Genomic DNA, 112471 nt, shown 5'->3' with positions numbered 1-112471 from the left:
CTACTGGCAGGCTGCCGCGCAGGGTCGACTGGTGGTGCAAGGCTGCCGCGCCTGCGGTCACCGCCAGTTCTATCCGCGTACGCTTTGTCTTGGTTGCGGATCGGACCAGGTCGACTGGACCGAGGTTTCCGGCTTTGGCTCGATCTATACCTTCACGGTCAACCATCGCGCACCCAACGCCTTCATGAAGGCGCGGCTGCCCTACGCCGTTGCCATCGTCGAACTTGACGAAGGGGTGCGCATGATGGCGAACATCCTCAACGGATCGCCCGAGGCCATCGCTATCGGCAAGCGCGTGCGGGTGGTGTTCGAGGAGGCGAGCGCCGAGGTGAGGCTGCCGCAGTTTGAACTGACCGACTGACCCCATTTGTTTGAGGGGTAACACTGTGCCAATCATCCTGAACCGGGAGAATCGCTCATGCTTTCCGGTGTGAAAGTTGTGGAGATTTGCGGAATCGGCCCAGGTCCGTTCTGCGCAATGCACCTCGCCGATCTTGGCGCCGATGTGATAGCGGTGGAGCGTGCGGTGCCGGCCCGGGACGCAATGCCGTCGACGGAAGGCTATGTGCTGAACCGGGGCAAGCGCTCGGTGGTTGCCGACCTGAAGACGACCGAAGGGCGCGAGCTGGTGCTGGCGCTTGTCCAGGATGCCGATGCCCTGATCGAGGGCATGCGTCCTGGCGTCATGGAGCGGCTCGGGCTGGGCCCCGAGGTTTGCCAAGCGCGCAACCCGCGACTGGTCTACGGACGCATGACCGGCTGGGGACAGACCGGCCCGCTGGCGCAGGCAGCGGGCCATGACAACAACTACATCTCGCTCTCTGGCGCGCTGTACTACCATGGCACGCCGGCAGAAGCGCCTTCGTCGGCCATTACCGTAGTCGGCGACGTCGGCGGCGGCGCGCTTTACCTGGCGGTGGGACTACTGTCAGGAATCCTCAACGCGCGCGTCACCGGCAAGGGGACCGTGGTCGACGCCTCGATCGTCGACGGTTCGGCGCATATGCTGCAGCTGTTGCTGTCAACGCGCCGCAAGGGCTACATTACCGGCGCGCGCGGCAGCAACGTCCATGACGCCTCGCATTTCTACTCGACCTACCGCTGCGCGGACGGCAATTTCGTCACGCTCGGCTCGATCGAGCCGCAGTTCTATGCGCTGTTGCTGGAAAAGCTCGGCCTGACAGACGATCCGTGCTTTGCCTGCCAATGGGACCGCGAGCATTGGCCGACACTGCATCGGCAGCTTGAAGAGCTGTTTGCCACCAGGACGCGCGCGCAATGGTGCGCGCTGCTGGAAAACACCGACGTCTGCTTCGGCCCCGTGCTGAGCCCTGAAGAGGCGGCCGGCCATCCGCATCTGGCTGCCCGAGGGGTCTACTTCGAGGCGGACGGCCAGCTGCAGGCGGCGCCCGCGCCGCGGTTTGACGGCAAGGCCATGATGGCCGGCGCCATCCCGCTGCGGGGCCAGCACACAGGCGAGATCCTGGCCGCAATCGGCGGCGGCCACCCTGGCGGCGCCTGGAAGGCGGCCTGACTATCGGGCTCGCACGTTCCGGGCCCTCAATCCCGCCGCGGCGTCGGGGTCCGCTACCACCGTCCAATGCTCGATCGATGAAGATGCAACCGCCCCGGACGCCAGGCTCGGTGAGTTCGTGGCACGGTTTGACCGAATCTGGCCGGCGCGCCCGGCACGGTGGTGAACGTGAAGCCTGCACAGCACTTTATCGTTCATCGAATAGAACGGTGCGGTACTGTTTTTAACCTACAGAAGGACTCCATCCAACAGTAAGCTTTTACCCAACCAGCCACGATGCCGGCATTGCCGGTGAAGCGGCATCGCCGCGGCGTTCTTGCGGAGCCACACCAAACCAAATACAGGACAAGGACATGTCGCTACGCACCGAGGATATCCAGGCTTACCTGCTTGCCGTCGAACTTGGAGGAATCAGTGCCGCGGCCCGATACCTGGGTTTGTCGAAATCCGTGATCAGCAAGCGCATCAGCGATCTCGAGCGCGAACTTGGGGCCTCGCTGTTGCAGCGTTCCACGCGGCGCGTCCAGCCATCAGACAGCGGGCGCTATTTCTATGAGCAGGCGCGGGCCGCCATGAGCCAGCTTAACCATGCTGCGCAGGGCGTTTCGGAAAGGTCCGGTGAGTTGTGCGGTGAGTTGCGCATCCTGGCGCCGATGAGCTTTGGCACGCGTTTCCTTTCGCCGATCATTACCGAATTTGGCAAGGCCAATCCGCGACTGCATCTGTTTCTGGAGTTGGATGACCGCCTGGTAGACACGGGCTATGAACGCTATGACATGGCAATCCGCATCACCAGGCTGGATGACAGTGCACTGATTGCCCGCAAGCTCGCTGTCAGCCGTCGCGTGCTGTGCTGCAGTCCGGCGTATGCCGAACGCTGCGGCGTGCCTGCCACGGTCGATGACATCACCAGGCACGCGTGCCTGGCCTACAGCAATTCGCCTCCTGGCCAGGTCTGGGCTTTCAGCGCCGGCGAGGCGGATTCGCAGCAGTTGCCGCCCCCCAAATCGAGGAGCCTGGCTCCCCGGGGTGTTTTCACCGCCAACAATGGAGAAGTCCTGCGTGATGCCGCACTGGCCGGATATGGCCTGGCAGTGCTGCCGCGCTTCATTGTGTGGGAGGATCTGCTGGCGGGGCGCCTGGTCGAGGTGCACCCTGGTGCCACGCCGCTGGACGACGGGATTTTCGCCGTGTATCCACGCAGCGCTTTCGGCTCGACCAGACTCCGGGCGCTGGTGCAGTTCCTGCAAGCTGCGCTGTCTCCGCCGCCTTGGGAAATCCAGCGCCCGGCACCCCGACCCCACCTGGTTCAGGTCGGTGCCGAGCGTTGAGCGCCGCATCACCGAGGTTACGCGCGCAGCGGATACGGTTTTTGTGGGTCGATCCCGTATTTTTCAATCGCCTGCCCGAGGACGGCCCGCTCCAATACCCCGTCGTCCACCAAGGCCTTGAGCGCCGCGAGCGCAATCCAGCGACGGTCCACCTCAAAGAAGTCGCGCAACTGCTCGCGGGTATCCGAGCGGCCGTAGCCATCGGTGCCAAGCACGGTATAGGGGCGCGGCACGAACGGCCGGATCTGCTCGGCAAGCATGCGCACATAGTCAGTAGCGGCGATCACGGGACCCGTGGTGCCGGACAGGCATTGCTCCACATGCGAACGCCGCGGGGTTTGGTCGGGATGGAGCAGGTTCCAGCGCGCCACCTCGTTGCCCTCGCGCGCCAGTTCGGTGAAGCTCGGGCAGCCCCACAGGTCGGCCTGCACGCCCCAGTCCTGCTCCAGCAAGGCGGCTGCTGCAATAACCTCGCGGAAGATCGTGCCGGCGCCCAGCAGCTGCACGCGCGGTCCGGCGGCGTCGCCCCCGCGGCGGAAAGCGTACATGCCTTTCAGAATATCCCGCTCCGCGCCTGCGGGCATCGCCGGATGCTCGTAGTTCTCGTTCATCACGGTGAGGTAGTAGTAGACGTCTTCCTGCTCCTGCAGCATGCGACGCAGGCCGTCCTGGATGATCACGGCCAGCTCGTAGGCGAAGGTCGGGTCGTAGCTGATGCAGTTGGGAATGGTGCCGCCCCAAACCAGGCTATGGCCGTCTTCATGCTGCAGGCCTTCGCCGTTGAGCGTGGTGCGGCCCGCGGTGCCGCCCAGCAGGAAGCCGCGGGCGCGCTGGTCGCCAGCCGCCCAGGCCAGGTCGCCGAAGCGCTGGAAGCCGAAGATCGAATAGAAGATGAAGAACGGGATCATCGGCTCGCCGTGCGTGCTGTATGACGTGGCCGCGGCGATCCAGTCGGCCATGGCGCCCGCTTCGTTGATGCCTTCCTGCAGGATCTGGCCGTCCTTCGATTCCTTGTAGAAGCTGAGCTGCGAGGCGTCCTGCGGCGTGTAGGTCTGGCCTTGCTGCGACCAGATGCCGATCTGCCGGAACAGCCCCTCCATGCCGAAGGTGCGCGATTCGTCCGAGACGATCGGCACGATGCGCCGGCCCAGTGCCTTGTCGCGCAGCAGCACATTGAGAATGCGCACAAAGCTCATGGCGGTGGAGAACTCGCGCCCTTCGCCGCTGGCGTTGAGCTGGGATTCGAACGCCGACAGCGCGGGCACCGGCAGTTCAGGCCCGACGCGGCGGCGTGATGGCAGATAGCCGCCCAGTGCCTGCCGTCGCTGATGCAGGTAGGCGTGCTCTGGCGAGCCTTCGTCGAACTTCAGATAGCTGAGGTCGGCCAGCTGCTCGTCGCTCAGCGGCAGGTGGAAGCGGTCGCGGAAACGTGCAAGCGTTTCGACCCGCATGTGCTTCTGCTGGTGCGTGATGTTCTGCGCCTCGCCGGCTTCGCCCATGCCGTAGCCTTTGATGGTCTTGGCCAGGATCACGGTGGGCTGGCCGGTGTGGTCTGCTGCGGCCTGGTAGGCCGCGTAGACCTTGTGCGGATCGTGGCCGCCGCGGTTGAGCTGCCAGATGTCATCGTCGGACCAGTCGGCCACCAGCGCCTTGAGTTCCGGCGTGTTGAAGAAATGCTCGCGGACGTAGGCGCCGTCCTTCGACTTGAAGGTCTGGTAGTCGCCGTCAACGCACGCCATCATCCGTTGCGCGAGGATGCCGTCCTTGTCACGCGCGAGCAAAGGGTCCCACTTGCTGCCCCAGACGACCTTGATCACGTTCCAGCCGGCACCGCGGAATTCGGATTCCAGTTCCTGGATAATCTTGCCGTTGCCGCGCACCGGCCCGTCCAGGCGCTGCAGGTTGCAGTTGATGACGAACACCAGGTTGTCGAGCCGCTCTCGACCGGCCATGCCAAGCGCGCCGCGCGACTCGGGCTCGTCCATTTCGCCGTCGCCGCAGAACACCCACACCTTGCGCGCGCGGTGGTCGCCGAAGCCGCGGTCCTGCAGGTATTTCATAAAGCGGGCCTGGTAGATCCCCATGATCGGGCCCAGGCCCATCGACACGGTCGGGAACTGCCAGAAGTCCGGCATCAGCCAGGGATGCGGATAGGAAGAAATGCCCTGGCCGCCCACTTCCTGGCGGAAATTGTCCATTTGCGCCTCAGTCAGCCGGCCTTCCAGGAAGGCGCGCGCGTAGAAGCCTGGCGCCGAATGCCCCTGGAAGAACACCAGGTCACCGCCATGCTGCCCGGAGGGGGCGTGCCAGAAGTGGTTGAAGCCGACTTCGTACAACGTGGCCGCCGAGGCAAAGCTGGCGATATGGCCGCCCACGTTGGTATCGCGCCCTGCACGCAGGACCACGGCAATGGCGTTCCAGCGGATATAGGAACGGATGCGATGCTCCAGTTCCTGGTCGCCCGGGCTGCGCGCCTGGATGTCGAGCGGAATCGTGTTCAGGTAGGCCGTGTTGGCGCTGAAGGGAAGATAGATGCCGGCATGGTGGGCGCGCCGGATCAACTGCTCGATCAGGAAATGCGCGCGCTCCGGGCCCTCGTGGGCGAGGACGCCTTCGAGCGCATCGAGCCATTCACGGGTTTCCTGTGCATCGATGTCGTTGTCGGGGAGCGAAACGGGCATCACTGACGCCATGGTGGTCTCCTGTCAGCCTGAAAATGCAGGCAAAAGGGGGCGGACGGACGCCGCGGCAAGGGAGGGCGAAAAAAGAAGACTAGCATTCGCGCCGCGGCCTGGTAAGCCGCGCCACGGCGAATGCGCTGTTCGGCGTGGGGAAACGCCGGATCTGGTCACTGATGGCGGGATCGGACGCACTAGCCGTAGTTTTCAGGACATCAGGCGCCATCAGAAAACGGGTCGGCAGTTCCAAGGCTGGCAAGGGCGCCGTCGGTGAACGGATGGGCTGGCCGCGCTGCGCCATCCCCGAAGGGATCGGTCTTGCGAACTGCGCCATCCGTGTACGGATCGGCCGTTCGCACGGCGAGCGTGCGGAACTGCTCCTCGAGCAGACCCGGTGGCGCCGACCGGGCGGCAAGTGATGACAATTCGTTGCCGGCATGCGCGCCGTCGGCAAATGTGTCGGGGTGGCGTTGGGCGGCATGGACTGCGGTCATGGTGATCAGCAGGGTCGCGGCGGCCACGGATACAGATTTCATCAGGGGCTCCTCTGGAGAAAGACATTGCGAGAAAGGGGGAGCGGCGGGTCGAGGTGTCACTCCGTGCGGGTCACTATAGCACAAACCGTACGGTATGGTACTGTTTGATTGGCTTGCGCCTGTTGATGCGGGCCCGGAGCGAAGTCGAGAGAGAAGCGGTCCTTTGGTAGACTGCGCCAGTCGCAGACCAGCCGTCTGTCATCAGCTACCTTGTACCGGACAGTTTGTGAAACCCACGCCCTCGCCAACGCCAAATCCCACCATGTCCGCAGATACCCCCCCCGTGCGGATCACGCGTCGCGGCGAGGCCAAGCGCGCGGCCATACTTGACGCAGCGGCCGCCCTGTTTCTTGCACACGGCTACGATGGCGTGAGCGTGGACGAGATCGTCAAGGCGAGCGGAGGTTCCAAGACCAATGTCTATAGCTACTTCGGTGGCAAGGACGGTTTGTTTGTCGCGGTGGTAGAGGCGTTGTGCGACCGCTTCCTGGAAAAGGCCGAGCAGGTCGACCTGTCACATGGCAGTACCGCGCAAGGCCTGCGCACGATCGCCCACAATTTTCTGGAATCCCTGCTTCAGGACAGCCACCTGGCATTCCTGCGGCTGATCATTGCCGAGGCGCGCCGCTTTCCTCAGATCGGACAAGTCTGGTATGCGCGTGGGCCGCTGGCGTCGTGCCAATATGTGGCTGACTATCTGGCCCATCAACAGGCCGCTGGGGCAAAGCTGAACGCTTCGCCGGAAGTTGCCGGCCAACTGTTTCACAGCATGGTCATTGCGGGCGTCCTGCACCGGACGCTTGCCACCGGCGAGCGTCCGGATGCAGCGCAGTTCAATGCCCTGGTCAGTGCTGCGACCGCCTTGATCGTGGCATGACCCAGCCCTGCGGGGTGAGCGGTCAGTCGAGACGCTTCATTCGGTAAAACAGTTCAATCCGTTCCACCGCGTCGCTGCTTTCCTCCTGGAAGCGGCGGATGTGCGCCGTCTGCGTGTGATGCGCTTCCTGCGCCTGCGGGCTCTCCCAGTGCTCGACGAAGATAAAGCGGCGCGGATCGTCCTGCTGTGCGAACAGCTCGTAGCGCAGGTTACCCGCATCACGCCGCGACGGTTCGACCACGGCCTCAAGCTTTTGCTTCAATTCCGCTTCCCTGCCGGCCTTGGCGACCAGCACGACAAGGACAAAAAAGTCTTCGGACATATTTTCTCCGCGTCCCAGTGTTCAATGCTGGCCTGCAGGGAATGGCTCGGGCGTGTGAGCAGACTAGAAGAAAGCCAGGCATTTCGCCAAGGACATTTAGCGCTGTTCGTTGAGGTGGAACGGCGTGTTAGGCAATCGGGTATCACGCAGGTATCCCGTCCTCACATATGCTGCAAGGGCTCACCGCAGCGTGTCTTTCACCGATGGCGGCGGATACGCCATGCCGAGCACTCAATCCCCTTTCCCGGAGACCATTATGGCCAGCGAACCCATCCGCGACCCCAAGAAAGACCATCTCTTGACTCCACAGAATGCCGCCTTTGTGATCATTGACTACCAGCCGGTGCAGGTGAATTCGATTGCATCGATGGACCGCCAATTGCTGATCAACAATATCGTCGGGACCTCCAAGGCAGCGGTGGCTTACAAGCTGCCGATCGTGCATTCGACTGTCAATGTGAAGACCGGCCTGAACAAGCCGCCCATCCCTCAACTGAATGCCGTACTGAAGGACTACCCGACCTACGACCGCACTACCATCAACTCGTGGGAGGACGTTGAATTCCGTGAGGCAGTGAAGGCAACTGGCCGCAAGAAGCTCATCATGACCGCGCTGTGGACGGAGGCCTGCCTGACGTTCCCCGCGCTGGATGCGCTGGCAGAAGGCTACGAGGTGTATGTCGTGGTCGATGCGGTGGGCGGTACTTCTGTTGCTGCGCATGAGGCCGCACTGCGCCGCATCGAGCAGGCTGGCGCCAAGATGATCAGCGTCGCCCAGTTGTTCTGCGAATTGCAGCGCGACTGGTCGCGCCAGGAAACCGTGCCGGCGTTCATGAGCCTCTTCATCGAGACAGGTGGCACGGCCGGCATCCAGTTCTCCTACGACCGGACCTGACGGTCACGCAGGGCGGCATTCGCTCCAGCTTTTCGCTTTTGCTGCCCTCCCATCAGGCCTCCGTGTGCCGTACTCCGGGGTGGACCTGCATTCTCTCCGTATCCACCCCCTTACGCCCGATATGGGCTTTTTTTTGTCTCCCGGCTTGCCCTGTACGCAGTTCAGGTCAATACCATACGGTACGGAAAACTTCACTTGCTTAACTCAAGGGCATCGCCTAGAATTTTCGCATTACGCTATATATTTCGTGTAGCGCAAAAAAGGAGATCCTGCCGATGCCTGCCGCTTCCGCCAACCGTCCGCCGGCCAGTACGGCGATTGCCTTTGTGGACATGCACGGAGTGTCCGTGCACGGCAAGAATTTGAGCCGTGAGCTGATCGGACGGATCGGGTTCACCGAGTATTTCCTGTTCCTGTTGACGGGTCGCCTGCCGGGCACCAACTTGGTGGCGGCCACCAACGCCTGCCTGGTTGCCATTGCCGAACACGGCCTGGTGCCCTCGGTCCAGGCGGCCCGCATGACATTGGCGGCCGCGCCCGACGCTTTGCAGGGCGCTGTCGCCGCCGGCATCCTGGGATGCGGCTCGGTGATCCTGGGCGCATCGGAAACGGCCGGCCTGATGCTGCGCGAGGTGCTGGACGGGCGGGGCGAGGGCACGTTGGCCGATAGCGCCGACGCCGTGGTGAGCGCCTTGCGCAGCGCGCGCAAGCCGTTGCCCGGCTTTGGCCACCCGACGCACAAAGAGGGCGATCCCCGTGCCCACCGGCTGCTGGAAATTGCCCGCGAACTCGGTTTGGCCGGCAAGCATGTCGCCGCCCTGGAAGCCGTCGCCGCGGCGGTGCCAAAGCACTTCTCGCGTGCCTTGCCGCTCAATGTTTCCGGTGCGATTCCGGCGGTACTGCTCGATGCGGGCTATCCTGCCGGCGCCCTCAAGGGCGTGCCACTGCTCGCGCGGGTGGCCAGCCTGATTGCCCACCTGCAGGAGGAGTCGCAACAGCCGATTGGCTTTGCCCTGGCCGACGCGGCCGAGCACGCCATTGCGTACAGCGGGCCGGAGGCCAGGACTGCATGAATCCGATAGCCAAGCCGGCCGGCGCGCGCGCGTCGGCTACGCGGACGCCGCTTGAAGTGCTGCAGCAATACCGGCCACACGATTTCACGCTGACCGATTTCCTGGCGGCCCGCGTAGCGCTGCACCCCGACAAGCCTGCCATCCTGTTCGAGGGCGATACCTGGAGCTATGCCGACCTGGCGGTGCGTGTCGAGCGCACCGCTGCCTGGCTGGCGCACGACATGCAGGTGCGCGCGGGGGACCGGATCGGCGTGCTGTCGGCCAACCATCCGTCCACGGTCGTGCTGATGTTCGCGCTGGCCCGCCTCGGCGCCACGCTGGTGCCGGCCAACCCCGACTATCGGCTTGACGAGGCGCTCTATGTCTTTGGGCACGCGCAGATTTCGGGCCTGGTCTGTGCGCCGGCCACACTGGAGACGGCCGCTGCCATCGTCGCCCAGCTTGGCAATGGCATCTGGCTGCGCGCCAATGAGTCCGGCGATCACGGGCAGCCGCTGATTGGCGAGTCCGACGCTGCAGCTGGCGTGCAGGCTGGTGCCGACGCCACGGCGATGATCATCTATACCTCCGGCACCACTGGCTTCCCGAAGGGCGCGATGCATGGCCAGCGGGGCTATGTGCTGACCGCGGAGGCTTTCGTTGGCCGCATGCACCTGCAGTCGAACGAACGGGTGATGTGCGTGATGCCGCTGTTCCACATCAATGCGCTGATGTATTCGGTGGGCGGCGCGCTGGCATGCGGGGGCTGCCTGGTGCTGCTGCGCCGCTTCTCGGCGTCGTCGTTCTGGCGCATCGCCGCGGACAGCGGCGCCACCGAGGTCAATCTGGTTGCCGCTGCCGGCAGTATCCTGGCACGGCGCCCGCGCGCTGAATTCGTTCCCGGCCACAGCATCACGAAGATGTTCATCGCGCCGCAAACCAGCGAGATGGTCCGCGTCATGCGCAATGAATTTCATGTGCCGCGGCTGATCGAATGCTATGGCATGACCGAAATCCCCGGCGTGATCGCCAACCCATTCGACGGACCGCACAAGCTGGGGACCATGGGGTTGATCTCGCGCCATCCCGATCCGGGCATCGCCGCGCCAGAGGCACGCATCGTCGGCGATGACGGCAACGATGTCGCCGCCGGCGAGCAGGGGGAACTGCTGATCCGTACGCCGACGTTGATGCAGGGATATTTCCGCGACCCGGAGCAGACCCAGTCCGCATTCCGTGACGGCTGGTTCGCCACGGGCGACCTGGCGCGCCAGGACACCGACGGCTATTACGTGTTCGTGGCGCGCAAGAAGGATGTGATCCGCCGCAAAGGGGAGAATATCTCTGGCGCTGAGCTCGACCGCGTATTCGGCGAACATCCGGCCGTGGAAGAGGCCGCCGCCATCGGCGTGCCGGCAGAGCTGGGCGAGGAAGAAATCCTGCTGGCGATACAGCTGCGTGCCGGCCAGCAGGTGCTGCCGGCCGCGCTGGTCGACTGGGGGCGCGACCGGCTGGCTGCGCACAAGTTACCGCGCTATGTGGTGCAGGTGGACCGGATTCCGCATACGCCCACGCACAAGCCGGCCAAACACCGCTTGAAAGCTGACGCGACGCTGCTCGCGCGGGCAACAGATCTTGCCGGTCCGGCCGGCTGAGTAAAGCGCCGCGTGGTGGCTGCCGCCACGCCGGCATCCAGACAATTGGAGACAAAACGATGAATCAAGCCGCCAACACCACCCTGGTCCGCGCGCTCGACGCCATGTGCGCCGATGCAAGCGGAGCCGATGTCGCCCTGCAAGCAAAGTTTGCCGTCGCCTTGCGCCATTTCCACGCCATGCTCGACGAACTGCAGCTGACGGATGCCGAGCTATACCGCATTGCCGACTGGCTGAAGCGGGTGGCGCAGGAGGATGAACTCGTGATGCTGTGCGACATGATGGGCCTGACCATGCACGCGCTTGACCTGGCGCGCTCCGGCGGCGAAGCGACTGCGCAGAACGTGACCGGCCCTTTCCCGAAGGACAACGTTCCGGAAGGCAACAATCCTTGCCAACTGGCCAGTCAGGACGAGCCGGGCCAACGCCTCGAAGTCAGGGGGCAGGTGCGCGACGCCGCGACCGGCCGCGCGGTGCCAGGCGCCCAAGTCATTCTATGGCAGCCCAACCAGTACGGACGCTATGAGAATGAAGACGACTCGCAGTCCGCAGACAACCTGCGCGGCAAGCTGCGCTGCGATGAAGCGGGCGGCTTCCGGGTCTACACGATTCGTCCGGGTGGTTACATCGTCGGGCGCGAAGACACTGCCGTCGGTGTCCTGATGAAGGCGCTGGGCCGCAATCGGGAGCGCGCGCCGCATATTCACTATCGCGTGCTGCATCCCGGCTACCAGACGCTGACGTCGCAGATCTACTTTGAAGGCGATCCCGCCAATCCGGTCGACTGCATTTTCTCCACCATCCCGGACCATATCGTACCGGCGCAACCGCATCCCGAACGCGACGACTGGCAATTGGTGACGCTGGACATCGCCATCGAGCCTGCCGGGCAATAAGTCGGCTTGCCTAGCCCGCGGCCGTGATGGAATGCGCCAGCGCCGGGGCGCGCAGCAGCGCCGATTCGATCAGGGCGGCTGCATTGCGCAGTGCCGGCAGGCGCTCCGACACCAGGTCCTGCGGGCTGGACCGGCCGGATTCGCTGGAGCAGTTGATGGCGGCGATAACGCGGCGCTGGGCGTCGCGCACGGGTACCGCGATCGACAGCACGCCGATTTCGAGCTGGCTGTCCTGCAATGCATAGCCTTGCTCGCATACCTGGTCCAGCGCGGCGCGCAGGTCGTCCGCATCGGTAAGCGTCAAGGGCGTGTACTTCTGGAACGGCGCCCGGGCCAGCACGGCTTCCTGCTGGGCCTGCGGTGCGTAAGCCAGCAATGCCAGCCCCAGCGAGGTGCAGTGCACGGGCAGGCGATAGCCGACCGACGCGCGGAAGGCAATCCGCCGGGTGCTGGGCACGTGCGCAAGATAGACCACGCTGTCGCCTTCCAGGATGGCCAGCGAGACCGAGTCGCGAAAGCGCTCGGCGACCTCCTGCAGGAAAGGCTGGACCACGTCGCGCAGGTTCATCGAGCTCAGGTACGCCGCGCCCAGCGACAGCACCTTGGGCAGCAGCAGGAAGCGCCGCCGGTTGGCACCAACGTAGCCGAGCGACTGCAGGGTAAGCAGCGCGCGGCGCGCCGTAGCCGGGCTCATCCCGGTCGCCTGAGCCACCTCGCTGAGGGTCATCTCCGGCGTGCTTTCCGTGAATGCCTGGATCACGGCAAGCCCCCGCGCCAGGGCCACGACATAGTCCCGGTGGCCTTCCTCCAAGGGCGGCGACGGGGATTGCTGAGCGGGGGGCTGGGACTGGGGCTTGGCGGTCAAGGTCATGGACGCATTTTATCCACAATCATGGCCACGACCTAAGAACGAGGTGTTCGTAGTGAAGCAACAAAGCCGGGAAAGCCCAACATCATGAAGCTCGATCCTACCTCGTTACGGTTGTTCGTCGCAGTCGTCGAAGGCGGCTCCATTGCGGCGGCCGCTGAAAGCTCCCACTTGGCGGCCGCAGCCGTCAGCAAGCGCATCAGCGAACTTGAACTGGGCCTGGGCACCGAGCTGCTCCTGCGCAGCAACAAGGGCGTACTGCCGACGGCGGCCGGCGTCGAGCTGATGCACTTGGCGCGCGCCGTGCTGCACGACCTGGACGATATTCTCGTGCGGATGCGCGACTATGCCGGCGGCGTGCGGGGCTGCATCCGGGTCTTTGCCAACATTTCAACCATCACGCAATTCCTGCCCGCGCATCTGAAGTCGTTCCTGGCGGCGTATCCGCTGGTGGACATCCACCTGGAAGAGCGTGTCAGCGCAATGATCGGCAGGGCGGTGGCCGAGAATGCCGCCGACGTGGGCATCTTCACCGCCGGCGCGGCGGGGCACGGCGTGGAGACGTTTCCGTACCGGCGCGATGAACTGGTGCTGATCGTGCCAGAGGGTCATGCGCTCGCCGGACAGCCGTCGGTCAGGTTTCGCGACACGCTCGACCAGGTGTATGTGAGCCTGCATGCCGGTAGCCATATTCATCTGCAATTGGTCAAGGCGGCGAGCGAAGCCGGGCGGCTGTTCAAGCCACGCATGCATGTCACTGGGTACGACGCGCTGTGCCTGATGGTGCAGATCGGCCTTGGTCTGGGCATCCTCCCCGCGGGCAGCGCCATGCCATACCAGCAGACGCTCGGGATCCGGATCGTCCGGCTCGACGACCCCTGGGCACAGCGTGAACTCGTCATTGGCGTACGTGCCTATGCGGGGCTGTCGATGCCTGCGCGGCTGCTGGTCGACCACCTGCTGCAGGCTGCGTAGCGCTGCCATCGCGCACGGCGATGGCAGCTTCGCCAATCATTGCTTTACGGCCCGGTCCGCTTCTTTCAACCTTAGGCATCCAACTCACCTGCGTCGGACCACGTGCGATACGAGCACTGCAGGCCGAGCATGCCGTACCGCCTGACCGGAGCTTGACATACCATGGCCAACGTCGAAGACAAGGGCAAGTAATGACCGAACCTGATTGCCCGGCGAGCCTGCTCGACAAGCTCTGGGCCAGCCACGTGATGCACCAGGAGCCGGACGGGCCCGCGCTGATCTATATCGACCGCCACCTGGTCAACGAGGTGACCAGCCCGCAGGCCTTCGAAGGGCTGCGCCTGAACGGTCGCAAGGTGTGGCGCGCGGCGTCCGTGCTGGCCACCGCCGACCACAACGTGCCGACCACCGCGCGCAAGCTTGGCATTGCCGACCCCGTAAGCCGCGCGCAGGTCGAGACACTGGACCAGAACTGCGCGGATACCGGCATCGTCAATTTCGGCATGGACGATCCGCGCCAGGGCATCCTGCACGTGGTCGGACCGGAGCGTGGCGCCACCTTGCCCGGCATGAGCATCGCGTGCGGCGACTCGCACACCTCCACGCATGGCGCCTTTGCAGCCTTCGCCTTTGGCATCGGCACCTCGGAAGTGGAGCAGGTGCTGGCCGCGCAATGCCTGTGGATGAAGAAGCCGAAGTCGATGCTGGTGCGGGTCGAAGGCGAACTGCCGCGCGGCGTCGCCTCCAAGGACATTGCGCTGGCCCTGATCGGCCGCATCGGCACCGCCGGCGCCACCGGCCACGTGATCGAGTTTGCCGGCAGCACCATTCGCGCGCTCAGCATGGAAGCGCGCATGACGGTGTGCAACATGGCGATCGAGGCGGGTGCACGCGCCGGCATGGTCGCCGTGGACGAAACCACGCTGGGCTACCTGGCCGGGCGTGTGCAGGCGCCAGCAGGACCGATGTGGGAGGCCGCCACGGCTTACTGGCGCACCTTGCGCAGCGACCCGGGAGCGGCCTTCGATGCCGTGGTGGACCTCGACGCCGCAACGATCCGCCCGCAGGTGACCTGGGGCACCTCGCCGGAAATGGTGGTGGCCATCGGCGAGCGCATTCCCGATCCCCGCGACGAGCGTGACCCGGTGCGGCGCAAGAGCATCGAGCAGGCGCTGCACTACATGGGCTTGCTGCCGAATACGCCGATCGAGGCGGTCGCGCTGGACAAGGTCTTTATCGGATCGTGCACCAATGCGCGGATTGAAGACCTGCGTGCCGCCGCGGCCGTCGTGCGCGGCCGGCATGTGTCGCCGCGCATCCGGCAGGCGCTGGTCGTTCCCGGCTCCGGGCTGGTGAAGTCGCAGGCCGAGGCAGAGGGTCTCGACCAGGTCTTTATCGCCGCCGGCTTCGAATGGCGCGAGCCGGGCTGCTCGATGTGCCTGGGCATGAATGACGACCGCCTGTCGGCGGGCGAGCGCTGCGCTTCCACCTCGAATCGCAACTTCGAAGGCAGGCAGGGGCCGGGCGGGCGCACTCATCTGGTCAGTCCGCAGATGGCGGCCGCGGCCGCGGTGGCGGGGCACTTCATCGATGTGCGCGCGCTGTAATCCACCGGAGGAAACCGAGCAATGAAAGCTTTTACCGCGCTGGACGGCCTGGTGGCGCCGCTGGATCGCGCCAATGTCGATACCGACGCGATCCTGCCCAAGCAGTTCCTGAAGTCGATCCGGCGCAGTGGCTTCGGGCCTTACCTGTTCGACGAATGGCGCTACCTTGACCACGGTGAGCCGGGCCAGGACTGCAGCACGCGGCCGCTGAACCCTGACTTCGTGCTGAACCAGGCGCGCTACCGCGGCGCCTCGATTCTGCTGGCGCGCGAGAACTTCGGCTGCGGCTCGTCGCGCGAGCACGCGCCGTGGGCGCTGGAGGACTTCGGCCTGCGCGCGCTGATTGCGCCCAGCTTTGCCGACATCTTCTATAACAACTGCCTGAAGAACGGCCTGCTGCCGATCGTCGCGGCGCCCGATGTGGTCGAGCGCCTGTTCACCGAGGTCGCGGCGACACCCGGCTACCGGCTGCAGGTAGACCTGGCCGCGCAGCAGGTTGTCACGCCCTCCGGCGAGACCATCGCCTTCGCGCTGGACCCGTTCAAGCAGCACTGCTTGCTGAACGGGCTCGACGATATCGCGTTGGCGCTGCGCCACGCCGGGCGGATACAGGATTACGAACAGGAGCGGCGACAGCGCGAACCCTGGTTGTTCAGCTGAGCGGAATCCGGCCGTGCGAGCCGGACGCCATCAAACCAATGAATGGAGACATTATGTTCTGGCAAATTCACAAAACTCATGCGCTGCGTGCCGCGGCGTTTGGCCTCGCCTGGCTGGCAGGAGCAGGCACCGCGTTGGCGCAGGCGTATCCGACGCAGCCGATCCGGATGGTGGTGCCATACGCACCTGGCGGGACCACCGACATCATCGCCAGGCAACTGGCGCAACGCATGTCCGAGAAACTGGGGCAGCCCGTCGTGGTGGAAAACAAGAGCGGCGCCAACACCGTGATCGGTGCCGACGCTGTGGCCAAGGCCAGGCCCGACGGCTACACGCTGTTGCTGACCAACGATGCCACCTTCGTGCTCAACCCGGTGGTGCTGCCGTCGGTGTCGTACAACGTCGCGCGCGACTTTGCGCCGGTGGCCGCGATCGGTTATGTGCCGCTGGTGCTGGCTGTTTCGGGCAGTCTGCCGGTCGACAGCGTCAAAGACCTGGCGGCCTATGCGAAGAGCCGGCCGCAGGCGCTCAGCTATGGCTCGTTCGGCAACGGCAGCCAGCCCCACCTGATGGGTGCGCTGTTCAACAAGCTGGCGGGTACCGATCTCGTCCATGTGCCCTACAAGGGCTCGGCGCCCGCCGTTGCCGATGTCGTGGGTGGACAGATCCTGCTGACCTTCCCGGCATTGCCGACCATCCAGAGCTTTGTCGCGGCCAACAAGCTCAAGGTGCTGGCCGTCAGCGGCGACAAGCGCACGCGCGCGCTGCCGCAGGTGCCGACCTTTGCCGAAGCCGGTTACAAGGAAATGAACATCTCGGCGGTCTACGGCGTGCTGGCACCGGCAAAGGTGCCGCGCGCGGTCGTCGAGAAGCTGAATGCAACCATTCGGGAAATTCTCGACGACAAGGACTTCGTGGAAAAGCACTTTGCCGCGCAAGGGATGGTGCCGATGAAGCTGAGTCCTGAGCAGTTCTCGCGCTATATCGAAGAGCAGACCCGGGAGACCCGGAAGATCGTCGCGCTGTCAGGCGTCAAGGTCGATTAGCACCGGCGAGGGCGCGGGTTGACGCACGCGCTTCTCCCCATTTCTCATTGCCCGCCATGCCGCATTTGCCGGCTGGGCAGGGCGTCGCGCTTATGTTTGCGTTGTGTCTTAGGCCAACGCCCAAGACACAATAAAAGGATGCCGCGGGAATCGGTTACGGCGCCTGGGCCAACACCGTCACCGTGCACGTGAGGCCCATGGCCAAGGGAAAGTCGTCCGGCACGGCATCCAGCCGGACGCGCACCGGTATCCGCTGCGCCAGCCGCACCCACGTAAAGACCGGGTTCACGTCGGCGAGCAAGTTGGCGCCGCCGGGATTGTCCCGATCCGCGATGCCGCGGGCGATGCTCTCCACGTGGCCCTGCAGCGGCGGTCCGCCTGACATCAGCCGCACTTCCACCCTGGCGCCGACGCGCACATTGGCCAGCTTGGTCTCCTCGAAGTAGCCGTAGACCCAGTAGGAATGCTTGTTGATCACGGCCATCCGGGCTACGCCGGCGCTGACATAGTCGCCTGCATAAAGGTTCAGGTTAGTCACGTAGCCGTCCACCGGCGCGCGCACCTCGCTGCGTTGCAGGTTGAGCCGCGCCGTATCCAGGGCGGCCAGGCTGGCCTGGTAATTGGCCAGAGCCTGCTTCTCCTGGGCGCTGACGTCTTCGCGGCTTTCGACGGAGACCACCGAGCTTTCGAGGTTGCGGCGCCGCATGGCCTGCTGGTGCCGCATGTCCAGTTCTGCCTTGCGCGCCTGGGCCTGGGCTTGCGCCTGCGCCAGCGCGTGCCGAAAGCGTTCCTGGTCGATGACGAAGAGCAGGTCGCCGCGGTGCACTGCCTGGTTGTCGTGCACGGCCACGCGTGCAATCGGGCCGGAGACATCGGCGGCGATGTTGATCACTTCCGCGCGTACCCTGCCGTCGCGGGTCCAGGGGGAATACATGTAATGCGCCCACAGGCCGTAGCCCAGCGCCATTGCCGCCGTGGCCAGCACACCGGTCGCCAGCACACGCAGCAGGGGTTGCAAGTTGATTTTCATGATCGGGTTCTCGCGCATCAGTCCCACAGCAGGAGACCGGTGCCACTGAAGATGCAGACAAAGAGCGCCGCCCTGAACAGGGCCGGATGCCAGACTCGCCGATACAGGCCGACACGGGCGAAGAGCCCGTCGATCAGCTCGTACAGCACCATGCAGGCCAGGAACACCGGCAGCAGCGTGGGCACCAGTACGGAGAACAGGGCAATTTCACGTGGCATGGCAGCGCTCGCGCATGGGTTCAGTCCTGGCCCTGCGCGGCGTCGAAGCCTCCGCCCAGGGCCTGCATCAGGCGCGCCCACGCATCCAGCCGGGCGGCCCGCACCAGCGCCAGGGCCTGCTGCTGCCGCCTGAGTTCATTCTCGGTGGCGAGCACGCTCAGGTAGTCGGTGAAGCCGCCCCGGTAACCTTTCGAGGCGAGGTCATAGGCGCGCTGCGCGGAATTCAGCGCCGCTTCGATGTTCGCTTGCTGGTTGCCCAGCGACTGCAGCGAAATGACCTCGTCCGCCACGCTCTGGAATGCGGCAAGCACGGTCTTGTTGTAGGCTTCGACCGCGAGGTCATAGCTGGCGGTGGCCACGCCGTAGTTGCCCCGTCGCCGTCCGCCGTCGAACAGCGGCAGTGACAGCGCCGCGCCGACATTGTGGCCAACCGCATCGCGGCTGACAAAGGTGAAGAAGTTGCCGAATGCGGCCGAAGCCAGGCCGATGCTCGCCACCAGATTGATGTTTGGATAAAAGTCGGCCTTCGCAGCCTTGATGCTCTGTGCCGCGGCCTGCACGCGCCAGCGCTGCGCCACGACGTCGGGACGGTGTCCGACCAGTTCAGCCGGCAGTGAGGCCGGGACGGCCACCGGCATTTCCAGCAGCAAGCGGGGGCGCCGGAGCTGGTCGCCTCCACCGGGGCCTTGGCCGCTGAGAATGGCAATCTGGTGTTTCGACAGCGCGATCTGGCGCTCTGACTGCTGCACCAGTGCCTGCAGTGCGGGAATCGGGGTTTGCGCCTGGCTTGATTCCAGTTCGCTGGCGAGGCCATGACTGGCGCGCTTGTGCACGATGTCATAAATATTGCGCTGGCGAACGAGGTTGGCCTGGTTCACGTCGAGCAAGGCGTATTGCAGTGCCAGGTCCACATAGGCCCTGACTACCGAGGTTTCCAGGTTGACTTGCACGGCGCGAGCTTCCGCGGCGCTGGCCTGGATGCTGTCCAGCGCGCCCTGCAGGATGGCGCGGTTGCGCCCCCACAGGTCGAGGTCGTAGGAAAGATCGATACTGATGTGGTTGTTCCACGTGGTGTGGCCGCCCAGCGGTTGCGGGGTGGCCAGGCGTGGAAAGCGCGTGCGGCCAAGGGCGCCGCCCGCACTGACGTTAGGCTCGGTCGCCGCGCCGGCTGCGCGAGCCAGGCTTTCGGCCAGCTGGCTGCGCGCCAGCGCGATGCGCATATCGGGATTGCCGGCGACGGACTGAACCACCAGGGCATCAAGGGTGGGGTCTCCCATGTGCTTCCACCAGGCTTGCCGCGGCCAGCCGGCGTCATGTTGCGTAGCGCGCAGAGCCGCGCCGGGGTCGACCGTGCTGGCATCGAGGGGAGTGGAAGCGGGCGCGATGCCGCCGGTTTGGGCGCACCCGGCCAGCGCCACCGCGCCGGCGTACCAGCAACTGACGAAACGGGCCCGGAGCGCAGTGAAGATGGCGGATTCCATGGGGGCCTCAGGCAACCTCGACGGCCGCTTGCACGGGAGGACCTGAAAGCGGAAATGCGTCGTCGATCAGCGACAGCCGGATGACATGCAACTGCGCACGCACGCGGGCGGGCCCGGCGGTGAGAACACCGGAGTTGCCGCCGGACCCGTCCGCAGTCGAGGCGGTTTCACGGATGACTTGTTCGACCGTATTCAGCGCCCGCTCCCGCATCTGCAGTGACGGATTCTGGAACAGTGCCGAGACGGCCGCCAGCAACAGGTCTTGCTGCGCCTGCCACGGACCGGGCATGACGTGCCGCTCCACGGCTTCACGTATGTAGATGACGGCCAGGCCGATTTCCAGCGCGGCGAAGGACCAATTCAGCAAGGTTTCGCGGCTGGCGCTGCCGCTGGCCGGCCGCGTGCCGGCATACTGGACGAAGTCGCGGATGTTGCTCTCGAAGGTGAGGCGCAGTCCCGCCAGCGAGCCGTAGCAGACCCGCATGGCCACCATCGCGCGCAACTGGCGCAGGTATCGATCGGCCAGCCACGCGCTGCCGGTCGGCACGATGGTGGCAAACGCCAGCGAAGCCATGCCGATTCCCAGCAGCGTTGTGATGCCGCCATCCAGGTAGCCCACGGGATTGTAAAGCGCGGGGTTGGCCAGGTTCGTCAGAAAGCAGAAGTAGATGCCAAAGCCCAGGCCGACGATTGCGGTGGCCGGGAAGGTGCCGAGATAGCTGCCTGCCAGAATGACCGGCCCCAGGCCCACGGCCAGCAGCGGGAAGCCGTCCAGCCGAGGCAAGATGGCAAAGTTGAACACCATGCCGGCTATCCAGGCTGCCAGGCAGCCAATCAGCATATGCCTGGCAACGGTGGTGGGTTGCGGCATGACTGAGTAGAGGGCAATGGCGATGGTGGTGGAAATGAGGGCGGAGCCGCCATTGTTCCAGCCCGACGCGATCCACAGCCAAGAGCAGGCCAGGATGGCAATGGACGCCCGCCCGCCCGAGGCCAGCGCAAAGGCGCGGTTGGCCGAGTTCAACAGCTTTTCCGGGCGTTCATCGGTGACGGGCGCGGCGCGCGGGGGGCGCTGGGTGCGCAACGCCACATAGTTGCCGGTGAAGGCCAGCAGATCGGCCACGCCGTCGTCGAGCAGGATGGCGCCCGCGGCAAAGCGATCACGCGTGGCAGGGGTGGTATCGTCCAGGGCCGTCCGGGCGGACACGATTTGCGCGGGCAACGTGGCCCGCAGGGTTTTCAGGTCGCCGTGCAGCGCGCGTACCTGTGCCAGGCTGAGGCGGCCACCGGCCTCGGCAGCGGGCAGGATGGCAAGCAGGCGCTCGAACAGGTCGCGCAACGCGTCGCCGGCACGATGGTCCGCAACCTTTATCAACCGGGCCCGCAACTGGTGAATGCCGTGGAAGCGCGCAACGGCGTCCAGGAAATCGTGATTCAGGCGAATCATCAGGTCGTTGTTCGCGCGCATCTCCGGGTCTTCGAACACGGTGGCGCTGCGCAGGTTTTCTAGTTGGGCCCGCTCGCCGGTCAGGCGCAGATGGGCCAGCCACAGCGTATTGCCGGCTTGGCCGCCGTGCACGGCCTGCCGGATAAAGCTGATGAAGCTGGTGAGATGCTGTTGCCCGGCGCCAAGCAGTATGGCCGTAACGCGCTGCGGAAAGACAAGGCCGCTCACCAGGCCCGCGCACAGAATGCCCACCGATACCTCGCTCAGGCTGACGACCATGCTATCGAAGATGCCATAGGGATTGCTGATCGCAGGCACTGCCGCGATGCAGGTGGCATAACCCGACAATACAAAGCCGTAGGATTGGTAATTTCGGTAGTACGCTGCGCCCGCTACGCACAGCCCGATCCAGATCGACAGCGCGGCGAAGAACAGTACCCGCTCTTGCGGGAAGGCGTGGAACAGCATCAGGGCAGCCAGATTGCCAACCAGCATGCCCGCGGCACGGTAGAACCCACGCGCCAGCACCATGCCGCTATGCTGATGCATCATCAGGATCACCACCGAAACCATGGCGGTACGCGGCGACGACAGTTCCAGCCGCATGCTCAGCCACATGGCCATGAGCACCGCCAACGCGGTCTTGGCAGCATGGAGCCAGCGGCCGGCATCGGCTTGCCAGCAGGCGTGAGCGGCCCTGGCCAGGGTCGCGGGCTCCTCCCCAGGGCGAAGCGTTGGTGCATGCATCCCGGTGTTCAGGGATGGAACGCGAACGCTCCAGGCCCGGCGCCCATCAGCACCGCGAAACCCCCGATGATGCTGATGTGTTCCAGGAAGCCGGTGAACAGCAGCGTGCGCTGTGCATCCTTCTGGTTCCAGAAATCATAGAAGATCAACGCCGTGGCCAGCGTGAACAGCGCCAGCAGCAGCGATGCGATCGTCGTCTGGAAGCCCGCCATGATGGCCAGGCCGCAACTCAACTGGACCGCGATGGTTGCGGCCAGCGCGAGGCGCGGAAAAGGCAGGTTGCGCGCCTTGACCTCGTCGAGCCCGTGGCTGAAGAACAGCAGCTTGTTGGCGCCGCTGAGCACGAACATGAAAGCGATGAACAAGCGCCCAGCCAGAAGGTAGTAGTCAGTCATGCGAACTCCGCGATAGGGTCGGAATGCCCGCGTGCCGGACGCGGGCACGGCGAGCCAGTGCAGGATAGGCGAGGGCGCGGGTCCGGTGTGAGAGCTGAAAGCAAAACACGCTGTTCGGCATCAGAGAACAGCAACCAGGATGCGAAAGATTGCGCGGTGGCGGGCGTACGGCGCTTGCGGAAGGCACGCGTCACTGCCGCAAAGTTAGCGTGGAGAGGGAAGACTGGCGTGCGTCCACCTCAATGTCCACTTTTCTCGGGCTATTGGAAAATATATAGGGAAACCTAGAATATATATTTTTCACGTTTGGCATATGATTCGGCTCGTCACTCACTTTAGTGCTCAGCATGTGTGCCGGGCCTCAATGGACTAAGCCATGAAACTTGCAACCTTTATGCTTGACGGCCAGTGCCACGTCGGCGCCCTGACCGAGCGCGGCCTGGCCGTGCTTGACACGCCTGCTGGCAGGGATCTCGGGCACTTGCTGCGCCGTGGCGCGGATCTCGCGTCACTACAGGCTTTGCTGGCGCGCAGCACACGCCTCGTGGATCCGGCGCAGGTGACGTTCCTGCCACCGGCAGCCGAACCGCCGAAGATCATCTGCGTCGGCCTGAACTATGCTGACCACACCAAGGAAAGCCCGTATGAGCAGCCCGACTACCCCACGTTGTTCCTGCGTGTGGCCACCAGCCTCACGGCACATGATGCGGCGGTCGAGCGTCCGCTGATCAGTGACTCGCTGGACTTCGAAGGCGAAATGGTGGTCGTGCTGGGCAAGGGTGGCCGCCACATTCCCAAGGAGAAGGCACTTGAGTGCGTGTTTGGCTACGCGGTGGGCAATGAGATCTCGGTGCGCGAGTACCAGTTCAAGTCGCCGCAGTGGACGGTGGGCAAGAATTTCGACGGAACCGGCGCCTGGGGTCCGTATGTGGTGACCGCCGACGAGCTTCCCGCTGGCGGCAAGGGCCTGAAGATCGAAACGCGCCTGAATGGCCAGACGGTGCAGGCATCCAACACCGACGACATGATCTACGACGTCGCGACCGTCATTGCCACCGTCAGCGAGGCCATCACCTTGCAGCCGGGCGACATCATCTTCTCGGGTACGCCCGCCGGGGTCGGCTTCGGCCGCACGCCCAAGCTCTACATGCGCGAGGGCGACAAGGTGGAAGTCGAGATCGAGCGCATCGGCCTGCTGCGCAACACGATCCGCGACGAGGCGGGTGCCTGAGACGCCAGGCTGACAAAACCTCTGATCGGATCCAAGGAGACAACCTCATGCGCAAGATTGAAGTGCCGGTGTTCATTGCCGGCGCCGGCCCCACCGGCCTGACCGCGACCTGCCTGCTGGCGACGCAAGGCATCGAGACGCTGACCATTACCCGCTACCCGGGCACGGCCAATTCCCCGCGTGCCCACATCACCAACCAGCGCACCATGGAGGTCTTCCGTGACCTCGGCATCGAGCCGCGCGTGCTGCAGGCGGCCACGCCCAGCGAGTTGATGAGCAACAACATCTGGGCCACCAGCTTTGCCGGCACCGAGATCGCCCGGCTGCAGACCTGGGGCACCTTGCCCGAGCGGAAGGTGGATTACGAGCTGGCCAGCCCCTCCGGCATGTGCAATATCCCTCAGCACCTGATGGAGCCCATCCTGCTCGACGTGGCACGCGAGCGCGGCGGCAAGTTCCTGTTCAACACCGAGCTGATCTCGATGAAACAGGACGCGGAGCATGTGCATGCGATCTGCCGTGACCGTATCACCGGGGAAGAATTCGAGGTGGTGTCGCAGTACGCGATCGGTGCGGACGGCGACAACAGCGTCGTGGTCAGGGAGATCGGTTTCCCGACCGAAGGCCAGATGGGCCTCGGTGCCGCCGTCAATGTGTGGGTGGAAGCCGACCTCACCAAGTACGTCGCACACCGGCCCGGGGTCTTGTACTGGATGACCCAGCCCGGCAACAACTACTGGGTAGGCAGCGGCACCTGGATCAGCGTGCGGCCGTGGAACGAGTGGGTGCTGCTGTTCATGTACGACCCTGCGCAGGGCGAACCAGACCTGAGCGAGGCGGCGCTGCAAGAGCGCGCGCGCGCGACCATCGGCGACCCGGAGATTCCGATCCGGATCAAGGCGGCGTCGAAGTGGACCATCAACCAGGTGGTCGCAACGAACATGAACAAGGCCCGCGTGCTGATTGCCGGCAACGCCGCCCACCGCCACCCGCCAGCCAACGGCCTGGGCACCAACACCTGCGTGCAGGACACCTTCAACCTGGCCTGGAAGCTGGCCCTGGTGCTCCAGGGCAAGGCCGGTCCAGCGCTGCTCGACACCTACACGGCGGAGCGCCAGCCGGTTGGCGAGCAGGTGGTCAACCGCGCCATGAAATCCGTGCGCGACATGCTGCCAATCTCGGATGCACTGGGTTTTGCCCCGGGTCAGGACGAGGCCGCCGCCTGGGCCAACGTTCGTGAATTGTTCAGCGATACGCCGCATGGCCGCGAGCGGCGCCAGATTCTGCGCGACGCCGTCGACCTGCAGAACTACCAGTTCAACTGCCATGGCGTCGAGCTCGGGCAGATGTACACCTCGGCTGCCGTGGTCCAGGACGGCACGCTCAGGCCGACGCCCACGCGCGACCCGGAGCTTTACCACCAGCCGACCACGCATCCGGGCGCCAGCCTGCCGCACGCGTGGGTGCAGCGTGGACAGGAGCGCTTGTCGACACTGGACCTGGTCGGGCGAGGGCGGTTCACACTGATTACGGGAGTGGGCGGAGCGGCCTGGCGCGACGCTGCGATGCAGGTGTCGGCGGAAACCGGGGTGCCGGTCGACGTTGTCTCCATCGGCGGTCCTGACTGCGACGCGCAGGACGTCTATGGCCGCTGGCACAAGCTGTCGGAGATCTCGGATGCCGGTTGTGTACTGGTGCGTCCGGACCGGCACGTGGCATGGCGCCAGGTTGATGCAAGCCATCTGGATAGCCTCGGCGCCGTGCTACGCGGCATCCTGGCGTTGCCGGCCGCCGCCTGACGCCCCGCGTCAATCAAGGAGAGAGGAGACAACGATGTCCTGGAACCAAGCCGGCGAATCCCGCTACGGGGTGCATTCGGTCGATCATTTCACGCTCGAAGTGCCGTCGCTGAACGACGCGCGGCGCTTTTTCGAGACCTTTGGCCTCGATGTCAGCAGCGCTGGCCGCGGACTGGCGCTGAAGGCTTTCGGCAATCCGCATGTATGGTCGCGGGTGGAAGAAGGCCCGCGCAAATGCCTGGCGTACCTGAGCTTCAACTGCTGGGCCGACGAATACGAGGACCTGGTCGCGCAGATCCAGGCCCACGGCGCGCGGCCGGCGCCGGCAGGCAGCTGCGCTGATGGCAATGGATACTGGTTCCTTGACCCCGACGGCAACCTGCTCCAGGTCAAGGCCGGTCCGAAGACCACGCCCACCGCCGCCAGCCCGCAGTCGGGAACGGCGCGCCGCGCCGGCCAGCGCGCGGTGCTCAGCCGCGGCGAGAACACCGGCGTGCGGCCGCGCCGGCTATCGCACATCCTGCTGTTCAGTGCCGACATCAATCGCTCGATCGCCTTCTACCGCGATGCGCTGGGCCTGCGGCTGTCCGACCGCTCTCGCGATGTCGTGGCCTTCATGCACGGGCGGCATGGCTCGGATCACCACCTGGTGGCCTTCGCCGCGAGTTCGGCGAAGGGCTGGCATCACAGCGCGTGGGATGTCGACGGTGTCGACGAAGTCGGCAAGGGCGCCGAGCAGATGCGCAAGGCCGGCTATACGGAAGGCTGGGGCCTGGGCCGGCACGTATTGGGCTCGAACTACTTCTACTACGTGCGTGACCCGTGGGGCTCGTTTGCCGAGTACTCGGCGGATATTGATTTCGTGCCCACCGGTACGCCCTGGCCGGCGGGCGACTACGCCGTCGAAGACTCCCTGTACCTGTGGGGGCCGGACACCCCGGCCTACTTCATCCACAACTCCGAGGCCTGAACGTTCCTCGTTCCGTCGCCGATGCTGTCGGCAGGCAGCAGAGCGGCGCTCATCCCGAGTTTCAAGGCGTCGAGCCATGATGATTTTGAAACTCCCACGAGGCCAGATGCATACCTGAGCCCCAGCATCGAGCATGAAACCTTGCCTGAATCAGCCGCTTGCGGCCGCGAGCCTGGCGCTGTGCGCCATGACGTCGGCAAATGCCACCGAGGGCGGCGGTACCATCTATCCGGTTGGCACCGAGAACTACGTCTGCTGCGCGCTGCCGCCGCCGGGCCTCTATGGCATGGTGTTCGGCCAGCATTACTGGACCGACGAATTCAAGGACAACGCCGGCAACACCGTGCCGCTGCCAGGCTTCAGGGTGCGGGCAAGCGCGATCGCGCCGCGCTTTGTCTGGGTGACAAAAGCGCGGATCGCGGGCGCTTCGCTGGGCATGCACGCGATCCTGCCGCTGGTTACGCTGGATGTGAAAGTGCCCGGCGCCAGCCAGAGCAAAACCGGCATCGGCGACATGGTGTTCGGCCCGGTCCTGGGCTGGCACCACAGCGAGCGCCTGCATACGGTGCTGGCACTGGATATGTTCGCGCCCACGGGCAGCTACAACAAGACTGACCTGGCCAACATCGGCCGCAACTACTGGGCATTCCAGCCAATCTTCGGCATCAGCTACATCGACCCGGCCGGCCTGAACGCCGACGCCAAGATCATGTACACCTTCAATACCCGGAACAAGGACACCGACTACCGCTCCGGCCAGGAATGGATCGTCGACTACGCGCTCGGTTGGGGAATAGGCAACGGATGGGTACTTGGGGCCGGCGGTTATCTTTACCAGCAGACGACTGACGACAGACAGGGCGGTGCGACCGTGGCCAACAACAAGGGTCGCGCGTTCGCGATCGGACCATCTGTCAAGTACGACAGTGGCAAGGGCTGGTTCGTGACGCTCAAGTATCAGCAGGAACTCGGCGTGCGCAACCGGGCCGAGGGCCAGGCCCTCTGGCTCAAGGCCGTGCTTCCGCTTTGAGGCCGGGAGCGCGTCGTTACTCCCGTTGCGGCTGCGCCGTGGCCGCCATGCGGCTCAAATGGCAGCTTCTGCAGTCGCGCCGCGGCGCTTTCGCGTGGTGCCGGATTTCTGTTGCTGCAAATACTTCAGCACCAGGTCGGTGGTCTGCTGGAAATGTTCCGCCAGCAGCTTGCAGGCCTTGTTCGCATCCCGCGCCAGGATGGCACTGACTATGGCTTCGTGCTCGGCGGCCACGTCACGGGTGCGTTCCGCCTTGGGCACGGCCAGCGAAAGAAATCGGTAGCGTGCGGTCTGGTCGCGCAGCACCGTCGAGAAGCGACGCAACCAGGGCGAGCGGCAGCCGGCGATCAGCACCTCATGGAAGGACGTATGCGCGGCTTCCCATTCCGGGTTCAGCGCGCCCCCCTGTCCGCGGATGACCATCGGGATGCGCGTGAGGCGATGATGTGCGGCCACGACCTCTCCTTCCCAGGTAATGTCGGCGGACACGATCGCGTCGCGCAATGCGCTGGTCTCGATCTGCTGCCTGACCCGGGTGATATCCAGCAATTCCTCCGGCGACAGCTCAGCGACGCGAAATCCCTTCTGGTCGATGGCCAGCACAAAACCAGTCGTGCACAGCCGTGACAACGCCTCGCGCAACGGGATCACGCCGGCCTGGTAGTGCTCGGCAAGCTCCTTGAGGCGCAGCTTGCTGCCTGCGGGCAGCTTGCCGTTGATGATGTCTTCGCGGACCGTCTGCTCAAGGATCGATGCCCAGGTGCGTCCCCCCAGGTCTTGCGGCAGCACGGCAGCTTCGACCCTGTCGGTGGTCTTTGAAGGCTTGGTCGGCACGGATGAAATCTCGCGGAATGTTAGATGCGTTCAGTGATTATATATATTTTAGTTGACCATTCCCGCCGCCGATTCGGATTGCGCCTCCCCGCTCGCACAGGGTGAATGCGAGACAGTGCGTGATCTTGTGAGACCACCAAGATACTTCGGCCTGGCTCGCCGCCAGCAACAGATCGTCCAGTTCCGCTGGCATCCGGATGTTGGCGGCGTTCGTGCGCGCGCGAGCGGCATCGACGCTGCGCGCGGCGTCGTAGTTCGCGATGGCGGCCTGCTGGCGTGCGGTTGCGGTGGCTCTATTCAATCTCCATCACATCGACCACCTGCAAGTGACCCTGGTAGCGAACCTCCTGGCGCATGACGAAGCGCCGGGCGGGACAATACCAGTCGGTCATGTCGAGCACGGTGGGTTCCAGTTCGATATCCGTATCGACCAGCCGGAACCTGCCTGGGTCAACGAACTTGGTATAACGGATGGGCCAGCACAGCAGCGTGCCGGAAGCGAGCTGCAAGCGCTGCCGTGGCCCCACGATCCGCTCGGACAAAGTCAGGCGGACATTGGAGCCCACGAAATCCGAAACCTTGGTGCCGGTGCGGCGATCCACGATACGAAAGACGTAGCGCGATGAGAACGTCTCCGGGGGAAGGACCTGCCCTTCGACCAGCGCGGGCGGATAAAGCAGCAGTCCGTTGGAATTGGTGGTCATCTCCCCGACCAGCTCCGTGTACTGGCCCAGTGCCTGAACGCGGGCATTCAGGCTGCGCACGACCGGTTGCCCCGAGCGTTCGTCAATCACCAGCCGATGGCGCTGCACGGTCTCGACGGGTGGCCCCATCAGGCGCCGCAGCGCAGACTTGGAGTAGATATCGAGATCGAGCGAACAAAAATCGCGCTCGAGATCATTCACGTTGCGGAAGAAGGCAAGCGTGGTCATCGGCGTCAGTCCGTCCGCTTCAAAGCGGATCCGCCCGCCATCATGAATATACGGCGCATCGCAGATCTGGCCGGCGTGCACGTCATGACACGCGGTCCCGAGCAGGCCGCTCGCGGCGAACCCGGCCGCTGCCAGCGATTGCCGCAATGGGCTGAAACGGTGCGCGGCCCATGCCGGAACATTGTCGATGCGCTCGTCGGATGCGGGGGCTCGAGCCGATTTCATAGCGATTAGCGCGCAACCCGGGGGCAGCGCGGACGGGTCCTTAATCATGTCGGGTGGGCGAAGCAGCGCTCATCTACCTTATAACCCGCCGCGGTTTCCACCGCCTGCTCCACGAACGGCAGGGTCATCGGATTGCCGATTTCCTTATGGAAGGCCACCCATAGCTCGAGCGAGGGCACGTCCGGGTTCGCTAGCCGTCGATAGACCACGCCCTTTATCGGTTGCGCGGCGGCCGATGCGGGCACGAGGGACACCGCAATGCCCGCCGCCACCATCGACATCATGGCATGGTGGCGGGCACCATCGTGCATGCGGGACGGCACCACGTTATGCTCGGCGAGCCAGGTCAGCATCAGGTCGTGCGCGTATTGGCCATAGCGCCGTTCCGGCGTGGCCAGGCTGTGGCCATTGAGGTCGCGCACGGCGATCTTCCGCTTCGCCGCCAACGGATGCGCCGCCGGTACGGCAAGGACATAGGGTTCGGACATCAGGCGCCGCGCCTGCAGCCGGGGATCGGTGACAGGGGGGCGCAATATCGCAACGTCCAGTTCATTGCGCAGCAGCAGTTGCATCATCGCTTCCGAACTGTTCTCGCGCAAGGAGTACAGGCCGCCGGGTACCCGCGCCGAGAAGCGTCGCAGTATCTCGGGCACCAGTTCGATCGCAGAGATTGCCGTCAGGCCTATGCCGAGATGCTCTGCATTCTCGCCGCGGTCCGCCTGCGCCACCATTTGCCGTGCGCGATGTTCAATGTCGAACAACTTCTCGGCTTCCACGCGCAACACCTGGCCCGCGGCAGTGAGCCGTACGCTGCGCTTGCTACGCTCGAACAGTTGCGCCCCGATCTGGGCCTCGAGCTGCTTGATCTGGAGGCTCAGCGGCGGCTGGGTCATGTTGAGCCGTCGCGCGGCACGCGTGAAATTCAGTTCCTCGGCCAGCACCAGGAAGGAAGTCAGCACACGTAGTTCGAGCGGGTTGTACATATACAGGCGCTGTATAAATCAGATACATAACTAATATTGGAAATATAACTCGCGCGAAAGCAGAATGTCTTCACCGGAGTTACCGCCGTTACGCAAAGACAACGAAAGTGCGAGACATGACTATCCAACACCCGATCGACGACCGTCTGCCGGCGCTGTTGCGCAGCGGCAAGACCCTGCGCGGCATCTTCACGGCCTTGCCCAGTCCGGCCATCGTGGAGATGTGCGCCTATGCGGGCTTTACCTTCGCCATCCTCGACAACGAGCACGGCGCGGCAGACTTCGAAACCACCGAGCACATGCTTCGGGCGGCGCGCGCAAGCGGGATTATTCCCGTCGTGCGTTGCTTTCTCGAGGATGTGCCGCGCGTGCTCGACATGGGCGCCAGCGGCGTTCAGGTGCCGATGATCGAGACCGCTGATGCTGCCCGCGAGCTGGTGCAGCGCGTGAGATATCCGTCTGTAGGACGCCGCGGCAGCGCCTTCAGTGGCCGTGCCGCTGGCTATGGCGCCTTTCCCGGCGCTGCGCATACGGCGCGCAGCAACGAAGGCGTGGCGCTGATCGCGATGATTGAAACCCCCGAGGGTGTAGCCAACGCGGCGGAAATCGCCTCCGTGGACGGCATCGACGCCGTCTTTGTCGGCCCGAATGACCTGGCGCACGCAATGGGCTATGGCAACGACTGGAAGGCGCCAGCCGTGGCGGCGGCCATCGAGCAGGCATTGCGGGCGATCCATGGGCAGGGCAAGTGTGCGGGGATTATCGCGCTGAGTCCCGACGACGAGCTGCGCTACGGCGAGTTTGGCGCGCGGTATTTCGCAACGGTCGCCACCAGCGTGATCACGCAGGCATTGCGGCAGGCGGCGCAGCCGGGGCACGACGCCCAGGCGGCGGCCTTGCGCTACTAGACCCGCACCAGCTCGGCCGGTCCAGAGGCAGCGGCCGATGACACACGATCCCAGACCAGACAGGACCGCGGCACGCGGCGGGACGCTTTTCGACCCGGCATCGTGCACGCGTATCGAACTCCAGAAGAGGACTCGCATGGCACAGCATTTGAAGACATCAAAGCCGCAGGAAGTGAAGGCGGAAATCCAGGCCCAGGTGCGCGACACCGTGGCCGGCATCCTGGCGCAGATCGCGGAACGTGGCGACGCCGCCGTTCGCGAGTACTCCGCGCAATTCGACAAGTGGCAGCCAGAAAGCTTCCGCCTGTCCCAAGCCGAGATCGAAGCCTGCGTGGCGTCGTTGTCGCCGGCAGTGCTTTCCGATATCCGCTTTGCCCAGGACCAGGTCCGCCGCTTCGCGCAGATCCAGAAGGATTCGATGCGCGATGTCGAGGTCGAGACGCTGCCCGGCGTGGTGTTGGGCCATAAGAACCTCCCGGTCAACAGCGTTGGCTGCTACATCCCGGGCGGCAAGTATCCGCTGGTGGCGTCGGCCCACATGAGCGTGCTCACGGCAAAAGTGGCGGGAGTCAAGCGCGTGATTGCCGCGGCGCCCCCGTTCGACGGCAAGCCCTCGCCGGCGATCGTTGCCGCCATGCACCTTGCCGGCGCTGACGAGATCTACTGCATGGGCGGGGTGCAGGCCATCGCCGCCATGGCGCTGGGCACGGAGCATATCGCGCCTGTCGACATGATTGTCGGCCCCGGCAATGCGTATGTGGCCGAAGCCAAGCGCCAGCTCTTCGGCCGTGTAGGCATCGACCTGCTGGCCGGCCCGACCGAGACGCTGATCATCGCCGACGACACTTGCGACGCCGAACTGGCGGTGGCCGACCTGCTGGGCCAGGCCGAGCACGGCCCGAACTCGCCGGCCATCCTGCTGACGAATTCGCGAGCGCTGGCCGAGGCGGTTCCGGCGGAGATCGAGCGGCAACTGGCGGTCCTGCCGACAGCGCCGATCGCACGCGTGGCCTGGGAAGAATATGGCGAGATCATCCTGTGCGATTCGTACGAGGAGATGGTTGCCGAAGCGGACCGCATTGCGTCCGAGCATGTACAGGTCATGACGCGCGATCCGGACTATTTCCTGGCGAACATGACGAACTACGGCGCACTCTTTCTAGGCGCGCGCACCAACGTGTCCTATGGCGACAAGGTCATCGGCACCAACCACACGCTGCCAACCACCCGGGCGGCGCGCTACACCGGCGGGCTGTGGGTGGGCAAGTTCATCAAGACCTGCACCTACCAGCGCGTGACCACGGACGAGGCCTCGGCGATGATCGGCGAATACTGCTCACGGCTGTGCGCGCTGGAAGGCTTTGCCGGCCACAAGGAACAAGCCGATATCCGTGTGCGCCGCTATGGCAAGACACGCCAGGCAGCATGAGCGCGGGCATGCGTGGCCAACTCGATTTCAGCGGCAAAGTGGTGCTGATCACGGGCGCCACCGGAGGCCTCGGGACGGCCATTTGCCGCGCGTTCGCCTCGGCAGGCGCGTCGATGGTGGTGGGGTACAACCGCGCCAGCGAAACAGCCGGCGCCCTTGCCGATAGTCTCCAGGCTGCTGCGCAAGGGCGTCACGTCGCCGTGGCGTTGCCGGTGACGGAAAGCGACGCACTCCGGCGCGCGGCAGCTGTCGTGACCGAAGCGTTCGGGCGCGTGGATGTCCTGGTCAACTGCGCCGGCACTACTCGCTACGTGCCGCACCATGACCTCGATGCGCTCGACGACGAACTGATCGACACGATCCTTGCCACCAATGTGCGCGGTCCCATCGCCATGGTCCGGGCATTCCGGCCGCTGCTGGAGGCGGCGGAAGACGCCGTCGTTGTCAATATTTCGTCGGTCGCGGCGCGCACCGCGACCGGCAGCAATATCGCCTATTGCGCATCGAAGGCGGCGTTGGACAATCTGACGGCTTCGCTGGCGCGTGCGTTGGCGCCGCACATTCGCGTGGTTTCTGTATCGCCTGGCCTGGTCGACACCGATTTCGTGGGCGCGATGGACCCGGCGTGGCGGGACGCGCAGGCGAGGCTTACGCCGCTTGGGCGACTGGCGCATCCGGACGAGGTCGCCACCACGGTGCTGGCGGTGGCCGGCGCGATGCAATTTACAACCGGCGTGGCGATCCCCGTTGACGGCGGCCGACCGCTCTATTGAAGCGGCACCTCTTTCACAATAACTGGAGACAAAACATGAATCCCGTATTTCGCCGTGCGTTGCAGGCCGCCCTGACGATTGCGGCGTTGTCGCCGTTCGTCATGGCTGCGCCGGGTGCAAGGGCCGATTCCTGGCCTGGCAAGCCCATCAAGTACGTGGTGCCATTCTCGCCTGGCGGCGTATCGGATGCCACCGCCCGCATTGTGGCCGAAGGCCTCTCGCAAAGGTTGGGGCAGCCGGTCGTCATCGAGAACAAGCCCGGAGTATCCGGCATCCTGGGAACGCAGTTCGTTGCGCGTGCCGATCCCGACGGGTACACCATCATGGGCGGCACCATCACCACCCACGCCGTCAATCCGTTCTTCTACAAGAAGCTTGGCTACGACCCGGTCAAGGACTTCGTGGCCGTCAACTTGATCGGCACGGTGAGCAACGTGCTGGTGGTGTCCAACAGCAGCCAGTACAAGTCGGTGGATCAGATCGTCGCCGCGCTGAAGGCCAAGCCAGGCTCCCTGACGTTCGGCACGGCGGGGCCAGGCAGTTCGCAACAATTGTCCGGCCAGTTGTTCCAGAGCATCACCGGCACGCAGTTGCAGCAGATTTCCTATAAGGGTGGCGCGGCGGCGATGACGGACCTGATCGGGGGGCAGATCGACCTGGTGTTCGAAACCGTGGCGGCCGCCAAGCCGATGCTCGACGGCAAGCGCGTGCGTGCCATCGGCGTGACGGCTACGCATGAACTCTCGAGCCTGCCGGGAGTTAAGCCGCTGGCTGACCAGGGCCTGAAGGGCTTCGAGATGCAGTCATGGCAGGGGGTTTTTGCGCCCGCGGGCACACCAAAGCCGATCGTAGATCGGCTTGCCCGCGAGATTGCCGCGGTGGTTGCCACGCCAACTGTCCAGCACCGCCTGCGTACGCTCGGGGTCGAGCCGGAAGGCAAGCAGTCGGCAGCCTTCACAGCGTTCCAGCGGTCCGAGGTGTCGAAATGGGGCAAGATCATCCAGGGAGCCGGAGTGGTGCCGGAATGAGCGGGGCATGCCGGTGGTGTACCGCAAGCGACACGCCGCCAAAGGCGGGCGGGCCGGAGACCGTCAGGCCTTACGCGGCATCCGGTGCCTCCACCAGCGCCATTAGCGGCGCCATGCACGGGCTGGCCGCGGCCAGTGCGCGGTGTTCGTCCAGGATGGACTGGAGGATTGCCGGCGTCGTATCCGGGTTGGCCAGCACCACGCGGAAAACGGCGATCGGGCGCCCACCCCACTGAGCTGATACCAACTGCGTGCGCGAAATGAACGAGCGGCCGGCATCGCGCTGCATTTCCTGGATGCTGATGGTCAGCGCATCGAGCGCTTCGAGGATCTTCTCGCGCCTGTCTGCTGCAGCCGTGGCCAACGTGGCACGGACGGTCTCCGGCACATGCCGATAGGTCAGGATGCAGAGCTGCGGGTCGCTGTCGAGCTCGAAATCCGGCTGTTGCGCAATCAGCGAGGCAAAGTAGCGGGCGTTATCGATGCTGCGCTCGATCAACTGCGCCAGCCCCTTGCGCCCGAGCAAGTGCAGGTTGGCGTAGAGCATGACCGCCGCCGCGCCGCGCGATCCTTCAAGCGTATGGCGCCCCAGGTCCACGGAGCCCTTGCGCACGATGTAGTTTGCATGCTGGATGATTTCCTGCGTCCACGCCGGGCTGCGGAACAGCACCATGCCCGCGCCCATCGGCACGTAGAACTGCTTGTGCGCGTCGATGACGACGGAATCGGCCCGCTCGATGCCCGCGAAGCGCCAGCGCTCGCGCTCGGACAGCAGCGTTGCGCCGCCCCAGGCGGCATCCACGTGGAAATGGCAGCCGGCCTCTTGCGCAACATCCGCCATCGCGTCGAGCGGATCGACCGCGCCGGTCTCGGTCGTCCCCGCAATGCCGACGATCGCCATTGGCCGGATGTTGCGCTGCTGCAGTTCACGCAGGGTGTCGCGCAGCAGGTCGATGCGCATGCGACCGTCTGCATCGACCCCGACCGGCACCAGGTTGTCGCGCCCGATGCCAAGGACATCCGCGGCCTTGCGCAGCGAGTAGTGTCCGCGCTCCGAGACCACGATCGCGAGACCGTCATGGCCGTAATGGCGCAGCGCCGCCGCCAGTCCGGCGCGATGGATGCCGGCGAAGCCGTCACGCGCGCCCAGCAGCTGGTTGCGGCTGGCCCAGAGCGCGGTGAGGTTGGCGACCGTGCCGCCCGAACAGAACGCGCCGAGCGCGTGGTCGGCGTCGTGCAGCCATTTCGCATAGAACGCGCGGTCCCCGGCAAAGACCAGCTTGTGCAGCATGCCGATGACCTGTCGCTCCAGTCCCGTCAGCGCGCCGGAGGTTTCCAGCTTGACGACGTTCTGGTTCAGCGCCGTGACCACCTTGGCCAGCGAAGGCATGAACGATGGCAGCGACGACGTCATGTGCCCGACGAACGTCGGCGAGGCCACCGGCATCACGTGCCGGAATACGTCGTTGAGCAGATGATCGGCATGCGCCTGCGGCGACGTTGGCGTCTCGGGCAGCTCGACCGACGCGAAGTGCTCTTCCCGCGTGGCGCAGGCGCCGGCCGGATCAAAATGCTCGCCCGCGAAGAAATCAGCCGGGTGCTCGGCGATCAAGCGCTCGAGCGATTCGAATGGGCCGAGATCCGCGTCGAACCAGCGCAAGGGGCAGTCGTCGCCGCCGGTCGTGGTTGGTGAGGTCTCCTGGGGGGAGATGTCCGCCTTGATTTGCATCGCCAGATTCAATCCAGTACCGCCATGGTGTTCCGGGATTATGCCGGATCCGACGGATGCCGAGGGCGGATAGCCGGCACCTGGCGCGCCAGGCGCGGCGCCATGCAGATCCGGCTTCACGCTTTCCGGTCTTGCACGGGTGCGTGACTATGCGCTATAGTTCGGCCTCGCTGCAGCAACCGGCATAGCCCGTTTGCGGCAAGCACCGACACAGGAGTGGTAGTTCAGTCGGTTAGAATACCGGCCTGTCACGCCGGGGGTCGCGGGTTCGAGTCCCGTCCACTCCGCCAGTATCAAAAAATGCCCGCGCCAGCGGGCATTTTTTATTGGCGCCCCGAAGTTTCGCTCTCTGCACAAACGGTGCCTGCCCACCGGCTCCTGCTAGAATCGCGGAGTTTGTCTTTCGTGCCCATCCACTACCCGAATCCGCATGCTTGATTTCGTACGCAACAACCGGCGCCTGATGCTCTTGCTGCTGCTGGTGCTTGTTTTCCCGTCGTTCGTGTTCTTCGGCGTGGAAAGCTATTCGCGCTTCATGGACAGCTCGCACGATGCGGCCAAGGTCGACGGCCGGGCCATCAGCGTGCAGGAGGTCGACAACGTGGTGCGCGACCAGAGCGAGCGCGCGCGCCAGATCCTGGGCGCCAACTATGACCCGCGCCAGTTCGAGGGGCCGGAGGCGCGCAAGGCGGTGCTCGAGCAACTGGTCCAGCAGCGCGTGATGGCCAATGCGGTGGCCAATGAGCACCTGACGGTGTCGGACGCCAAGCTGCTCGAAGAGATCAGCAACCTGCCGGCGATCGCGCAACTGCCGCGCGGCAAGGACGGCAAGATCGACGACAAGGCTTACCTGCAGCTGCTGCAGTCGCAGGGCATGACGCCCGAGCAGTTCGATGCGCGCATGCGCTTCGAACTGGCCACGCAGCAGCTGGGCGCGTCGATTGCTGCGACGGCGTTCGTGCCGAAATCGCTGATCGAGCGCCTGATGGCGGTGCGCGACCAGCAGCGCGAGGTGCAGGCGCTGCTGTTCAAGCCGGCTGGCTACACCGCCAAGGTCCAGCCCGATGCCACCGCGCTGAAGGCCTACTACGACAGCCACCAGCAGGCCTTCTCGGTGCCGGAGCAGGCCCAGGTGGAATACCTGGTGCTGTCCGGCGAGGCCCTGGCCGCGTCGCAGGCGGTGACGCCGGAAGAGCTGAAGTCGTACTACGAAAGCAATCTCGCGCGCTTCCGCGTCGACGAGCAGCGCCGCGCCAGCCATATCCTCATCAGCGCGCCGAAGGAGGCGCCGGCCGCCCAGCGCCAGGCCGCCAAGGACAAGGCCACCAGGCTGCTGGAAGACCTGCGCAAGCATCCGGAAACCTTTGCCGACGTGGCGCGCAAGAACTCGCAGGATCCCGGCTCGGCCGAGAAGGGCGGCGACCTTGGCTTCATGGGCCGCGGCGCGCTGGTCAAGCCGTTCGAGGACGCCATGTACGCGCTCAAGGAAGGCCAGATCAGCGACGTCGTCGAGACCGACTTCGGTTATCACATCATCAAGCTGACCGGCACCAAGCCCGCGGAAACCAGGCCGCTGGACGCCGTGCGCACTGAGCTGGAAGCCGAGCTGCGCAAGCAGTTCGCCGACAAGAAGTTTGCCGAGCAGGCCGATGCGTTCGGCAACACCGTCTACGAGCAGGCCGACAGCCTCAAGCCTGCCGCCGACAAGTTCAAGCTGACCATCCAGACCGCTGACAATGTCACGCGCCAGCCGAATCCGGCGCTGGGCGCACAGAGCCCGCTGAACAACGAGAAGCTGCTCAAGGCGCTGTTCAGCGACGACGCCATCAAGAACAAGCGCAACACCGAAGCCGTGCAGGTCGCCCCGAACACGCTGGTGGCCGCGCGCATTGTCGCGTACCGCCCGGCGACCGTGCGCAAGTTCGAAGAGGTGGAAGCCAAGGTGCGCGAAGGCTATATCGCGCAGCAGGCGGCGGAACTGGCGCGCAAGGACGGCGAAGCGCGGCTGGCCAAGCTGAAGCAGGCCGACAGTGCTGAAGGCTTTGGCCCGGCGCAGACCGTATCGCGAACCAAGGCCGAGGGCATGGCGCCGCAGGCCGTGGAAGCGGTGATGCGCGCCGATGCCGCCAAGCTGCCGGCGGTGGTGGGCGTCGACCTGGGCGCGCAGGGCTATGCGGTCTATCGCATCACCAAGGTCAGCCAGCCGGCACAGGCCAATCCGGCGCAGCGCCAGGCCGAGGCGCAGCAGCTGGCGCAGCTGGCCGGCCAGACCGACCTGCAGGCCTTCTATGAAAGCCTGAAGGCCCGTTCCAAGGTCAAGATGCTGGCGCCGGCGGGCGCGACGCAGGGGCAAGGCGCCGAGTGATATCCGCCCGCGCCGCGCCGCCGGCGACGCTGGAGAAAAAACCCCTGCCACGCGGCAGGGGTTTTTTTATGGTCACTTCGCGGTGCCGCGCTTGAGCAGTGGCTTGAGCTGCGGCCACACCGTATCGAGCAAGGCCGGCTGTGCCGCGGCGGTGGGATGAATGCGGTCGGGCTGGAACCAGTCTTGCCGCGCGATCACCTGATCGAGGAAGAAGGGCACCAGCCGCACCTTGTATTCGCCCGCCAGCCTGGGGTACAGCGAGACGAACTTCTCGGTGTAGTCTTGCCCGTAGTTGGGCGGGATGCGCATGCCGATCAGCAAGACGCTTGCGCCGGCCTTCTGTGCCGTGGTGACCAGGTTGCGCAGGTTGGCTTCGGTGGTCTGCAGCGGCAAGCCGCGCAGCGCGTCGTTGGCACCGAGCTCGATCACCACGATGGCGGGCCGGTGCCGCGACAGCAGGTCGGGCAGGCGGGTCTTGCCGCCGATGGTGGTCTCACCGCTGATGCTGGCATTGACAACGCTATAATCGAAGCGCTCCTGCCGCAGCCGGTCCTGCAGCAGCGTGACCCAGCCCGCGCCGCGCGCGATGCCGTATTCGGCCGACAGGCTGTCGCCCAGCACCAGCAGCGCGGGGGCGGCGGCACTGGCGGGCGCGGTGGCACGGGTCGCACTCCTTGCCGGGGTCTGGGCCTGCCCCGCGGTCGAAATCGCCAGCGCCATGCCGGCTGCCAGCAGCAGCCTGCGCCTTTTCCCTCGGATGCCTATATCCATGTCTTCTTCCATTCTTGCAGTCGAATCCCTCGGAAAGACCGTGGCCGACACGACCGGTTCGCTGACGATTTTGCACGACGTGACCTTTTCCGTCACGCCGGGCGAAACGCTCGCCATTGTGGGGGCGTCCGGGTCGGGCAAGTCGACACTGCTGGGGCTGCTGGCCGGGCTGGACCTGCCCAGCACCGGCACGGTGCGGCTGCACGGGCAGGACCTGTTCGTGCTGGACGAGGACCAGCGCGCCGCGGTGCGCGGCCGCCATGTCGGCTTCGTGTTCCAGTCGTTCCAGCTGGTGGGCCACCTGACCGCGCTGGAGAACGTGATGCTGCCGCTGGAGCTGCGCGGCGAAACCGCGCAGGTGCGCGAGCGCGCCGTCGACATGCTGCAGCGCGTGGGCCTGGGCGCGCGCCTGGGCCACTACCCGCGCACGCTGTCGGGAGGCGAGCAGCAGCGCGTGGCGCTGGCGCGGGCCTTCGTGGCGCGCCCGGACATCCTGTTTGCCGACGAACCGACCGGCAGCCTCGATACCGCCACCGGTGAAGCGGTGATCGCCCTGATGTTCGAGCTTAACCGCGACGCGGGCTCGACGCTGGTACTGGTCACCCACGATCGCTCGGTGGCGTCGCGCTGCGGGCGCGTGCTGACCATCGACGCCGGCCGCGTCGCCAGCGATGAATGGATCGGCGCCGAGGTCTAGCGGCTAGCTGGCCGCGCCCGCCTTCAGCACTGCGCGGGCGCGCGCGATCAGCGCGGCGGTGGAGGCATCGTGCTGGCCGGTGGCCGTGCCGGCCAGTTCGGCCTCGATCGGCCGCGCCAGGATCTTGCCCAGCTCCACGCCCCACTGGTCGAACGAGTTGATGCGCCACACCACGCCTTGCACGAAGGTGCGGTGCTCATACAGCGCAATCAGTGCGCCCAGCACGTGCGGCGTCAGGTCCTCCATCAGCAGCGTGTTGCTGGGACGGTTGCCGTCGAACACCATATGCGCGATGCGCACCTCATCCTTCAGCCCGCCGGCACGCAGCTCATCGGCGCTGCGCCCGCGCATCAGCGCCTCGGCCTGCGCGAAGCAATTGGCCAGCAGCTTGGCGTGATGGCCAGGCAGGCGGCGCGGCGGCACCAGCGGCGCGACGAAGTCCACCGGCACGACCTGGGAGCCCTGGTGGATCTGCTGGAAATAGGCGTGCTGGCCGTTGGTGCCGGCCGTGCCCCACACCACCGGCGAGGTATGCGTGCGGACGCTTTGCCCGTCGAGCTGCACCGACTTGCCGTTGCTTTCCATCTCCAGTTGCTGCAGGAACGCGGGAAACAGCTCCAGCGAGGTGGAGTAGGGCGCCATGCAGCTGGTGGGCAGGTTCCAGAAGTTGCGGTACCAGATGCCCAGCATGCCGAGGATCACCGGCATGTTGCGCTCCAGCGGCGCGCTGCGGAAGTGCTCGTCCATCGCGCGGCCGCCGGCCAGCAGGTCGGCAAAGGCGTCGAAGCCCACCGCCAGCGTGATCGACAGCCCGACCGAAGACCACAGCGAAAAACGCCCGCCGATCCAGTCCCAGAACTCGAACATATTGGCCGGATCGATGCCGAACTCGCGCACTGCCTCGGTATTGGTCGAGACCGCGACGAAATGCTTGGCCAGGTCCTGCTCGGCCACGCCGCTGGCGACGAACCAGGCGCGCGCGCTGCGCGCGTTGGCCATGGTTTCCAGCGTGGTGAAGGTCTTGGAGCAGACGATCACCAGGGTCCGCTGCGGATCCAGGCGCACCAGGGTCTCGGCCAGATCGGTGCCGTCGACGTTGGAGACGAAGTGCAGGCGCGGCGCGGCGTTGCCATCCGCATCGGCCAGGTGCGACAGCGCCCGGCACACCATGCGCGGCCCCAGGTCGGAGCCGCCGATGCCGATGTTGATGACATCGGTGATGCGCTCGCCGGTCGCGCCTTTCCAGGCACCGCTGCGCACGCGTGCGGAGAAGTCGCGCATGCGCGCCAGCACCTGCTGGATGGCCGGCACGACCGCTTCGCCGTCGACCTTGTAGCCGGCGCCGGCGTCGGCGCGCAAGGCCACATGCAGGGCCGCGCGGTCTTCGGTGGTGTTGATATGCTCGCCCGCGAACATCGCGTCGCGGCGCCGGGTGACGCCGGCTTCGGCCGCCAGCTGCATCAGCAGGCGCATGGTCTGCGCCGTGATGCGGTTCTTCGAGTAATCCAGATAGAGGCCGGCGGCCTCCAGCGAGTATTGCGCGACGCGCTGCGCGCCTTCGCGATCGAACCACTCACGCATGGTGGCGTCGCGAAGGGTGTCATGGTGCCGCAGCAGGGCGTTCCAGGCGTGAAGGTCAGTGGGCATGCAGGACTGGCGTGCAGACTAGCGAGGTTGCGGGGCGCGAGCCGCGTGGCGTTGCCGGCTTGCAAGACGGAGCGGTAAGTATATCCCCGGGCCTGGCGGCACCGAGGCTCGCGGTGGCGTCATATCGTTACCACTTGCAACATAGCAGCCGCGGCGCCGCGCGAGTATCGGTGGTTGTCTGACGGCATGTGCGCCCAGCACGGAGGGCGCGGGCGCGTCACGCGCAGGCGGTGCCCAGCAACTGGTTGAATACGGCGCGTGCCGGCGCATACAGTTCGCTGGCGGTGACGCCGGCCGGGCCGGTGCCCTCGGCGACCAGCACGTCGGCGGCACGGCCGTGGATCCACACGGCCGCCTGCGCCGCGGCCAGCGGCGCCATGCCTTGCGCCAGCAGCGCGCCCAGCATGCCGGCCAGCACGTCTCCGGTGCCGGCGCTGGCAAGGGCCGCGTTGCCGGTGGGATTCAGCGTCCACGGGCTGCCATCGGGTGCGGCGATCACGCTGCCCGATCCCTTCAGCACCACCACGGCCTGCCATTGGGCGGCCAGCGCGGCAGCGGCGGCAAGCCGGTCGCGCTGGATCTCGGCCACCGGCACGCCCATCAGGCGCGCAGCTTCGAGCGGGTGCGGCGTCATCACCGTGGCTGCGCTGCGGGCGGCCAGCGCGCCGGCCAGCGCCGGCTCGGACGCCAGCAAATTCAAGGCATCGGCATCCAGCACCAGCGGCAGCGGCGCGGCCTGCAGCAGCCGCGCCAACTGCTGGCGCGCGCCGGCATCGGTGCCCATGCCGGGCCCGATCACCAGCGCCGACATCGACGCCAGCGCCAGCGCATCGACCGCATGCAGCATCAGTTCCGGATGCAGCGGATCGAGCAGCGGCGCCGGCTGCGCCAGGAAGCCGATATGCACCTTGCCCGCGCCCAGCCATTGCGCGGCGCGGGCGCCGAGCAGCGGCGCGCCGGTCATGCCGAGGTTGCCGCCGATGACGGCGAGCGCGCCATGCGTGCCCTTGTTGCTGGCGTGGCGGCGGCGCGGCAGCGCGGCACCGAACAAGGCGGGGCCGTTCACCAGGCCCGGCGGCGCAGCGTGCGGGGGATAGTCAAGGCCGATCGGCGCGATGTCGATTTCGCCGGCGCAATCGCGCCCGTCCAGCGTAAGCAGGCCGGGCTTGGCGGCAATGAAGGTCAGCGTGCGCCGCGCGTGCACCGCCGGCGTGCCGGCGCCGGTGTCGGCGGACAGGCCGCTGGGGCTGTCCAAGGCATACACCGGCAGCGTGCCGCGGTTGAGTTGTGCGATCCACCACGCCATGGCGCCGTCGGCCGGGCGGCTCAGGCCTATGCCCAGCAGGCCGTCGATGACCGCGGCGGTGCCGGCGGGCCAATCCATGTCATGCGAGGTATCCACCTGCGCCATCACGCTCGACGGCACGCCCGCGGCCTGCGCCTGCTGCCACGCGGTGGCGGCATCGGCGGGCAGGCGCTGCGGATCCGCGGCCAGCCATACCTGCACCGCCCGGCCGGCGCGGTGCAGATGCGTGGCGGCGACCAGCGCATCGCCGCCGTTATTGCCGGGCCCTGCCAGGAACAGCAGCGCGCCCTCGGGCGCGTGGCAGGCGAGCCAGCGCGCGGCCGTCGCGCCGGCGCGCGACATCAGCGCGAAGGCCGGCAGCTGTGCCAGCGCAGCGTGTTCGATGCGGCGGATCGCGGCCACGTCGTAGAGCGGCACCGGGTCCGGTGCGGCTGCGTCCAGCGCATGCCAGCCTTCCCCTTGGTCAGCGGGCGTGATGACTGCGGCGGCAGAGGAGGTCATGTCGGGTTTTCAGGTCGGGCTTTGAGGTTGGACTTACCTGGCCGGCCCCAGCCCATAGCGATCCGGCAGCAGGCCTTCCATGTCGATGCCGGGACCGCCGCGGCTGGCGCAAGCGCCAGCGCTGGCGGCGATCTGGTCAGCCGCAATCTTGCCTGATCCGCAGCTCATCGCCCAGCCCGTCGAACCATGGCCGAGGTTCAGGAACAACCCCGGCACGGCCGTGGGACCGATCAGCGGCGGGCCATCGGGCAGCATCGGTCGCGCGCCGGCCCATTGCGTGGCCTCCTGGTAGTTGCCGGCCACCGGGAACCAGTCGCGCGCGACCTTGACCAGCGTGTTCAGCGCGGCGGGGCGCAGGTCGAGCCGGCGCGAGCCCAGTTCCGCCGTGCCGGCCACGCGCAGCCGGTTGCCCATGCGCGTCATCGCGACCTTGTACGACTCATCCATCAGCGCCCCCAGCGGCGCCTGCAGTTCGTCGCGGATCATCACCGTCACCGAATAGCCCTTGACCGGGTACAGCGGCACGCGCAGACGCAGCGGGCGCAGCAGCGCGGCGCTGTCGGCACCGGCCGCGACCAGCACGCGGTCGGCGCTCAGCACCGGGGCGGCATCCTGATCGCCGGTACGTGACAGCACGATGTCAAGCTTGCCGGCCTGGACGGGGCGGATCTGCTCGACCCGGGTCTCGAAGCGGAACGACACGCCGGCGGCCTCGGCATGCCGGTGCAGCGCGCGCACGAACATCGGGCAGTTGCCGGATTCGTCTTCAGGCAGATGCAGCCCGCCGGCCAGCGGCGTGCCGGCGGCCAGGCCCGGTTCGATGCGGCGGCATTCCTGCGCGCTGACCAGCCGGTGCGGCACGTTGTTCTCGCGCAGCAGGGCGACGGCGGGCGCGGCCAGGTCCAGGTCGCGCGCGGTGCGGAACAGCTGCAGGTAGCCTTGCGACTGCTCGTAGTCGATCTCCAGCTCGCTGCGCAGCTGGTGCAGGCAAGCGCGACTGTAGAATGCCAGCCGCTGCATGCGCAGCTTGTTGGCGCGGTAGCGCTCCAGCCGGCATTCGCGCAGCCAGCGTGCGATCCAGCGCCACATGGCCGGATCGGCGGCGGGGCGGAACAGCACCGGTGCCTCGCGCGCAAAAAGCGTGCGCAGGATCTTGCCGGGCATGCCCGGCGCGGCCCATGGCGTGACATAGCCAGGCGCGATCACGCCGGCATTGCCGAAGCTGGCTTCCTGCGCCGGCGCGCCGCGGCGCTCGAGCACGGTCACGTCGAAACCTGCCTGCCGCAGGTACCAGGCGGAACTGACGCCGATCGCGCCGGCGCCGATGACGATCACATGCATCGGTCTGGGAACCTCCGTGCGAGCCCGTTGCGGTGCACGTCCATGCTATTTGACTTCCTGCTGCATGACCATGTCCGGCAGCCACGTCACCACCTCAGGCCAGATCGTCACGATGGCAATCGCCACCACCATCATCATGAAGAAGGGCAGCGAGACCCGCGCGATGTAATTGCTGTCCTTGCCGGTCATGCTCTGCAGCACGAACAGGTTGAAGCCCACGGGCGGCGTCACCTCGGCAATCTCCACCAGCAGTACGATGAAGATGCCGAACCAGACCAGGTCGAAGCCGGCCGCCTGCACCATCGGCAGCACCGTGGCGGTGGTCAGGGCGATCATCGAGATGCCGTCGAGCGCCGTGCCCAGCAGGATGTAGATCACCGTCAGCACCGCGATCAGTGCCCACGGCGACAGCTGCAGCGCGGCGACCCACTCGGCCAGTGCGCGCGGGATGCCGGTAAAGCTCATGGTCACCGACAGGAACGAGGTGGCGCCCAGCACGAACATGATCATCGCGGTCAGCCGCGTGGCCGACATCAGGCTGTCCCAGAACGCCGCGCGCGTGAGCGAGCCGCCCGCCCAGGCCAGCGCCAGCGAGGCCACCACGCCATAGGCGGCGGCTTCGGTCGCGGTGGAGTAGCCGGTCACCATGATCCAGGTAATGAAGGCGATCAACACGATGCACGGCAACAGCTGCCGGATCGACGCCAGCCGGGTGCGCCAGTTGAAATGCTCCGAGGCCGGGGTCTTGTCCGGGTGGGCCAGCGCCCAGACCACGATGTAGCCGGAAAACAGCAGCATCAGCAGCAGCCCCGGGAGAAAGCCCGCCAGGAATACGCGGATGATCGACACGTCCGCCGAGACCGCGTACACCACCATCGTGATCGACGGCGGGATCAGGATGCCCAGCGTGCCGGCGCACGACAGCGAGCCCAGCGTGATGCGTTCGTCGTAGCCGCGCCGCGTCAGTTCGGGCAGGGCCGACTTGGCGATGGTGGCGCAGGTGGCCGCCGACGAGCCCGACACCGAGCCGAAGATGCCGCAGCCCAGGATATTGACGTGCATCAGCCGCCCGGGCAGCCAGCTCAGCCATGGCGAGAGCCCGTTGAACATCTGCTCCGACAGCTTGGTGCGGAACAGGATCTCGCCCATCCAGACGAACAGTGGCAGCGAGGCCAGCGTGTACGAGGCGCTTGACGACCACCACGCATTGGCCAGGCTGACCAGGGCCTCGCGGTCGGAGAACACCACCAGCCCGACCCACGACGTGACCGCGATGGCCACCGGAATCCACGCGCCCAGCGCGAGGAAGACAATCAGCACCAGCAGCAGGATCAGTGCAACGACGACGGTGCTCATCAGACCGTCTCCCCGAAATCGCCGGCGGCCAGCTTGGCTTCCTGGGCCAGCTGGTAGCGCGGCTTCTGCCGCCGCACCACGCGCAGCCATTCATCGGCCACCGCCAGCAGGAAGCCCACGCAGCCCAGTACGGCGAAGCTCTGCGGCATCCACAGCGGGATCACGAGCTGGCCCTGCGAGACATCGCCGATGTCCCAGCTCTGCCATGCAAAGGTGCCCAGCGCCCAGGCCGCGTAGGCGGCGAACACCAGGCAGATCGTCAGCGAGACCAGCTCCAGCAGCCAGCGGCGGCGCGGGCCGGCCGCTTCCAGCAGCATTTCCACGCGCACGATGCCGCCATGCTGGAAGGTCTGGCCGAGCACCAGGAAGGCGGAGGCGGCGCACAGCCAGGCAACGATGTCGTCGCCGCCCTTGAAGATCAACGAGGTTTCACGCGACAGCGACATCAGGATCATGATCACGCAGACGGCAAGGATGCATAGCGCGCCGAGCGTGGCGAACAGGTCCAGCAGGCGGTCGAGCCAGCGCTTGGAGGAGGGGGCAGTTGGCATGATGGGCAGCAAGGGAAGGATGGCCTCCCCGCATGGCAGCCTGCGCGGCCGCGATGCAGGGCGCTGGAGATCGGTGGACGCGGGCTCGCGGGCTTACTTGCGGTAGGCGTCCAGGATGGCCTTGCCGTCGGCGCCCGCGCTCTTGGCCCAGTCGTCCACCATGGTCTGGCCGACCTTCTGCATGTCGGCCTTGAGCTGCGGCGAGGGCGGCTGCACCGTCATGCCGTTCTTCGCCAGCGTGGCCAGGTATTCCCGGGTCTTCTGCTCAGACACCTGCCAGCCGCGCTTCTCGGCGTCGGCGACGGCCTTGAGCAGCGCCTCCTGGGTGGGCTTGTCGAGCGCCGCGAAGGCCTTCTTGCTGACCACCAGCATATTCTTGGGCAGCCAGGCATCGACGGCGTAGAAGTACTTCACGCTCTCCCACACCTTGGTGTCGACGCCGGTTGCGCCCGACGACATGAAGGAGTTGACGGTGCCGGTGGCCAGCGCCTGCGCCAGGTCGGCGGCCTGGATCGTGACCGGCTGCGCGCCGACCAGTTCGGCGATGCGCGAGGTGGCGGGATTGTAGGCGCGCCACTTCAGGCCCTTCATGTCCGCGGCCGAATTGATCGGCTTGTTGGCGTAGATGCCTTGCGGCGGCCACGCCACGGCGTACAGCAGCTTCAGGCCCTGCTTGTCGAGCACTTTCTCCGTGACCGGACGCGACGCCTGCCACAGCTTGTAGGCATCGGTATAGCTGGTGGCCAGGAACGGCACCGCGTCGACGCCGAACACCGGGTTCTCGTTGGCCAGCAGCGACATCAGGATCTCGCCCATCTGCACCTGGCCGGTCTGCACGCCGCGCTTGATCTCGTTGGCCTTGAGCAGCGACCCGTTGGGGTGCAGTACGATCTTGAGCTTGCCGCCCGTGGCCTTGTCCACGTCGCTGGCCAACTGCTGCAGGTTCTCGGTGTGCAGGTTGGCTACGGGGTAGCCGGTGGGCAGGTCCCACTTGGTGTCCGCCTGTGCCGCCGCGGCGGCCAGCATCAGCGTGGCCGCGATCATTGCCTTGACTCGCATCTTTCGATCTCTCCTGGTGTGCGCGCAGGGGCGCGGTTGTACAGCGGGTTGCGTACTACCTGGTGCCACGCGCATGCCCGGTGCCCCGGGCGCGCATGGTGCAAGATCAACGGCGCGGCGGCGGGCTCAGTCGTCGCGCGCTGATTGCACGATGGGCTGCACGATGCGTTCCAATGCAAGGGCCGTGCCGAGCAGGCTGGCGTCGCGCATCGGCCCGTGCGACAGCATCAGTCCCACCGGCAGCTCGTCCGGCGCGTGGCAGGGCATCGACACCGAGCAGCCATCGAAGAAATTGAAGGCCGAGGTGTTGCGCAACAGCAGGGCATTGACGCGGAAGAACTGCGCGTCATCGGTGCGCAGCGGCGCGATCTCGGGCGCTACCATCGGCACGGTTGGGCAGACCACCGCGTCGAAGCCGGCCAGCCGCGCTTCCATGCGGGCAATCCAGTCCAGCCGTGCGCGGCCCAGGTCGATATAGTCGGCGGCGCTGATGCCTGCGCCGCGATCGATGCGCGATGCCACGCGCGCATCGTAGCGGTCGCGGCGGGCCGCCAGCACGTGGCGGTGGATGGCATAGGCCTCGGCCGCGCTGAAGCCGCCGTGCGCGTTCAGCGCGGCCAGTTCGCCGAGTTCGGGCAGGTCGACATGCTCGAGGCGCACGCCGGCGGCCGACAGCCGGCCCAGGGCGCGGTCAAAGGCGCGCGCCACCACCGGATCGAGATCGTCCAGCAGCAGCTGGCGCGGTATCGCCAGCCGCGTGGCGGCGGGGTCGGTCACGCGCGGCAGCAGGGCGCTGTCGGCAATCACGCTGTCCACCGCGATGCAGTCGCTGACCGTGCGCGCCATGGCGCAGGCAGTGTCGAGCGTGTACGACAGCGGGAACGCCCCGGCCAGCGGCACGCGCCGCGCGGTAGGCTTGAAGCCGGTGATGCCGCACAGCGCGGCCGGGATGCGGATCGAGCCGCCGGTGTCGCTGCCCAGCGCCGCGACCGCCAGCCCCAGCGCCACCGATACCGCGGCACCCGACGACGATCCGCCCGGGATGCGCGCGGCGCCATCGGCGCCGGCCGGATTGACGGGCGTGCCGTAATGGGGATTGATGCCCACGCCCGAGAACGCGAATTCCGTCATATTGGTGCGCCCGACCAGGGCTGCCCCGGCCGCGCGCAGCCGCGCCACCACCGGTGCGTCGGCGGCGGCCGGCGTGGCATCGGCGCGCACCAGCGAGGCGGCACGCGTGACCTCGCCCGCCACGTCGTACAGGTCCTTGACCGAGACCGGCAGGCCCGCCAGCGGATGCAGCGCCTTGCCGGCGCGGCTGGCGGCATCGGCGGCGCGCGCCACCTGCGCGGCGGCATCAAAGGTGCTGTGCAGGAACACGGCCGCGGCGGCCGGCGTGGCCGCCCGGGCCGCGGCCTGCTCGACGATCTGCGTGCGGCTGGTTGCGCCGTCGCACAGGCGGCGGTTCAAGGTATCGAGGTCGGGAAGCATCAATGGCATGGGGTCTGCAAAGCGGTGCGGGTCAGCGCTCGGCGGGCGCGGGCGGGCCGGGCAACGCCACGGACCCGGCCTGCCGGCCGCTGGGGCGGCGCGGGAACCTCAAGGGTAGCAAGAAGCCCCGCAAGGTGACAGATAGGGATGGCCTCTATGGGATGGCGCGCAGGCCGCTGGTATCTACGGCGCCGCCGCGAGGGGGGCGCCTAGGGGTGGCGCGGCAGGCGTACCTCGAACACCGTGCCGGCCGGATCTGAGCGAGCCTCGATCGATCCCTGGTGGGCCCTGGCGATTTCGCTCGCGATATACAGCCCGAGCCCCAGTCCGGGGGCGTTCTTGTGGTGCGGATCCGGGCCTCGCTTGAGCGGATCGAAAATCTGGGCCAATGTCTGGGGATCAATGGGCGGGCCGCTGTTCCAGACCGCGACGTGGACTTCCGCATCCTGGCCCGTCAAGACCACGCGGACGGGCGCGTCCGCCGCGCCGTACGTGACCGCATTGGTCACCAGGTTGGAAAGCAGCTGCTGCAGACGCAAGCCGTCCCAGAGGCCGCGCAAGTCGCCGCTGACATCGAACTCGATGCGGTGGGCCGGGTGGGCAGCGCGCAGTTGGTCGACGGCGTCGCTAAACACCAGCGCCAGGTCGATGCCGGCTGGGGTGATGTTGATACCCAGGCCGAGCTTGGTCCGGTTGAAATCGCACAGGTCGTCGAGCAGCGCATTTATGCGGGCGCCGCTGCGGATGAGCCGGGTGGCGGCTTCCGAAACTTTCTCGCCGGCATTCAGCGCTGCCAGGAAGCGGGCGGTGGTCTGGATGGTCTGCAGCGGACTGCGCATGTCGTGCCCCAGCATGCCGAGCAGCAGGTTGCGCGCCTGCTCGGCCTGGATATCGAAGAAGCTCACCGATTCCGCGACGGCCTGGTCGATGGCCTCGTTGAAACGGATCATGTCGTCGACATCCGGCGGGTCCGGCTGGCAGGCATCGATCCACAGACGCAGCACGCTCGCGCGCAGGGCGCGGTACTCGGCGACCATCTGGTTGATGTTGAAGCCGTGGCGGGCGCGCAGCAGCGCGTGGGTCTGGGCCGCGGTTTCCGGTGCATCGGCCAGGCGCGGAGCCCGGCCAACCGACTTTTCCCGCTGGGCGTCGCGGGTTTGCGGGGTCGACAGGTCCTTGGCCACGGCCGACAGGATCTGCTGCGCATGATCGCGCAGGGCAAGGGCATCCAGGTGTCGTGCGGCAGGCATCAGGGTGGCGGCAAACGCCTCCCATTCCGTCACGATGCGCGCCATGTCGCGCAAGATGAAATCAGCAAGTCGCATGTCTGCTCCGGCGGGATGAGTGAACCATCGATGCAGGTTGGCCGCAGCCATCTTACGCTGTTTGCAGGCCCGCTCCCTGATCGACCAGCATTACGATATCAAGCCGGCGGTTCCTCGGGGCCGCCCGCGGCCGCGCGCAGCCGTACGCCACCATCATGGCGATGGCTGTGCAGTTCGCCGCGTCGGGCGTGGCGAACCGTCGTGGCTGCATCAGGCTTCCGGACTCCAGTGCCCGGCCATAGTCGATCGGCGTAACGCGAATGATTCGCGCTTGCAGGCCATCCGGATGCGATGCCGGCCTAGCTTCAGGCAGGCTCGGCGCGATAGGCCGACCAGTAGTAGTGGCTGTGCCGGTTATGGCGCGCGAGCTTCTTCACGATAAAGAGCCGGACCGTGCCGAGATGGCCGGCCTCTACCAGGACCTCATGATGATTGGGCGCGTCCGCCGTGGCGCGCGGCAGGGTCTGCAGCGCGGCGGCGACATGGTGCCCTTGCACTTGCGCCAGTATCCCGTTTGCCCCCGGCGCCGGGTACGTGGCTGGGACCGAAGCCGGCAGGTGACAGCCCGCGGCTCGCTTGCTGTTGCCCATGCTCAGCGCCGCCCGGGCACGACGCGCACGCCGTCCCGGCAGGTCTCGATCCGGGGCTGGTGGCCATAGGCGCGCAAGAGCCGGACATCGTGCCTCGCTGAAGCCGGAATGTCCTGTCGGCAAGCCAGGGCACTGCGGCTGATGTGGAAGGGGCCGCAACCGGGGCAAAGGTAGAGATAGCCGTGCGGTGCGGCGCGCGTGCGCTCGGCGGCAGCGCCGCAGAGGGGGCAGTTTGCAGGTTCGGGCGACATGGGGGGCTCGGAGCGATACTGTATGGATATACAGTATAGCGCTTTCCTGCGGTGCGCGAGGGCCAGAAGCGCCGCGAGAACAAACCGACCGCCACGCTAGTGGGCCGGTGCGCGAAATGTCGTTTTATTCGTGGTAATTCGCCGATAAACTGTCAGCCCAAACGCGGTGGCCGCGGGGACGGTCCCGCGAAACTTGCCGCCGTCGACGCGCCCCCATCGAAAGGAATTTCCGCATGTCACGCAAGCCAGCCGAAAGCGCGCCCGCCATCGCGGCCGCCGATGCCCCAGCCGGCAGGCCGGCTCCGCCACTGTCCCGCGCCGCCGGCGCGAGTATCGTCTCGTCGTCGCATCTGGTGTCTGTGCGCAGTCCCGAGTTATCGGAATTCGAGTTCGGCCTGAACACCGCCTACAACGCCTACAGCCGCTGGGTGGTGCGTTGCATGGGCGCGGCCGGCGTGCGCGACCTGACCTTCCTGGATGTGCTGGTGCTGCACCATGTCAACCACCGTGGCCGGTCCAAGCGGCTGGCCGACATCTGCTTCGTGCTCAATGTGGAAGACACGCACCTGGTTACCTATGCGCTGAAGAAGTTGCAGGGGCTGGGGCTGGTGAGCGGCGAACGGGTGGGCAAGGAGGCCACCTATTCGACCACCGAGGCGGGCGCCGAGGCGTGTGCGCGCTATCGCGAGATCCGCGAGCAATGCCTGACCAGCAATTTCACCGCGGGCAGCGAAGAGAATGCCGAGATCGGCGAACTGGCCCGGCTGATGCGGGTGCTGACCGGGTTGTACGAACAGGCGGCACGCTCGGCGACGTCGCTCTGACCGCCTGGATCGCTTTATGTGATGCATAAGCATTATCACGAAATTCGCTGACACAGCGCGGCCGTGATGTCGCAGTGCAAAAAGCGGGTGCCGGCAAGGTACAATAGCGGTTTCCCGCCAGCCGGCACCCCATGCAGCGGTGCCGAGCAAGCAGCAGCCCCTACCTCACCGCCTCCCGACCGCTACGATCATGGCGCATTTCTCGTGCTTCCCCGGCGCTTTGGCGCTTTCCGCCTTCCGTCAGCAACGCCTGCTTTCCGCTCTCCGGCAAATCGACGCCGATATTGAGTCGGTGCATGGCCAGTTCCTGCATTTCGTCGATGCGCAGACGCCGCTGTCGGCCGACGACCAGTCGCGCGTGGCGGCGCTGCTGACCTATGGCGCACCATTCGCCGAGCAGCCCGAGGGCGACCGCTTCGTGGTGATCCCGCGCTTCGGCACGATCTCGCCGTGGGCCAGCAAGGCCACCGACATCGCGCACAACTGCGGCCTGACCCATGTTCACCGCATCGAGCGCGGCATCGAGATCACCGTGGTCTGCAAGAAGGGCCTGCTGCGCGGCCGCAAGGCGCTGGACGCGGACACCCGCGCCGCCGTCGCCGCGCACCTGTTCGATCGCATGACCGAGACCGTGGTCGCCTCGCGTGACGATGCCGCCGGCCTGTTCCAGGAACTGCCGGCCAAGCCGCTGCGCTTCATCGACATCGCCGCGGGCCGCAGCGCGCTGGCCGCCGCCAACGTCGAGATGGGGCTGGCGCTGTCCGAGGACGAAATCGACTACCTGGTCGACGCCTACTGCAAGCTGGAGCGCAACCCGACCGACGTCGAGCTGATGATGTTCGCGCAGGCCAACAGCGAGCACTGCCGCCACAAGATCTTCAACGCCACCTGGACCATCGACGGCGTGCAGCAGGACAAGTCGCTGTTCGCGATGATCCGCAACACGCACCAGCTCAATCCGCAGGGCTCGATCGTGGCCTACTCGGACAACTCGGCGGTGATGGAAGGCGACGTCGCCGAGCGCTGGTTCCCGCGCGGCGACGACCACAAGTACGGCCGCCATGAAGCGCTGACGCACACGCTGATGAAGGTCGAGACGCACAACCACCCGACCGCGATCTCGCCGTTCCCGGGCGCTTCCACCGGCGCCGGCGGTGAAATCCGCGACGAAGGCGCGACCGGCCGCGGCGCCAAGCCCAAGGCCGGCCTGACCGGTTTCACGGTGTCCAACCTGATGCTGCCGGATGCCGTCGAGTCCTGGGAAAACGACCGCGATGCCGCCCAGCCGGTGGCGCACCGCAACCCCGACGACAAGCCCGGCGTGACCGGCAAGCCGGACCGCATCGCCTCGCCGCTGCAGATCATGATCGACGGCCCGCTCGGCGGCGCCGCGTTCAACAATGAATTCGGCCGCGCCAACCTGGGCGGCTACTTCCGCGTCTACGAGCAGAACGTGGGTGGCACCGTGCGCGGCTACCACAAGCCGATCATGATCGCCGGCGGCATCGGCAATATCGACGCCGCGCATACGCACAAGAACCCGCTGCCAGCCGGCACGCTGCTGATCCAGCTGGGCGGCCCCGGCATGCGCATCGGCATGGGCGGCGGCGCCGCCAGCTCGATGGCAACCGGCACCAATACCGCCGACCTGGACTTCGATTCGGTCCAGCGTGGCAATCCGGAAATGGAGCGCCGCGCGCAGGAAGTGATCAACGCCTGCTGGCAGCTGGGCGACGCCAACCCGATCCTGTCGATCCACGACGTCGGCGCGGGCGGTATCTCCAACGCCTTCCCGGAACTGGTCGACGGCGCCGGCCGCGGCGCGCGCTTCGACCTGCGCCAGGTGCACCTGGAAGAATCCGGCCTGTCGCCGGCCGAGATCTGGTGCAACGAGTCGCAGGAGCGCTATGTGCTGGCGATCGCGCCCGACAGCTTCCCTCAGTTCCAGGCGATGTGCGAGCGCGAGCGTTCGCCGTTCGCCGTGGTTGGCATCGCCACCGAGGAAAAGCAGCTGCAGCTGGTCGACGCCAGTGTCGACGCCGCGCTCAAGGAGCACTACCCCGTCAACATGCCGATGGACGTGCTGCTGGGCAAGCCGCCGCGCATGCACCGCGACGTCAAGCGTATCGAGCAGCCGCTGCCGGCCGTGGACGTGACCGGCATCAGCCTGGAGCAGGCGGTGCGCGACGTGCTGCGCCACCCGACCGTGGCCAGCAAGTCGTTCCTGATCAGCATCGGCGACCGCACCGTGGGCGGCATGAACGCGCGCGACCAGATGGTGGGCCCGTGGCAGGTGCCGGTGGCCGACGTGGCCGTGACCACGCTGGACTACCAGGGCAAGGCCGGCGAGGCCATGACCATGGGCGAGCGCACCCCGCTGGCCGTGATCGACGCACCGGCCTCGGGCCGCATGGCGATCGGCGAGGCGCTGACCAACCTGGCCGCCGCACCGGTCAAGGACCTGGGCAAGGTCAAGCTGTCGGCCAACTGGATGGCGGCCTGCGGCGTCGAAGGCGAGGACGCGAAGCTGTACGACACCGTGCACGCGGTCGGCATGGAGTTGTGCCCGGCCCTGGGCATCAGCATCCCGGTCGGCAAGGATTCGCTGTCGATGCGCACCAAGTGGCAGGACAACGGCGTCGACAAGGAAGTGGTCGCGCCGGTGTCGCTGATCATCTCGGCCTTTGCCGCGGTGGACGACGTCAACCGCACGCTGACGCCGCAGCTGCGCACCGATGCCGGCGACACCGTGCTGATCGCCGTTGACCTGGGCCGCGGCAAGAACCGCATGGCTGGCAGCATCCTGGCGCAGGTGACGCAGCAGGTGGGCGACCGCGCGCCGGACGTCGACAATGCCGAAGACCTGAAGAACTTCTTCAACGTGATCCAGCGCCTGAACCGCGAGGGCAAGCTGCTGGCCTATCACGACCGCTCCGACGGCGGCTTCATGGCGGCGCTGGCGGAAATGGCCTTTGCCGGCCATTGCGGCATCTCGCTCAACGTCGACATGCTGGCGCTCGATCCGCAGCACGAGCAGGACTACGGCGACGCCAAGAACTGGGCGCAGCAGATCGCCGAGCGCCGCAACGACCAGACCCTGCGCGCGCTGTTCTCGGAAGAACTGGGCGCGGTGGTGCAGGTGCGCATGGAAGACCGCGACGCCGTGTTCGCGGTGCTGCGCGAAGCCGGCCTGTCGGCCTGCAGCCATGTGGTCGGCAAGCCCAATACCACTGACCAGGTCGAGATCTACCGTGACGCCAAGAAGGTTTTCGGCGCATCGCGTACGGACCTGCAGCGCAACTGGAGCGAGGTCAGCTGGCGCATCGCGCGCCTGCGCGACAACCCGGCGTGCGCCGACAGCGAGTACGACCGTTTGCTGGATGCTGCCGATCCTGGCATCAGCCCGGTGCTGACCTTCGATCCGGCGGAGGACATCGCCGCGCCGTTCATTGCCACCGGCGCCCGTCCGCGCGTGGCGATCCTGCGCGAGCAGGGCGTCAACTCGCAGATCGAGATGGCGTACAGCATGGACCGCGCCGGCTTCGACACGCACGACGTGCACATGAGCGACCTGATCTCGGGCCGCGCCAGCCTGGCCGACTTCCAGGGCTTCGTCGCCTGCGGCGGTTTCAGCTACGGCGACGTGCTGGGCGCGGGCGAGGGCTGGGCCAAGACCATCCTGTTCAACGCGCAGATGGCCGAGCAGTTCGCGGCGTTCTTCAACCGCCAGGACACCTTCGCGCTGGGCGTGTGCAACGGCTGCCAGATGATGAGCAACCTGGCCCCGATCATCCCGGGCGCGGGCGCCTGGCCGAAGTTCACGCGCAACCAGTCGGAGCAGTACGAAGCGCGCTATGTCACGGTCGAGGTGCAGTCGTCGCCGTCGATCTTCTTCGCCGGCATGGAAGGCAGCCGCATCCCCATCGTGGTCGCCCACGGCGAAGGGTTTGCCGATTTCTCGCAGCAGGGCAATATCGACCAGGCCCATGTGGCGCTGCGCTTTGTGGACAACTACGGCGCGGTTACGCAGGCCTATCCGCTCAACCCGAACGGCTCGCCCGACGGCATCACCTCGGTGACCACCGTCGACGGCCGCTTCACCGTGCTGATGCCGCACCCGGAGCGCGTGTTCCGTGCCGCGACCATGAGCTGGGCACCGGACGCGTGGAAGCAGGTTGCCGATGGTGGCAGCCCGTGGATGCGGATGTTCCGCAATGCGCGCAAGTGGGTGGGGTGAGGTCTAGCGCCAAGGCCGCGAACGGCTGAGGGTTTGTTCGCTGCTTGCGTACGGGAGGGCGAGCCGCGGCCTGCAACGGCCGTGACTTCGTCGATACGCCCACCCTCAGACCCTCCACCCCGATATGCATTCCTCTGGCTCGAAAGCCAGCGTCAGGCTGCAGCCATCCCCCGCGGCCGCGAACTCCACGCCACACACGCATACGTCAGCATCCGCGCGCCCGCATGGCCGCGCGCAGGCGCGCGCGCGCCGCTGGCCAATTGATAGGCCACCACGGCATGCAAAGTCTTTTCAGGGGAATACCGGTCCCGCAAGGGGAGGTGGGGATGGAGCCGGCGCCAGCCGGGGGCGGCGCCGTCCAGGGTGGCCCAGGCCAGTGCGCAATAGCACAGGCCCCGGGACGAGAGATGCCACAGTTGCCAGTAGCGGCCGGTCGTCTGCACGCGCTGCATCCTTGATGGCTGCAGGACCGGCGGGGGCGGCCGGCCCGCGGCTTACTGGACTTTGGCCTTGTCCTTCAGCGACTTCATCATGGCCTGGAACTGCTCGCGCTGCCAGTTCTGGTCGCCCATCAGCATCTGCGTCAGCTGCGGCTTGACCTCTTCGAACGACGGGATCTTGGCGTCGCGCACGTCGACCAGCTCGATGATGTGCCAGCCGAACTGGGTCTTGACCGGGGTGTCGGTCATCTGGCCCTTCTTCAGGCTGGTCATGGCGGCCGAGAACTCAGGCACGTAGCTGCTGCTGTTGGCCCAGTCCAGGTCGCCGCCGTTGGCGCCCGATCCTGGATCCTTGGACGAGGTCTTGGCGATCTCCTCGAACTTGGCGCCGCCCTTGATCTTGGCGATGATGGCCTTGGCGTCGGCTTCCTTCTCCACCAGGATATGGCGGGCATGGTATTCCTTGCCGTTGCCGAACTGCGACTTGATCTTGTCGTATTGCTTGCGCAGCTCGGCGTCGCTGGCGCCGTGGGTCTTGACGTAGTCTTCGAACACCGCGCCGGCCAGCACGTTCAGGCGCGCCTGTTCCAGTTGCTCCTGCACGTCGTCGCGCTGGGTCAGGCCGCGCTTGTTGGCTTCCTGCGCGAGCAGTTCGCGGTCGATCAGCATGTTGCGGGCGCGCGTGCGCAGCTCCGGGCTGTCGGGCTGGCCGGTGCCGGCGATCAACTTGTCCAGCTTTGCCGACGGAATGGCCTTGCCATTCACGACGGCGGCATTCTGGGCGATGGCCGGCAGGCTGCCGGCAGCAAGCACAGCCGCCAGGCTGAACGAGAGGACGGTGGTCTTCATGGAATCAGGTCTGAGAGTTGCTGGAGGAATCGCGTGAAGGTGCGAGGGATTGTGCGCGGGACCGGTACTCCTGGTCGGTGAACGCAGTCACGGCAAGTGCGTGGATCTGCGCGGGGAACAGACCGCGCAGCGCATCATACACCATGCGGTGTCGGGCAACCCGGTTGTGACCCGCAAAGCGCTCGCTGACGATTGTCACGTCGTAATGTCCGCCGCCAGAGGCGGCGCCGGCATGTCCGGCATGCAGCGCGCTGTCGTCGCGCACGGCCAGGTGGCTGGGGGCGAGCGCTGCGCGCAGCATCGTCTCGATCGTGGCGGGATCGGCTGCCATCAATGGTTTCCTTCGGTTCTGGATTGCGGGGAGGAGATAGGCGGCGCCGTCAGTCCTGGCTGTTCTCGGGCATGTGGCGCGACAGCCAGACGCTCTGCGCGACGATAAAGACCAGCATCAGCCCCATGCTGCCGAACAGCTTGAAGTTGACCCAGGCCTCGGTCGAGAACTGGTAGGCCACGTACAGGTTGAGCACGCCCATGGCGGCGAAGAAGCCGGCCCAGGCGAGATTCAGCCGCGCCCACACCGGGTCCGGCAGGGTGACCTGCTTTTCCATCATGGCGCGGATCAGGTTCTTGCGCCAGACCAGCACCGAACCCAGCAGTGCGGCCGCGAACAGCCAGTACAGCACGGTCGGCTTCCACTTGATGAAGGTCTCGTTGTGCAGCACCAGCGTGGCGCCGCCGAAGACCCCGATGATCAGCAGGCTGACCCACTGCATCGGCTCGACCTTGCGGTGGCGGAACCAGACCCAGCCGATCTGCAGCACCGTGGCGCCAATGGCCACGGCGGTGGCGGTATAGATGTCGGCCAGCTTGAATGCGGCAAAAAACAGGATGACCGGGAACAGGTCGAACAGGAATTTCATGCGGGTCCAGGTTGTGTCCGGCGTCTTGGCCGGGCCATTCGGGCTTCAGGGCTGCGGGTCGCGCTTGGGCGCTTCGGCAGCGTGGGCATCATCCGCCGCACGCTGCGCCGGGTCACGGTCGTCGAATTTTAGCGCAGCCGAGTTGATGCAATAGCGCAGGCCGGTCGGTGCCGGGCCATCCTCGAACACGTGGCCCAGGTGGCTGCCGCATTCCTTGCAGCGGACTTCGACCCGAGTCATGCCGTGGCTGTGGTCGACATGCTCGGCGATCACCTCGCCGTTGATCGGGCGGAAATAGCTGGGCCAGCCGCAGCCGGCGTCGAACTTGGTGGCCGATTCGAACAGCGGCGTGCCGCAGCCCACGCAATGGTAGATGCCGTTGTCCCAATGGTCCCAGTAGCGCCCGGTGAAGGGGCGTTCGGTGGCGGCCTCGCGGGTCACGCGGTATTCGATGTCGGAGAGTTGGGCACGCCACTCGGCGTCGGTCTTGGTGGTGGTCATGGTTGTCCTCGCGGAGTTGCTTGGAGTCGGTTGCCGGTCAGGCGTTCATCCACGTTGGTCGCCGGCGATGCGCGAACCTTACACCGGCCCGCGCCAGCTTGCAGGCACGCATTACATCGCCCGTCACGACGAGCAGCTGACTTCCAGCCCCGCAGCCCAGTCCGGCGGCAGCGCCGCATAGTGCTCGGCCTCCGGCTGCTCGTCGAACGGGCGCGACAACACCGCCAGCAACCGGTCCACTTCGCTGAAGTCCTTGTCGCGGGCATGGCGGATGGCGGTCTCGGCCAGGTGGTTGCGCAGCACGTATTTGGGGTTGACCGCGAGCATTTCCAGTTCGCGGGCGGCGTCGTGCGATGACTCGGCGCGCAGCCTCGCACGGTAGTCCGCCGCCCACGCGTCGAACGCGGCGCGGTCCAGGAACAGGTCCCGCACCGGCCCGTCGCGCGAGGCGTCGGTGGAAGACACGCGGCACAGCTTGCGCCAGAACAGGGTGTAGTCGACGCGCTGGCCGTGCAGCAGCTGGAACAGGCCGGTCAGCAGCGGCTCGTCGGACTTGTCGTCGCCGCCGGCGGGCGGGCGCAGGCCCAGCTTGGCGCGGTAGTGGCGGAAGAAGGCCGCGGCGTAGCGGTCGCGGAACGGATCCAGCGCGGCGCGCGCGGCCTCGACGGCGGCGTCGCGCGCGCCTTCGCGGTCGGCATCCTGCGGCGCCAGCCACAGCGGCAGCAGCGCCTGCGCCAGGCAGTGCAGGTTCCAGAACGCCACTTGCGGCTGCTGGCTGTACGCATAGCGGCCCTGGGTGTCGGAGTGGTTGCAGATATGGTTGGCGTCGAACGCATCGAGAAAGCCGAACGGGCCGTAGTCGATGGTCAGGCCGAGGATCGACATATTGTCGGTGTTCATCACGCCGTGGCAGAAGCCCACCGCCTGCCAGTGCGCGATCAGGTCGGCGGTGCGCAGCGAGACCTCGCGCAGCAGCGCCTGGTAGGGCTGCGCGTCGTCGCGGCAGGTGGGCATGAAATTGTCGATGACGAAGTCCGCCAGCTTGCGCAGCGCGGCCACGTCGTCGTGCGCGGCGAAATGCTCGAAGTGCCCGAAGCGGATAAAGGTCGGCGACAGCCGGGTCACGACCGCGGCGGTCTCGATGGTCTCGCGCCGCACCGGCGCGTCCGAACCCATGATCGACAGCGCGCGCGTGGTCGGCACGCCGAGCGCGGCCATGGCCTCGGAGCACAGGTACTCACGGATCGACGAGCGCAGCACCGCGCGCCCGTCGGCCATGCGCGAATACGGCGTCAGGCCCGCGCCCTTGAGCTGGATTTCCCAGGGGCCGGTGGCGGTCTCGGCCTGGGCCAGGCGGATGGCGCGGCCGTCGCCGAGCTGGCCGGCCCAGACCCCGAACTGGTGGCCGGAATAAACCGTCGCCAGCGGATCGGCCCAGGCCGGCACCTGGTTGCCGATGAAGGTCTCGATGAAGTCTTGCTGGCCGCCGATGCTGGCGTCCCAACCGAGCAGCGCTGCGGCTCCCGGCGCCACGCTCACCAGATAGGGCGATGGCAGGGGCGTGGGACGCAGGCGTGTGAAGAAATGCGAGCCCAGGTCGGCAAAGCCGGGCGCGGTGGGGAAAGGCAGGGGCAGCGTCGCCGGCGCGGCGGCGGATTCGGGAGCGTGCGGCTGGGGCGTATCTGTCATCGCGTAGGGGCGCTCGGGCGTCAGGTGGCAGTGCGCTTTCGGTGCGCTTGGCGGGGTGCCGCGGCACGCGTCTAAGGCGGTGCGGCGCGGGCTGCAGAAGGCACGAAAATGCGATGGTGGCTAGGGAAAACGACATGTTGAGGTGCAACATGCCACGCAGTATTGTACGTCCTCAACGGCACGTCACCGCACCCGGCGCGACATGCCGCCATGCACCGCAAGGTTATTTCCCGCCTTCACTGAGCCCATGAATCCGGTGCATGGATTCCCGCAGAATTGCGGCCCCGACGACAGCAACGCGACGACAGTACGGCAGTGCTCGACCGGATCGGCGCCGATGCCGATGCCATACATGCGAACGACCGTCCAAAAATAGTACGGTTGTTCGTTTTTCGGTGGAAACACCCAAGAATTCAGGAGGCAGGTTCATGGCATTGATGGGTCAAATGATGAGCGCACCGCTGCTCATTTCCTCCATCATCAAGCACGCCGCGCGTTATTACGGCAGCACCGAGATCGTCTCCCGGCGCACCGAGGGCGACCTGCATCGCTATACGTACCGCGATTGCGAACTGCGCGCCCGCAAGCTGGCGCAGGCGCTGGGCGCGCTCGGCGTAAAGCAGGGCGAGCGCGTCGGTACGCTGGCCTGGAACGGCTACCGCCACCTGGAGATCTACTACGGCGTGTCCGGCATGGGCGCCGTCTGCCATACCATCAACCCGCGCCTGTTCCCCGAGCAGATTGCCTATATCGTCAGCCACGCGGAAGACGGCTATATCTTCTTCGACCTGACCTTCCTGCCGCTGGTGGAGGGCGTCGCGCCGCATTGCCCTGGCGTCAAGGGCTGGGTGGCGATGACCGACCGCGCCCACATGCCGGCCGAATCCAAGGTGCCGCTGCTGTGCTACGAGGAACTGATCGAGGCCCAGGACGGCAACTACGAATGGCCCCAGTTCGACGAGAACCTGGCGTCGAGCCTGTGCTACACCTCGGGCACCACCGGCAACCCGAAAGGCGCGCTGTATTCGCACCGCTCCACCGTGCTGCACTCGTATGCATCGGCGATGCCGGATGCGCTGGGCTGCTCCGCCAGCGACGTGATCCTGCCGGTGGTGCCGATGTTCCACGTCAATGCCTGGGGCCTGCCGTATTCGGTGCCGCTGGTCGGCGCCAAGCTGGTGCTGCCGGGGCCCAAGCTGGACGGTGCCTCGCTCTATGCGCTGTTCGAGCAGGAGAAGGTGACCTTCTCCGCCGGCGTGCCGACGGTGTGGCTGGGCCTGCTGCAGCATGTGCAGGCGAACCAGCTGAAGTTCTCCACCTTCCGCCGCACCGTGATCGGCGGCTCGGCGGCGCCGCCGGCGATGATCCGCGCGCTCGAGGCGCTGGACGTCGAGGTGATCCACGCCTGGGGCATGACCGAGATGTCGCCGCTGGGCACTTCGTGCAAGCTGCTGGCCAAGCACCAGGACCTGTCCGATGCCGAGCGCCACAAGATCCAGGAAAAGCAGGGCCGCGTGATCTACGGCGTCGACATGAAGATCGTCGACGGCGAGGGCAAGGAACTGCCGTGGGACGGCAAGGCCTTTGGCGACCTGCTGGTGCGCGGGCCGTGGATCATCGACCGCTATTTCCGCAATGACGCCAGCCCGCTGGTCGACGGCTGGTTCCCCACCGGCGACGTGGCCACCATCGATGCCGACGGCTTCATGCAGATCACCGACCGCAGCAAGGACGTGATCAAGTCCGGCGGCGAATGGATTTCATCGATCGATATCGAGAATGTTGCCGCGGCGCATCCCGCCGTGCATATGGCGGCCTGCATCTCCGCCTACCACCCCAAGTGGGACGAGCGCCCGCTGCTGGTGGTGGTGAAGAAGCCCGGCGCCGAGGTCACGCGCGAGGAACTGCTCCAGTTCTTCGAAGGCAAGGTCGCCAAGTGGTGGATCCCGGACGACGTGGCCTTTGTCACCGAGATTCCGCTGACCGCGACCGGCAAGATGCAAAAGCTGCGCCTGCGCGAGCAGTTCAAGGACTACAAGCTGCCGACCGCCTGAGGCCGGCCAGCGTCCGGGCCGCCATGCCAGCTTGCGGCACGGCGGTTGCGGGGGCTGGCCGCGCGGCGCGAACAGGAGGGCGCCACGCGGCGGGCCGCATCGACGACATCGACAAGCCAACGACAAGAGTGAAGGAGACAGGTATGACCAAAATGCGTCCGCTGGTGGCCGGTGTGGCCATGTTTGCCGCACTGGGTTCTGCGCTGGTTTCGGGGTCCGCACTCGCGGATACGGTGAAGATCGCCTTTATCGATCCGCTCTCGGGCCTGATGGCCCCGGTTGGCCAGAACCAGCTCAAGAGCTGGCAGTACGTGGCCGATGTCGCCAACCAGAAAGGCTGGGCCGGTTCGCACAAGTTCGAGGTGGTGGGCTTCGACAACAAGCTGTCGCCGCAGGAAAGCCTGACTATCCTCAAGCAGGTGGCGGACCAGGGCATCCGCTACATCGTGCAGGGCAACGGCTCGTCGGTCGGGATGGCGCTGCAGGATGCGGTGGCCAAGCACAACGAGCGCAACCCGGGCAAGGAGATCGTCTACCTGAACTACGCCGCGGTGGATCCGGACATGACCAATGCCAAGTGCAACTTCTGGCATTTCCGCCTGGACGCCAATTCGGACATGAAGATGGAGGCGCTGACCACCTTCCTGGCCAAGGATCCGAACGTCAAGAAGGTCTACCTGATCAACCAGAACTACTCGTTCGGCCACCAGGTGGCGCGCGCCGCCAAGGACTACCTGAAGCGCAAGCGCCCCGACATCCAGATTGTCGGCGAAGACCTGCATCCGCTGGCGCAGGTCAAGGACTTCGCGCCGTACGCGGCCAAGATCAAGGCCTCCGGCGCCGACACCGTGATCACCGGCAACTGGGGCAGCGACCTCGCGCTGCTGATCAAGGCGGGCAAGGACGCCGGGCTCACCACCAACTACTACACCTACTACGCCGGCACCACCGGCGTGCCGACCGCGATGGGCGCGGCGGGGGCTGAGCACGTCAAGTACGTGGGCTACTACAACCCCAACAACAAGGGCTTCCGCGGCGCCGACATCATCGAAGGCTACAAGAAGAAGTACAACGACGACTTCTACGTGATGGCCTCGTACACCGGCATAGCCATGCTCAGCAAGGCGATGAAGGACGCCAACTCGACCGACCCGGTCAAGGTGGCCAAGGCGCTCGAAGGCATCAAGGTCGACAGCATGAACGGCACGGTCGAGATGCGCAATACCGACCACCAGGCGCAGCAGCCGCTGGTGGTCGCCACCTGGACCAAGGTCGACGGCAAGGAAATCAAGTACGACCAGGAGAACACTGGCTACGGCTGGAAGACCAATGCGCTGATGGACCAGTACGTGTCGGCGCAGCCCACCTCCTGCCAGATGAAGCGGCCGGGCTGATCTCGTCCACGGCGGGCCGGCCACGCCGACAAAGTGGCCGCCCGTTCCTGCATACTCTCGGTTTTTTTCGGGTCGATAGCGGGGGCGTCCGGCCACCATGTGCCTGGCGCAAGGGCTGCGCTCACCCTCAATCCAACCGGACGGTCGCCGGCCGGACCTGGCTGTGGCATTGCCGCGGCCACGGTGCCGGCACCAGCTTGAAGGACACGCTGTGGAATTCTTCGTCATCTCCCTGCTGAACGGCATCAGCTACGGGCTGCTGCTGTTCATGCTGTCATCCGGCCTTACGCTGATCTTCAGCATGATGGGCGTGCTCAACTTCGCCCATGCCAGCTTCTATATGCTGGGCGCCTACTTTGCCTACACCATCGCCAGCAAGATCGGCTTCTGGCCGGCGCTGATCTTCGCACCGCTGCTGGTGGCGGGCACGGGCGCGCTGGTGGAGCGCTTCGGCCTGCGCACGGTGCACAAGTACGGCCATGTGGCCGAGCTGCTGTTCACCTTCGGGCTGGCTTACCTGATCGAGGAGGGCGTCAAGCTGGTGTGGGGCCTGGCGGCGGTGCCGTACCGGATTCCCGCGGAGCTGGATGGGCCGCTGTTCACGGTGTTCACCTCGTCGTTCCCCAAGTACCGCGCCTTCATGATGCTGGTCTCGCTGGGCATGCTGGTGGCAATCTACCTGGTGCTGACGCGCACCCGCATCGGGCTGGTGATCCAGGCCGCGCTGACCCATCCGGAAATGGTCGAGGCGCTCGGCCACAACGTGCCGCGCGTGTTCATGATGGTCTTCGGGGGCGGCGCCGCGCTGGCCGGGCTGGCGGGCGTGATCGGCGGCAATGCCTTTGTCACCGAGCCGTCGATGGCCGCGGCGGTGGGGTCGATCGTGTTCGTGGTCGCGGTGGTGGGCGGCATGGGATCGCTGGTCGGTGCGTTCATCGCGTCGATCCTGATCGGCGTGCTGCAGACCTTCGCGGTCACCATCGACGCCTCGCTGGCGGGCCTGATGACCAGCCTGGGGCTGGCCGTCAGCGAGGCCACGCCGTTCTATTCGCTATGGAAGCTGACGGTGGCCCAGGTGGCGCCGGTGCTGCCGTACCTGCTGCTGGTGGTGATGCTGATCTTCCGCCCGCGTGGACTGATGGGAACCCGGGAGAGCTGACGCCATGGAGCAAGCGATGCAACAACCGCGCGAGCCGGTGGTGACCGGACGCACCCTGCGCTACCGCCCGCTGAACCTGGCGCGCTGGATCATCTGGAGCCTGACGGTGCTGGTGATGCTGGTGCTGCCGCTGTTCTTCACCGGGGGCTTCGCCATTACGCTGATGTCGCAGATGGGCATCATGATCATCTTCGCGCTGTCGTACAACATGCTGCTGGGGCAGACCGGCATGCTGTCGTTCGGCCATGCGGTGTATTCCGGGCTGGGCGCGTTTATCGCCGTGCACGTGCTCAATATGGCCGGTGCCGGCAAGGTGTGGCTGCCGGTGTCGATGCTGCCGCTGGTGGGCGGCCTGGCCGGCGCCTTCTTCGGCGTGATCTTCGGCTATGTCACCACCAAGAAGGCCGGCACTACCTTTGCCATGATCACCATGGGCATTGGCGAGATGGTTTTTGCCAGCTCGCTGATGTTCCCGGAATTCTTCGGCGGCGAGGGCGGCATCTCGACCAACCGCGTGATCGGCGACCCCTTCCTTGGCATCACCTTCGGGCCCGGGCGCCAGGTCTACTACCTGATCGCGGCGTGGTGCCTGGTGTCGATGGTGGCGATGTACGCGTGGACCCAGACGCCGCTGGGCCGCATTGCCAACGCCGTGCGCGACAACCCCGAGCGGGTCGAGTTCATCGGCTATAACACCCAGCGCGTGCGCTACCTGGTGCTGATCCTGTCGGCGTTCTTCGCCGGCATCTCCGGCGCGCTGGCGGCGATCAACTTCGAGATCGTCTCGGCCGAGAACGTCAGCGCGGTGCGTTCGGGCGGCGTGCTGCTGGCGGTGTTCATCGGCGGCGCCGGGGTGTTCTTCGGGCCCGTCATCGGCGCGGTGGTGTTCGTGCTGTTCGCGGTGGCGCTGTCGGACCTGACCAAGGCCTGGCTGCTCTACCTGGGCCTGTTCTTCGTGCTGATGGTGATGTTCGTGCCGGGTGGCCTGGCCAGCCTGCTGCTGATGCAGTTGCCGCTGCTGGGCAAGGGCAAGCTGGGCCGCATGCTGCCGTACTACGCGCGTGCCGGTGGCGCGGGCGTGGTGCTGCTGCTGGCCATGATCGTCACGGTCGAACTGGTCTACAAGGTACAGGTCGACAGCGCCAACGGCACAGCCATGAAGCTGTTCGGCATCGGCTTCGATGCCGCCACCTGGACGCCATGGCTGGCGGCGGCGGCGCTGTGGGCGGTGGGGCTGGCCGCGTGGCGGCTCGCGGTGCGCGCGTCGCGCGCGCAATGGGACAAGGTGCAGGCAGAAATCGCGGGAGGCAGGGCATGAGCGCGGCGGCACTGGAACTGACCGATGTACGCAAGAAGTTCGGCCAGACGGAGATCATCCGCGGCGTGAACCTGAGCATCCCGAAGGGCGAGCGCCATGCGCTGATCGGCCCCAACGGGGCCGGCAAGTCGACCACCTTCAACCTGATCTCGGGCCGCTTCGCCCCGAGCAGCGGCACGGTGCGCCTGAACGGCGCGGAGATCGGCGGGCTGCAGCCCTTCGTCATCAACCGCATGGGGCTGTCGCGCAGCTTCCAGATCACCAATATCTTTCACCGGCTGTCGGTGTTCGAGAACCTGCGCTGCGCGGTGCTGTGGTCGCTCGGCTACAAGTATTCGTTCTGGCACCGGCTGACCGGCCTGCGCGACGCGCGCGAGCGCGCCGACGACGTGCTGGAGTTGATCGGCATGCAGCATCGCCGCGATACCCAGGCCGGCCTGCTGACCTATGCGGAGCAGCGCGCCCTGGAGATCGGCATCACCATCGCTGGCGGCGCCGAGGTGATCCTGCTGGACGAACCGACCGCGGGCATGAGCCGCTCCGAATCGGACCACGCGGTCGAACTGATCCGCAAGGTCACGGTCGGCAAGACGCTGGTGATGGTCGAGCACGACATGAGCGTGGTGTTCGGGCTGGCCGACCGCATCTCCGTGCTGGTCTACGGCGAGGTCATCGCCACCGACACCCCGCAGGCAATCCGCAACAACCGCAAGGTCAAGGAAGCCTACCTCGGCACCACGCTCGACGAAGCCACCACCGAAGGAGCGCATTGATGGGCAAGCGGATGCTGGAAGTCACGGGCCTGCACGCCTATTACGGCAAGAGTCATATCCTGCACGGCGTCGATGCGCATATCGACGAGGGCGAGATCGTGGCGCTGCTGGGGCGCAACGGCGTAGGGCGCTCGACCATGGCCAAGGCCATCCTGGGCATGGTCAAGGCCGAGGGGTCGGTCAGGTTCCGGGGCGAAGAAATCCTGGGCCGGCGCACCTTCGAGATCGCGCATCTCGGCATCGGCTACGTGCCGGAGAACCGCGACATCTTCCCCACGCTGACGGTGCGGCAGAACCTGCTGCTGGGCGAGAAGCGCAACCCGCGCCAGCCCAAGCCGCGCTGGAGCGTGGAGGATATGTTCAACATGTTCCCGCGGCTGAAGGAGCGCGAAAACACTTCGGCCGGCGTGCTCTCCGGCGGCGAGCAGCAGATGCTGACCTTGTGCCGCACGCTGATGGGAGATCCCGACCTGATCCTGATCGATGAGCCAACCGAAGGGCTGGCGCCGATGATCGTGGCGCTGGTGGGCGATTACCTGAAGACGCTGAAGGAACGCGGCGTTTCCGTGTTGCTGATCGAGCAGAAGCTGGCGATTGCGCTGGATATCTCGCAGCGCGTTTACGTCATGGGACACGGGCATATCGTGTTCGAAGGGACGCCGGCCGAGTTGAAGGCGAATGGGCAGGTCAGGAAGGAGTGGCTGGAGGTGTAGGTCTGGTGCTTCGCCGGCGTAGCCGAAGCCTGCTGCCGCCCGTATCGAGGGGACGCCTGCGGCTGCTGCGCGGGCTCAATAGGCGCTGGCGAGCATTGGGCGTTTGCGCGCAGCGCGGCCGAAGGCGTTCCTACGGCAGGGCCAGCAGCAGGCGGCCACCCACCGCTCTGGGCTCGTTCCAACACCGCTCCAACGCCCCTGCCACCGTCGCGCACCCCTGCGGCAGGCAGTCTAGCTTTGTGAGGAAGCGCAGCCCCGTACGAAAGCCCCCAGGCACACTACGATAAGACATGCCGCCCGCAGGGCAGTAAACGCGCTTTTTGGTTACTTTTTGTCGCTCGGACAAAAAGTGACCCGCCCAGCAGGGCGGAACCACGCGGTGCAAAAGCCGACAGCATGTCACCAGAACCAACCCCGTTATTTCAACGAATCCCTCACTCCCCCCGCCCAAAAAACTCAAACGGCATATCCCCATACGCAATCACCCGCGACCCCGTAACAATCCGATATCCCAACCACAACACCAGAAACACCAGCACGCCAATATAGGTAGCAACAATCTCCGGCCACCGGTTAGGGATGTCGGCAAAAGCCTCGTAATTCTGTCCGCCGATGATCACCACGCAGAGCACCGCGGAAAAAACAGGCCCGAACGGATACAGCGGCGAACGGTAGGCCAGCTTGCCGACGTCATGGCCCTGGTGCGCAAGCCCGCGGCGGAAGCGATAGTGGCTGACCGCAATGCCGAGCCAGGCGATAAAGCCGGTCATGGCCGAGGTGTTGAGCAGCCACAGGTAAGCGGTCTTGTTGCCGAGCAGCGAGCTGAGAAAGCACAGTGCGCCGACGCCCGTGGTTGCCAGCAGCGCAACGAACGGCACGCCGTTGCGCGTGAGCCGTGCGAACACGCGCGGCGCGCGGCGGCTGACGGCCAGGCCATACAGGATCCGCGTCGACACGTACATGCTGGACGTGCCCGCCGACAGCAGCGCGGTCAGCACCACCGCATTCATCAGCCCGGCCGCGAAGGCCAGCCCGGCGTGGCGGAACACCAGCGCGAACGGGCTCACGCCCACGTCGGTCACGTCGTTGCGCAGCAGGTTGGGATCGGTATAGGGAATCAGCACGCCGATGACCAGGATGGCCAGCACGTAGAACAGCAGGATGCGCCAGAAGGTCTGCCGGATCGCGCGCGGAATCGTGATGGCGGGCCGTTCGGCTTCGCCGGCCGCGACGCCGACAGTCTCCGTGCCGAGGAACGAGAAGCCCGCGATCATCGCCACGCCGAACATGGCCGGGATGCCGCCGACGAAGGGCGCGTCGCCGATGGTGAAGTTGTGCCAGCCGGACTGCGGCCCGCCCTGCAGGATGCCGAAGATCATCAGCAGGCCCACGCCCAGGAACACCACCACGGTCACCACCTTGACCAGCGCGAACCAGTACTCGGCCTCGCCGAAGCCGCGCACCGAGATCGCGTTGAGCCCGAACATCAACAACAGGAAGCCGGCGCTCCAGGCCACCCCGGGCACGTCGGGGAACCAGTACTGCATCACCAGCTGCGCCGCGGTCAGTTCGACCGCGATTGTCACCGCCAGGCTGAACCAGTAGTTCCAGCCCAGCGCGAAGCCGAAGCCCTCGTCGACATGGAGCGCGCTGTAGGTGACAAAAGAGCCGGCCACCGGCATGTGCACCGCCAGTTCGCCCAGGCTGGTCATCAGGCAATAGACCATGAAGCCCAGCAGCATGTACATCAGCAGCGCGCCGCCAGGCCCGGCCTGCGCGATCGAGGCGCCCGAGGCCACGAACAGTCCGGTGCCGACCGCGCCGCCGACGGCGATCATGGTCAGGTGCCGCGCCTTGAGCTTGCGCTGGAGGTCGTCGTGTTCGACCACCGGGTGCTGGTGTCCTTGCGGGCGGGAAGCGTGTGCGGGGGAGGAAGTGGTTGGGGAAGACATCAGGTTCGCTGGACCTTCCGCCGCCCGGCATCTCGTGAAGGCCGGGAGGCAAAAAACGAAAAGCCGCGAGTCTACCGTGTCTGCCGCGGCGATTTTGCCGTATCGGTCAAATAAAGTCCGATACTGGTCTGGAGACGCTGCGCGGTGGCGCTGACAAGTGCATTAAGCGGCATCGGGGGGCAGGTCCTGGCGCTGGTTAAGCGCCGGCTCCATGCAGCGCGATCAGGGCCCGCATTCGCATTGCGCATGGCGCCGGAAATCTTCGGAAATTAAAATTGAACGACCGTGCTATTTTGTGTATGCTTGTTTCGCCCAAGCCCCGGAGGGCGTTGTGGGGCAAGGGAAAGCGGCAGGTCCGGTCAAGGGTTAACCCGCCCATGACAGCCGCCACCTGGGGCGCCGGCGGCAGCCGGCATGCCCCGCGCTGCAGAAAATATTCATTCGAGAATTCGAATCCCGAGACAAAACTTTCGTAAAGGAACCAGCATGACAGCGCAGTATCAGGTTCAGGACGGCGTAGCCGTCATCACGCTCGACAATCCCCCTGTCAATGGCCTGGGTCACAGCACCCGGCTTGGCATCGTCGAAGGCATGACCCGTGCGCTGGACGATGCCGCCGTCAAGGCGATCGTCATCACCGGCGCTGGCAAGGCTTTCTCGGGCGGCGCCGATATCCGTGAATTCAATACGCCCAAGGCCATGCAGGAGCCGACGCTGCACTCGGTGATCCGCGTGCTGGAAGCTTCGTCCAAGCCGGTGGTGGCGGCCGTGCACTCGGTGGCGATGGGTGGCGGCCTGGAACTGGCGCTGGGCTGCAATTACCGTGTGGCGTCCAAGGGCGCGCAGATCGCGCTGCCGGAAGTGAAGCTGGGCCTGCTGCCTGGCGCGGGCGGCACGCAGCGCCTGCCGCGCGTGATCGGCCTGGAAGCCGCCGCCAACATGATCGTGTCGGGCACCGCGGTGCCGTCCGAGAAGTTCGCCGGCACCAAGCTGTTCGACGAGATCGTCGACGGTGACGTGCTGTCCGCCGCCATCAAGTTCGCCCAGAACGTCGGCGCCGCCAGCGGCCCGCATCCCAAGGTGCGCGACCTGAAGGTGCGCCACGAGAATGCCGAGGGCTACCTGGGCTTCGCGCGCAACACCGTGGCCGCGATGGCCAAGAACTTCCCGGCGCCGCTGAAGTGCCTGGAAGCCGTGGCCGGCTCGCTCAAACCGTTCGAGCAGGGCTTGAAGCAGGAGCGCGAAGGCTTCCTTTACCTGGTGACCACGCCGGAATCGCGCGCGCTGCGCCATGCCTTCTTCGGCGAGCGCGCCGCCAGCAAGATCCCCGACGTGCCTGAAGGCACCCCGGTGCGCAAGATCGAGAAGGTTGCCGTGATCGGCGCCGGCACCATGGGCGGCGGCATCAGCATGAACTTCCTCAACGCGGGCATCCCGGTCATCATCCTGGAAACCAAGCAGGAAGCGCTGGACCGCGGCGTCGGCATCATCCGCAAGAACTACGAGAACAGCGCCAAGAAGGGCAAGCTCACGCAAGAGAAGGTCGAGCAGCGCATGGGCCTGCTGAGCACCACGCTGTCCTATGACGACATCAAGGACGCCGACATGGTCATCGAGGCCGTGTTCGAGGAAATGGGCGTCAAGGAGATCGTTTTCAAGAAGCTGGACGAAGTGATGAAGCCCGGCGCCATCCTGGCTTCGAACACCTCGACGCTTGACGTCAACAAAATCGCCTCGTTCACCAAGCGTCCGCAGGACGTGGTCGGCATGCACTTCTTCAGCCCGGCCAACGTGATGAAGCTGCTCGAGGTGGTGCGCGGCGAGAAGACCGGCAAGGACGTGCTGGCCACGGTGATGCAGGTCGCCAAGAAGATCAAGAAGACCGCGGTGGTGTCGGGCGTGTGCGACGGCTTTATCGGCAACCGCATGATCGAGCAGTACAGCCGCCAGGCCGGCTACCTGCTGGACGAAGGCGCGCTGCCGGAACAGGTGGACAAGGCCATCGAGAAGTTCGGCTTCGCCATGGGCCCGTTCCGCATGGGCGACTTGGCCGGCAACGATATCGGCTGGGCCATCCGCAAGCGCCGCGCCGTGGACAAGCCGGACATCCAGTACTCGAAGACCGCCGACCTGCTGTGCGAAATGGGCCGTTACGGCCAGAAGACCGGCGCGGGCTGGTACGACTACAAGGCGGGCGACCGCAAGCCGTACCCGAACCAGCAGGTCAACGACATGATCGTGCAGCATTCGAAGGACCTGGGCATCACGCGCCGCAAGATTTCGGACGAAGAGATCGTCGAGCGCCTGGTGTTCGCGCTGGTCAACGAAGGCGCCAAGATCCTGGAAGAAGGCATTGCTTCCAAGGCCTCGGATATCGACATGGTGTACCTGACCGGCTACGGCTTCCCGCTGTTCCGCGGCGGCCCGATGCTGTATGCGGACCAGGTCGGCCTGTACAACGTGGCGCTGGCCATGAAGCGCTACGCCAAGGGCTACCACGGCGAAGCCTGGCAGGTCGCGCCGCTGCTGCAGAAGCTGGCGGACGAAGGCAAGGGCTTTAACGGCTAAATACCGACGGGTTCAGCCAGGAGCGGCCATGAGCACCACCATCGGACCGGACGATTGCCTGCTGGTGATCGACGTGCAGAACGACTTCATGCCGGGCGGCGCGCTTGCCGTGCCCAGCGGCGATGAGGTCGTGCCCGTGATCAACCGGCTGGCGCGCGCGTTCGGGCATGTGGTGGTGACGCAGGACTGGCATCCGGCCGCGCATGTTTCCTTCGCGGCCAGCCATGCCGGCATGCAGCCGTTCCAGGTGCTCACGCTGCCCTATGGCGAGCAGGTGCTGTGGCCGGTGCACTGCGTGCAGGACACGCCTGGCGCCGCGCTACATACGGGCCTGCACGTGCCGCACGCGCGGCTGGTGATCCGCAAGGGCCACCACGCCGACGTGGACAGCTACTCCGCCTTCCTGGAAGCGGACCGCACCACGCGCACCGGGCTGGCAGGCTACCTGCGCGAGCAAGGCGTGAAGCGCGTGTTCTGCGCCGGACTGGCGACGGACTACTGCGTGGCCTGGAGCGCGCTCGACGCGCGCGCTGCCGGCTTCGAGGCCGCGGTGATCGAGGATGCGTGCCGCGCCATCGACCTGCAGGGGTCGCTGGCCAAGGCATGGCAGGACCTCGGCGCCGCCGGCGTCGCGCGCGTGCAGTCCGCCGATGTGCTCAAGGATTGAAGGGCCAGGGCTGAACCGAACCACCGAACTGAACGACACAAGATTCCGAGGAGCAACACATGAACGAAGCAGTCATCGTATCCACCGCACGGACCGGCCTGGCCAAGAGCTGGAAGGGCGCCTTCAACATGACCCACGGCGCCACGCTGGGTGGTCACGCCGTGCAGCACGCCATCGCCCGCGCCAGGATCGACGCCGCCGAAGTGGAAGACGTGCTGATGGGCTGCGCCAACCCGGAAGGCGCCACCGGCGCCAATATCGCGCGCCAGATCGCACTGCGCGCCGGCTGCCCGGTCACGGTGCCCGGCGCCACCGTCAACCGCTTCTGCTCGTCGGGCCTGCAGACCATCGCCATGGCGGCGCAGCGCGTGATTGCCGACGAGGGCGACATCTTCGTTGCCGGCGGCGTGGAAAGCATCTCCTGCGTGCAGCAGGAAATGAACCGCCACATGGTCCAGGAAAGCTGGCTGACAAAGAACAAGCCCGAAATCTACTGGAACATGCTGCAGACCGCCGAGAACGTGGCCAAGCGCTACAGCATCTCGAAGGAGCGACAGGACGAGTACGGCGTGCGCAGCCAGCAACGCGCCGCCGCCGCGCAGGAAGCCGGCAAGTTCAAGGACGAGATCGTGCCGATGACCGTGCTTGCCGGCGTTGCCGACAAGTCCACCGGCCAGCTGGTGACGAAGGAAGTCACCATCGACCGCGACGAAGGCATCCGCGCCGACACCACGCTCGAAGGCGTGGCCAAGATCCGCAGCGCGGTGCCGGGCGGCGTGATTACCGCCGGCAATGCCTCGCAGTTCTCGGACGGCGCCTCAGCGGCGGTGGTCATGAACGCGCGCGTGGCCGAGGCCAAGGGCCTGCAGCCGCTCGGCGTGTTCCGCGGCTTTGCCGTGGCCGGTTGCGAGCCGGACGAAATGGGCATCGGACCCGTCTTCGCGGTACCCAAGCTGCTGAAGAAGGCTGGCCTGAAGGTCGATGACATCGGCCTGTGGGAACTGAACGAAGCCTTCGCCGTGCAGGTGCTGTACTGCGCCGACACGCTGGGCATCCCGATGGACCGCCTCAACGTCAACGGCGGCGCGATCGCGGTGGGCCACCCGTACGGCGTGTCGGGTGCGCGACTGGTCGGCCATGCGCTGATCGAGGGCAAGCGCCGTGGCGTGAAGTATGTGGTCGTGACCATGTGCATCGGCGGCGGGCAGGGCGCCGCGGGGCTGTTCGAAGTGCTGTAACGGCTGGCCACTTGTTTGCTCCCCTCTCCCGCCTGCGGGAGAGGGGCCGGGGGAGAGGGCCGGCGCTGGCAGCACCCAGGCGCCGCGCTTCGTAGAGGCGCCGGCCCTCTCCCCAACCCTCTCCCGCAAGCGGGAGAGGGAGCCCGCCATTGGTCATCCAAAGCACAGCGTTCTTTTCAAGCGCTACGCCGTTCCGAGAACAGAGAACAATTCGCGGCACGCCACGCAGTGCGCCGCATGGAGACACCATGTCGATGATCCTTTCCCGCCGCGACCTGAACTTCATCCTGTACGAATGGCTCAAGGTCGATGAACTCACGCGCATCCCGCGCTACGCCGACCATTCGCGCGAGACCTTCGACGCCGCGCTGGACACCTGCGAGAAGATCGCCACCGACCTGTTCGCGCCGCACAACAAGAAGAACGACCAGCACGAACCCGAATTCGACGGCGAGACCGTCACCATCATTCCCGAGGTCCGCACCGCGCTGAAGGCCTTCTGCGAAGCCGGGCTGATGGCCGCGGGCCAGGATTACGAACTGGGCGGCATGCAGCTGCCGGTGGTGGTCGAGAAAGCCGGCTTCGCCTACTTCAAGGGCGCCAATGTCGGCACCAGTTCCTACCCGTTCCTGACCATCGGCAATGCCAACCTGCTGCTGACGCACGGCACGCCGACGCAGGTCGAGACTTTCGTCAAGCCGGAGATGGCAGGGCGCTTCTTCGGCACCATGTGCCTGTCGGAGCCGCAGGCCGGCTCGTCGCTGTCGGATATCACGACGCGCGCCGAGTATGAAGGCGAATCGCCGCTGGGCGCGCAATACCGGCTGCGCGGCAACAAGATGTGGATTTCCGCCGGCGAGCACGAGTTGTCGGAGAACATCGTCCACCTGGTGCTGGCCAAGATCCCCGGCCCGGACGGCAAGCTGATCCCGGGCGTGAAGGGCATCTCGCTGTTTATCGTGCCCAAGTACCTGGTCAACGAGGACGGCTCGCTGGGCGAGCGCAACGACGTGGTGCTGGCCGGGCTGAACCACAAGATGGGCTATCGCGGCACCACCAACTGCCTGCTGAATTTCGGCGAAGGCATGAAATACAAGCCGGGCGGCAAGGCCGGTGCGATCGGCTACCTGGTGGGCGAGCCGCACAAGGGCCTGGCCTGCATGTTCCACATGATGAACGAGGCGCGCATCGGCGTGGGCCTGGGCGCGGTGATGCTCGGTTATACCGGCTACCTGCACGCGTTGGACTACGCGCGCAACCGTCCGCAAGGCCGCCCGGTCGGTCCCGGCGGCAAGGATGCCGCCAGCCCGCAGGTAAAGCTGGTCGAGCACGCCGATATCCGCCGCATGCTGCTGGCGCAGAAGAGCTATGTCGAGGGCGGCCTGGCGCTGAACCTGTATTGCGCGCGGCTGGTGGACGAGGAAGAAGCCGCTGCCGCCGCGGGTGACCAGGACGCGCATGAGCGCCTGGCGCTGCTGCTCGACATCCTGACCCCGATCGCCAAGAGCTGGCCGTCGCAATGGTGCCTGGAGGCCAACAACCTGGCGATCCAGGTGCATGGCGGTTACGGCTACACCCGCGAATACAACGTCGAGCAGTTCTATCGCGACAACCGCCTGAACCCGATCCACGAAGGCACGCACGGCATCCAGGGACTGGACCTGCTCGGCCGCAAGGTGGTGATGAAGGATGGCGCGGCGTTCAGGCTGCTGGGCGACCGCGTGCAGGCCACTATCGACCGCGCGCTGGCTGCGGACAATGCCGAACTGGCCAGCCAGGCGCGCGCGCTCGGCGCCGCGACCCGGCGCCTGGCGGAAGTGACCCAGGCCCTGTGGAGCGCCGGCGATGCCAACGTGACGCTGGCCAACGCGTCGGTCTACCTGGAGGCCTTCGGGCACGTGGTGGTGGCGTGGATCTGGCTGGAGCAGGCACTGCTGGCGCAAGCCGCGCTGGCGCACGCGAGCGGCCAGGAAGACCAGGACTTCTATCGCGGCAAGCTGGCCGCGGCGGCGTACTTCTTCCGCTTCGAGCTGCCCAGGGTCGGTCCTCAGCTTGACCTGCTGGCATCGCTCGACCGTACCACGCTGGACATGAAGGACGCCTGGTTCTGACCGCAGGCGATATCCTCAAAGACAACCAAGGAAGAGACAACATGCGCACCATCCAGCAACTGTTTGACCTGAAGGGCAAGACCGCGCTGATCACCGGCGGCTCGCGCGGCCTGGGCCTGCAGATCGCCGAGGCACTGGGCGAGCAGGGCGCGCGCCTGGTGCTGTCGGCGCGCAAGGCGGACGAACTGCAGGCGGCGCAGGCACACCTGAAGGGCCTCGGCATCGAGGCCGACTGGATTGCCGCCGACGGCTCGCAGGAATCCGAGATTGCCCGACTGGCCGACGCGGCCATCGCCAAACTGGGTCACGTCGACATCCTGGTCAACAACGCCGGCGCCACCTGGGGCGCGCCGGCCGAAGACCATCCGGTCGAAGCCTGGGACAAGGTGATGAACCTGAACATCCGCGGGCTGTTCTTGCTCAGCCAGCGCATCGGCAAGCTGTCGATGATCCCGCGCCGCTACGGCCGCATCATCAACGTGGCGTCGATCGCGGGCCTGGCCGGCAACCCGCCGGGGTCGATGGAAACCATCGCCTACAACACCTCGAAGGGCGCGGTGGTCAACTTCACACGCACGCTGGCGGCGGAGTGGGGCGAGCACAACATTACGGTCAACGCACTCGCGCCGGGCTTCTTCCCGTCGAAGATGACCAAGGGCTCGCTCGAGCGCATGGGCGTCGAAGCCATGTGCGCCGGCGTGCCGCTGCATCGGCTGGGCGACGACGAAGACCTGAAGGGCGCCGCGCTGCTGTTCGCCAGCGATGCCGGCAAGCACATCACCGGGCAGATCCTGGCTGTGGACGGCGGCGTCAGCGCGGTCTGAGTCAGCAAGGGCAATCCGGCGCCCGCTTGGCGGAACGGCGGATTGCCCTCAAACTTGGGGCCGGCGCGAGGCCGGAGCCTCGCGGGCATCCACTCTCCAGACTTGCATCGCACATGAACCAGTTCAAAGGCCCCCTGACTCACATCCCCTTCCTTGCCGATCTTGGCGTGACCTGCAACTTCGCCGAGGGCGGGCGCAGCGAGATCGCGCTGCCGATCGAAAAGCGCCACCAGAACAGCTGGGACATGGCCCACGGCGGCGTGATCATGACGCTGCTCGACGTGGCCATGGCGGTGGCCGGCCGCAGCAGCGATGCCGATGGCCGCGGCGTGGTCACCATCGAGATGAAGACCAGCTTCATGGCGCCGGGCCGCGGCGCGCTGACCGCGCGCGGCACCACCGTGCACCGCACCACCACCATGGTGTTCTGCGAAGGCGAGATCGTCGACGCGGACGGCAAGACCGTGGCGCGCGGCTCGGGCACGTTCAAGTACATCCGGCGCATGCCGCCGCAGCGCCCGGGTGAAGCCGATACCGGTGCCGACGGCTGAGCGCCGGCGCCGACGCAGCAAGCGGGCAGCGCGCAGGTATGCGTCGCTGCCGGTCCCGATGCAGTATTCAAGCCGTTCCCATTCCTACTGAAAGGAATCGACCATGTCCAAAACGTTCAAGCGCATCGTCCTGGCCTCGCGTCCCGAAGGCGCGGTGACGCCGGCCAATTTCCGCCTGGAAGAGGTGCCCGTACCGCAACTCGCCGACGGCCAGGTGCTGGTGCGCAACCACTACCTGTCGCTGGACCCGTACATGCGCGGCCGCATGAACGACAGCAAGTCGTATGCCGCGCCGCAGCCGCTCAACGAGGTGATGATCGGCGGCACCGTCGGCGAAGTGGTGGAAAGCAAGAACAGCAAGTTCAAGCCGGGCGACAAGGTGGTCGGCATGTTCGGCTGGCAGGAAATGGGTGTCAGCGACGGCACCGGCCTGCAGCCGGTCGATACCACGCATATCCCGCTGTCGGCCTATCTCGGCGCGGTCGGCATGCCGGGCGTGACCGCATGGTATGGCCTGAACAAGATCATCCAGCCCAAGGCGGGCAAGACCATCGCGGTCAGTGCCGCGTCGGGCGCGGTCGGCAGCGTGGTGGGCCAGCTGGCCAAGCTGGCGGGTTGCCGCGCGGTGGGCTTTGCCGGCGGCAAGGACAAGTGCAACTACGTGGTCAATGAGCTGGGCTTCGATGCGTGTATCGACTACAAGGCGGCGAAAGACCCGAAAGAGCTCTACACCATGCTCAAGGAAGCCACGCCCGACGGCATCGACGGCTATTTCGAGAACGTCGGCGGCGATATCCTGGACGCCGTGCTGTCGCGCATGAATGCCTTCGGCCGCATCGCCATGTGCGGCATGATCGCGGGCTATGACGGCCAGCCGCTGCCGCTGAAGAACCCGCAGCTGATCCTGGTGTCGCGCCTGACCATCGAGGGCTTTATCGTCTCCGAGCATATGGAGGTGTGGCCGCAGGCGCTGAAGGAGCTGGGCACCGCGGTCGCGCAGGACAAGCTCAAGTTCCGCGAGAGCATCGCCGAGGGCCTGGCCAGCGCGCCGGAAGCCTTTATCGGCCTGCTCAAGGGCAAGAACTTCGGCAAGCAGCTGGTCAAGCTGGCCTGACCCGCGCAGGCAGTGCCGCGGCGCGCCTGCCAGGGCCGCCGCGGGCTACCGATATCACCGGACCAGGACAGGAGACACCGATGAATGCCCCGCAAGCCCCGCAAGTCCAGCGTGCCGACGAGATCGGCGCGGGCCTCCCCGAAGAGGTCAAGGCGCGCTACCGCAACCTGCCGCGGCCGCCGCAATTCGCTACCACCGCCGAAGAGCGCCTGCATCGCAAGCAGCGCCTGGCCGCCGCCTTCCGGCTGTTCTCGAAGTTCGGCTTCGACGAAGGCGTGGCCGGCCATATCACCGCGCGCGACCCCGAGTTTACCGACACCTTCTGGGTCAATCCGTTCGGCGTGCATTTCAGCCAGGTCAAGGTCTCGAACCTGATCCGTTGCGATCACCACGGCGACGTGGTCGAGGGCGACTACCCGGTCAATGCCGCGGCCTTCGCCATCCATTCGCGCGTGCACCAGACCCGCCCCGACGCGGTCGCGGCCGCGCATTCGCACAGCACCTATGGCCGCGCCTGGTCGACGCTCGGGCGCCCGCTCGATGCGCTGACGCAGGATGTGTGCGCCTTCTACAACGACCACGCGGTCTATGACGACTTTGGCGGCGTGGTGGTGGAGCTGGACGAGGGCCAGCGCATCGCCAACGCGCTCGGGCAGAACAAGGCCGCGATCCTGCAGAATCACGGCCTGCTGACCGTCGGCCAGACCGTCGACGAAGCGGCGTGGTGGTTCATCACCATGGAACGCTCGTGCCAGGTGCAGCTGCTGGCCGAAGCCGCCGCGGCGCGCACGCAGGCGCCGCTGAAGGTGATTGCCGACGCCGCAGCGCGCCAGGCCTATTCGATCGTCGGCACGGCGCAGGCGGGCTGGTTCCAGTTCCAGCCGCTCTATGCCCGCATCGTCAAGGAACAGCCAGACCTGCTGGACTGAACCGCATGGCCGCCACGCGGCCTGCCATCCCATTCGACTCACGCGACAGGACAGACCCTATGAAGGATTTTTCCAACAAGGTGGCCGTCATTACCGGCGGTGCCTCGGGCTTCGGCAAGGAATTCGCCCGCATTGCAGCGGACCTGGGCATGAAGCTGGTGCTGGCCGACGTGCAGGAAGACGCGCTGGACGCAACCGTCGCCGAATTCCAGGCGCGCAACGTGCCCGTGATCGGCTTGCGCACCGACGTCTCGCGCGCCGAGCAGGTGCAGGCGCTGGCCGATGCCGCCATCGAGGCCTTCGGCCAGGTCAACCTGCTGTTCAACAATGCCGGGGTTGGCGCGGGCGGCCTGATCTGGGAGAACTCGGAGAAGGACTGGGAATGGGTGCTGGGCGTCAACCTGTACGGCGTGGTGCACGGGGTGCGCATCTTCACGCCGCTGATGCTGGCCGCCGCGGAGAAGGATCCGGCGTTCCAGGGGCATATCGTCAACACGGCGTCGATGGCGGGCCTGCTGAATCCGCCGGCGATGGGCGTGTACAACGTGTCCAAGCATGCCGTGGTGGCGTTGACGGAAACGCTGTACCAGGACCTGGGCCTGGTGACCGAGCAGGTGCGCTGCTCGGTGCTGTGCCCGTACTTCGTGCCGACCGGCATCAACCAGTCGCAGCGCAACCGGCCCGCGGACCTCGCCAACCAGGCACCGCCGACGCGCTCGCAACTGGTGTCGCAGGCCTTGTCGGACAAGGCGGTAGGCTCGGGCAAGGTGACCGCGGCCGAGGTGGCGCAGCTGACCTTCGATGCCATCCGCGACGAAAGCTTCTATATTTATTCCCACCCCCAGGCGCTCGCCCCCGTGCGCCAGCGCTTCGAGGATATCGTCGGACAGCGCAATCCCGGCGATCCGTTTGCCGACAAGCCCGAGGTCCGCGCGGGCCTCGTTGCCGCGTTGCGCGGCTGACCGGCGTTCGCCAACCCCGGCCAGCACCACGCCACAACGAGGAGGACCGTATATGGAGAACAACATGGCAGCACCCGCCGCCGTGATCCGCCACCTGCAATACGCCACGCTGCCCAACGGCAGCCGCCTGCACTACGCCAGCGCCGGCGAGCGCGGCAAGCCGCTGATGCTGTTCGTGCACGGCTTTCCGGAATTCTGGTTCGAATGGGAGGCGCAGCTGGCCGAGTTCGGGCGCACGCATTTCGCCGTGGCGCCCGACCTGCGCGGCTTCAACCTGTCGAGCAAGCCCGCCGACGTAAACGCCTACCGGCCGCGCCATATCGTCGAGGACCTGGTGCAGCTGGTCAGCGCGCTGGGCTATGACCAGGCCGTGGTGGTGGCGCACGACTGGGGCGGCGCGATCTGCTGGAACCTGGCGATCCAGTTCCCGCAGCTGGTGCGCCAGCTGATCATCGTCAACTCGCCGCACCCCTACCTGTTCGCGCGCGCGCTGGCCACCGATCCCGCGCAGCAGGCCGCTTCGGCCTACATGAACTGGCTGCGCAAGCCGGGCTCGGAACAGGCGCTGGCGGCCAACGACTTTGCGCTGCTGGATCGGATGCTGTCCGACGACGACGGCAAGCCGGCGCCCTGGTACACCGCCGAGACGCGCGCCAGGTACCACGCGGCGTGGTCGCAGCCGGGCGAGGGCAAGGACGCCGGCGTGCATCCGCTGACCGGTGGCGTCAACTTCTACCGTGCCTCGCCGATGCATCCGCCGGCCGAGGGCGAACCGCCGCCCGATATCTCGCGGCTGGACCCGGCCGCCTTCGTGGTCCGGGTGCCGACGCTGGTGATCTGGGGCGAACGCGACCGCGCGCTGCCGAAGTCGCTGGTGGACGGGCTGGCCGACTTCGTACCGGACCTGCGGCTGGAGCGCATCCCCGAGGGCACCCACTGGATCATCCACGAGCAGCCCGAGCGGATCAACCAGCTGATCCGCAGCGCGCTGCCGGCCTGACCGGCACGGGCGCAAGGCGTGGTGCGTGCGGCGCAAACAGCCGCCGCACGCGCTTTCAGGTCAGGCGCTCGCGGTAAAGCCGGTAGTTCTCGTCATCGAAGCAAACGAAGGTGACCTGCTCGATCTGCGGTGCGCCCGCCAGTGCCTCGCGCACCGCGGCAATGGCAATATCCGCCGCGCGCTCGCGCGGGAAAGCATAGATGCCGGTGCTGATGTTGGGGAAGGCCAGCCGGCGCAGGTGGTGCTGCGCGGCCAGGCGGATGCTGTTGCGGTAGGCGTTGGCGAGCTGCTCGTCCTCGCCGTGGCTGCCGCCTTGCCAGACCGGCCCGACTGCGTGGATCACGTACGGCGCCGGCAGGCGGCCGCCGGTGGTGATCACCGCCTCGCCGGTGGGGCAGCCGCCCTGCGCGTCCCGGATCTCGCGGCAGGCCTCCATGATGGCGGGGCCGCCGGCCCCGTGGATGGCTCCGTCGACGCCGCCGCCGCCCATCAGGCCGCTGTTGGCCGCATTGACGATGGCATCGACTTCCATCCGGGTGATATCGCCATGGACTACCTGCAAGTGCTCGCCGCTCATGGTGTCTCCTGCGCTGTGGAGGGAGGGCCGCCGGTCAGCCGCTTGGTCGGTCCGACCGGCGGAAAGCCGCTGGGTGCTACGCGGTGTGCTACATGGACTGCTCAAGCATACGCCGATAATCCGCGGCGCTGGCTTCTTTCGGGTTGGTCTTGTGGCAGTGGTCGAGCAGCGCGCCGGCAATCACCTTGTCGAACATCTCTTCCCTGACGCCCATCTGGCGCAGGCCGGTGGGCAGGCCCAGGCGCGCGGTCATGTCGTGCACGGCCTGCGCGAGATCGGCACCGTCGGGCAGGTGCATGGCCCGTCGCAGGCGCGCATAGCGGTCGTCGCGCACCACCGTCGGCGCATCGGCATTGAAGCGCAGCACCGCGGGCATCACCACCGCGTTGAGGGTGCCATGGTGCAGGCCGGTGCGGCCATCGATCTTGAGCCCGCCGAGCGGGTGCGACAGCGAATGCACGCAGCCCAGCCCCTTCTGGAACGCCATCGCGCCCTGCATCGACGCGCTCATCATGTTCAGGCGCGCATCGCGGTCACTGCCATCGCGGGTGGCGCGCTCGATATGGCCCCAGCCGCGCTCCAGGCCGTCGAGCGCAATGCCGTCCGCGGGTGGGTTGAAGGCGGGGGCGAGGAAGGTCTCGATGCAGTGGGCGATGGCGTCCATGCCGGTGGCGGCGGTCAGGCCGGCGGGCAGGCCCACCGTCAGTTCGGGGTCGCACACGGCGGACTTGGGCAGCAGGTGCCAGGAGTGGAAGCCCAGCTTGCGGCCGTCGTCGAGGATGATGATGGCGCCGCGCGCGACCTCGCTGCCGGTGCCGGACGTGGTCGGCACCGCGATCAGCGGCGCCGCCTTGTCGGTGATCTTGCCGCTGCCGCCCTCGATGGTGGCATAGGTGGTCAGCTCGCCCTCGTGCGTGGCCAGGATGGCGATGCCCTTGGCGAGGTCGATCGACGATCCGCCGCCTACCGCGACCAGGCCGTCGCAGCCTTGCTCGCGGTACTGCGCGGCGGCCTTGCGCACCATGGCCTCGGTCGGGTTCGACGGGGTCTCGTCGAAGACCGCGACCGGCAGGCCCTGCATCGCATCGACGGCGCGCTGCGCCACGCCGGCGGCGACCACGCCCTGGTCGGTCACCAGCAACGGGCGGCGGATGCCGATGCGCTCGCATTCCGACTTGAGCACGCTTACCGCGCCGAAATCCAGGTGGATATGGGTCAGATAGTAGATGAACGCCATGTTTGCTTGTCTCCTGCGGGGATCCGCCGCGAAATCGTTTGAATTCAGGCTTGGCACCGGGCCTGGGATATGGGCTCGCCACGTGCGCCGTCTTGGGGTTCAATGGGACTGTGCACGGTTTCTGCCGACCCCACGTATCACTGCAGCCGATCATCGCGCAAAAACTTGCCGCGTGGCAGGCCAGGCAAGACTTTTCCGGGTTATCTCGGACTGCCGGGGCGCAGAAACATCTGGCATCATACTAAAATCGAACGATCGTTCACTATTCGAACTTCTCCCGATGCGGGCATCGCGCCGGCGCTTGTGCGCGGTGCCGGCGCCGGAGTCTGGAACCGCTTCACATCCCATGTCAGCCGTACCGTCTTCCCACCCCGGCACGCCAGGCCTGCCCGACAGTCCGCTGGACCCGCAGATGGCCGCGCTGCTGGCCTTGATCGCGCGCGCCAAGCGCCCGCCGATCCACGCCATGGATCCCGAAGACGCCAAGATCGCCTACGAGAAAAGCGCGCCGATACTGGACATCAACCCGCCGCCGGTGCATACCGCGGAAGACCTGCTGGTGCCGGCGCGCGATGGCCATGCCATCCCGGTCCGGTTGTACACCCCGCGCGAGGCCAGCTGGACCGAGCCGCTGCCGCTGCTGGTGTACTTCCACGGCGGCGGCTTCACGGTCGGCAGCGTCGATTCGCATGATCCGCTGTGCCGCCTGCTGGGCGGGCAGGCCGACTGCATGGTGCTGTCGGTGGATTACCGGCTGGGGCCCCAGTGGCGCTTCCCGACGGCGGTCAACGACGCCTTCGACGTGCTGCATTGGGTCTTCGCCGAGGCCGACAAGCTCGGCGCCGACCCGGCGCGCATCGGCCTGGGCGGCGACAGCGCCGGCGGCACGCTGGCCGCCGCGTGCGCGGTCGAGGCCCGCGATGCCGGCCTGGCCCCGGTACTGCAGCTGCTGATCTATCCCGGCACCTGCGCGCGCCAGGATACGCCGTCGCACCGCGCGCTGGCCGACGGCTACCTGCTGACGGCGGACATGATCCGCTGGTTCTTTGCCCAGTACCTGGACCAGGACGCCAGCCGCGACGACTGGCGCTTTGCCCCGCTCGACGGCGGCGGCACCGGCGCCGACGTGCGCGGCACCTGCCCGGCCTGGATCGCCGTGGCCGGCTACGACCCGTTGCATGACGAGGGCGTCGCCTACGCCGCGAAGCTGCGCGCCGCCGGTGTCGCGGCGACGCTGGCGGACTACCCCGGCATGATCCATGATTTCTTCAAGCTGGGCCGGTTCGTGCCGGCGGTGGCGCAGGCGCACGCCGACGCCGTTGCCGCGCTGCGCGCCGCGTTCGGCGCATCGCCGGACTAGACCCGACTCGCGGTCGTGCCATCCCGGCATCGACCAGCATTTTTTCAGCAGTGACTTGCAGCACAAGGAGACAGAGTCAAATGCAACGCCGCCACTTCCTCGCCCGCGCGGGCATCGCCGCCGCCACCGCGGCACTGGGTCTTGCCGCCATGCCCGCCCAGGCACAGGCCGACAAGTTCCCGCAGCGCCCGATCCGCCTGGTGATCGGCTATACCGCCGGCGGCTCCACGGATATCCCGTTCCGCGTACTCGCCGACAACGCCTCGAAGATCCTGGGCCAGCCCGTGATCGTCGAGAACAAGCCCGGTGCCGGCGGTGTGCTGCCGGCGCAGATGATGCAGAGCACCGCGCCGGACGGCTATACGCTGGCGCAGGTCGCCATGCCGGTCTACCGCCTGCCGTACACCACCAAGATCAACTGGGATCCGGTCAAGGATCTCAGCTACATCATCAACCTGGCCGGCTATTCGTTCGGCCTGGTGGTGCCGGCCGATTCGCCGATCAAGACCATGCAGGACTACATTGCCTATGCCAAGGCCAACCCGGGCAAGCTGACCTACGGCTCGCCGGGTTCCATGACCACGCTGCACCTGACCATGGAAGAGCTGGCGATGAAGCAGGGCGTGCAGTTCTCGCACATCCCCTACAAGGGCAATTCGGAATCGATGCAGGCCTTGCTGGGTGGCCACGTGATGTCGGTGGCCGACACGCCGGCGTGGGCGCCGTACGTGGAGCAGGGCAAGCTGCGCCTGCTGTCGACCTGGGGCGAGAAGCGCTCGGCGCGCTTCCCCAACGTGCCGACGCTGAAGGAACTGGGCATGGGCATCGTGCAGACCTCGCCGTTCGGCCTGGTGGCGCCCAAGGGCACCGACCCGAAGATCGTGCAGAAGCTGCATGACGCCTTCAAGAAGGCCATGGAAATGCCCAACTACCGCGAGTCGCTGGCCAAGTTCGACATGGAGCCGTACTACATGAACACCCAGCAATACGCGCAATTCGCCGCCGACACCGTCAAGAAGGAAAAGGCGATCATCGAAAAGCTGGGACTGGCCAAGCCGCAGTAATCTCGCGATCATCCGCCGGATTGCGCGCATTCAGGCCGCCGCGCCTGCCGGCCTTGCTCCGGCAGGCGCGGCGGCCTGATGCCTTGCATGGTCCGGGGCCATCCACCAGGAGAGCAGGCCAATGGCCAAAGAAGAGTTCCGCCACAGCATCCCGCTGCGCGTGCGCTGGTCCGAAGTCGATCCGCAATCGATCGTCTTCAATGCGCACTACCTGACCTATTGCGATATCTGCGTGACCGAGTACTGGCGCGCGCTGGGCATCCGCTATCCGGAAGACGTGTTGCATGCGCACGGGGTCGACATCTTCGTGGTGAAGTCCACGCTGGAGTACCACGCCTCGGCGCGCTTCGACGATGAGCTCGACATCCGCGGCCGCATGGCGCGGCTGGGGCGGTCCAGCATGTTGTTCCGGGTGGAGATGTATCGTGGCGACGAGCACCTGATCACCGGTGAAATCGTCTATGTGTGCGCGGATCCGGCGACGCAGAAGTCGGCGCCGATCCCGGGGGTGGTGCGGGAGGTGATCGAAGGGTATGAGGTGGCGAAGCCGGCTTCGGCCTGACCGATACTTTGTTTGCTCCCCTCTCCCGCTTGCGGGAGAGGGGACCGGCTCTCAGAAAATGAGAAGGCGGTCGCCAAGGCGAAGGGGCAGTGACCTTACTTCCCCGCCCCCGCATCCTCCATATAAGCCCGAATCACGTCATCAAAACTCGCGTCGCTCTCGAACCCCAGCGCCAGCGCCCGTTCCGCATTCCACGCCGCCGGCCACGTGTCGACGATGTTCTCGACGCGCTCCTCGCGTTGCCACGTCACCAGATCCGCCACCGCATCGCCCGCCACGCGGCGCAGCGCATCGACCATGCCCGCGGCGGTGACCGACAGGCCTGGCAGGTTCACCACGCGGCGGTTGCCCAGCCGCTCGCCCGCCAGTTCGATGCCGTTGACCAGCGCCGCCACCGCGGCGCGCGGCGACAGCAGCCACAGCCTGGTGTCGGGTGCCACCGGGCAATTGGCCGCCACGCCCGCCAGCGGCTCGCGGATGATGCCGCTGGCGAACGACGAGGCCGCCGCATTGGGCTTGCCGGGGCGCACGCTGATGGTGGGCAGGCGCAGCACGCGGCCGTCGACAAAGCCGCGGCGGCTGTAGTCCGACAGCAGCAGTTCGCCGATGGCCTTCTGCACGCCGTAAGACGATTGCGGATTCAGCGCGGTGTCGTCCTGCACCACCGGCGGCAGCTGGCCGCCATAGACCGCGACCGAGCTGGTGAACAGCACGCGCGGCCGGTGGCCCAGCGCGCGGCAGGTCTCCAGCAGCGCGCGCGACGCGTCCAGGTTGACGCGCATGCCCAGATCGAAATCGGCCTCGGCCTGGCCGCTGACCACGGCGGCGAGGTGGAACACCGCGCCGGTATCGGTATCGAGCGCCTGGCGCAGCACCGCGGGATCGGACAGGTCGCCGGTGACCACGCGCACGCGCGCGTCGTCCAGCCCCTGCGGCGCCACCACGTCCAGCAGTGTCAGGCGCCGGATCGCCACGGGATGGCCGTCCAGGTTCAGGGCGCCGCGCTGCAGCAGCAGGCGGGCCAGTTGCAGGCCGAGGAAGCCGGCGCCGCCGGTAATCAGTACGTTCATGGCAAGAGAGCTTTGATGGTTGGGGATCAGCGGCCGAGATAGGGCTTGAGCCAGCCCAGGCCTTCCGACGTGCCGGCGCGCGGCCGGTACTCGCAGCCGATCCAGCCGGCATAGCCGAGCGCGTCGATGACGTCGAACAGGTACGGGTAGTGCAGCTCGCCCAGGTCCGGCTCATGGCGCTCGGGCACGCCGGCAATCTGGATGTGGCCGATGCCGGCGAAGTCGCGCCTGAGCTTCATCGCGACATCGCCCTCGACGATCTGGCAGTGGTAGCAATCGAACTGGACCTTCAGGTTGGGCGCGTCCACTTCCTTGCAGATCGCCTGGCCGTCATCCTGCCGGTTCAGGAAATAGCCCGGCATGTCGCGCGTATTGATCGGCTCGATCAGCACGGTTACGCCTTGCGCGGCCGCCGCGGTGGCGGCGAAGGCCAGGTTCTCGAGATAGGCGGCGCGGCAGCGGGCGGGGTCGACATCGGCGGGGACCAGGCCGGCCATCACATGGATGCGGTCGTTGCCGATCACGCCGGCGTATTCGAGCGCGCGCCCGATGGTGCCGCGGAATTCCGCCTCGCGCCCGGGCAGTGCGGCCAGGCCCCGCTCGCCCGCCGCCCAGTCGCCCGGCGGGGCATTGAACAGCGCCTGTGCGAGGCCGTTCGCGTCGAGGCGCGCGCGCAGCTCGGCGGCGGGGTGCTCGTACGGGAACAGGTACTCGACCGCCTGGAAGCCGTCGGCCGCGGCAGCGGCAAAGCGGTCCAGGAAGGCGTGCTCTTGGTACATCATCGACAGGTTGGCGGCAAAGCGCGGCATGGGAAACTCCAGAAGCGAAAGCGGGTTCAGCGATTGACCAGTTTAGCGGGCGTCATCCACACCAGCACGGCGCCGACCAGCAGGATGGCCGACAGCACGTACATCGGCAGCTGCGTGCTCTGCGTCAGGTCTTTCAGCGCGCCCACCATGTATGGCGACACGAAGCCCGCCAGGTTGCCCACCGAGTTCACCACCGCAATGCCCGAGGCCGCGGCGATGCCCGACAGGAACGACGTGGGCAGCGACCAGAACAGCGGCGCGCAGGTCAGGACGCCCGCGGCGGCCAGCGACAGTGCGGCAATGGCGACGGTCGTATTGTTGGTGAACGACGCGGCGATGGCAAAGCCCGTCGCACCCATCAGCGCGGGCACGATCAGGTGCCAGCGGCGCTCGCGGCGCGCATCCGCGCTGTGGCCCAGCAGGTTCATCACCACCACCGCGCAGATGAACGGAATGGCGGACAGCAGGCCGATGTTGAGGTTGCCGGTCACGCCGCTGGACTTCACCAGCGTGGGCATCCAGAAGGTCAGCGCGTACTGGCCGGTGACGAAGCAGAAGTAGATCAGGCACATCCACCACACGCGGCGATCGGCGAACACCGCGCCCAGCGAGTGGCCATGTCCCTGGCCGGCGGCGGCGCCGGCATTGCGCTGGTCTTCCTCGATATTGCGCTTGAGCACGCGCTTTTCGTCGGCGTCCAGCCATGGGGCCTTGTCGATGCCATCGCGCAGCACGAAGATGGTGACGACGCCGACCACGAAGGCGGGCAGCGCCTCGAGCAGGAACATCCATTGCCAGCCGCGCATGCCATGGGTGCCGTTGAACGCGTCCATGATCCAGCCCGACAGCGGGTTGCCGAACATGCCGGCGATGGGAATGCCCGACATGAACAGCGCGATCATTTTCGCGCGGCGGTTGGCCGGGAACCAGTAGGTCAGGTACAGGATCACGCCGGGATAGAAGCCAGCTTCGGCCAGGCCCAGCAGGAAGCGCATCAGGTAGAACTGCGTCGGCGTCTTCACGAACAGGAACAGCGCCGAGATGATGCCCCACGTGATCATGATGCGAGCGATCCAGATGCGCGCGCCGATCTTGTGCATCAGCAGGTTGCTGGGCAGCTCGAACAGGAAGTAGCCGATGAAGAACAGGCCGGCGCCGAGGCCGAACACGGTTTCGGAGAAGGCCAGGTCCTGGCCCATCTGCAGCTTGGCAAAGCCGACGTTGACGCGGTCGAGGTAGGCAACCACGTAGCACAGCATCAGGAACGGCATGATGCGCCAGAACACCTTGTGGTAGGCGCGTTTCTCGATCGCGGCGTCGCTGTCCAGCCGGGCGTTGCCGCCCAGGCTGTCGAAGGCGGGGACGCTTGCCGCCGGTTGGTTGGATTGCATCGGTGGTCTCCGGGTATGGTGGTGGTCTGGTCTGATTGGCGGCGCGCAATACCGCAAAACGCGGGCGTGCGCGTCCCCCGCACGGTGGCCGCAAGGCAGCCGCGCCGGGTGAAGCCGTGTGTTATCAGGTAAGCAGCGAGGCCGGCGCTACCAGCGCGCCTGGAAGGCGTCGCGCAGTTCAGCCAGGGCGCTGTCGGGCAGCGCCGCGCGGGCGGCAAAGCCCGGCACGTCTTTCATCGTCATCCATAGCTTGGCGGTCTCCTCCAGTTCTTCCAGCGCGAACGCGGCGCGCGAAACGCTGGATTCCCACACCACCGGCCCGAGGCGCTCGAGCAGCACGCCGCGCACCTGCGCGGCCAGCGTAGCCACGCGCGCGGCCACCGCCGGATCACCGGGGCGATGGTAGGGAATCAGCGGGATATGGCCGACCTTCATCACGTAGTAGGGCGTGAGCGGCGGCAGTACGTCGTCCGGTTGCCAGACACCGGCCAGCGTCAGGGCCACGAGGTGCGTCGAGTGCGTATGCACCACGGCGTGCGCCCCGGGGTTGTTGTCGTAGATGGCGCGATGCAGCGTCAGCGTCTTCGACGGCTTGTCGCCAGAGACCCAGCTGCCGTCGGTGGCCACCTTGGCCACCGCGGCCGGATCGAGCATGCCCAGGCAGGCATCGGTCGGCGTGATCAGCCAGCCGTCGTCGAGCCGCGCGCTGATATTGCCGGCCGAACCCACCGTATAGCCGCGCTGGTACAGGCTGGCGCCGATGCGGCAGATCTCTTCGCGCAGCTTGTTTTCCGTATGCATCAGCGGCCCCCCAGTTGGCGCAGGGCCTGGTCGAAGAAGTCCGGGCCGCCGAAGTTGCCTGACTTTAACGCCAGCGCCAGCGGCGCGGCCTCCAGCGTGACAGTGGCCGGCACGCCCGGCGCGATCTGCGCACCGATGCGCAGGGCGCGCACGCCCAGCGCCTGCACCACCGCGCCCGAGGTCTCGCCACCCGCCACCACGAAGCGCCGCGTGCCGCGTGCCTTCAGTCCGGCAGCGACCGCGGCCAGGCATTGCTCGACCAGGTGGCCGGCGCGCGCTACGCCCAGCTCGGCCTGCACGGCCTTGACTTCGTCGGGGCTCGAGGTGGCATAGACCAGCACGGTTTCGTCATGCGCGGCGGCAAAGGCGAGGGCCGCGTCCGCCACCGCCTCGCCGCGCGCCAGCGCCAGCGGATCAATGCGCAGTGCCGGCCGGCCTTGCTCGAGCCAGCGCGCCACCTGGCCGTTGGTCGCGCGCGAGGCGCTTCCCGCCAGCACCACGCCGGGGCCGTCGATGGCCGGCACCGCATCGGCGTCGCTGCGCTGCGGCAGCAAGCCGGCGCGGCGGAAGTTCTCGGGCAGGCCCAGCGCGATGCCGGACCCGCCGGTGACCAGCGGCAGGCCGGCGCAGGCCTCGCCCAGCGTCAGCAGGTCCGCGTCGGAGACCGCATCGGCAATCGCCATGCGCACGCCGTCCGCGCGCAGCGCGGCGATGCGCTGGGCGATGGCCTGCGCGCCGCGCGCCACCGCGTCGTAGCGCAGCAGCCCGACCGGGTGCTTGCTCTGGCGCTGCAGCACGCGCACCAGGTTGGCATCGGTCATCGGCGTCAGCGGATGGTGTTCCATGCCCGATTCATTCAGCGGCGCGTCGCCGACGAACAGATGCCCGCGGAAAATGGTGCGGCCGTTCTCGGGGAAGGCCGGGCAGGCGATAGTGAAGTCGCTGTCCAGCGCCGCCAGCAAGGCCTCGGCTACCGGGCCGATATTGCCGGCATCGGTCGAATCGAAGGTGGAGCAGTACTTGAAGACGAACTGGCGGCAGCCCTGCGCGCGCAGCCACTGCAGCGCGGCCAGCGACTCGGCCACGGCCTGGGCCGCGGGGACGGTGCGCGACTTCAGCGCCACCACCAGTGCGTCGGCTGCGCCGATATCGGCCACCGATGCAGGCACGCCGATGGTCTGCACGGTGCGCATGCCGTTGCGCACCAGCGTGTTGGCGAGATCGGTGGCGCCGGTAAAGTCGTCGGCAATGCAGCCAAGAAGGGCGGTCATTGTCGTCGCTCCTTACTCGGCCTGGCCCGGCAGCGCAATGCCCGGGAAGATCTTGATCACCGCCGCATCGTCCTCGCCGCCGTGGCCGGCGGTCGAGGCCATCATGAACATCTGGTGCGCGGCCGCCGACAGCGGCAGCGGGAATTTGCTGGTGCGCGCGGTGTCGAGCACCATGCCCAGGTCCTTGACGAAGATGTCGACCGCCGACAGCGGCGTGTAGTCGCCCTTCAGGATATGCGGCACGCGGTTCTCGAACATCCACGAGTTGCCGGCGCTGTGGGTGATCACGTCATAGAGCGCGTCCGGGTCGACGCCTTCGCGCAGGCCCAGCGCCATCGCTTCGGCGGCCGCCGCGATATGCACGCCGGCCAGCAGCTGGTTGATGATCTTGACCTTGGACCCCGCGCCATGCGCGGCACCCAGGCGATACACCTTGCCGGCGATGGCGGCCAGCACGTCCTCGGCGAGCGCATAGGCTTCGGCGGGGCCGGAGGTCATCATGGTCATCTCGCCACTGGCAGCGCGCGCGGCCCCGCCCGAAACCGGCGCGTCCAGCATCAGCAGGCCCTGCCCGGCCAGCCGGCGGCCCAGTGCCTGGGCGAACTCCGGCGGTACCGTGGCGCTGGCGATCACCAGCTTGCCCGGCTGCATCGCGGCCGCGGCACCGTCGGCGCCGAACAGCACCGCCTCGGTCTGCTGCGCGTTGACCACCAGCGTCAGCACCACCTCGCAGCGGCTGCCCAGTTCGGCGGGCGAGGCGCAGGGCACGCCGCCGGCATCGGCAAAGCGCTGCAGCACTTCGGCACGCAGGTCGCACGCGTGCACGTTGAAACCGGCCCGCAGCAGCGACTGCGCGACACCAAAGCCCATGGCACCAAGGCCGATGACGCCGATATTCCTGGACATAAGGGACTCCCTGAAACAGATACGGATGACTCGATGCTGGCGTGGCGCGTCAATTGGTCGCGCCGTGCGCGGTGCCGCTTTCGTCGGCGCCCAGCTGGGCCAGCCGGCGCGCGGCGTTGTACATGTGGTTCTGCGCGGCATTGCGCGCGGCCAGCGGGTCGCCGGCGCGGATGGCGGCGACGATGGCCTGGTGTTCCTCGCGCACCTGGCGGGAAAAATCGGTGCGCCGCGCTTCGTTGGTGCGGGTCACGCGCGTGGCGGCTTCCAGGTACTGGCTCAGGAACGCCAGCGTCTTGAGGAAATACGGGTTGCCGGTGGCCTCGGCGATGGCGCGGTGGAAGGCCACATCCTCGGCCACGCCGTCGCCGCCGTGCGCCACCTCGTCCTCCAGGCGCGCCAGCGCGGCGTCGATCGCCGCCATCGACGCGTCGGTGCGGCGCCGGGCGGCCTGCGCAGCCACTTCGGCCTCGATCGCGCGGCGCAGCTCGACGATCTGCAGCACCGATTCGAGCGTGCCGGTGTCGGTGTAGTCGATTCGCAGCGGCCGGATGCCGGCCTGCAGCGTCACGAACACGCCGCTGCCCTGGCGCGACTCGACCACGCCTTCGTATTTCAGCCGCGAGATGGCCTCGCGCACCACGGTGCGGCTGACGCCGAACTCTTCGGACAGCACCGCCTCGGTGGGCAACTTGTCGCCGCGGGCAAAGGCGCCGTTCTGGATCTTGTCCAGCAGCTGTTCGGCAACGTTGTCGGTCAGGGCGCGAGCGGGGACTTTCTGGAACATGGCAGCTCCGAGGTCATTCGGTAATCAGGTCATCATACAAATTTGCTATACGGCTGCCGACCCCAGGTAAACCCTGATATGGTGCAAGCCACCGGCACCGTGAGGACGTGGCTCCACATTGGTGCGTCAGCGATGCGCCATCCCGTGGCGTATCATTGGCGCCCGTCGGCGCACTGGCGCGGACAAAGCTTCCTCTACAGCTGCCTGCTTTCACTGCCATGCCCACCACCATCCTGATCTGCCCCTGGTCCGAAGCCCGCGATCGCGCGCGCGCCATCCGCTACACCGTCTTTGTCGAAGAGCAGGGTGTGCCGGTGGAACTGGAATGGGACGAATGGGACGAACTCAGCTGGCACGCGCTGGCGCTGGCCGAGGACGGCACACCGGTGGCCACCGGCCGGCTGTTGCCCGACGGCCATATCGGGCGCATGGCGGTGCTCAAACCGGCGCGTGGCACCGGCGTCGGCGCGCTGGTGCTGGACGCGCTGATGCGCAAGGCGGAACAGCTGGGCTACCCGGAACTGGTGCTCAACGCGCAGACGCACGCGGCGCCGTTCTATGCGCGCGTGGGCTTTGTGCAGGTGGGGCCGGAATTCGAAGAGGCGGGCATCCCGCACGTGGAGATGCGTAAGCGCCTGGCGGGATAAGGCGCAGCGGTCAGCGCGGGGCCGGCACGATGCCGGTGTCGCGCGACAGGTTCAACGTGCCGTGATAAGCCACGTCGCCAATGCGGCCGTCGGCGTCGAAGCTGCGCTCGCTCAGGTCGAAACGGCCATCGTGGCGCACCCGCAGTACCGTGCTGGCGCGCGTGCCATATAGCGGCGAGCGGATAAACGCGGACGACAGCAGCTTTTCCCAATCCGGCGCCACGCCGGTGGACGGCAATTCGAAATCCGCGGCCTGGCGTTCGTCGGCCAGCATCTGCAGGTACGGCTCGGCGCTGGCATTGGGCTGGCCGCTGTCGGCGGCCAGTACTTCGGCCAGCGCGCCGACGCGGCTGCGCACCTTGGGCCAGGGCGTATCGAGCAGCGCGTTGGACAGGCCGTACAGCCCCGGACGCAGCCGTTGTGGCTGGCGCGACGCCGAGCGGTTGCTGTACCACCACAATTCGCGCAGGTCGCTCGCCAGCAGGTTGAAGCCGTTGTAGGCGCCGTCTTCGCCGGCGAGGCCGTCAAGGTAGTCGAACGGCGCCGCGTGGCCGCGCAGGAAGCCCGCCACCAGTTCGCCGCGCGAACGCGCATCGGTGCGTTTTTCGGACGGGGCGCGGTAGTTGGTCAGCGCGGCAAAGCGGCCGTCGGCGTTGACGCCCATCCAGGTGCCGGGCTCGCCGATGACCTCGGCCAGGTCGCGGCCGGCCAGCACTTGGGGCGCTTCCTGCCACCAGTGCGCGGCCGCCGCGGGGCGGGCATAGAATTCATCGCGGTTGCCGGCCACGACCAGGGCATAGTCCGGGTGGGATTGCCAGGCAACCAGGATCAGACACATCGCTTTGCTTCCTTTGCCGCGGGGCTTGCCGCGCTAGCGGCCCCCGCGTACTTCAGTCCGACGGCGCTCACAACCGCAATAGCGCGCCTACAGCATGTCCAGGTCGATAAAGTGTTCGGCCCGCCGCTCGCCTTCAACCCACTGGTCCAGCCCGCTCTGGCGCCACAGCCCTTCCAGCGTGGCATCGAACGCGGGCGGCACGTCGGCGTAGCACTCCATCCAGGTCTGCACGCCGGCGCGGGTTTCCGGCCTGCGCATCAGCGTACCACCAATTCCGGTGGCTTCGGCGACCGTCTCCATCCAGCGGTGCCAGTGCGGCAGCGCCTCGGCGGCGACGGCTTCCGGGACACGGAAATAGACGTACAGGTGATCGCTCATGGCCGGGTCCTGTGAAAATCAGCCGGCGGCCTGCGCCGCTTCGCCGATCGGCACCGCGTAGGGCAGGCTGGCAGTGGCCACCGCGGCGCCTTCGGCGCTGCCCAGCCGCAGCGCGCTGCCGGCGGCGTCGATCTTCAGTTCGGCCAGCCCGGACCAGCCGCCGTGCGGGGCGGGCGCGGCGTTGACGATCATGCCGCACGGCTGGCCCGGATCTTCCGGGCGATAGATCTCGGCCGCGGGCGCCGGCACGTCGCCGTCGCCCTGCACCAGCCACATGCGGCGCTTGAGCGTGCCGCGGTACTGGCTGCGCGCCACCACTTCCTGGCCCGGATAGCAGCCCTTGCGGAAGTTGACGCCGCCGACCAGTTCGAAATTGACCATCTGCGGCACGAACTGCTCTTGCGTGGCCGCGACGATGCGGGGCAGCCCCGCTTGCACGTCCAGCCAGTCCCACAGCGCGGGCGGGGCGTCCTGCAGCGTGGCGCCAAGCGCCGCACGTACCGCATCGACGCGCTCGGACGGCAGCACCACCTGCCAGCGCGGGTGGCCCGCGCCGTCGGCCAGGCGGATCACGGTGGCGCCGTCGGCCTCGGCCACGGCAAAGGCCGTCTGCGGCGCGGGCAGGCCGGCGGCGGCAAGGGCCTGCGCGGCACCCGCCCCGGCGAGACCGAGGATCGCATGGGTAGGGGTGATATCGGACAGCCGGGCCTTGGCGCGCAGCACGAACATCGACAGCCGCTTCTGCACCGCGGCCTGGATCTCGGCCGACAGCTGCAGCACGATGCCTTCGGCGTCGCGCCACATCAGGAAGGTGGCCAACAGCCGGCCTTTAGGCGAGCAGTAGCCGGCCAGGCGCGCCGCGCCCGGCTCCAGGTCATCGACCGCATTGGTCAGCTGGGTGTGCAGGAAGCTGGCGGCATCGTCGCCGGCCACGCGAACCAGGCCGAGCCCGGCGGGGGGGCAAACGACACCGCTGGCGTTCAGCGCGTCAAGGCTTGCGGCGAGTTGCTGGGCTTGGGGATTCAATTCTGGCATTGCGTGGCAATCGTCGAGGCAAATCGGAGAGAAGAAAAAACCCTGGCGGCACCGTTGGCGCGAGGCGCCAGGCAGCGGCCCGCGGGCGGCGCCGGCGCCACGGCTCACGGTCGGTGCCGGGCTGCCGGTTATTATATGGGGCTATGAGATTTTCGGCGGCACCGAGGTCCGTGGCGGTGCGCGAGCCCGCCGACGGTGCCGGCAACGGGTCCCTATACCTGATACATGAAACGTTTATTCCTTAGCTTTGGGCTCGCCGTACTGGTGTTCGCGCTGGCGGCTGCCGGCGCGTTCGCGTGGTGGGCCAATCACCCGCTGCCCTTGGGCAAGTCGCCGGTCGAAGTGGTGATCAAGCCCAATTCCGGCGTGGCCAGCGTCGGCCGCCAGATCCAGCGCGGCGGCGTGGGCATGGATCCGCGGCTGTTCCTGCTGTTGGCGCGGCTGACCGGGCACGGCGCCGACCTCAAGGCCGGCGGCTATGAATTCGAAACCGGCGCCACGCCGCTGTCGATCATCGGCAAGCTGGCCCGCGGCGAGGTCACGCACTACGTGGTCACGGTGATCGAGGGCTGGGAATTCCGCAAGATGCGCGCCGCGGTCGATGCCAGCCCGGCGCTGCGCCACGACACCCGCGGCATGTCCGATGCGGAGCTGATGCAGGCCATCGGCGCGGCCGAGACCTCGCCAGAAGGCCTGTTTTTCCCGGATACCTACCTGTTTGCGCGCGGCAGCAGCGATATCGAGCTGTACAAGCACGCCTACCGCGCCATGCAGCGCCGCCTGAACGAGGCCTGGAACGCGCGCTCGCCCGGCCTGCCGTACCAGACCCCGTACGAGGCACTGGTGATGGCGTCGATCGTCGAGAAGGAAACCGGCCAGGCCGCCGAGCGCCCGATGATCGCCGCGGTGTTTATCAACCGGCTCAAAAAGAACATGCTGCTGCAGACCGACCCCACCGTGATCTACGGCCTGGGCGAGGCCTTCGACGGCGACCTGCGCAAGCGCGACCTGCAGGCCGACACCCCGTACAATACCTACACCCGCACCGGCCTGCCGCCCACGCCGATCGCGCTGCCGGGGCTCGCCTCGCTGGCCGCGGCGACCACGCCAGCCCCATCCGACGCGCTATATTTCGTCGCCCGTGGCGACGGCAGCAGCCATTTCTCCAACTCGCTTCCCGAACACAACCGCGCGGTCGACAAGTACCAGCGCGGCAAATAGGCATTCCATGCGCGGAAAATTCATTACCTTCGAGGGCATCGACGGCGCCGGCAAGAGCACCCATATCGACTGGGTTGCTGACCGCCTGCGCGCCCGCAGCGACATCGCCGGTGTCGTCACCACGCGCGAGCCCGGCGGCACGTCGCTGGGCGAAGACCTGCGCCAGATCCTGCTGCATCGCAAGATGCACCTGGAAACCGAGGCGCTGCTGATGTTCGCGGCCCGGCGCGAGCATATCGCCGAAGTCATCGCCCCGGCGCTGGAGCGTGGCAAGTGGGTCGTTTCCGACCGCTTCACCGATGCCACCTTTGCCTACCAGGGCGGCGGCAGGGGCCTGGACACCGGCCGGCTGGAAGTGCTGGAGAGCTGGGTCCAGGGCGGCCTGCAGCCAGACCTGACGCTGCTGTTCGACGTGCCGCTGGAAACCGCCAGTGCCCGCCTGGCGGGCGCGCGCGCGCCGGACCGATTCGAGGCCGAATCGCGCGCGTTCTTCCAGCGCACCCGCGACGAATACCTGCGCCGCGCGGCGCAGTCGCCGCAGCGCTTCCGCGTCATCGACGCCACCCGCAGCATTGCCGATATTCGCGACGAACTTGAGAAAATCCTCGCAACCGTTTGATTTGCCTGTCTTTTCTCCCCGGCACGACGTGAATCTTCAGCCAGTACACGAAGTCAGATCGCTAACCTACTGATTTACATGCTCTATCCCTGGCAGAAAGAAGACTGGCAGCGGCTCGGCGCATTGCGCGAGCGGCTCCCCCATGCCTTGCTGATCCACGGCCAGCAAGGCATCGGCAAGCGCGACCTGGCGCTGCATTTCGCTCAGGGCCTGCTGTGCGAGGCGCCCCTGGCTGACGGGCAGCCCTGCGGCCAGTGCGCCGCGTGCCACTGGTTCAGCCAGGGCAACCATCCGGACTTCACCGTGGTGAGGCCCGAGGCGCTGGACGCCTCGGCCGAGGCCGAAACCGACGACGGCGGCAAGAAGAAGGCGCCCAGCAAGATCATCCGCATGGAGCAGGTGCGGGCACTGATCGAGGCGGTGGGCGTGGGTACGCACCGCGCCGGGCTGCGCGTTGTGGTGGTCTATCCGCTCGACGCGCTGCAGACCGAAGGCGCCAACGCCTTGCTGAAGACGCTGGAAGAACCGCCGCCGTCTACCGTCTTCCTGCTGGTGACCGACCGCCTGGACCGCATCCTGCCGACCATCCTGTCGCGTTGCCGCCAGTTTTCGGCCCAGCGGCCGACACCCGAGGCCGCGCTGGCATGGCTGCGCGGGCAGGGCGTGGCCGACGCCGAGGCCCAGCTGGCGCTGGCCGGGGGCTCGCCGCTGACCGCGCTGCATGCCGCCGAGGCCGAGGAGCAGCCGCTGCAGCGCTGGCTGGTCGGCCAGCTTGGCGCGGCGGCTGCCTTCGACGCCGCCGCGGCGGCCGAGCAACTGCAGAAGCTGCCGGTGCCCGCCGTGCTTGGCATCCTGCAGCGCTGGACGTACGATCTGCTGACACTGTGCCTGGACGGGAGCGCCACGCCGCGGTACTTCCCCAAGGAGCGCGCCGCGCTGGCGCGCTGCGCCGGGGCCGCCGAGGCGCGCGGCCTGCAGGCGTTTGCCGCGCGGCTGAACGCGCACCGCCGCAGCGAGAACCATCCGCTGGCGGCCCGGCTGGTAATGGAAGCGGTGTTCCTGGAATACCGGCAGCTGTTCCGGTAACGCGGCAGGCTGCCAGTACCAGGTCCATAACAACAAGCAGCATTGTCGTCATTCAGGGGGTCAACCATGAACACAGCAGTCGCCGGCGTTCCGCCGGCTGCGCCGGGATTTGGCGGCGGAACGGGCAGCGGGGCGACGTCGCGCCCCAATGTGCTGTCGTTGTCGATCAAGGACCAGGCCGGGCTGTACGCGGCCTATATGCCGTTCCTGGCGCGCGGCGGCATCTTCGTGCCGTCGAACCGGCCGTTCCGGCTGGGCGAGCAGGTGTTCCTGGTATTGTCGCTGCTGGACCGGCCGCAGAAATACCAGATCGCCGGCCACGTCGCCTGGATCACCCCCGCCGGCACACCCATGAAAACGCCGGGTGTCGGCGTGCATTTGCCGGACGACGACAACGGCCGCAACCTGCGCCGCGCGGTGGAAGAAATCCTGGGCAAGATGCTGGAATCGGGGCGCCCCACGCAAACTTTATAAATGTTGTGAGATATCCCTCGCAATTTGTTGATTTTCAATGAATTTTTCGCTACGTATTGCTGAACCGCGCGACCTGCCCGGCATCGTCGCCATCTACAACAGCACCGTGCCGTCGCGCATGGTCACCGCCGACACCGAGCCGGTCACCGTGGCCTCGCGCCAGGCCTGGTTCGACGCTCACCAGGCGGGGCGGCGCCCGCTGTGGGTGTGCGAGGATGCCGACGGCAGCATGGCCGGCTGGATGAGCTTTTCAGACTTCTACGGGCGTCCCGCCTATGGCGCCACCGCCGAGGTGTCGATCTACCTTGATGCGCAGCGCCGCGGCCAGGGGCTGGGGCGCTACCTGCTGCAGCAGGCTATCGACCATGCGCCCCGGGTCGGCGTGAACACGCTGCTCGGCTTTATCTTCGGCCACAACGCGCCCAGCCTGCGCCTGTTCGCGTCGCAGGGCTTCACGCGCTGGGGCGACCTGCCGCGCGTGGCCGTGCTCGACGGCGTCGAGCGCGACCTGATCATCGTTGGCCGCCGCGTGGACGCGGCCTGAGCCCGTATCCGAGATTGCCCATGTTTGTCGATTCCCATTGCCATATCGATTTCCCCGAGCTGGCCGCGCGCCTGCCGGAACTGCTGGAGAACATGCGCGCCAACCAGGTCACGCATGCGCTGTGCATCTCGGTCACGCTGGAAGACTTTCCGCGCGTACTCGCGCTGGCCGAGCAGCATCCCAATCTGTACGCGTCGGTCGGCGTGCATCCGGACTATGAAGAGGGCGAAGACCCGACGCTGGAGCGGCTGGTGGCGCTGTCGGCCCACCCGCGCGTGGTCGGCACTGGCGAGACCGGGCTGGACTACTACCGGCTCAACGGCCGTAGCATCGCCGACATGGAATGGCAACGCGAGCGCTTCCGCACCCATATCCGCGCCGCGCGCCAGACCGGCAAACCGCTGATCATCCATACCCGCTCCTCCGCCGACGATACGCTGCGGCTGATGCGCGAAGAGAACGCGGGCGAAGCCGGCGGCGTGATGCACTGCTTCACCGAAACCTGGGACGTGGCCCGCCAGGCGCTGGACCAGGGCTTCCATATCTCGTTCTCGGGCATCGTCACCTTCAAGAGCGCCGCGGACCTGCAGGAAACGGCGCGCAAGGTGCCGCTGGAGCGCATGCTGATCGAGACCGATTCCCCCTACCTGGCGCCAGTGCCGTACCGCGGCAAGACCAACGAGCCGGCCTGGGTGCGCCATGTGGGCGAGTTCATCGCGCAGTTGCGCGGGATGCCGGTGGAACAGGTCGCGGAACAGACCACGGAAAATTTCTTCAATCTCTTCAAGCACATTGACAGGAAATCTCATGTTTGACATGAAGTATGTCCGGCGTGCCGCCGGCGCCCTGGCGCTGGCCGCCGCCGCGCTTGCGCAGGCCGCGCCGGCCGACGACATGCGCAAGGCGGTGGAATTCGACGACGCCAACACCGTCAAGAAGCTGCTGGCCAAGGGTGTCGACCCCAACGTGGTCGACAGCCGCGGCAACCCGGCCCTGGTGCTGGCGCTGCGCGAGAAATCGCTGAAGGCCGCCGCGGCGCTGATCCGCGCCAAGGACATCGATTTCGACAAGGCCAACCCGGCCGGCGAAACCCCGCTGATGATGGCGGCGCTGCAGGGCCAGCTGGACATGGTCAAGCTGATGGTCGACGACATGGAGGCCGAGATCAACAAGACCGGCTGGACCCCGCTGCACTATGCCGCCACCAATGGCCACAACAATGTGGTCAAGTACCTGGTCGACCATGCCGCGTATATCGATGCCGAAAGCCCCAACGGCACCACGCCGCTGATGATGGCCGCGCGCGGCGGCCATATCGAAACGGTCAAGCTGCTGCTGGACGAAGGCGCCGACATGCGCCTGAAGAACCAGCAGGGCATGACCGTGATCGACTTTGCCGAGCGCTACAACCAGGCCGAGATCGCCAGCGGGCTGAAATCGCGCTGGCAGAAGCTGTACCCGCAGACCCCGATCGTGCCGGCGCCGCCGCTGAAGGCGCCCACCGGCGAGCCCGGCGGCCAGCGCCCCGCGGCGCCGCAGGGCAAGGGCTGGTAAGCCGGCCAGGTGGCGATGGCCAACGGCTCGCGCCTGCGCCAGTGGGCGCGCGGGCTGAAAAGCAGCCTGCTGATGCTGTGGTTCTGCAGCCGCCATCCCGGCACGCCGTGGGCGGCACGGCTGCTGGGCGCGCTGGTGGTGGCCTATGCCTTCAGCCCGATCGACCTGATCCCGGATTTCATCCCGGTGCTGGGCTATGTCGATGACGTGCTGCTGGTGCCGCTGGGCATCTGGCTCACGTTGCGGATGATTCCGACCGCGGTGAAGGAGGAGTGCCGGGGCCGGGCCGAGGCCTGGCAGGCCACCCATGCGCAGCGGCCGCGCAATCGCGCGGCCGCCGTGGTCATCGTGCTGGTGTGGGGGCTGCTGGCGTGGCTGGCTTGGCGCTGGCTGGCGCCGTACGCCATCCGGCCTTAGGCGTCGTCGGCGAGCCGCACGCCGGTGAACTGCCAGCGCTGGTGCGGGTAGAAGAAGTTGCGGTAGGTCGCCCGGATATGCGATTCAGGCGTGACGCAAGACCCGCCGCGCAGCACCATCTGGCCGCTCATGAACTTGCCGTTGTACTCGCCGACCGCACCCGCGTTGGGGCGGAAGCCCGGATAAGGCAGGAAGGCGCTGCCGGTCCATTCCCACACATCGCCAAACATCTGGCGCAGCACGCCCGAGGTGTTCTGCCGGTCCGGCAGCGGCCGCAGCGCCCGCCCTTCGACGAAATTCCCGGTGGCCGGCAGGCGGCTGGCCGCGTACTCCCATTCCGCTTCGGTTGGCAGGCGGCGCTCGGCCCAGCGCGCGAACGCGTCAGCCTCATAGAAGCTGACGTGGGTCACCGGGCTGTCGGGGTCGACCGGGTGCATGCCGCGCAGCGTCATCTGCCACCAGGTGCCGTCGCGCTCTTCCCAATAGAGCGGTGCCTGGATGCCTTGCTCAGCCACCCAGCGCCAGCCGTCGGACAGCCACAGCCCGGCGCTCTGGTAGCCGCCATCCTCGATGAACTCGAACCATTGCCGGTTGCTCACCGGGTGCGAACACAGCGTGAACGGCGCCAGGTAGGCCTTGTGGCGCGGCCCTTCGCAGTCAAAGGCAAAGGCTTCGCCATGGTGGCCGATCTCGACCAGGCCGCCGTCGAAGCCGATCCAGTCCGGCGCCGGGCGCGGGTCGGCAATCACGGGGGCGGGCAGTTCCGGGGCAAACGCGGGGCGCAGTGGGTTCTGCGCGAACAGGTGCAGCACGTCCGTCAGCAGCAATTCCTGATGCTGCTGTTCATGCTGCAGGCCGAGCGTGATCAGCGCGGCCTCGTCGTCGGTCTGGGCGCTGCCCAGCAGCGTCAGCATCGATTCGTCGACGGCCTCCCGGTAGGCCAGCACCTCGTCCAGTGACGGGCGCGTCAGCAGCCCGCGCTGCGGCCGCGGGTGGCGCGCGCCGACGGCTTCGTAGTACGAGTTGAAGAGATAGCGATAGGCCGGGTCCACCGGTTCGTAGTCCGGCAGGCGCGCGGCCAGCACGAATTCCTCGAAGAACCAGGTGGTGTGCGCCAGGTGCCATTTTGCCGGGCTGGCGTCGTCCATGGACTGCACGGTGGCATCGGCGTCGGACAGGTCGGCCACCAGGGTTTCGGTGGCGGCGCGTACATGCCGGTACTGCGAAAGCAAGGCGGGTTCGTGCGGGGGATGGAGGGCGGCGGCTGGCAACAGGGCTGAAGTCATGCGGGCTCCCGGGTTGGATCGGTCGATGACTGCAGGCGGTGCGCCACCGCGGCCAGGCGGCCGCGGCCGGCGCGCCGCCCATGGCACGCGGGGCGCCGTAGCGCCCCGAACCATCATAGACCTGATCCGCTCCCGGGGCGAGCCGGCGCCGTCCTACAGCGCCGGCCGTGCCCCCCGGCCTCAGGCTGCCAGGCGGCTGGCGTCGTTCAGTGCCGCAATCTCGGTGCGGGCGCTGGCCAGGCCGGCTTCGCGGAATTGCGGCCCCATGGCCAGGCCGTGGGCACGCACGTAGGTGATGTCGGTAATGCCCAGGAAGCGGAACACCACGTCGACCGTCTTTTCGTGCAGGTCCAGTTCATTGGCATCCTGGCGCACGCCGCCGCGCGACGACACCACGATCACGCGCTTGCCGCCGGCCAGGCCCACGGCGCCGTTCTCGGTGTACTTGAAGGTGCGGCCGGCCTGCGCGATGCGGTCGATCCAGGCCTTGAGCTGGCTGGGGATGCTGAAGTTGTATTGCGGCACGCCCACCACCAGCACATCGGCGGCCAGGAATTCGGCCAGCCACTGCTCGGTGCGCTGCAGTTCAGCTTCCTGCACGGCGTTCAGGCCGTCCTTGGGGCCGCCCAGCACGGGCAGCAGGTTGCCGGACAGGTGCGCCGGGGCATCCTGGTCCAGGTCGCGCACGGTCACGGTGGCGGCGGGGTTGGCGGCGACCAGGTCGGCCACCACGCTGGCGGTCAGGCTGCGCGAAACGGAGTTGTCGCCGAGGACGCTGGAATCGATCTGCAGGATGTTCATGTCTTTCTCCACAAGGGTGCGGTTGCGATGGAAGAAAGATAGCGGCTGGCCATTGGTATCGGTAGTGAGGCAAAATGCAAATGATTGTTCTACCGATGCAACGCCACTGCGGGCGGCATTCCTGTTGGGATGTGGGCCGTCCGGGTGGCTCCGGAGCCATCCATGCAAGACCTCAATGATCTGTCTCTGTTCGCCCAGGTGGTCGAGCACGGCAGCTTCTCCGCCGCCAGCCGTGCCACCGGCGTGCCCAAGTCGCGCCTGAGCCGGCGCATCGCCCAGCTCGAGCGCGACCTTGGGGTGCAACTGCTGCGCCGGACCACGCGCCAGGTGCGTGTCACGCCGCTGGGAGAATCCTTCTACGAACGTTGCCGCGCCATGCTCAACGAGGCCCAGGCGGCGCGCGAGGTCATCGAGCAGGCCCGCGAGCAGCCCGGCGGCACGCTCCGGGTCAGTTGCCCGATCGCCATCGCCCAGATCCTGCTGGCGCCGGCGATCGGCCACTTCATGCGCGCCAACCCGGCGGTCCGCATCGAGCTGGAAACCACCAACCGGCGCGTCGATGTGATTGCCGAGGGCTTCGACCTGGCGCTGCGCGTGCGCGAGGTGATGGAAGATTCCAGCCTGGCGGTGCGCACCTTCGGTGAAAGCGAACTGATGCTGGTGGCCAGCCCGTCGCTGCTGGACAGCATCGGCCGGCCGCGCACGCCGCAGGCGCTGGACGGCATGCCGGGCATGGGCCAGCAGCCGCACGACGGCAAGCATGTGTGGACCTTGCGCTGCAAGACCGGCGATTCGATCCAGATCGCCTACGATCCGCGCCTGGTCACCGACGAGTTCGCGGTGCTGCGCGAGGCCGCCATCGCCGGGGTCGGCGTGGCCATGCTGCCGCGCATGTTCTGCCGCGAGGCGCTGGAGAACGGCGAGCTGGAACTGGTGCTGCCGCAGTACGACATGCCGGTCGGCACGCTGCACGCGGTGTTCCCGTCGCGCAAGGGTGTCACGCCAGCCACCCGGCGCTTCCTGGACTTCCTGGGCGAGGTGTTGCCCGAATGCGCGCACAAGGTTGGCATGCAGCAGCCGCGGCCGCCGTCGATGCACCGGGTGGTGTAGCACAGGGCACTCCGCGGCGCGGTGGCGGCCGCATCGGCGCCGCCCGCCATCGCGCATTTGCGGCTTTACGTTCACGCCGCCTCGCACTAAGGTACAGGGGCGAACCTTGCGGCGTGAGGGCAAAGGCGCATGGATCGACAAACAATACGGTAGACAACGGCAAGGAGAATGGCCATGAGTGGCTCTCAGGGTTCCCAGGACTTGGGCAAGGCGCTGCTGCGCATCGTACTTGGCGGGCTTATCCTGATGCACGGCATCGCCAAGCTGACCGGCGCGTCCGGCATCGGTTTCGTGTCGAAGGTAGTTGCCGACGCCGGCTTGCCGGCCTGGGTGGCCTACGGCGTCTACATCGGCGAAGTGGTCGCGCCGATCCTGCTGATCATCGGGCTGTGGAGCCGCCTGGCGGCGCTGGTGGTGGCCCTCAATATGCTGTTTGCGCTGGGCCTGGTGCACAGCAAGCAGTTCGGCATGCTGTCTGAGACCGGCGGCTGGGCCCTCGAGCTGCAAGGCATGTACCTGGGGGCGGCGCTGGCAGTGGTCCTGCTGGGGGCGGGCAGGCTCAGCGTGGGCGGCATCAACGGCAAGCTCAACTAGTGCTCGCGGCGGCGCGGTACGGCGCGCCGCCGTCAATTCGTGGAGAGGTATCGTGAATGCATTCCGGCAACTCTTCCCGGTTGCGGTCCCGGTCGCGGCGCTGCTGCTGTCGGGCTGCGCCAGCGTGCCCGACATCAAGACCGATTACAACCGCGCCACCGACTTCAGTGCCTACCGCACCTTCGGCTTTGTCGAGCATCCCGGCACCGACCGCGCGGGCTATGAAAGCCTGACCACCCAGTACTTCAAGACCGCGGTCCAGCGCGAACTGGGCGCGCGCGGCTACCGCTACGCGGCCCAGTCGCCGGACCTGCTGGTCAACTTCAACGCCAGGCTGCAGGAAAAGGTCGACGTCAGCCCGGCGCCCGCGCCGATGATGGGCTACTACGGCTATCGCGGCGGCCTGTATGCGCCGTGGCCCGGCTACGGCTTCTATAACGACGTCTATCGCTACACCGAGGGCACGGTCAATATCGACCTGGTCGACCGGCGCCAGATGAAGCTGGTGTGGGAAGGCGTGGCGGTCGGCAGTGTCGACACCAGCGACAAGGCCAGCGCCCAGCAGCGCATCGACAAGACCGTGGCGCAGATCTTCGCCAAGTATCCGTTCCGGGTCGGGCAGTAGCGCCGGCGGCGCTCAGGCCGGCGGCAGCGCCGCCGCGCGCTCGATCGCATCTGCGACAAAGGCCTCGGCCGGCCTGGGCGCGGACCACAGGTAGCCCTGGCCCAGCGGACAGCGCAGGGCCCTCAGCGCGGCCCGCTGGGCGTCGGTCTCGACGCCCTCGGCCACGCACTCCAGGCCCAGCTCCCGGGCCAGGCCAATCATGTTGCGGCAGATGGTGGCGCGCTGGCCGTGCCCGTCGACTTCGGCGACGAAAGAGCGGTCAACTTTCAGCTGCGTGAACGGCAGGTCGGCCAGCAGCTTGAGGGTGGCGATGCCTACGCCAAAATCGTCGATCGCTACCCCATAGCCGAGCAGCCGCAGGCGATTCATCGCGACCGACAGGGCCAGCGTGTCGGGCACCGGGTAGCCCTCGGTCAGCTCCACCGTGAAGGCGTGTCGCGGCACACCGCTGGCGCTCACCAGCGCATCGAACGATTCCAGCACGCCGGGCCGGCACAGCGTTTGCGCCGACGCGTTCAGGCCCATCGCAATCTCGACCCCGGCAGCGCGCAGGCGCTGCAGCGCCGTCACGCACTGGCGCGCGACCAGGAAGAAGACGGGGTCGGCCGCGTCCATGGCCTCGAGCTGCGGGATGAAATGGTCGGGCGGTACCAGGCCATGCTCAGGATGGCGCCAGCGCACCAGCGCTTCGGCCCCCGCCAGGCGGCCGCTGGCAATGTCGTGCTGTGGCTGCAGCATGACCAGCAGGTCCGTGCCGGCCCGGCTCGCGGCGAGCAGTTCCTCGGCATCGGGCGACCAGGCGGGCACGCCGGCCTCGGCATCCTGGCGCACCAGGGCATCGGCCAGGATCACTTCGAGCGCATCGCGCGACAGCGGCTTGCGCAGCGCGTGCACACGCGGAATGCCGGCGGCATGCGCCAGGCCGCGATTGGAATCCAGGATGTCTTCGGCCAGCGCCGTGACCCAGACCCACACCGGCGGCGTGGCGGCAAAGGCGTGCTGGCCGCGCCGGTGCAGCTCGGCGATCAGCTCCGGGCCATTGCCGCCCGGCATTTCGATGTCGCACAGCACCACGTCGAACGGCTCGCGCGCCAGCAGTTCGGCGGCCAGCGCGCCGTTTTGCGCGCTGGCGACGGTCTGCACGCCGACATGGCGCAGCAGGCCCTCGGCGGCGGTGCGCTGGAACGGGTTGTCTTCAACGACGAGGATGCGCAGCCTGGCGTAGCGGATTGGCATGGGGAGGGAAGGGCGGTGGGCCGCCCGTATGCGATCGGGTTGGCCGAATGGTAGCGCGGCGCGGTTGCGCCAACCGCGGCGAGGCCCAAAGGCGTGGTCGCGACTGCGCCCCGGAACGTCCCGTCATCGCTGCGGCAGGGCGCCTGGCACCCGCCGCGTTACGAATATTTGCGCTTTCCGATTCAATCGCTGACTGCCATAACCGCTACAATCGCTGCCCGGTGTTTTGAACATGGCATGTCGATAATGGGTTTGGGCTGGTTCGGTTTTTCGACTTTCTGGATAGTACCGCTGCTGTGGCGGCTGGTGACGCGCTGGCTGGCCGGCGAGCGGCGCCTGGCCGGTCCCGGCTCGCTGCGCGTGTGGCTGGGCACGTTGGCGGTGCTGTGCGCAAGCGCCTGCCTGGACGCGCTGACCAGCGGCGGCGATCCGGAATCGAGCGCCGGCGGCAGCGCCGGCCGCGCGCTGGCCGGCACCCTCGGCAACCTGTTCGGCTGGACCGGCGCCTTGCTGCTGATGCTGGGTGTGCTGGGCCTGGCCGCGCCGATGGTGTTCGGCGAAACCTGGCGCAGCCTGTTCGCGCGCAAGCCGCGCCGCGCCGCCGCGCCCGCCGCCGCACCGGAAGAGCCGGCGGTGTCCTTTGCGGCCACCCAGCCGCTGCGCGAGGCCGAGCGCCGTGACGCGCCGGCCGCGGGCAACGCCGGCTGGACCGCGCCCGCGCCGCGCCATCGCAGTTTTGAAGCGGTTTCCGCGCGCCGCCAGCCGGCCTGGCAGCCGCCGCGCCGCACCCGTGAATCGCCGCCGCAGCCTGGCGAGATCTGGCTGCATCATGCCGACGCGCCGGGCGCGGATAGACCGGTTCACGCCCCCCAGCCAGCACCGGGGGCCGGTGCGCCCGCCGCGCCGGCCATGCGTCCGGCCTCGTCGGCGGCACGCAAACCGGCCACGGCCACCACGCCTGCACCGGCCGCCGCCCCGCGGCCGGCACAGCCGTTGCGCGGCACCGTCGTCAGCAGCCCGTTCCGCCAGCCGCAGCCGCTGGTCCGTTCGGCGATCACGACCTTGCCGGAGGCCTCCGCCAGGGTCGCCGCCGTGGCCGCAGTGCCGGCCGCCACCATCGCCCCGGCCGAGGTTGCCGCCGGCACGCCGGCGCCGGCCAGCGCCGCGGAGAAGGCGGCCGTAGCGGTCCAGGCTGTTGCCGCCCCTGCGACTGCGCCTGCGCCCGAGATTGCCGAGAGCACCGAGAGCACCGAGAGCACCGAGAGCACCGAGAGCACCGAGAGCACCGTGGCCGCGCCGGCCAGCCCGTCCGCGCCTGTGCAAGCCGCTGGCACCACCGCCCCGGCCGAACTCCCTGTGCGGGACGGCGAGGCCACGTCGCTGGCGGCGATCCGGCAAGAAGCGCTGGACCTGCTTGCTGAATTGCAGGCCCTGGCGGGCAAGGCCGCGCCAGCGCCGGCAGCCAGCCTGGCAGCGAGCCCAACGGCCATGCCGGAAGCGTCCGCGGCCCTTGCCCAGGACGCGCAAGCTTCAACGCCAGCCGCGCTTGCGCCCCAGCCGCAAGCTGACACGGCAGCCGTATATGGCCTCGAGGGCGGTCCCGAAGCGCCGTCGGCTATTGAGGCGGAGTGCGCGCCGGACTCGGAGCTGGCGCACCAAGTCAGCGAGCCTGACGCTGACGCAAAAGCCAACACAGATGCAGACGCCGACGCCAACGCAGACGCCGTAGCCCAGGCTGTGGCCTGCTCCGCGATGGCGGAGGTTGGCGAGGCCGAGACCGATGCCCAGGCGCTGGCCCCGGCAGCAGACACCGGCACGGAAAGCGCGCCGGTGGATGGCAACGGCCTGGTCGGCGACGTGGTCGAGCCGGACGATTTGCAAGCCATCGACGCCATCGACGCCATCGACGCCGCCGATGCCGTAGCAGGCGCCGAGGCCGTCGAACCTGCGCCATGGTCTGAAACGCAACATCCGGTGGAGTCGGCGCAAGCCAGCGAGCCGCCCGCGCCGCCCGCCAAGCCCCGCATCGTGCTGCCCGCCGTGGTCGGGCGCACCGTGCCGCTGGCGGCCGTTACGCCGGCCGCGCCTGCCCCCGCACCGGCGGCCCCGCCGGCGCCGCGCCCGGTGGTCGACTACCGCCTGCCGCCGGCGGAATTGCTGGAGAGCGAAGTCGATAGCGCCGAGCAGGTTTCGGAAGAGCGCTTGCGTGAAACCGGCGAACTGATCGCGCAGCGGCTGGCCGAATTCAAGGTTCCGGTCGCCGTGGTCGGCGCCGGCGCCGGCCCGGTGATCACCCGCTTCGAGGTCGAGCCCGCCATGGGCGTGCGCGGCGCCCAGGTGGTCGGGCTGATGAAGGACCTGGCGCGCGCGCTGGGCGTGACCTCGATCCGCGTGGTCGAGACCATTCCCGGCAAGACCTGCATGGGGCTGGAGCTGCCCAATGCGCGCCGGCAGATGATCCGGCTGTCGGAGATCGTCAACGCGGCCTCGTTCCAGGCGCACCATTCGCGGCTGGTGCTGGCGATGGGCAAGGACATCACCGGCAATCCGGTGGTGACAGACCTGGCCCGCGCGCCGCACCTGCTGGTGGCCGGCACCACTGGCTCCGGCAAGTCGGTGGCGGTCAACGCCATGATCCTGTCGATGCTGTACAAGGCCACGCCGGAAGACGTGCGCATGATCATGATCGACCCCAAGATGCTGGAGCTGTCGGTCTATGAGGGCATTCCGCACCTGCTGGCGCCGGTGGTCACCGACATGAAGCAGGCCGCGCACGCGCTCAACTGGTGCGTCGGCGAGATGGAAAAGCGCTACAAGCTGATGTCCGCGCTGGGCGTGCGCAACCTGGCGGGCTACAACCAGAAGATCCGCGCCGCGGAGGCCGCCGAGCAGAAGGTGCCGAACCCGTTCTCGCTGACGCCGGACGCGCCAGAGCCGCTGTCGCGCCTGCCGATGATCGTGGTGGTGATCGACGAACTGGCCGACCTGATGATGGTCGCCGGCAAGAAGATCGAAGAACTGATCGCGCGCCTGGCACAGAAGGCGCGCGCCGCCGGCATCCACCTGATCCTGGCCACGCAGCGCCCCTCGGTGGATGTGATCACCGGCCTGATCAAGGCCAATATCCCCACGCGGGTGGCGTTCCAGGTGTCGTCCAAGATCGACTCGCGCACCATCCTCGACCAGATGGGCGCAGAAAGCCTGCTCGGCCAGGGCGACATGCTGTTCCTGCCGCCTGGCACCGGCTATCCGCAACGGGTGCACGGCGCTTTTGTCGATGACGACGAAGTGCACCGCGTGGTGGAACACTGGAAGCAGTTCGGCGAGCCGGACTACGATGAAGCCATCCTCGCCGGCGACCCGGCCGAGGCCGGCAGCGCCGACCTGTTGGGCGACAGCAGCGGCGATGGCGAAGCCGACCCGCTCTACGACGAAGCCGCCAGCTTTGTGCTGACCAGCCGCCGCGCCTCGATTTCCGCCGTGCAGCGCCAGCTGCGCATCGGCTACAACCGCGCGGCGCGCCTGATCGAGCAGATGGAGGTTGCCGGGCTGGTGTCACCAATGGGCCGCAACGGCGCGCGCGACGTGCTGGCGCCGGGGACGGGCGACTAACGGCTTTCACGGCCACGATCCAGGGAGGCAGCATGCAGCCTGAACACGGAAACCTGCTGGCCGATGTGCCGGCCGGCGCGGCGCAGGAGATCTTCCAGCCGCTGCTGGAACGGCCCGGGCTGCGGATCGAACGCATCGTCTCCAACGGCCAGGCCAGCCCCGAAGGCTTCTGGTACGACAGTGCCGAGGCGGAATGGGTGCTGCTGGTCAGCGGCAGCGCCGCCATCGAGATCGAAGGGCAGCCCACGGAGCATCGCATGAAACCGGGTGACTGGCTGCGCCTGCCGGCCCACTGCCGGCATCGCGTGGCCTGGACCGATGCCACGCAGCCCAGCATCTGGCTGGCGGTGCATCACGCTGCCGGCTGAGCGGTTCGATCCCGGTCACGGTCAGCCTTCAGCAG

General features: G+C 66.9%; 103 protein-coding genes and 1 tRNA gene (1 of these 104 running past the window's edge). 58 read left to right on the top strand and 46 right to left on the bottom strand.

The genetic code is table 11. The features are described 5' to 3' along the window. The 3 genes from E5S69_RS10550 to E5S69_RS10540 form a co-directional block, all read left to right on the top strand. Window positions 1–361: the 3' portion of a Zn-ribbon domain-containing OB-fold protein gene (locus tag E5S69_RS10550; protein ID WP_171514606.1), read on the top strand. 50 nt of this gene lie to the left of the window's left edge; 361 of the gene's 411 nt are visible here — the last part of the coding sequence; its start codon lies beyond the left edge, outside the window; the stop codon is at window positions 359–361. 57 nt (window positions 362–418) lie between these two features. Then, window positions 419–1534, top strand: coding sequence for a CaiB/BaiF CoA transferase family protein (locus E5S69_RS10545; RefSeq protein WP_171514605.1), 1116 nt, complete (start codon window positions 419–421; stop codon window positions 1532–1534). A gap of 353 nt (window positions 1535–1887) precedes the next feature. Further along, window positions 1888–2865, top strand: coding sequence for a LysR family transcriptional regulator (locus E5S69_RS10540; RefSeq protein WP_171514604.1), 978 nt, complete (start codon window positions 1888–1890; stop codon window positions 2863–2865). A gap of 17 nt (window positions 2866–2882) precedes the next feature. On the opposite strand, the gene aceE is transcribed toward E5S69_RS10540, so the two are convergent. Together aceE and E5S69_RS10530 are read right to left on the bottom strand one after the other, a co-directional pair. After that, window positions 2883–5558, bottom strand: a complete 2676-nt coding sequence (gene aceE / locus E5S69_RS10535) for a pyruvate dehydrogenase (acetyl-transferring), homodimeric type (RefSeq protein ID WP_171514603.1) — start codon at window positions 5556–5558, stop codon at window positions 2883–2885. Between the two features lie 200 nt (window positions 5559–5758). Further along, window positions 5759–6079 carry a hypothetical protein gene (locus E5S69_RS10530; protein ID WP_171514602.1) on the bottom strand — a complete coding sequence of 107 codons (321 nt, stop codon included), beginning with the start codon at window positions 6077–6079 and terminating at the stop codon, window positions 5759–5761. Window positions 6080–6341: 262 nt separating this feature from the next. Here E5S69_RS10530 and E5S69_RS10525 point away from each other — a divergent pair, with 262 nt between their 5' ends. Continuing rightward, entirely contained in the window at window positions 6342–6956 is a 615-nt protein-coding gene (locus tag E5S69_RS10525; RefSeq protein ID WP_171514601.1) for a TetR/AcrR family transcriptional regulator, read from the top strand. Between the two features lie 22 nt (window positions 6957–6978). Here E5S69_RS10525 and E5S69_RS10520 read toward each other — a convergent pair whose 3' ends face one another. Then, complete coding sequence (locus E5S69_RS10520; RefSeq protein WP_171514600.1) at window positions 6979–7278, bottom strand: putative quinol monooxygenase; 300 nt, start codon at window positions 7276–7278, stop codon at window positions 6979–6981. Window positions 7279–7534: 256 nt separating this feature from the next. On the opposite strand from E5S69_RS10520, the gene E5S69_RS10515 reads away from it, so the two are divergent. The 4 genes from E5S69_RS10515 to E5S69_RS10500 all read left to right on the top strand — a co-directional run bounded on the left by E5S69_RS10515 (window position 7535) and on the right by E5S69_RS10500 (window position 11776). Continuing rightward, window positions 7535–8173 carry a hydrolase gene (locus E5S69_RS10515; RefSeq protein ID WP_171514599.1) on the top strand — a complete coding sequence of 213 codons (639 nt, stop codon included), beginning with the start codon at window positions 7535–7537 and terminating at the stop codon, window positions 8171–8173. A gap of 275 nt (window positions 8174–8448) precedes the next feature. After that, entirely contained in the window at window positions 8449–9246 is a 798-nt protein-coding gene (locus E5S69_RS10510; protein WP_171514598.1) for a citryl-CoA lyase, read from the top strand. Beyond that, entirely contained in the window at window positions 9243–10880 is a 1638-nt protein-coding gene (locus E5S69_RS10505) for a class I adenylate-forming enzyme family protein (protein ID WP_171514597.1), read from the top strand. Before E5S69_RS10510 ends, E5S69_RS10505 begins: the two co-directional genes overlap by 4 nt. Window positions 10881–10939: 59 nt before the next feature. Further along, window positions 10940–11776 (top strand): dioxygenase, encoded by an 837-nt coding sequence (locus E5S69_RS10500; protein ID WP_171514596.1) that lies wholly within the window; start codon window positions 10940–10942, stop codon window positions 11774–11776. A 10-nt stretch (window positions 11777–11786) separates the two neighbouring features. Here the strand turns inward: E5S69_RS10500 and E5S69_RS10495 are convergent, their stop codons facing one another. Continuing rightward, entirely contained in the window at window positions 11787–12647 is an 861-nt protein-coding gene (locus tag E5S69_RS10495) for an IclR family transcriptional regulator domain-containing protein (RefSeq protein ID WP_171514595.1), read from the bottom strand. Between the two features lie 84 nt (window positions 12648–12731). On the opposite strand from E5S69_RS10495, the gene E5S69_RS10490 reads away from it, so the two are divergent. The 4 genes from E5S69_RS10490 (at window position 12732) to E5S69_RS10475 (ending at window position 16932) form a co-directional block, all read left to right on the top strand. Continuing rightward, window positions 12732–13619 carry a LysR family transcriptional regulator gene (locus E5S69_RS10490; RefSeq protein ID WP_171514594.1) on the top strand — a complete coding sequence of 296 codons (888 nt, stop codon included), beginning with the start codon at window positions 12732–12734 and terminating at the stop codon, window positions 13617–13619. A gap of 191 nt (window positions 13620–13810) precedes the next feature. Further along, window positions 13811–15226 (top strand): 3-isopropylmalate dehydratase large subunit, encoded by a 1416-nt coding sequence (gene leuC / locus E5S69_RS10485; protein WP_171514593.1) that lies wholly within the window; start codon window positions 13811–13813, stop codon window positions 15224–15226. Between the two features lie 21 nt (window positions 15227–15247). Beyond that, window positions 15248–15886, top strand: a complete 639-nt coding sequence (gene leuD / locus E5S69_RS10480; protein WP_171514592.1) for a 3-isopropylmalate dehydratase small subunit — start codon at window positions 15248–15250, stop codon at window positions 15884–15886. 53 nt (window positions 15887–15939) lie between these two features. Continuing rightward, window positions 15940–16932 (top strand): Bug family tripartite tricarboxylate transporter substrate binding protein, encoded by a 993-nt coding sequence (locus E5S69_RS10475; RefSeq protein WP_171514591.1) that lies wholly within the window; start codon window positions 15940–15942, stop codon window positions 16930–16932. A 154-nt stretch (window positions 16933–17086) separates the two neighbouring features. Here E5S69_RS10475 and E5S69_RS10470 read toward each other — a convergent pair whose 3' ends face one another. The 5 genes from E5S69_RS10470 to E5S69_RS10450 are packed head-to-tail and all read right to left on the bottom strand — an operon-like array spanning window position 17087 to window position 22250. Then, window positions 17087–17956 carry an efflux RND transporter periplasmic adaptor subunit gene (locus tag E5S69_RS10470; RefSeq protein WP_423766621.1) on the bottom strand — a complete coding sequence of 290 codons (870 nt, stop codon included), beginning with the start codon at window positions 17954–17956 and terminating at the stop codon, window positions 17087–17089. 23 nt (window positions 17957–17979) lie between these two features. Further along, the gene (locus E5S69_RS10465) at window positions 17980–18180 is read right to left on the bottom strand and encodes a DUF1656 domain-containing protein (RefSeq protein ID WP_171514589.1); all 201 of its coding nucleotides are present in this window, start codon (window positions 18178–18180) and stop codon (window positions 17980–17982) included. 20 nt (window positions 18181–18200) lie between these two features. Continuing rightward, window positions 18201–19661: an efflux transporter outer membrane subunit gene (locus tag E5S69_RS10460; RefSeq protein WP_171514588.1), complete on the bottom strand. Its 1461-nt coding sequence runs from the start codon at window positions 19659–19661 to the stop codon at window positions 18201–18203. Between the two features lie 7 nt (window positions 19662–19668). Then, complete coding sequence (locus E5S69_RS10455) at window positions 19669–21855, bottom strand: FUSC family protein (RefSeq protein WP_171514587.1); 2187 nt, start codon at window positions 21853–21855, stop codon at window positions 19669–19671. 8 nt (window positions 21856–21863) lie between these two features. After that, window positions 21864–22250, bottom strand: coding sequence for a DoxX family protein (locus E5S69_RS10450; RefSeq protein ID WP_171514586.1), 387 nt, complete (start codon window positions 22248–22250; stop codon window positions 21864–21866). Window positions 22251–22626: 376 nt separating this feature from the next. Here E5S69_RS10450 and E5S69_RS10445 point away from each other — a divergent pair, with 376 nt between their 5' ends. The 4 genes from E5S69_RS10445 (at window position 22627) to E5S69_RS10430 (ending at window position 27280) form a co-directional block, all read left to right on the top strand. Then, window positions 22627–23481, top strand: a complete 855-nt coding sequence (locus E5S69_RS10445; protein WP_171514585.1) for a fumarylacetoacetate hydrolase family protein — start codon at window positions 22627–22629, stop codon at window positions 23479–23481. A gap of 47 nt (window positions 23482–23528) precedes the next feature. Beyond that, a complete protein-coding gene (locus E5S69_RS10440; protein WP_171514584.1) occupies window positions 23529–25280 on the top strand; it encodes an FAD-dependent monooxygenase in 1752 nt (583 codons plus the stop codon). Between the two features lie 34 nt (window positions 25281–25314). Next, window positions 25315–26250, top strand: coding sequence for a VOC family protein (locus tag E5S69_RS10435; RefSeq protein WP_171514583.1), 936 nt, complete (start codon window positions 25315–25317; stop codon window positions 26248–26250). 133 nt (window positions 26251–26383) lie between these two features. After that, on the top strand, window positions 26384–27280 hold the full coding sequence (locus tag E5S69_RS10430; protein ID WP_171514582.1) for a SphA family protein: 897 nt from the start codon (window positions 26384–26386) through the stop codon (window positions 27278–27280). Between the two features lie 54 nt (window positions 27281–27334). Here the strand turns inward: E5S69_RS10430 and E5S69_RS10425 are convergent, their stop codons facing one another. The 4 genes from E5S69_RS10425 to E5S69_RS10410 are packed head-to-tail and all read right to left on the bottom strand — an operon-like array spanning window position 27335 to window position 30254. Next, window positions 27335–28114: a GntR family transcriptional regulator gene (locus tag E5S69_RS10425; RefSeq protein ID WP_423766620.1), complete on the bottom strand. Its 780-nt coding sequence runs from the start codon at window positions 28112–28114 to the stop codon at window positions 27335–27337. Between the two features lie 37 nt (window positions 28115–28151). Next, window positions 28152–28415, bottom strand: a complete 264-nt coding sequence (locus E5S69_RS10420) for a hypothetical protein (RefSeq protein ID WP_171514581.1) — start codon at window positions 28413–28415, stop codon at window positions 28152–28154. Next, window positions 28408–29271, bottom strand: a complete 864-nt coding sequence (locus tag E5S69_RS32365) for a hypothetical protein (RefSeq protein ID WP_236901269.1) — start codon at window positions 29269–29271, stop codon at window positions 28408–28410. The genes E5S69_RS10420 and E5S69_RS32365 overlap by 8 nt, the downstream gene beginning before the upstream one ends. A 44-nt stretch (window positions 29272–29315) precedes the next feature. Then, window positions 29316–30254 carry a LysR substrate-binding domain-containing protein gene (locus E5S69_RS10410; protein ID WP_171514580.1) on the bottom strand — a complete coding sequence of 313 codons (939 nt, stop codon included), beginning with the start codon at window positions 30252–30254 and terminating at the stop codon, window positions 29316–29318. A 116-nt stretch (window positions 30255–30370) separates the two neighbouring features. Here E5S69_RS10410 and E5S69_RS10405 point away from each other — a divergent pair, with 116 nt between their 5' ends. The 4 genes from E5S69_RS10405 (at window position 30371) to E5S69_RS10390 (ending at window position 34392) form a co-directional block, all read left to right on the top strand. Continuing rightward, on the top strand, window positions 30371–31162 hold the full coding sequence (locus E5S69_RS10405; protein WP_171514579.1) for an HpcH/HpaI aldolase family protein: 792 nt from the start codon (window positions 30371–30373) through the stop codon (window positions 31160–31162). 136 nt (window positions 31163–31298) lie between these two features. After that, a complete protein-coding gene (hisD, locus tag E5S69_RS10400; protein WP_171514578.1) occupies window positions 31299–32591 on the top strand; it encodes a histidinol dehydrogenase in 1293 nt (430 codons plus the stop codon). 8 nt (window positions 32592–32599) lie between these two features. Then, window positions 32600–33364 (top strand): SDR family NAD(P)-dependent oxidoreductase, encoded by a 765-nt coding sequence (locus tag E5S69_RS10395; protein ID WP_171514577.1) that lies wholly within the window; start codon window positions 32600–32602, stop codon window positions 33362–33364. 35 nt (window positions 33365–33399) lie between these two features. Beyond that, window positions 33400–34392, top strand: coding sequence for a Bug family tripartite tricarboxylate transporter substrate binding protein (locus tag E5S69_RS10390; protein WP_171514576.1), 993 nt, complete (start codon window positions 33400–33402; stop codon window positions 34390–34392). Window positions 34393–34462: 70 nt separating this feature from the next. Here the strand turns inward: E5S69_RS10390 and panP are convergent, their stop codons facing one another. Beyond that, window positions 34463–36121 carry a pyridoxal-dependent aspartate 1-decarboxylase PanP gene (panP, locus tag E5S69_RS10385; protein WP_171514575.1) on the bottom strand — a complete coding sequence of 553 codons (1659 nt, stop codon included), beginning with the start codon at window positions 36119–36121 and terminating at the stop codon, window positions 34463–34465. Between the two features lie 213 nt (window positions 36122–36334). Between panP and E5S69_RS10380 the strand changes: the two genes are divergently transcribed. Then, a tRNA-Asp gene (locus E5S69_RS10380) sits at window positions 36335–36411 on the top strand. A gap of 140 nt (window positions 36412–36551) precedes the next feature. Beyond that, on the top strand, window positions 36552–38486 hold the full coding sequence (locus E5S69_RS10375; protein ID WP_171514574.1) for a SurA N-terminal domain-containing protein: 1935 nt from the start codon (window positions 36552–36554) through the stop codon (window positions 38484–38486). Between the two features lie 72 nt (window positions 38487–38558). Here the strand turns inward: E5S69_RS10375 and E5S69_RS10370 are convergent, their stop codons facing one another. Next, window positions 38559–39257 (bottom strand): arylesterase, encoded by a 699-nt coding sequence (locus E5S69_RS10370; protein WP_171514573.1) that lies wholly within the window; start codon window positions 39255–39257, stop codon window positions 38559–38561. Between E5S69_RS10370 and E5S69_RS10365 the strand changes: the two genes are divergently transcribed. Further along, on the top strand, window positions 39256–39954 hold the full coding sequence (locus tag E5S69_RS10365; RefSeq protein WP_171514572.1) for an ABC transporter ATP-binding protein: 699 nt from the start codon (window positions 39256–39258) through the stop codon (window positions 39952–39954). The genes E5S69_RS10370 and E5S69_RS10365 overlap by 2 nt on opposite strands. 3 nt (window positions 39955–39957) lie before the next feature. On the opposite strand, the gene pgi is transcribed toward E5S69_RS10365, so the two are convergent. The 9 genes from pgi to E5S69_RS10320 all read right to left on the bottom strand — a co-directional run bounded on the left by pgi (window position 39958) and on the right by E5S69_RS10320 (window position 51028). Next, on the bottom strand, window positions 39958–41601 hold the full coding sequence (gene pgi / locus E5S69_RS10360) for a glucose-6-phosphate isomerase (RefSeq protein ID WP_171514571.1): 1644 nt from the start codon (window positions 41599–41601) through the stop codon (window positions 39958–39960). Window positions 41602–41818: 217 nt separating this feature from the next. Then, window positions 41819–43408: an NAD(P)H-hydrate dehydratase gene (locus E5S69_RS10355; RefSeq protein ID WP_171514570.1), complete on the bottom strand. Its 1590-nt coding sequence runs from the start codon at window positions 43406–43408 to the stop codon at window positions 41819–41821. A 33-nt stretch (window positions 43409–43441) separates the two neighbouring features. After that, the gene (locus tag E5S69_RS10350) at window positions 43442–44749 is read right to left on the bottom strand and encodes a D-amino acid dehydrogenase (protein WP_171514569.1); all 1308 of its coding nucleotides are present in this window, start codon (window positions 44747–44749) and stop codon (window positions 43442–43444) included. 45 nt (window positions 44750–44794) lie between these two features. Next, window positions 44795–46105 (bottom strand): TRAP transporter large permease, encoded by a 1311-nt coding sequence (locus E5S69_RS10345; RefSeq protein WP_171514568.1) that lies wholly within the window; start codon window positions 46103–46105, stop codon window positions 44795–44797. Beyond that, complete coding sequence (locus tag E5S69_RS10340) at window positions 46105–46656, bottom strand: TRAP transporter small permease subunit (protein WP_171514567.1); 552 nt, start codon at window positions 46654–46656, stop codon at window positions 46105–46107. Before E5S69_RS10340 ends, E5S69_RS10345 begins: the two co-directional genes overlap by 1 nt. Before the next feature lie 93 nt (window positions 46657–46749). Continuing rightward, window positions 46750–47715, bottom strand: coding sequence for a TRAP transporter substrate-binding protein (locus E5S69_RS10335; protein ID WP_171514566.1), 966 nt, complete (start codon window positions 47713–47715; stop codon window positions 46750–46752). A 126-nt stretch (window positions 47716–47841) separates the two neighbouring features. Then, window positions 47842–49215 (bottom strand): amidase, encoded by a 1374-nt coding sequence (locus E5S69_RS10330; protein WP_171514565.1) that lies wholly within the window; start codon window positions 49213–49215, stop codon window positions 47842–47844. A gap of 200 nt (window positions 49216–49415) precedes the next feature. Continuing rightward, window positions 49416–50531 (bottom strand): sensor histidine kinase, encoded by a 1116-nt coding sequence (locus tag E5S69_RS10325; protein ID WP_171514808.1) that lies wholly within the window; start codon window positions 50529–50531, stop codon window positions 49416–49418. A gap of 305 nt (window positions 50532–50836) precedes the next feature. Beyond that, window positions 50837–51028 (bottom strand): hypothetical protein, encoded by a 192-nt coding sequence (locus tag E5S69_RS10320; RefSeq protein WP_236901268.1) that lies wholly within the window; start codon window positions 51026–51028, stop codon window positions 50837–50839. Window positions 51029–51605: 577 nt separating this feature from the next. Here E5S69_RS10320 and E5S69_RS10315 point away from each other — a divergent pair. Further along, a complete protein-coding gene (locus tag E5S69_RS10315; protein WP_171514563.1) occupies window positions 51606–52196 on the top strand; it encodes a winged helix DNA-binding protein in 591 nt (196 codons plus the stop codon). Window positions 52197–52386: 190 nt separating this feature from the next. Beyond that, window positions 52387–56433: a phosphoribosylformylglycinamidine synthase gene (gene purL / locus E5S69_RS10310; RefSeq protein ID WP_171514562.1), complete on the top strand. Its 4047-nt coding sequence runs from the start codon at window positions 52387–52389 to the stop codon at window positions 56431–56433. 494 nt (window positions 56434–56927) lie between these two features. Here the strand turns inward: purL and E5S69_RS10305 are convergent, their stop codons facing one another. The 6 genes from E5S69_RS10305 to E5S69_RS10280 all read right to left on the bottom strand — a co-directional run bounded on the left by E5S69_RS10305 (window position 56928) and on the right by E5S69_RS10280 (window position 61186). Continuing rightward, a complete protein-coding gene (locus E5S69_RS10305) occupies window positions 56928–57722 on the bottom strand; it encodes a peptidylprolyl isomerase (protein WP_171514561.1) in 795 nt (264 codons plus the stop codon). A gap of 4 nt (window positions 57723–57726) precedes the next feature. After that, window positions 57727–58053 carry a BolA family protein gene (locus E5S69_RS10300; protein WP_171514560.1) on the bottom strand — a complete coding sequence of 109 codons (327 nt, stop codon included), beginning with the start codon at window positions 58051–58053 and terminating at the stop codon, window positions 57727–57729. 49 nt (window positions 58054–58102) lie between these two features. Further along, a complete protein-coding gene (locus E5S69_RS10295) occupies window positions 58103–58642 on the bottom strand; it encodes a septation protein A (RefSeq protein WP_171514559.1) in 540 nt (179 codons plus the stop codon). A gap of 45 nt (window positions 58643–58687) precedes the next feature. Then, complete coding sequence (msrB, locus tag E5S69_RS10290) at window positions 58688–59143, bottom strand: peptide-methionine (R)-S-oxide reductase MsrB (RefSeq protein WP_171514558.1); 456 nt, start codon at window positions 59141–59143, stop codon at window positions 58688–58690. Between the two features lie 123 nt (window positions 59144–59266). Continuing rightward, entirely contained in the window at window positions 59267–60832 is a 1566-nt protein-coding gene (locus tag E5S69_RS10285) for a protein adenylyltransferase SelO (RefSeq protein ID WP_171514557.1), read from the bottom strand. A gap of 183 nt (window positions 60833–61015) precedes the next feature. After that, window positions 61016–61186, bottom strand: a complete 171-nt coding sequence (locus E5S69_RS10280) for a hypothetical protein (protein ID WP_216621285.1) — start codon at window positions 61184–61186, stop codon at window positions 61016–61018. Window positions 61187–61260: 74 nt separating this feature from the next. Between E5S69_RS10280 and E5S69_RS10275 the strand changes: the two genes are divergently transcribed. The 6 genes from E5S69_RS10275 (at window position 61261) to E5S69_RS10250 (ending at window position 68243) form a co-directional block, all read left to right on the top strand. Further along, window positions 61261–62886: a 3-(methylthio)propionyl-CoA ligase gene (locus tag E5S69_RS10275; RefSeq protein ID WP_171514555.1), complete on the top strand. Its 1626-nt coding sequence runs from the start codon at window positions 61261–61263 to the stop codon at window positions 62884–62886. Between the two features lie 143 nt (window positions 62887–63029). Then, window positions 63030–64280 (top strand): branched-chain amino acid ABC transporter substrate-binding protein, encoded by a 1251-nt coding sequence (locus E5S69_RS10270; RefSeq protein WP_171514554.1) that lies wholly within the window; start codon window positions 63030–63032, stop codon window positions 64278–64280. Between the two features lie 211 nt (window positions 64281–64491). Next, window positions 64492–65439: a branched-chain amino acid ABC transporter permease gene (locus E5S69_RS10265; RefSeq protein ID WP_171514553.1), complete on the top strand. Its 948-nt coding sequence runs from the start codon at window positions 64492–64494 to the stop codon at window positions 65437–65439. Window positions 65440–65443: 4 nt separating this feature from the next. Next, the gene (locus E5S69_RS10260) at window positions 65444–66757 is read left to right on the top strand and encodes a branched-chain amino acid ABC transporter permease (protein ID WP_171514552.1); all 1314 of its coding nucleotides are present in this window, start codon (window positions 65444–65446) and stop codon (window positions 66755–66757) included. Beyond that, entirely contained in the window at window positions 66754–67530 is a 777-nt protein-coding gene (locus E5S69_RS10255) for an ABC transporter ATP-binding protein (protein ID WP_025585937.1), read from the top strand. Before E5S69_RS10260 ends, E5S69_RS10255 begins: the two co-directional genes overlap by 4 nt. Next, a complete protein-coding gene (locus tag E5S69_RS10250; protein WP_171514551.1) occupies window positions 67530–68243 on the top strand; it encodes an ABC transporter ATP-binding protein in 714 nt (237 codons plus the stop codon). The genes E5S69_RS10255 and E5S69_RS10250 overlap by 1 nt, the downstream gene beginning before the upstream one ends. 434 nt (window positions 68244–68677) lie before the next feature. Here E5S69_RS10250 and E5S69_RS10245 read toward each other — a convergent pair whose 3' ends face one another. Beyond that, window positions 68678–70195, bottom strand: coding sequence for an amino acid permease (locus E5S69_RS10245; RefSeq protein WP_216621284.1), 1518 nt, complete (start codon window positions 70193–70195; stop codon window positions 68678–68680). A gap of 486 nt (window positions 70196–70681) precedes the next feature. Here E5S69_RS10245 and E5S69_RS10240 point away from each other — a divergent pair, with 486 nt between their 5' ends. From E5S69_RS10240 to E5S69_RS10195, 10 genes are all read left to right on the top strand, one after another. Further along, complete coding sequence (locus E5S69_RS10240) at window positions 70682–72763, top strand: 3-hydroxyacyl-CoA dehydrogenase NAD-binding domain-containing protein (protein ID WP_171514549.1); 2082 nt, start codon at window positions 70682–70684, stop codon at window positions 72761–72763. Window positions 72764–72791: 28 nt separating this feature from the next. After that, a complete protein-coding gene (pncA, locus tag E5S69_RS10235) occupies window positions 72792–73430 on the top strand; it encodes a bifunctional nicotinamidase/pyrazinamidase (protein WP_171514548.1) in 639 nt (212 codons plus the stop codon). 59 nt (window positions 73431–73489) lie between these two features. Continuing rightward, complete coding sequence (locus tag E5S69_RS10230) at window positions 73490–74668, top strand: acetyl-CoA C-acyltransferase (RefSeq protein ID WP_171514547.1); 1179 nt, start codon at window positions 73490–73492, stop codon at window positions 74666–74668. A 248-nt stretch (window positions 74669–74916) separates the two neighbouring features. Then, window positions 74917–76779 (top strand): acyl-CoA dehydrogenase, encoded by a 1863-nt coding sequence (locus tag E5S69_RS10225; RefSeq protein WP_171514546.1) that lies wholly within the window; start codon window positions 74917–74919, stop codon window positions 76777–76779. Window positions 76780–76820: 41 nt separating this feature from the next. Then, complete coding sequence (locus E5S69_RS10220) at window positions 76821–77603, top strand: SDR family oxidoreductase (RefSeq protein WP_171514545.1); 783 nt, start codon at window positions 76821–76823, stop codon at window positions 77601–77603. 113 nt (window positions 77604–77716) lie between these two features. Beyond that, complete coding sequence (locus tag E5S69_RS10215) at window positions 77717–78154, top strand: PaaI family thioesterase (protein ID WP_171514544.1); 438 nt, start codon at window positions 77717–77719, stop codon at window positions 78152–78154. A 103-nt stretch (window positions 78155–78257) separates the two neighbouring features. Beyond that, window positions 78258–79268: an NADP-dependent oxidoreductase gene (locus E5S69_RS10210; protein ID WP_171514543.1), complete on the top strand. Its 1011-nt coding sequence runs from the start codon at window positions 78258–78260 to the stop codon at window positions 79266–79268. A gap of 80 nt (window positions 79269–79348) precedes the next feature. Further along, on the top strand, window positions 79349–80197 hold the full coding sequence (locus E5S69_RS10205; RefSeq protein WP_171514542.1) for a class II aldolase/adducin family protein: 849 nt from the start codon (window positions 79349–79351) through the stop codon (window positions 80195–80197). A gap of 59 nt (window positions 80198–80256) precedes the next feature. Continuing rightward, complete coding sequence (locus E5S69_RS10200; RefSeq protein ID WP_171514541.1) at window positions 80257–81159, top strand: SDR family oxidoreductase; 903 nt, start codon at window positions 80257–80259, stop codon at window positions 81157–81159. Between the two features lie 52 nt (window positions 81160–81211). Continuing rightward, window positions 81212–82159 carry an alpha/beta fold hydrolase gene (locus E5S69_RS10195; protein ID WP_171514540.1) on the top strand — a complete coding sequence of 316 codons (948 nt, stop codon included), beginning with the start codon at window positions 81212–81214 and terminating at the stop codon, window positions 82157–82159. A gap of 55 nt (window positions 82160–82214) precedes the next feature. On the opposite strand, the gene E5S69_RS10190 is transcribed toward E5S69_RS10195, so the two are convergent. Together E5S69_RS10190 and E5S69_RS10185 are read right to left on the bottom strand one after the other, a co-directional pair. After that, entirely contained in the window at window positions 82215–82736 is a 522-nt protein-coding gene (locus E5S69_RS10190) for an O-acetyl-ADP-ribose deacetylase (protein ID WP_171514539.1), read from the bottom strand. An 88-nt stretch (window positions 82737–82824) separates the two neighbouring features. Beyond that, entirely contained in the window at window positions 82825–83973 is a 1149-nt protein-coding gene (locus tag E5S69_RS10185) for an iron-containing alcohol dehydrogenase (protein WP_171514538.1), read from the bottom strand. Window positions 83974–84319: 346 nt separating this feature from the next. Between E5S69_RS10185 and E5S69_RS10180 the strand changes: the two genes are divergently transcribed. The 3 genes from E5S69_RS10180 (at window position 84320) to E5S69_RS10170 (ending at window position 86959) form a co-directional block, all read left to right on the top strand. Beyond that, window positions 84320–85333: an alpha/beta hydrolase gene (locus E5S69_RS10180; protein WP_171514537.1), complete on the top strand. Its 1014-nt coding sequence runs from the start codon at window positions 84320–84322 to the stop codon at window positions 85331–85333. Between the two features lie 80 nt (window positions 85334–85413). Continuing rightward, complete coding sequence (locus E5S69_RS10175; protein ID WP_171514536.1) at window positions 85414–86397, top strand: tripartite tricarboxylate transporter substrate binding protein; 984 nt, start codon at window positions 85414–85416, stop codon at window positions 86395–86397. Between the two features lie 121 nt (window positions 86398–86518). Further along, window positions 86519–86959: a YbgC/FadM family acyl-CoA thioesterase gene (locus E5S69_RS10170; protein ID WP_171514535.1), complete on the top strand. Its 441-nt coding sequence runs from the start codon at window positions 86519–86521 to the stop codon at window positions 86957–86959. 95 nt (window positions 86960–87054) lie between these two features. Here E5S69_RS10170 and denD read toward each other — a convergent pair whose 3' ends face one another. The 7 genes from denD to E5S69_RS10135 form a co-directional block, all read right to left on the bottom strand. Then, window positions 87055–88029, bottom strand: coding sequence for a D-erythronate dehydrogenase (gene denD, locus E5S69_RS10165; RefSeq protein ID WP_171514534.1), 975 nt, complete (start codon window positions 88027–88029; stop codon window positions 87055–87057). A 26-nt stretch (window positions 88030–88055) separates the two neighbouring features. Further along, complete coding sequence (gene otnI / locus E5S69_RS10160; RefSeq protein ID WP_171514533.1) at window positions 88056–88838, bottom strand: 2-oxo-tetronate isomerase; 783 nt, start codon at window positions 88836–88838, stop codon at window positions 88056–88058. Window positions 88839–88864: 26 nt separating this feature from the next. Next, on the bottom strand, window positions 88865–90229 hold the full coding sequence (locus E5S69_RS10155) for an MFS transporter (RefSeq protein WP_171514532.1): 1365 nt from the start codon (window positions 90227–90229) through the stop codon (window positions 88865–88867). Between the two features lie 147 nt (window positions 90230–90376). Continuing rightward, on the bottom strand, window positions 90377–91030 hold the full coding sequence (locus tag E5S69_RS10150; protein ID WP_171514531.1) for an aldolase: 654 nt from the start codon (window positions 91028–91030) through the stop codon (window positions 90377–90379). Continuing rightward, window positions 91030–92301 (bottom strand): 3-oxo-tetronate kinase, encoded by a 1272-nt coding sequence (gene otnK, locus E5S69_RS10145; RefSeq protein WP_171514530.1) that lies wholly within the window; start codon window positions 92299–92301, stop codon window positions 91030–91032. The genes E5S69_RS10150 and otnK overlap by 1 nt, the downstream gene beginning before the upstream one ends. 12 nt (window positions 92302–92313) lie before the next feature. After that, on the bottom strand, window positions 92314–93207 hold the full coding sequence (gene ltnD, locus E5S69_RS10140) for an L-threonate dehydrogenase (RefSeq protein WP_171514529.1): 894 nt from the start codon (window positions 93205–93207) through the stop codon (window positions 92314–92316). 49 nt (window positions 93208–93256) lie between these two features. Further along, the gene (locus E5S69_RS10135) at window positions 93257–93991 is read right to left on the bottom strand and encodes a FadR/GntR family transcriptional regulator (RefSeq protein ID WP_171514528.1); all 735 of its coding nucleotides are present in this window, start codon (window positions 93989–93991) and stop codon (window positions 93257–93259) included. Window positions 93992–94209: 218 nt separating this feature from the next. On the opposite strand from E5S69_RS10135, the gene E5S69_RS10130 reads away from it, so the two are divergent. After that, window positions 94210–94638, top strand: coding sequence for a GNAT family N-acetyltransferase (locus E5S69_RS10130; RefSeq protein WP_171514527.1), 429 nt, complete (start codon window positions 94210–94212; stop codon window positions 94636–94638). Between the two features lie 10 nt (window positions 94639–94648). Here E5S69_RS10130 and E5S69_RS10125 read toward each other — a convergent pair whose 3' ends face one another. The 3 genes from E5S69_RS10125 to E5S69_RS10115 all read right to left on the bottom strand — a co-directional run bounded on the left by E5S69_RS10125 (window position 94649) and on the right by E5S69_RS10115 (window position 96889). After that, a complete protein-coding gene (locus E5S69_RS10125; protein WP_171514526.1) occupies window positions 94649–95476 on the bottom strand; it encodes an NRDE family protein in 828 nt (275 codons plus the stop codon). A gap of 87 nt (window positions 95477–95563) precedes the next feature. Beyond that, window positions 95564–95854, bottom strand: a complete 291-nt coding sequence (locus tag E5S69_RS10120; RefSeq protein WP_171514525.1) for a DUF4936 family protein — start codon at window positions 95852–95854, stop codon at window positions 95564–95566. An 18-nt stretch (window positions 95855–95872) separates the two neighbouring features. After that, entirely contained in the window at window positions 95873–96889 is a 1017-nt protein-coding gene (locus tag E5S69_RS10115) for a YgfZ/GcvT domain-containing protein (RefSeq protein ID WP_171514524.1), read from the bottom strand. 225 nt (window positions 96890–97114) lie between these two features. On the opposite strand from E5S69_RS10115, the gene mltG reads away from it, so the two are divergent. The 8 genes from mltG (at window position 97115) to E5S69_RS10075 (ending at window position 102804) form a co-directional block, all read left to right on the top strand. Continuing rightward, window positions 97115–98110, top strand: coding sequence for an endolytic transglycosylase MltG (mltG, locus tag E5S69_RS10110; protein WP_171514523.1), 996 nt, complete (start codon window positions 97115–97117; stop codon window positions 98108–98110). Between the two features lie 7 nt (window positions 98111–98117). Further along, window positions 98118–98729 carry a dTMP kinase gene (tmk, locus tag E5S69_RS10105; RefSeq protein ID WP_171514522.1) on the top strand — a complete coding sequence of 204 codons (612 nt, stop codon included), beginning with the start codon at window positions 98118–98120 and terminating at the stop codon, window positions 98727–98729. Window positions 98730–98807: 78 nt separating this feature from the next. Then, window positions 98808–99815, top strand: a complete 1008-nt coding sequence (locus E5S69_RS10100) for a DNA polymerase III subunit delta' (protein WP_171514521.1) — start codon at window positions 98808–98810, stop codon at window positions 99813–99815. Between the two features lie 66 nt (window positions 99816–99881). Further along, window positions 99882–100289: a PilZ domain-containing protein gene (locus E5S69_RS10095; RefSeq protein ID WP_171514520.1), complete on the top strand. Its 408-nt coding sequence runs from the start codon at window positions 99882–99884 to the stop codon at window positions 100287–100289. A gap of 37 nt (window positions 100290–100326) precedes the next feature. After that, entirely contained in the window at window positions 100327–100833 is a 507-nt protein-coding gene (locus E5S69_RS10090) for a GNAT family N-acetyltransferase (protein ID WP_171514519.1), read from the top strand. 20 nt (window positions 100834–100853) lie between these two features. Then, the gene (locus E5S69_RS10085; RefSeq protein WP_171514518.1) at window positions 100854–101648 is read left to right on the top strand and encodes a TatD family hydrolase; all 795 of its coding nucleotides are present in this window, start codon (window positions 100854–100856) and stop codon (window positions 101646–101648) included. Continuing rightward, entirely contained in the window at window positions 101641–102387 is a 747-nt protein-coding gene (locus tag E5S69_RS10080) for an ankyrin repeat domain-containing protein (protein WP_171514517.1), read from the top strand. Before E5S69_RS10085 ends, E5S69_RS10080 begins: the two co-directional genes overlap by 8 nt. A gap of 15 nt (window positions 102388–102402) precedes the next feature. Next, entirely contained in the window at window positions 102403–102804 is a 402-nt protein-coding gene (locus E5S69_RS10075; RefSeq protein ID WP_171514807.1) for a YkvA family protein, read from the top strand. On the opposite strand, the gene egtB is transcribed toward E5S69_RS10075, so the two are convergent. Continuing rightward, the gene (gene egtB, locus E5S69_RS10070) at window positions 102801–104090 is read right to left on the bottom strand and encodes an ergothioneine biosynthesis protein EgtB (RefSeq protein ID WP_171514516.1); all 1290 of its coding nucleotides are present in this window, start codon (window positions 104088–104090) and stop codon (window positions 102801–102803) included. The genes E5S69_RS10075 and egtB overlap by 4 nt on opposite strands. Window positions 104091–104270: 180 nt before the next feature. After that, window positions 104271–104891: an FMN-dependent NADH-azoreductase gene (locus E5S69_RS10065; protein ID WP_171514515.1), complete on the bottom strand. Its 621-nt coding sequence runs from the start codon at window positions 104889–104891 to the stop codon at window positions 104271–104273. Window positions 104892–105053: 162 nt separating this feature from the next. Here E5S69_RS10065 and E5S69_RS10060 point away from each other — a divergent pair, with 162 nt between their 5' ends. From E5S69_RS10060 to E5S69_RS10050, 3 genes are all read left to right on the top strand, one after another. Then, window positions 105054–106001, top strand: coding sequence for a LysR family transcriptional regulator (locus tag E5S69_RS10060; RefSeq protein ID WP_171514514.1), 948 nt, complete (start codon window positions 105054–105056; stop codon window positions 105999–106001). A gap of 174 nt (window positions 106002–106175) precedes the next feature. Beyond that, window positions 106176–106595 (top strand): DoxX family protein, encoded by a 420-nt coding sequence (locus E5S69_RS10055; protein ID WP_171514513.1) that lies wholly within the window; start codon window positions 106176–106178, stop codon window positions 106593–106595. A 52-nt stretch (window positions 106596–106647) separates the two neighbouring features. Beyond that, a complete protein-coding gene (locus E5S69_RS10050; protein ID WP_171514512.1) occupies window positions 106648–107220 on the top strand; it encodes a DUF4136 domain-containing protein in 573 nt (190 codons plus the stop codon). Window positions 107221–107232: 12 nt separating this feature from the next. Here E5S69_RS10050 and E5S69_RS10045 read toward each other — a convergent pair whose 3' ends face one another. Then, entirely contained in the window at window positions 107233–108456 is a 1224-nt protein-coding gene (locus tag E5S69_RS10045; protein WP_171514511.1) for an EAL domain-containing response regulator, read from the bottom strand. Between the two features lie 246 nt (window positions 108457–108702). Between E5S69_RS10045 and E5S69_RS10040 the strand changes: the two genes are divergently transcribed. Then, window positions 108703–112068: an FtsK/SpoIIIE family DNA translocase gene (locus E5S69_RS10040; protein WP_171514806.1), complete on the top strand. Its 3366-nt coding sequence runs from the start codon at window positions 108703–108705 to the stop codon at window positions 112066–112068. Window positions 112069–112100: 32 nt separating this feature from the next. Next, window positions 112101–112436 (top strand): cupin domain-containing protein, encoded by a 336-nt coding sequence (locus E5S69_RS10035; protein WP_171514510.1) that lies wholly within the window; start codon window positions 112101–112103, stop codon window positions 112434–112436. Window positions 112437–112471 lie beyond the last annotated feature (35 nt).

Source organism: Cupriavidus necator (assembly GCF_013141915.1).
GTDB lineage: Bacteria > Pseudomonadota > Gammaproteobacteria > Burkholderiales > Burkholderiaceae > Cupriavidus > Cupriavidus necator_B.
This window is presented reverse-complemented; position numbering and strand designations above follow the sequence as displayed.

Bases quoted from the DNA above. Each gene is read 5' to 3' on its own strand.
- E5S69_RS10545 (WP_171514605.1), top strand. From the start codon at position 419: ATGCTTTCCGGTGTGAAAGTTGTGGAGATTTGCGGAATCGGCCCAGGT.
- E5S69_RS10540 (WP_171514604.1), top strand. From the start codon at position 1,888: ATGTCGCTACGCACCGAGGATATCCAGGCTTACCTGCTTGCCGTCGAA.
- aceE (WP_171514603.1), bottom strand. From the start codon at position 5,558: ATGGCGTCAGTGATGCCCGTTTCGCTCCCCGACAACGACATCGATGCA.
- E5S69_RS10530 (WP_171514602.1), bottom strand. From the start codon at position 6,079: ATGAAATCTGTATCCGTGGCCGCCGCGACCCTGCTGATCACCATGACC.
- E5S69_RS10525 (WP_171514601.1), top strand. From the start codon at position 6,342: ATGTCCGCAGATACCCCCCCCGTGCGGATCACGCGTCGCGGCGAGGCC.
- E5S69_RS10520 (WP_171514600.1), bottom strand. From the start codon at position 7,278: ATGTCCGAAGACTTTTTTGTCCTTGTCGTGCTGGTCGCCAAGGCCGGC.
- E5S69_RS10515 (WP_171514599.1), top strand. From the start codon at position 7,535: ATGGCCAGCGAACCCATCCGCGACCCCAAGAAAGACCATCTCTTGACT.
- E5S69_RS10510 (WP_171514598.1), top strand. From the start codon at position 8,449: ATGCCTGCCGCTTCCGCCAACCGTCCGCCGGCCAGTACGGCGATTGCC.
- E5S69_RS10505 (WP_171514597.1), top strand. From the start codon at position 9,243: ATGAATCCGATAGCCAAGCCGGCCGGCGCGCGCGCGTCGGCTACGCGG.
- E5S69_RS10500 (WP_171514596.1), top strand. From the start codon at position 10,940: ATGAATCAAGCCGCCAACACCACCCTGGTCCGCGCGCTCGACGCCATG.
- E5S69_RS10495 (WP_171514595.1), bottom strand. From the start codon at position 12,647: ATGACCTTGACCGCCAAGCCCCAGTCCCAGCCCCCCGCTCAGCAATCC.
- E5S69_RS10490 (WP_171514594.1), top strand. From the start codon at position 12,732: ATGAAGCTCGATCCTACCTCGTTACGGTTGTTCGTCGCAGTCGTCGAA.
- leuC (WP_171514593.1), top strand. From the start codon at position 13,811: ATGACCGAACCTGATTGCCCGGCGAGCCTGCTCGACAAGCTCTGGGCC.
- leuD (WP_171514592.1), top strand. From the start codon at position 15,248: ATGAAAGCTTTTACCGCGCTGGACGGCCTGGTGGCGCCGCTGGATCGC.
- E5S69_RS10475 (WP_171514591.1), top strand. From the start codon at position 15,940: ATGTTCTGGCAAATTCACAAAACTCATGCGCTGCGTGCCGCGGCGTTT.
- E5S69_RS10465 (WP_171514589.1), bottom strand. From the start codon at position 18,180: ATGCCACGTGAAATTGCCCTGTTCTCCGTACTGGTGCCCACGCTGCTG.
- E5S69_RS10460 (WP_171514588.1), bottom strand. From the start codon at position 19,661: ATGGAATCCGCCATCTTCACTGCGCTCCGGGCCCGTTTCGTCAGTTGC.
- E5S69_RS10455 (WP_171514587.1), bottom strand. From the start codon at position 21,855: ATGCATGCACCAACGCTTCGCCCTGGGGAGGAGCCCGCGACCCTGGCC.
- E5S69_RS10450 (WP_171514586.1), bottom strand. From the start codon at position 22,250: ATGACTGACTACTACCTTCTGGCTGGGCGCTTGTTCATCGCTTTCATG.
- E5S69_RS10445 (WP_171514585.1), top strand. From the start codon at position 22,627: ATGAAACTTGCAACCTTTATGCTTGACGGCCAGTGCCACGTCGGCGCC.
- E5S69_RS10440 (WP_171514584.1), top strand. From the start codon at position 23,529: ATGCGCAAGATTGAAGTGCCGGTGTTCATTGCCGGCGCCGGCCCCACC.
- E5S69_RS10435 (WP_171514583.1), top strand. From the start codon at position 25,315: ATGTCCTGGAACCAAGCCGGCGAATCCCGCTACGGGGTGCATTCGGTC.
- E5S69_RS10430 (WP_171514582.1), top strand. From the start codon at position 26,384: ATGAAACCTTGCCTGAATCAGCCGCTTGCGGCCGCGAGCCTGGCGCTG.
- E5S69_RS32365 (WP_236901269.1), bottom strand. From the start codon at position 29,271: ATGAAATCGGCTCGAGCCCCCGCATCCGACGAGCGCATCGACAATGTT.
- E5S69_RS10410 (WP_171514580.1), bottom strand. From the start codon at position 30,254: ATGTACAACCCGCTCGAACTACGTGTGCTGACTTCCTTCCTGGTGCTG.
- E5S69_RS10405 (WP_171514579.1), top strand. From the start codon at position 30,371: ATGACTATCCAACACCCGATCGACGACCGTCTGCCGGCGCTGTTGCGC.
- hisD (WP_171514578.1), top strand. From the start codon at position 31,299: ATGGCACAGCATTTGAAGACATCAAAGCCGCAGGAAGTGAAGGCGGAA.
- E5S69_RS10395 (WP_171514577.1), top strand. From the start codon at position 32,600: ATGCGTGGCCAACTCGATTTCAGCGGCAAAGTGGTGCTGATCACGGGC.
- E5S69_RS10390 (WP_171514576.1), top strand. From the start codon at position 33,400: ATGAATCCCGTATTTCGCCGTGCGTTGCAGGCCGCCCTGACGATTGCG.
- panP (WP_171514575.1), bottom strand. From the start codon at position 36,121: ATGCAAATCAAGGCGGACATCTCCCCCCAGGAGACCTCACCAACCACG.
- E5S69_RS10375 (WP_171514574.1), top strand. From the start codon at position 36,552: ATGCTTGATTTCGTACGCAACAACCGGCGCCTGATGCTCTTGCTGCTG.
- E5S69_RS10365 (WP_171514572.1), top strand. From the start codon at position 39,256: ATGTCTTCTTCCATTCTTGCAGTCGAATCCCTCGGAAAGACCGTGGCC.
- E5S69_RS10370 (WP_171514573.1), bottom strand. From the start codon at position 39,257: ATGGATATAGGCATCCGAGGGAAAAGGCGCAGGCTGCTGCTGGCAGCC.
- pgi (WP_171514571.1), bottom strand. From the start codon at position 41,601: ATGCCCACTGACCTTCACGCCTGGAACGCCCTGCTGCGGCACCATGAC.
- E5S69_RS10355 (WP_171514570.1), bottom strand. From the start codon at position 43,408: ATGACCTCCTCTGCCGCCGCAGTCATCACGCCCGCTGACCAAGGGGAA.
- E5S69_RS10350 (WP_171514569.1), bottom strand. From the start codon at position 44,749: ATGCATGTGATCGTCATCGGCGCCGGCGCGATCGGCGTCAGTTCCGCC.
- E5S69_RS10345 (WP_171514568.1), bottom strand. From the start codon at position 46,105: ATGAGCACCGTCGTCGTTGCACTGATCCTGCTGCTGGTGCTGATTGTC.
- E5S69_RS10340 (WP_171514567.1), bottom strand. From the start codon at position 46,656: ATGCCAACTGCCCCCTCCTCCAAGCGCTGGCTCGACCGCCTGCTGGAC.
- E5S69_RS10335 (WP_171514566.1), bottom strand. From the start codon at position 47,715: ATGCGAGTCAAGGCAATGATCGCGGCCACGCTGATGCTGGCCGCCGCG.
- E5S69_RS10330 (WP_171514565.1), bottom strand. From the start codon at position 49,215: ATGCCATTGATGCTTCCCGACCTCGATACCTTGAACCGCCGCCTGTGC.
- E5S69_RS10325 (WP_171514808.1), bottom strand. From the start codon at position 50,531: ATGCGACTTGCTGATTTCATCTTGCGCGACATGGCGCGCATCGTGACG.
- E5S69_RS10315 (WP_171514563.1), top strand. From the start codon at position 51,606: ATGTCACGCAAGCCAGCCGAAAGCGCGCCCGCCATCGCGGCCGCCGAT.
- purL (WP_171514562.1), top strand. From the start codon at position 52,387: ATGGCGCATTTCTCGTGCTTCCCCGGCGCTTTGGCGCTTTCCGCCTTC.
- E5S69_RS10305 (WP_171514561.1), bottom strand. From the start codon at position 57,722: ATGAAGACCACCGTCCTCTCGTTCAGCCTGGCGGCTGTGCTTGCTGCC.
- E5S69_RS10300 (WP_171514560.1), bottom strand. From the start codon at position 58,053: ATGGCAGCCGATCCCGCCACGATCGAGACGATGCTGCGCGCAGCGCTC.
- E5S69_RS10295 (WP_171514559.1), bottom strand. From the start codon at position 58,642: ATGAAATTCCTGTTCGACCTGTTCCCGGTCATCCTGTTTTTTGCCGCA.
- msrB (WP_171514558.1), bottom strand. From the start codon at position 59,143: ATGACCACCACCAAGACCGACGCCGAGTGGCGTGCCCAACTCTCCGAC.
- E5S69_RS10285 (WP_171514557.1), bottom strand. From the start codon at position 60,832: ATGACAGATACGCCCCAGCCGCACGCTCCCGAATCCGCCGCCGCGCCG.
- E5S69_RS10280 (WP_216621285.1), bottom strand. From the start codon at position 61,186: ATGTATGGCATCGGCATCGGCGCCGATCCGGTCGAGCACTGCCGTACT.
- E5S69_RS10275 (WP_171514555.1), top strand. From the start codon at position 61,261: ATGGCATTGATGGGTCAAATGATGAGCGCACCGCTGCTCATTTCCTCC.
- E5S69_RS10270 (WP_171514554.1), top strand. From the start codon at position 63,030: ATGACCAAAATGCGTCCGCTGGTGGCCGGTGTGGCCATGTTTGCCGCA.
- E5S69_RS10260 (WP_171514552.1), top strand. From the start codon at position 65,444: ATGGAGCAAGCGATGCAACAACCGCGCGAGCCGGTGGTGACCGGACGC.
- E5S69_RS10255 (WP_025585937.1), top strand. From the start codon at position 66,754: ATGAGCGCGGCGGCACTGGAACTGACCGATGTACGCAAGAAGTTCGGC.
- E5S69_RS10250 (WP_171514551.1), top strand. From the start codon at position 67,530: ATGGGCAAGCGGATGCTGGAAGTCACGGGCCTGCACGCCTATTACGGC.
- E5S69_RS10245 (WP_216621284.1), bottom strand. From the start codon at position 70,195: ATGTCTTCCCCAACCACTTCCTCCCCCGCACACGCTTCCCGCCCGCAA.
- E5S69_RS10240 (WP_171514549.1), top strand. From the start codon at position 70,682: ATGACAGCGCAGTATCAGGTTCAGGACGGCGTAGCCGTCATCACGCTC.
- pncA (WP_171514548.1), top strand. From the start codon at position 72,792: ATGAGCACCACCATCGGACCGGACGATTGCCTGCTGGTGATCGACGTG.
- E5S69_RS10230 (WP_171514547.1), top strand. From the start codon at position 73,490: ATGAACGAAGCAGTCATCGTATCCACCGCACGGACCGGCCTGGCCAAG.
- E5S69_RS10225 (WP_171514546.1), top strand. From the start codon at position 74,917: ATGTCGATGATCCTTTCCCGCCGCGACCTGAACTTCATCCTGTACGAA.
- E5S69_RS10220 (WP_171514545.1), top strand. From the start codon at position 76,821: ATGCGCACCATCCAGCAACTGTTTGACCTGAAGGGCAAGACCGCGCTG.
- E5S69_RS10215 (WP_171514544.1), top strand. From the start codon at position 77,717: ATGAACCAGTTCAAAGGCCCCCTGACTCACATCCCCTTCCTTGCCGAT.
- E5S69_RS10210 (WP_171514543.1), top strand. From the start codon at position 78,258: ATGTCCAAAACGTTCAAGCGCATCGTCCTGGCCTCGCGTCCCGAAGGC.
- E5S69_RS10205 (WP_171514542.1), top strand. From the start codon at position 79,349: ATGAATGCCCCGCAAGCCCCGCAAGTCCAGCGTGCCGACGAGATCGGC.
- E5S69_RS10200 (WP_171514541.1), top strand. From the start codon at position 80,257: ATGAAGGATTTTTCCAACAAGGTGGCCGTCATTACCGGCGGTGCCTCG.
- E5S69_RS10195 (WP_171514540.1), top strand. From the start codon at position 81,212: ATGGAGAACAACATGGCAGCACCCGCCGCCGTGATCCGCCACCTGCAA.
- E5S69_RS10190 (WP_171514539.1), bottom strand. From the start codon at position 82,736: ATGAGCGGCGAGCACTTGCAGGTAGTCCATGGCGATATCACCCGGATG.
- E5S69_RS10185 (WP_171514538.1), bottom strand. From the start codon at position 83,973: ATGGCGTTCATCTACTATCTGACCCATATCCACCTGGATTTCGGCGCG.
- E5S69_RS10180 (WP_171514537.1), top strand. From the start codon at position 84,320: ATGTCAGCCGTACCGTCTTCCCACCCCGGCACGCCAGGCCTGCCCGAC.
- E5S69_RS10175 (WP_171514536.1), top strand. From the start codon at position 85,414: ATGCAACGCCGCCACTTCCTCGCCCGCGCGGGCATCGCCGCCGCCACC.
- E5S69_RS10170 (WP_171514535.1), top strand. From the start codon at position 86,519: ATGGCCAAAGAAGAGTTCCGCCACAGCATCCCGCTGCGCGTGCGCTGG.
- denD (WP_171514534.1), bottom strand. From the start codon at position 88,029: ATGAACGTACTGATTACCGGCGGCGCCGGCTTCCTCGGCCTGCAACTG.
- otnI (WP_171514533.1), bottom strand. From the start codon at position 88,838: ATGCCGCGCTTTGCCGCCAACCTGTCGATGATGTACCAAGAGCACGCC.
- E5S69_RS10155 (WP_171514532.1), bottom strand. From the start codon at position 90,229: ATGCAATCCAACCAACCGGCGGCAAGCGTCCCCGCCTTCGACAGCCTG.
- E5S69_RS10150 (WP_171514531.1), bottom strand. From the start codon at position 91,030: ATGCATACGGAAAACAAGCTGCGCGAAGAGATCTGCCGCATCGGCGCC.
- otnK (WP_171514530.1), bottom strand. From the start codon at position 92,301: ATGACCGCCCTTCTTGGCTGCATTGCCGACGACTTTACCGGCGCCACC.
- ltnD (WP_171514529.1), bottom strand. From the start codon at position 93,207: ATGTCCAGGAATATCGGCGTCATCGGCCTTGGTGCCATGGGCTTTGGT.
- E5S69_RS10135 (WP_171514528.1), bottom strand. From the start codon at position 93,991: ATGTTCCAGAAAGTCCCCGCTCGCGCCCTGACCGACAACGTTGCCGAA.
- E5S69_RS10130 (WP_171514527.1), top strand. From the start codon at position 94,210: ATGCCCACCACCATCCTGATCTGCCCCTGGTCCGAAGCCCGCGATCGC.
- E5S69_RS10125 (WP_171514526.1), bottom strand. From the start codon at position 95,476: ATGTGTCTGATCCTGGTTGCCTGGCAATCCCACCCGGACTATGCCCTG.
- E5S69_RS10120 (WP_171514525.1), bottom strand. From the start codon at position 95,854: ATGAGCGATCACCTGTACGTCTATTTCCGTGTCCCGGAAGCCGTCGCC.
- E5S69_RS10115 (WP_171514524.1), bottom strand. From the start codon at position 96,889: ATGCCAGAATTGAATCCCCAAGCCCAGCAACTCGCCGCAAGCCTTGAC.
- mltG (WP_171514523.1), top strand. From the start codon at position 97,115: ATGAAACGTTTATTCCTTAGCTTTGGGCTCGCCGTACTGGTGTTCGCG.
- tmk (WP_171514522.1), top strand. From the start codon at position 98,118: ATGCGCGGAAAATTCATTACCTTCGAGGGCATCGACGGCGCCGGCAAG.
- E5S69_RS10100 (WP_171514521.1), top strand. From the start codon at position 98,808: ATGCTCTATCCCTGGCAGAAAGAAGACTGGCAGCGGCTCGGCGCATTG.
- E5S69_RS10095 (WP_171514520.1), top strand. From the start codon at position 99,882: ATGAACACAGCAGTCGCCGGCGTTCCGCCGGCTGCGCCGGGATTTGGC.
- E5S69_RS10090 (WP_171514519.1), top strand. From the start codon at position 100,327: ATGAATTTTTCGCTACGTATTGCTGAACCGCGCGACCTGCCCGGCATC.
- E5S69_RS10085 (WP_171514518.1), top strand. From the start codon at position 100,854: ATGTTTGTCGATTCCCATTGCCATATCGATTTCCCCGAGCTGGCCGCG.
- E5S69_RS10080 (WP_171514517.1), top strand. From the start codon at position 101,641: ATGTTTGACATGAAGTATGTCCGGCGTGCCGCCGGCGCCCTGGCGCTG.
- E5S69_RS10075 (WP_171514807.1), top strand. From the start codon at position 102,403: ATGGCCAACGGCTCGCGCCTGCGCCAGTGGGCGCGCGGGCTGAAAAGC.
- egtB (WP_171514516.1), bottom strand. From the start codon at position 104,090: ATGACTTCAGCCCTGTTGCCAGCCGCCGCCCTCCATCCCCCGCACGAA.
- E5S69_RS10065 (WP_171514515.1), bottom strand. From the start codon at position 104,891: ATGAACATCCTGCAGATCGATTCCAGCGTCCTCGGCGACAACTCCGTT.
- E5S69_RS10060 (WP_171514514.1), top strand. From the start codon at position 105,054: ATGCAAGACCTCAATGATCTGTCTCTGTTCGCCCAGGTGGTCGAGCAC.
- E5S69_RS10055 (WP_171514513.1), top strand. From the start codon at position 106,176: ATGAGTGGCTCTCAGGGTTCCCAGGACTTGGGCAAGGCGCTGCTGCGC.
- E5S69_RS10045 (WP_171514511.1), bottom strand. From the start codon at position 108,456: ATGCCAATCCGCTACGCCAGGCTGCGCATCCTCGTCGTTGAAGACAAC.
- E5S69_RS10040 (WP_171514806.1), top strand. From the start codon at position 108,703: ATGGGTTTGGGCTGGTTCGGTTTTTCGACTTTCTGGATAGTACCGCTG.
- E5S69_RS10035 (WP_171514510.1), top strand. From the start codon at position 112,101: ATGCAGCCTGAACACGGAAACCTGCTGGCCGATGTGCCGGCCGGCGCG.